At 49.5% G+C, this 82694-nt stretch carries 65 protein-coding genes and 2 pseudogenes; 50 read left to right on the top strand and 17 right to left on the bottom strand.

The annotated features are described in order from the left end of the window. The 6 genes and pseudogenes from HMPREF9441_RS00810 to HMPREF9441_RS00785 all read left to right on the top strand — a co-directional run. Positions 1-290, top strand: a pseudogene (locus HMPREF9441_RS00810) (hypothetical protein); the annotation flags it as partial. Continuing rightward, entirely contained in the window at positions 287-2503 is a 2217-nt protein-coding gene (locus HMPREF9441_RS00805; RefSeq protein ID WP_087943178.1) for a peptidase domain-containing ABC transporter, read from the top strand. The pseudogene HMPREF9441_RS00810 and the gene HMPREF9441_RS00805, both read left to right, overlap by 4 nt. Next, on the top strand, positions 2500-2703 hold the full coding sequence (locus tag HMPREF9441_RS00800; RefSeq protein WP_008616845.1) for a hypothetical protein: 204 nt from the start codon (positions 2500-2502) through the stop codon (positions 2701-2703). Before HMPREF9441_RS00805 ends, HMPREF9441_RS00800 begins: the two co-directional genes overlap by 4 nt. Further along, on the top strand, positions 2703-4133 hold the full coding sequence (locus HMPREF9441_RS00795; protein ID WP_244949542.1) for a DUF707 domain-containing protein: 1431 nt from the start codon (positions 2703-2705) through the stop codon (positions 4131-4133). Before HMPREF9441_RS00800 ends, HMPREF9441_RS00795 begins: the two co-directional genes overlap by 1 nt. Before the next feature lie 10 nt (positions 4134-4143). After that, complete coding sequence (locus HMPREF9441_RS00790) at positions 4144-4905, top strand: hypothetical protein (RefSeq protein ID WP_008616843.1); 762 nt, start codon at positions 4144-4146, stop codon at positions 4903-4905. A 28-nt stretch (positions 4906-4933) separates the two neighbouring features. Beyond that, positions 4934-5680: a hypothetical protein gene (locus HMPREF9441_RS00785; RefSeq protein WP_008616842.1), complete on the top strand. Its 747-nt coding sequence runs from the start codon at positions 4934-4936 to the stop codon at positions 5678-5680. A 35-nt stretch (positions 5681-5715) separates the two neighbouring features. Here HMPREF9441_RS00785 and HMPREF9441_RS00780 read toward each other — a convergent pair whose 3' ends face one another. From HMPREF9441_RS00780 to ispE, 3 genes are all read right to left on the bottom strand, one after another. Beyond that, positions 5716-6129, bottom strand: coding sequence for a type II toxin-antitoxin system VapC family toxin (locus tag HMPREF9441_RS00780; RefSeq protein ID WP_008616841.1), 414 nt, complete (start codon positions 6127-6129; stop codon positions 5716-5718). After that, the gene (locus HMPREF9441_RS00775; protein ID WP_008616840.1) at positions 6126-6380 is read right to left on the bottom strand and encodes a hypothetical protein; all 255 of its coding nucleotides are present in this window, start codon (positions 6378-6380) and stop codon (positions 6126-6128) included. The genes HMPREF9441_RS00780 and HMPREF9441_RS00775 overlap by 4 nt, the downstream gene beginning before the upstream one ends. A 527-nt stretch (positions 6381-6907) precedes the next feature. After that, positions 6908-7792 (bottom strand): 4-(cytidine 5'-diphospho)-2-C-methyl-D-erythritol kinase, encoded by an 885-nt coding sequence (gene ispE / locus HMPREF9441_RS00770; protein ID WP_039864701.1) that lies wholly within the window; start codon positions 7790-7792, stop codon positions 6908-6910. Between the two features lie 131 nt (positions 7793-7923). Between ispE and dnaB the strand changes: the two genes are divergently transcribed. From dnaB to HMPREF9441_RS00745, 5 genes are all read left to right on the top strand, one after another. Then, the gene (gene dnaB, locus HMPREF9441_RS00765; protein ID WP_039864699.1) at positions 7924-9483 is read left to right on the top strand and encodes a replicative DNA helicase; all 1560 of its coding nucleotides are present in this window, start codon (positions 7924-7926) and stop codon (positions 9481-9483) included. A gap of 127 nt (positions 9484-9610) precedes the next feature. Further along, positions 9611-12118: a phenylalanine--tRNA ligase subunit beta gene (gene pheT, locus HMPREF9441_RS00760; RefSeq protein WP_008616834.1), complete on the top strand. Its 2508-nt coding sequence runs from the start codon at positions 9611-9613 to the stop codon at positions 12116-12118. A gap of 8 nt (positions 12119-12126) precedes the next feature. Further along, the gene (locus HMPREF9441_RS18530; protein ID WP_008616832.1) at positions 12127-12285 is read left to right on the top strand and encodes a hypothetical protein; all 159 of its coding nucleotides are present in this window, start codon (positions 12127-12129) and stop codon (positions 12283-12285) included. Positions 12286-12317: 32 nt separating this feature from the next. Next, the gene (locus HMPREF9441_RS00750) at positions 12318-13049 is read left to right on the top strand and encodes a YebC/PmpR family DNA-binding transcriptional regulator (protein ID WP_008616830.1); all 732 of its coding nucleotides are present in this window, start codon (positions 12318-12320) and stop codon (positions 13047-13049) included. A 1-nt stretch (position 13050) separates the two neighbouring features. Further along, positions 13051-13302: a TIGR03905 family TSCPD domain-containing protein gene (locus HMPREF9441_RS00745; protein ID WP_008616828.1), complete on the top strand. Its 252-nt coding sequence runs from the start codon at positions 13051-13053 to the stop codon at positions 13300-13302. A 123-nt stretch (positions 13303-13425) separates the two neighbouring features. Here the strand turns inward: HMPREF9441_RS00745 and HMPREF9441_RS00740 are convergent, their stop codons facing one another. After that, positions 13426-13851, bottom strand: coding sequence for a hypothetical protein (locus HMPREF9441_RS00740; protein WP_008616822.1), 426 nt, complete (start codon positions 13849-13851; stop codon positions 13426-13428). A 68-nt stretch (positions 13852-13919) separates the two neighbouring features. Here HMPREF9441_RS00740 and HMPREF9441_RS00735 point away from each other — a divergent pair, with 68 nt between their 5' ends. From HMPREF9441_RS00735 to HMPREF9441_RS00710, 6 genes are all read left to right on the top strand, one after another. Further along, positions 13920-14387, top strand: a complete 468-nt coding sequence (locus HMPREF9441_RS00735; protein WP_008616820.1) for a C-GCAxxG-C-C family protein — start codon at positions 13920-13922, stop codon at positions 14385-14387. Positions 14388-14567: 180 nt separating this feature from the next. Beyond that, positions 14568-14768 (top strand): winged helix-turn-helix domain-containing protein, encoded by a 201-nt coding sequence (locus tag HMPREF9441_RS00730; protein ID WP_008616818.1) that lies wholly within the window; start codon positions 14568-14570, stop codon positions 14766-14768. Between the two features lie 236 nt (positions 14769-15004). Next, positions 15005-16342 carry an NADP-specific glutamate dehydrogenase gene (gene gdhA, locus HMPREF9441_RS00725; protein ID WP_008616816.1) on the top strand — a complete coding sequence of 446 codons (1338 nt, stop codon included), beginning with the start codon at positions 15005-15007 and terminating at the stop codon, positions 16340-16342. Between the two features lie 140 nt (positions 16343-16482). Further along, positions 16483-19440 (top strand): PEP/pyruvate-binding domain-containing protein, encoded by a 2958-nt coding sequence (locus tag HMPREF9441_RS00720; RefSeq protein ID WP_008616814.1) that lies wholly within the window; start codon positions 16483-16485, stop codon positions 19438-19440. 216 nt (positions 19441-19656) lie between these two features. After that, a complete protein-coding gene (locus tag HMPREF9441_RS00715; RefSeq protein ID WP_244949541.1) occupies positions 19657-20886 on the top strand; it encodes an MFS transporter in 1230 nt (409 codons plus the stop codon). Between the two features lie 13 nt (positions 20887-20899). Then, positions 20900-21433: a methylated-DNA--[protein]-cysteine S-methyltransferase gene (locus HMPREF9441_RS00710; protein ID WP_172634892.1), complete on the top strand. Its 534-nt coding sequence runs from the start codon at positions 20900-20902 to the stop codon at positions 21431-21433. Positions 21434-21552: 119 nt separating this feature from the next. Here the strand turns inward: HMPREF9441_RS00710 and HMPREF9441_RS00705 are convergent, their stop codons facing one another. Then, entirely contained in the window at positions 21553-22887 is a 1335-nt protein-coding gene (locus tag HMPREF9441_RS00705) for an NADP-specific glutamate dehydrogenase (RefSeq protein ID WP_008616809.1), read from the bottom strand. A 285-nt stretch (positions 22888-23172) separates the two neighbouring features. On the opposite strand from HMPREF9441_RS00705, the gene lepA reads away from it, so the two are divergent. From lepA to HMPREF9441_RS00690, 3 genes are all read left to right on the top strand, one after another. Further along, positions 23173-24954, top strand: a complete 1782-nt coding sequence (gene lepA / locus HMPREF9441_RS00700; protein WP_008616806.1) for a translation elongation factor 4 — start codon at positions 23173-23175, stop codon at positions 24952-24954. A 22-nt stretch (positions 24955-24976) separates the two neighbouring features. Continuing rightward, positions 24977-25600, top strand: coding sequence for a Crp/Fnr family transcriptional regulator (locus tag HMPREF9441_RS00695; RefSeq protein ID WP_008616804.1), 624 nt, complete (start codon positions 24977-24979; stop codon positions 25598-25600). 202 nt (positions 25601-25802) lie between these two features. Beyond that, positions 25803-27047 carry an energy transducer TonB gene (locus tag HMPREF9441_RS00690; protein ID WP_008616800.1) on the top strand — a complete coding sequence of 415 codons (1245 nt, stop codon included), beginning with the start codon at positions 25803-25805 and terminating at the stop codon, positions 27045-27047. A gap of 143 nt (positions 27048-27190) precedes the next feature. On the opposite strand, the gene HMPREF9441_RS00685 is transcribed toward HMPREF9441_RS00690, so the two are convergent. The 7 genes from HMPREF9441_RS00685 to HMPREF9441_RS00655 form a co-directional block, all read right to left on the bottom strand. Then, a complete protein-coding gene (locus tag HMPREF9441_RS00685; protein WP_008616796.1) occupies positions 27191-28372 on the bottom strand; it encodes an iron-containing alcohol dehydrogenase in 1182 nt (393 codons plus the stop codon). A 67-nt stretch (positions 28373-28439) separates the two neighbouring features. Then, the gene (locus HMPREF9441_RS00680) at positions 28440-30104 is read right to left on the bottom strand and encodes an AMP-binding protein (RefSeq protein WP_008616794.1); all 1665 of its coding nucleotides are present in this window, start codon (positions 30102-30104) and stop codon (positions 28440-28442) included. 67 nt (positions 30105-30171) lie between these two features. After that, positions 30172-30843, bottom strand: a complete 672-nt coding sequence (locus HMPREF9441_RS00675; protein ID WP_008616792.1) for a YggS family pyridoxal phosphate-dependent enzyme — start codon at positions 30841-30843, stop codon at positions 30172-30174. 26 nt (positions 30844-30869) lie between these two features. Beyond that, the gene (locus tag HMPREF9441_RS00670; RefSeq protein ID WP_008616790.1) at positions 30870-31340 is read right to left on the bottom strand and encodes a DUF4494 domain-containing protein; all 471 of its coding nucleotides are present in this window, start codon (positions 31338-31340) and stop codon (positions 30870-30872) included. Positions 31341-31825: 485 nt separating this feature from the next. Then, the gene (locus tag HMPREF9441_RS00665) at positions 31826-32095 is read right to left on the bottom strand and encodes a hypothetical protein (protein WP_008616786.1); all 270 of its coding nucleotides are present in this window, start codon (positions 32093-32095) and stop codon (positions 31826-31828) included. After that, entirely contained in the window at positions 32082-32450 is a 369-nt protein-coding gene (locus HMPREF9441_RS00660) for a hypothetical protein (RefSeq protein ID WP_008616784.1), read from the bottom strand. The genes HMPREF9441_RS00665 and HMPREF9441_RS00660 overlap by 14 nt, the downstream gene beginning before the upstream one ends. Before the next feature lie 10 nt (positions 32451-32460). Beyond that, entirely contained in the window at positions 32461-32670 is a 210-nt protein-coding gene (locus tag HMPREF9441_RS00655) for a YtxH domain-containing protein (RefSeq protein ID WP_008616782.1), read from the bottom strand. Positions 32671-32928: 258 nt separating this feature from the next. Here HMPREF9441_RS00655 and HMPREF9441_RS00645 point away from each other — a divergent pair, with 258 nt between their 5' ends. The 12 genes from HMPREF9441_RS00645 (at position 32929) to HMPREF9441_RS00590 (ending at position 44201) form a co-directional block, all read left to right on the top strand. Then, positions 32929-33429, top strand: a complete 501-nt coding sequence (locus HMPREF9441_RS00645) for an SPOR domain-containing protein (protein ID WP_008616777.1) — start codon at positions 32929-32931, stop codon at positions 33427-33429. A gap of 154 nt (positions 33430-33583) precedes the next feature. Next, positions 33584-34018: a Holliday junction resolvase RuvX gene (ruvX, locus tag HMPREF9441_RS00640; protein WP_008616776.1), complete on the top strand. Its 435-nt coding sequence runs from the start codon at positions 33584-33586 to the stop codon at positions 34016-34018. A 6-nt stretch (positions 34019-34024) separates the two neighbouring features. Beyond that, on the top strand, positions 34025-34582 hold the full coding sequence (gene def, locus HMPREF9441_RS00635) for a peptide deformylase (RefSeq protein WP_008616775.1): 558 nt from the start codon (positions 34025-34027) through the stop codon (positions 34580-34582). A 56-nt stretch (positions 34583-34638) separates the two neighbouring features. Further along, positions 34639-36594, top strand: coding sequence for a tetratricopeptide repeat protein (locus HMPREF9441_RS00630; protein ID WP_244949540.1), 1956 nt, complete (start codon positions 34639-34641; stop codon positions 36592-36594). Between the two features lie 93 nt (positions 36595-36687). Next, on the top strand, positions 36688-38631 hold the full coding sequence (gene thrS / locus HMPREF9441_RS00625; RefSeq protein WP_008616766.1) for a threonine--tRNA ligase: 1944 nt from the start codon (positions 36688-36690) through the stop codon (positions 38629-38631). 71 nt (positions 38632-38702) lie between these two features. After that, positions 38703-39347, top strand: coding sequence for a translation initiation factor IF-3 (infC, locus tag HMPREF9441_RS00620; RefSeq protein ID WP_008616765.1), 645 nt, complete (start codon positions 38703-38705; stop codon positions 39345-39347). A gap of 79 nt (positions 39348-39426) precedes the next feature. Continuing rightward, entirely contained in the window at positions 39427-39624 is a 198-nt protein-coding gene (rpmI, locus tag HMPREF9441_RS00615; protein WP_008616762.1) for a 50S ribosomal protein L35, read from the top strand. A gap of 118 nt (positions 39625-39742) precedes the next feature. Then, on the top strand, positions 39743-40087 hold the full coding sequence (rplT, locus tag HMPREF9441_RS00610) for a 50S ribosomal protein L20 (protein ID WP_008616761.1): 345 nt from the start codon (positions 39743-39745) through the stop codon (positions 40085-40087). Between the two features lie 124 nt (positions 40088-40211). Then, positions 40212-41108, top strand: a complete 897-nt coding sequence (locus HMPREF9441_RS00605; RefSeq protein ID WP_008616759.1) for a DUF368 domain-containing protein — start codon at positions 40212-40214, stop codon at positions 41106-41108. 8 nt (positions 41109-41116) lie between these two features. Continuing rightward, on the top strand, positions 41117-42850 hold the full coding sequence (locus tag HMPREF9441_RS00600; protein WP_008616756.1) for an ArnT family glycosyltransferase: 1734 nt from the start codon (positions 41117-41119) through the stop codon (positions 42848-42850). Positions 42851-42859: 9 nt separating this feature from the next. Beyond that, a complete protein-coding gene (locus tag HMPREF9441_RS00595) occupies positions 42860-43243 on the top strand; it encodes a GtrA family protein (protein WP_008616750.1) in 384 nt (127 codons plus the stop codon). Further along, positions 43236-44201, top strand: a complete 966-nt coding sequence (locus tag HMPREF9441_RS00590) for a glycosyltransferase family 2 protein (protein ID WP_008616748.1) — start codon at positions 43236-43238, stop codon at positions 44199-44201. Before HMPREF9441_RS00595 ends, HMPREF9441_RS00590 begins: the two co-directional genes overlap by 8 nt. 990 nt (positions 44202-45191) lie before the next feature. Here HMPREF9441_RS00590 and HMPREF9441_RS00585 read toward each other — a convergent pair. Continuing rightward, on the bottom strand, positions 45192-48455 hold the full coding sequence (locus tag HMPREF9441_RS00585) for a glycoside hydrolase family 2 (RefSeq protein ID WP_008616743.1): 3264 nt from the start codon (positions 48453-48455) through the stop codon (positions 45192-45194). Between the two features lie 206 nt (positions 48456-48661). Here HMPREF9441_RS00585 and HMPREF9441_RS00580 point away from each other — a divergent pair, with 206 nt between their 5' ends. The 3 genes from HMPREF9441_RS00580 (at position 48662) to carB (ending at position 56387) form a co-directional block, all read left to right on the top strand. Then, on the top strand, positions 48662-51349 hold the full coding sequence (locus tag HMPREF9441_RS00580; RefSeq protein ID WP_008616737.1) for a 4-alpha-glucanotransferase: 2688 nt from the start codon (positions 48662-48664) through the stop codon (positions 51347-51349). A gap of 29 nt (positions 51350-51378) precedes the next feature. After that, positions 51379-53016, top strand: a complete 1638-nt coding sequence (locus tag HMPREF9441_RS00575; RefSeq protein WP_008616736.1) for an ABC-F family ATP-binding cassette domain-containing protein — start codon at positions 51379-51381, stop codon at positions 53014-53016. A gap of 146 nt (positions 53017-53162) precedes the next feature. Beyond that, positions 53163-56387 carry a carbamoyl-phosphate synthase (glutamine-hydrolyzing) large subunit gene (gene carB / locus HMPREF9441_RS00570; protein WP_008616734.1) on the top strand — a complete coding sequence of 1075 codons (3225 nt, stop codon included), beginning with the start codon at positions 53163-53165 and terminating at the stop codon, positions 56385-56387. Between the two features lie 61 nt (positions 56388-56448). Here carB and HMPREF9441_RS00565 read toward each other — a convergent pair whose 3' ends face one another. After that, positions 56449-57330 carry a hypothetical protein gene (locus HMPREF9441_RS00565; protein ID WP_008616733.1) on the bottom strand — a complete coding sequence of 294 codons (882 nt, stop codon included), beginning with the start codon at positions 57328-57330 and terminating at the stop codon, positions 56449-56451. A gap of 189 nt (positions 57331-57519) precedes the next feature. Here HMPREF9441_RS00565 and HMPREF9441_RS00560 point away from each other — a divergent pair, with 189 nt between their 5' ends. From HMPREF9441_RS00560 to HMPREF9441_RS00550, 3 genes are read left to right on the top strand one after another with little or no spacing between them, the layout of a single operon-like run. Further along, positions 57520-58896, top strand: coding sequence for a DUF5690 family protein (locus tag HMPREF9441_RS00560; RefSeq protein WP_008616730.1), 1377 nt, complete (start codon positions 57520-57522; stop codon positions 58894-58896). A 23-nt stretch (positions 58897-58919) separates the two neighbouring features. Then, positions 58920-59711: a phosphonoacetaldehyde hydrolase gene (gene phnX, locus HMPREF9441_RS00555; protein WP_008616728.1), complete on the top strand. Its 792-nt coding sequence runs from the start codon at positions 58920-58922 to the stop codon at positions 59709-59711. A gap of 17 nt (positions 59712-59728) precedes the next feature. Then, positions 59729-60820 (top strand): 2-aminoethylphosphonate--pyruvate transaminase, encoded by a 1092-nt coding sequence (locus tag HMPREF9441_RS00550; protein WP_008616726.1) that lies wholly within the window; start codon positions 59729-59731, stop codon positions 60818-60820. Between the two features lie 113 nt (positions 60821-60933). Here the strand turns inward: HMPREF9441_RS00550 and HMPREF9441_RS00545 are convergent, their stop codons facing one another. Beyond that, positions 60934-61701, bottom strand: a complete 768-nt coding sequence (locus HMPREF9441_RS00545; RefSeq protein ID WP_008616724.1) for a YaaA family protein — start codon at positions 61699-61701, stop codon at positions 60934-60936. A gap of 1105 nt (positions 61702-62806) precedes the next feature. On the opposite strand from HMPREF9441_RS00545, the gene HMPREF9441_RS00535 reads away from it, so the two are divergent. The 5 genes from HMPREF9441_RS00535 to HMPREF9441_RS00515 all read left to right on the top strand — a co-directional run bounded on the left by HMPREF9441_RS00535 (position 62807) and on the right by HMPREF9441_RS00515 (position 71788). After that, positions 62807-63862, top strand: coding sequence for a hypothetical protein (locus HMPREF9441_RS00535; RefSeq protein WP_244949539.1), 1056 nt, complete (start codon positions 62807-62809; stop codon positions 63860-63862). Positions 63863-63880: 18 nt separating this feature from the next. Continuing rightward, positions 63881-65368, top strand: a complete 1488-nt coding sequence (locus HMPREF9441_RS00530) for a hypothetical protein (RefSeq protein WP_244949538.1) — start codon at positions 63881-63883, stop codon at positions 65366-65368. A 132-nt stretch (positions 65369-65500) separates the two neighbouring features. Continuing rightward, positions 65501-66052 carry an HD domain-containing protein gene (locus HMPREF9441_RS00525; RefSeq protein ID WP_008616712.1) on the top strand — a complete coding sequence of 184 codons (552 nt, stop codon included), beginning with the start codon at positions 65501-65503 and terminating at the stop codon, positions 66050-66052. Between the two features lie 104 nt (positions 66053-66156). Next, positions 66157-68976 carry a putative LPS assembly protein LptD gene (locus tag HMPREF9441_RS00520; protein ID WP_008616709.1) on the top strand — a complete coding sequence of 940 codons (2820 nt, stop codon included), beginning with the start codon at positions 66157-66159 and terminating at the stop codon, positions 68974-68976. A gap of 55 nt (positions 68977-69031) precedes the next feature. Then, positions 69032-71788 carry a heparinase II/III domain-containing protein gene (locus tag HMPREF9441_RS00515; protein ID WP_008616702.1) on the top strand — a complete coding sequence of 919 codons (2757 nt, stop codon included), beginning with the start codon at positions 69032-69034 and terminating at the stop codon, positions 71786-71788. A 206-nt stretch (positions 71789-71994) separates the two neighbouring features. Here the strand turns inward: HMPREF9441_RS00515 and HMPREF9441_RS00510 are convergent, their stop codons facing one another. Next, positions 71995-72339 carry a hypothetical protein gene (locus tag HMPREF9441_RS00510; protein ID WP_008616700.1) on the bottom strand — a complete coding sequence of 115 codons (345 nt, stop codon included), beginning with the start codon at positions 72337-72339 and terminating at the stop codon, positions 71995-71997. A gap of 78 nt (positions 72340-72417) precedes the next feature. Between HMPREF9441_RS00510 and HMPREF9441_RS00505 the strand changes: the two genes are divergently transcribed. The 7 genes from HMPREF9441_RS00505 to HMPREF9441_RS00475 all read left to right on the top strand — a co-directional run bounded on the left by HMPREF9441_RS00505 (position 72418) and on the right by HMPREF9441_RS00475 (position 82431). After that, entirely contained in the window at positions 72418-73101 is a 684-nt protein-coding gene (locus tag HMPREF9441_RS00505; protein ID WP_244949536.1) for a BACON domain-containing protein, read from the top strand. A gap of 46 nt (positions 73102-73147) precedes the next feature. After that, positions 73148-75748 carry an alpha-L-arabinofuranosidase C-terminal domain-containing protein gene (locus HMPREF9441_RS00500; protein ID WP_008616697.1) on the top strand — a complete coding sequence of 867 codons (2601 nt, stop codon included), beginning with the start codon at positions 73148-73150 and terminating at the stop codon, positions 75746-75748. A 178-nt stretch (positions 75749-75926) separates the two neighbouring features. Further along, entirely contained in the window at positions 75927-77588 is a 1662-nt protein-coding gene (locus tag HMPREF9441_RS00495) for a glycoside hydrolase family 43 protein (RefSeq protein ID WP_172634891.1), read from the top strand. A gap of 36 nt (positions 77589-77624) precedes the next feature. Then, positions 77625-78791, top strand: a complete 1167-nt coding sequence (locus tag HMPREF9441_RS00490) for an MFS transporter (RefSeq protein ID WP_008616695.1) — start codon at positions 77625-77627, stop codon at positions 78789-78791. Positions 78792-78811: 20 nt separating this feature from the next. Further along, on the top strand, positions 78812-80062 hold the full coding sequence (locus tag HMPREF9441_RS00485; protein WP_172634890.1) for a glycoside hydrolase family 88 protein: 1251 nt from the start codon (positions 78812-78814) through the stop codon (positions 80060-80062). 132 nt (positions 80063-80194) lie between these two features. After that, positions 80195-81241: a 6-bladed beta-propeller gene (locus HMPREF9441_RS00480; protein ID WP_008616693.1), complete on the top strand. Its 1047-nt coding sequence runs from the start codon at positions 80195-80197 to the stop codon at positions 81239-81241. A gap of 206 nt (positions 81242-81447) precedes the next feature. Further along, positions 81448-82431, top strand: a complete 984-nt coding sequence (locus tag HMPREF9441_RS00475; RefSeq protein ID WP_008616690.1) for a TolB-like 6-bladed beta-propeller domain-containing protein — start codon at positions 81448-81450, stop codon at positions 82429-82431. A 120-nt stretch (positions 82432-82551) separates the two neighbouring features. On the opposite strand, the pseudogene HMPREF9441_RS19300 reads toward HMPREF9441_RS00475, so the two are convergent. After that, positions 82552-82694: pseudogene (locus HMPREF9441_RS19300) on the bottom strand (Rpn family recombination-promoting nuclease/putative transposase); the annotation flags it as partial.

Genomic DNA, 82694 nt, shown 5'->3' with positions numbered 1-82694 from the left:
CGCGTATCAAGACCACCTTGTCGGCCGATGCCACAATGTACAGCCGCCGGGGCTATGGCAGTTCGGAACTGAACACGGATGACTTTGTGCTGAATGCCTCGCTCAGCCAACCGTTCTGGAAAGGCAAGCTCATTGCAAGGATTGAAGCTTTCGACCTGTTGCATCAGGTCTCTTCCACACAATATAGTGTCAATGCGCAAGGGCGTACCGAAACATGGTTTCGTTCTCTGCCCCATTACGTAATGTTGCATTTGGTGTTTCACTGGAACAAGAATCCTAAAAAGCCATGAATAAGTTTAAACGTTTTCCACATTTCAGGCAAAACAATACTTCCGATTGTGGTCCTACCTGTTTACGCATGATTGCGCGGTACTACGGTGTAGACTATACAGCGGAGATGTTGCGTCGTCATTGCCATGTTTCACGTCGTGGAGTCAATATGTTAGGCATAAGCGAAGGAGCGGAACATATCGGTTTGGATACGGTGGGGATGAAAATGACATTTAGCCAATTAGCGGAGGAGGGTGTATTTCCCTGTATCCTGTATTGGAACCAAAACCATTTTGTAGTTTGTTACGGTATAGAAAGAGATAAGGCGGGAAGTTATAAAATCCATATTTCAGATCCTGCCTCGCAACGCCTTACCTATACCCGAGAAGAATTTGAGCGATGTTGGATTGGAAGACGTGCCGAAGATAAAGGGTGCGGTGTGGTTTTGATGTTGGAGCCGGGGGATAATTGGGGAAAGGTGGAAGATGAATATCGGGAGAACAGCAGAAGCATTCTTTCGTTTACCCGTTATTTCGTGCCTTACCGCTGCATGATAGGCCAGTTGCTGTTGGCCATGCTTGTCGGGAGTTTGATACAGATGGTGTTGCCTTTCCTTTCGCAAGCGATGGTAGACCAAGGTATCAACGGGCGAAATTTGGATATCATCACCCTGATACTTTTGGCACAGTTGGGCTTTTTTGTGGCCACACTGAGTATCGACTACATCCGTTCGTGGATTATGCTGCACATGAATTCGCGTATCGATATTGCGCTGATTTCCGATTTCCTGATCAAACTTACGGCCATGCCCTTGCAGTTTTTTGATGCGCGCATGACGGGCGACATCTTGCAACGTATTGGAGACCATGGGCGGATAAAGAATTTTCTGTTGGGTAACAGTATGCGTATCGTGTTTTCGATAGTGAATTTCATTGTATATTTGGGTATATTGGCTTATTACAACACGGTGGTGTTGGTCATATTTCTCGTGGGCAATACTTTGTATGTGGCATGGATTTCGTTCTTTATGCGCTATCGGAGGGAACTTGATATCAAGCGGTTCAACCAGTCCGCTTTGGAACAGAGCAAGATGATACAGTTAGTACAGGGCATGCAGGACATCAAGCTCAATAATAGCGAACGCCAGAAGCGTTGGGAGTGGGAGCGGATACAGGTCAAGCTCTTTCAGATTGGCCTGAAAGGGCTTCGCATCGGGCAGGTACAGCAGTCCGGTTCGGTGTTTTTCACGCAAACCACGCATATACTTATTTATTATATCGCAGCGAAAGCCGTGGTGGACGGTTCGATGACTCTGGGTATGATGATGTCCCTGACCTACATTATCGGGCAGGTGTCGGCTCCGATTGGGGAGTTCATCGGTTTTGCACAGTCGTTCCAAGATGCGAAAATCAGTTTGGAACGGTTGAATGAGATACATTCGCAGGATGACGAAGAGACGGATATCGATAAAAAACTGGCCACGCTTCCTCAAAAAAGGGACATTTGCATTGAACGCCTTTCGTTCAGCTATACCGGTTCGGAGCGGGATTGGGCTTTGAAAGACGTTTCGCTCCATATTCCGGAGCGTCAGGTGACGGCTATCGTGGGCGAAAGCGGATGCGGAAAGACCACACTGATCAAACTGCTTCAGGGGTTCTATGAACCAACCCGTGGCAGTATCAAGGTGGGAGGAGTCAATCTCTCGGACATCAACCCTCATACTTGGCGTGCGGCCACTGGTTCGGTGATGCAGGACAGTTTTATCTTTTCCGATACCATAGAGGGGAATATTGCTTTCAATACAGACGAGGCGGATAAAGAACGTATGAAAAGTGCCGCCCGTATGGCGCGGATTGATGATTTTGTGGAGTCTCTTCCTTTGGGCTATGACACCGTCATCGGCATGGAGGGCAAGGGGGTGAGCCAAGGACAGCGGCAACGCATCCTGATAGCCCGTGCCATCTACAAGAATCCGGAGTATATTTTCCTCGACGAGGCGACCAATTCGCTCGATGCCACCAATGAAGCCCATATCATGGACAATCTGCATTGTTTCTACAAAGGACGTACGGTGGTGGTCAGTGCGCATCGCCTGAGTACCGTAAAGGATGCCGACCAAATCATCGTGATGGACAAGGGAAAGATTGTGGAGCGCGGCAACCATCAAAGCTTGTTGGAAAAACGGGGCAGGTATTATGAATTAGTGAAAAATCAAATGAGTGTCATGGCATGAAACAGCAGAAACAACATTGTCCGGAAGTAGAGCGGCTCATGGGGGGACGCTTGCCGTTTGTTACACGGCACGGCATAACCATCGTGGTCATTGTAATGGCATTGGTGTGTGCCGGATTGCTGTGGTCGGGAGGGCCGTCGCAGCAACTGATGAGGGATATTATGAAACATACAGTCCAACAAATTAAAAACAAAATATAATGAACCATTCCAATTGTGTGATTTCGGCAGTAGGGCGGAACAGCCTGCACCGTATGTGGCTGAAGGGGGAGTGCAATTTCGACTTGCACTTGGTGGTCTACGATGATTCCATGGAAGAGTTTCATGGAGACACGGAGTATATTTGCCACATCAAAGGATATAAGTTGAGAGTTATCTACCGGTATCTTGAAATGTATCCGGAGTTGAAAGAACGGTATGATTATTTCTTCTTTCCGGATGATGACATCCAAATGGATGCCGCGGCCATCAATACCCTGTTCGAGGCTATGCGGCGTTACCGCTTGCAGATTGCACAGCCGGCATTGCGTATGTCTTATTACACGTGGAGCCATACGTTGCAAGACAGATATTGCAAGTTGCGGTATATCAATTTCGTGGAAATGATGGTGCCGTGTTTCTCACGTGAGGCATTAAACAAAGTGTTGTTCACTTTTAATGAGAACGAGACGGGATGGGGGACGGAAACCCATTGGCCGGTGTTGATTGATGCTTCGCAAAGGGACATGGCCGTCATTGACGAAGTAAGCGTGGTGCATACGCGTCCCATCCAATCGGGACAGGCCATCCATAATAGGGAACTGGCTGCTTACTTACGAAAATATAACCTGTCTACCAAGGTGCTTCACTATGATTGCCTGCCTTCTGAAAGACGGTATTGCTGCGACAGGAATACCTTCAGGGAACTCTGTAACACGTTGGGGCATTGGATAGGGACGGAACGAATATCGGCTTTCTCGGCGGGTGAGGACGGATACTTCGGCTATGTACACTTCCTGTTCCTGTTTGCCCGTATGACACAGATGCGAAACTATGCGGACGCGGGTTATGATTTGTTGTGCAAGGCACAAGACAGTCTGGGGACGGTGATGCACGACATGACTTTCCGGAGCGGTATATGCGGATGTTGCTGGCTGATAGAATATCTGTCAAAAGAAGGGCTTATAGAGGAGAATCCCGAAGATTTGCTTGAAACGGTGGATGCGTATATCAGGCAAAATATCGGGGAAACGATGTCGGTGGAGGATTTAGCCGGAATAGGGCGTTATTACTTGGCCAAGATGCAGAACCGTCCTACGAAAGAACATCGTGATGACTGCGAGAGGATTGCCGTTTTGTTGCAAGGCCGAATGGGTGAGGAGGCTCCTGCGGTTACGGTAGATGCCCTTACGTTGATGCAGGCTTGCGGAATGGAAACGAGGGAACAACTTCGAGTATTGGAACGCAAAATAGAACGTATGGAGTGTACTCAGGTGGAACGTGTATATATGCTGTTCCGTCTTTATCTGTTGACGCACGACGGTTATTTCTTGGCAAGAGTGCAAGAGGGAATGAAAAACCTTCGGCAGCAGTTGATGACATTGGAAGATGCGGTAATGTTAGTTGAAATCATGTATCACACTGTAAAATAAGGAGAAGGCTATGAAGACGGCAATATTGTTTGTGACGCATATTTATAATGAGGATATAGAACGGCAAATCATCAAGTTACATGAAGAGACCAAGGACTTTGCCACATTGTATGTTGGCTTTCAGGCAGACAAGGTGCGAATCACGCTGCCGGATGGCATCCGTTCTTTCCCCTTCACCGTCAAGGAACTCAATGGGTTGGGGTATCGTTCGTGGGGATGTACTTTGATGGACGGGAATTTCCACTTCGTGATGTTGGACTTTTATCTCAAACATACCGGTTGTGACTATTATTGGCTTATAGAATATGATGTCCGTTTCAATGGGGATTGGAAAAACTATTTCGAGTTCTTTGCGGATAAGGATGACGATTTTATTTCTGCCCATATTGGAGACTTTTCCGGGGATACCCGATGGACAAGATGGAAAGAGATAGAATTGGTCAATATCAAACTGAATCATAAGATGTTGTTACGTTCTTTCAATCCGATATGCCGAATTTCAAATAGGGCACTTGCTTTGGGGCATGAACGTTGCAAATTGGGGGACAGAGGACATTACGAAGTGTTGTTGCCTACGTTGTTCAAATACTTCAATTTGAAAATATCCGATTTTGGGGGGAATGGCAGATTTATATACACCGGTTGTTCGGGATTGTTTTATACGGATGACCCGAATGATGTTTGCGGGGACAAATGTACTCATCGTTTCCGTCCTGCTCATACGGAGGGTGAAATGGCATTGTCTGGTATGATTTATCATCCGGTGAAGTAATAAACTAAAACAAGTAAGATAGAAGATAATGGAAAATTACAATCATAATTGTTTGGTCTTTGCCACACATAAATTGGACGAAGGCATATTGGATTACCTGGCTTACCTCAAAAAGGAAGTGGAAGGGGTGATGGACCTTTTGGTTTTATACGACCAATCTGCCCATCCGATAAAAGAAGATGATTACCCCGGATTTCGCTTCTGTTTTTTTGAGTCTGTCGGATTGAAAGGTTTTTTCCATCAGAATGAGAGGTTGCTACCCAACACTTTTGTAGCTTTGGCGGAATGTGCGGAACAATATCGTTACGACCATTACCTGCTGATGGAAAATGATATTGTGCTACATGGGGATTTTCGCCGTTTCGTCCAACGGGTCAATGTCGAGGACGCGGTGGATTATATCCATATTGCCACCGATGTGGAGGGCGGTCCGCAAAAACATTGGCCTGTCCGGTATATACAGGCCTGTCCTTTTGAGCATCTTTATTTCTCTTGGTGTCACATCTTGTATGTCAGTCATGGTTTCTTAACGGACGTGGCAGAGTTCATGACACGCAATGATTCCATCCATTACGAGTTCCTGCTGCCTACTATGGCGTATAATGGCAGGTATGTGGTTCGGCAGTTTGAAAACTTCGGCTACAATTTCCAAGTTTCCTGGGGACCGGCAGAACTTTACGAAAGCAAGTATATGAACGAGCGTATGCCCGATACGTTCTATCATCCGGTGAAAGATTTGAGTATCGTGGATTGGGGAGTTGGAGATATGCCCTAAAGGCGTATGGTCAAAAGTGGATAGGTCTTTTGGTGCTATTCCGCGCAGCGTGCCAGGAATTCGGCAGGGGTCATCACCGGGAGGACAAGACCGTTGAAGCCGGACTTGTCACGGGTGAGGATGAGGTCTGATCTGGATTGTACGGCAGAGAAGCATTGCACGGCATCCTCGAAGTCGGCGGCACGGGAGGTGAGGGCATCGTGGATGGTCTGCCGGTTGATGGGGGAGATTTCAAAGGCTGTTGCCAACCATTCCATTTTGGCCATCAGGGAATCTTTGGTATATGCCTTTCGCATGATGTAGGCGGCATTGACTACAGAAAGGGCAGACAATACGCCTTTAACCTGTCCCGAGAGGCAGATGCCGATGATGCTCGCGGCATCCTCGAAGAAAGGTTCACGTTTGTTCAGATAGTCTACGAGGACATTCGTGTCTAAGAATACTTTCATTTGGTGCGTTCCTCCCACATTTTTATTTGTTCGGCTTCCACGTCAATTTCCACAGGCAGGCGGTCGGCCACCATGTCGAGCACCTCGCGATTAGGCTTATATCCTTTGGAGATATGCGGGAACACCAACTTCTCCTTTTTCTTCTCCTCCCGAATCTGCTCGTACAGTTTGTCTGCTAGCCATTGCTTTTCGTCTGTGCTGAAGGACTGCAACTGGTTCAGGGTATCTTCCAGAAAGACCATTGTGTTCATATCGTTTTCTCCTTTATTGATTGTTCATGTGGTACAAAGTTACAATTATTCTTTTGCTGTGCAATGCTTTAGGAAGAAAAGATAGTTCGCCGTTTCACCGAACGGATGCCCGATACGTTCTATCATCCGGTGAAGGATTTGAGTATCGTGGATTGGGGAGCTGGAAGTATGCCTTAAGGAACGTGAAACGGCTGAAAAAATGACCGCTAAACGATTTTCCGTTCTCAGCCAAACGATTTTTCAATCTCAGCCAAGCGATTCTTGAATCGGCTGACATCGTTTGAGGCATGTATTGAAGGCTTTTTCCCGTCTTCCACCCCTTTCTATACGAGAATACAAAAAAAGGTTCGCATCCTTCATACTTCCTCAATGACAGCGACTTATGGTGAAGGCTCTGTGCTCTTGGCCTTCACCGTGCCTTCACGCGGATGCGTTTTCGCGGTGTGAAAACATCCTTCACCCTTTTTGCTTTGATACTGTCATTCAATGGCTTATGGTGAAGGATGTGGTGAGAAAGGGGCATTCACCTAAAGCAAGGCCTGAAAATAAAAGCTTCCCGGGAAAAGCCTGCGCATATCCGTTTCTTCCGGTGCCGTCCGGAAAAGGCCGAAAACGCTCGAACCCGAACCGCTCATGGAAGCGTATGCCGCTCCCCGGTCGTACAGCCGTGCCTTAATGTCTGTGATTTCGGGATGGAGGGCAAAGACTCCTTCTTCGAAATCGTTCGTCAGGAGGTTTTTCCATTTCTCTACGGGGCGGCGGATGATGTCTGTGATAGGCGTTTCGGGTCTTCGGGGGATGATTCGGGCGTAGGCTTCTTTCGTGGACACGAAGATGTCGGGCTTCACTAAAACGAGATGCCAGCCGGAGAGTGAAAGGCCGATAGGAGTGAAGATATTGCCGATGCCCGTGGCAAATACCGGACGGTTGCGCACGAAGAAAGGACAGTCGGCTCCCAAACCGGTCACGCGTTCTTCAAGTTCGTTGTCGAACAGGCCGAGGTTAAACATTTGGTTGAGGCTTTTCATCGTATGAGCTGCGTCCGACGAGCCGCCCCCTAAGCCTGCGCCCGACGGGATTTGCTTATGCAACGATATATAAAGGTGGGGGAGTGCATAATGTTCCCGTATCAGGCGCAGGCCCTTGATGAGCAGGTTCTGCTCCGGCGGACAGTCGATGTCGATGCCGCCCGACCGGAATGTATAATCTTCCGTGGAGTGTTCTTGCAGGGGAATGTCGTTGGGGAAAATACCCTCCGGACGGTGGCTGTCCGTTCCGGCGTCCGTACTGAATTGCAACGTGTCGCACAGCGGGATGGGGTAGAATACGGTTTCCAGGTTATGGTAACCGTCGGGACGGCGTTCCGTGACGTTCAGTCCCAAATTGATTTTAGCGTTGGGATGGCAAATCATAATATGATGTTTTATGTATGCAAAGGTAAGCAATGTTTGGAAACGGTAGATAAAATGTTCATAAAAGAATGTGGTCCGGAGGCTTTTTTAGGAGGGAAAGGATTATCTTTGCACGTAAAATCAGACTTGATATGGCAGAACCGAGAAAGACAGGGCGGCGCACTTCCGCGCGCGCTAAAGTGAACGTGCCGGAGGAGGATGCCTACGGACATGTACAGCCGCAGGCTCTTGAATTTGAAGAGGCTGTGTTGGGCGCATTGATGATAGAGCAGGATGCCTATTCGCAGGTGAGCGAGATATTGCGTCCCGAGAGTTTTTACGATCATCGCCACCAGCTTATCTATGAGGCCATCCGCACGCTGAACCTCCAGCAGAAGCCGGTGGATATCCTGACGGTGACGGAACACCTGAATACCATGGGCAAACTGGAGGAAGTGGGCGGCCCGTTCTATATCACGCAACTGAGCGGCAAAGTGGCTTCTTCCGCCCATATCGAATACCATGCCCGTATCATCGCGCAGAAATTCCTGGCACGCGAGCTGATTACTTTCACCAGTCTGGTACAGACGAAGGCTTTTGACACGACGGTGGATGTGGACGACCTGATGCAGGAGGCCGAGGGAAAGCTCTTTGAGATTTCGCAACAGAACATGAAGAAAGACTATACGCAAATCAATCCCGTGATTCGCGAGGCTTACGACATGTTGCAGAAGGCGGCGGCGCGCAGCGACGGATTGAGCGGGTTGAGCAGCGGCTTCGAAAAGTTGGACAAGATGACTTCCGGTTGGCAAAACTCCGATTTGGTCATCATTGCAGCCCGTCCGGCCATGGGAAAGACGGCTTTCGTGCTCTCCATGGCCAAGAAGATGGCGGTGGACATGAAGATTCCGGTAGCCATGTTCTCGTTGGAAATGAGCAACGTGCAGTTGGTCAACCGTATGATTGTCAACGTGTGCGAGATTCCGGGCGAGAAATTGAAAAGCGGGCAGTTGGCGCCTTACGAATGGTCGCAGTTGGATAATAAAATCACCCAACTGTATGATGCCCCGTTTTATGTGGACGATACGCCGTCGCTGTCCGTTTTCGAGTTGCGTACGAAAGCCCGCCGTTTGGTGCGCGAGCATGGGGTCAAGATTATCCTGATAGACTATCTCCAGTTGATGAATGCCAGTGGAATGTCGTTCGGCAGCCGTCAGGAAGAGGTCAGCACCATTTCGCGTTCGCTCAAGGGGCTGGCCAAGGAATTGAACATACCGATTATTGCGCTGAGCCAGTTGAACCGTGGGGTGGAGAACCGTGAGGGTATAGACGGCAAGCGTCCGCAGTTGAGCGACTTGCGTGAATCCGGTGCCATCGAGCAGGATGCCGATATGGTTTGTTTTATCCATCGCCCCGAATATTACAAGATTTACCAGGACGAAAAGGGGCACGACCTGCACGGCATGGCGGAAATCATCATCGCCAAGCACCGTAACGGTGCCGTGGGCGACGTGTTGCTGAAGTTCCGTGGGGAATACGCCCGTTTCCAGGATCCGGAAGAAGACGCCTATGTGCCCATGCCGGGCGAGGCCGTGGCTTTCGGTGCCGGACAGGGAGAGGATGTACCTTTGCCTGCGGCCGACATGGTGCCTCCGTCGGATGCGGCGTCTCCTTTCGGTGCGCCTCTGCCCGAAGGTCCTCTTCCATTTTGACAACGTGGGAACGGGGTGTGGACGAAACTCACTGGTTGCTTGAGGCTTTGTCTGCATTCCCTTTGGTGGATTGCCTGAAAAAGTGTAATTTTGCGCGTTATTTCGAAATAAATTAAAATCTTAAGATATGAATATCTCTTATAATTGGCTGAAAGAGTATGTCGATTTTGAATTGACGGCTCAGGAAGTGGCCGATGCGTTGACGTCGGAAGGCCTGGAAGTGGGTTGCGTGGAGGAAGTGCAGCCGGTGAAGGGCGGTTTGCAGGGATTGGTCATCGGCGAGGTGCTGACTTGCGTGCCCCATCCCAATTCAGACCACATGCACGTATGTACGGTGAATCTCGGCGAGGGAGAACCGGTACAGATTGTATGCGGTGCGCCGAACGTGGCAGCCGGACAGAAAGTGGTGGTGGCCACGCTAGGTTGCAAATTGTATGACGGCGACGAATGTTTTACCATCAAGAAATCCAAGTTGCGCGGGGTGGAAAGCCACGGAATGATTTGTGCCGAAGATGAAATCGGTATCGGTACGGACCACAACGGCATCATCGTGTTGCCCGAGACGGCTGTACCCGGAACCCCGGCAGCGGAATACTATAACCTGAAGAGCGACTATCTTATCGAAGTGGACATTACGCCCAACCGTGCGGACGCCTGCTCGCATTACGGTGTGGCTCGCGACCTGTATGCCTGGTTGGTGCAGAACGGCCACAAGACGGCTTTGCACCGTCCGTCGTGCGACGGTTTTAAGGTGGACAGCCACGAGCTGGACATAGACATCGAAGTGCAGAACGCGGAGGCATGCCCCCGTTATGCCGCCGTGACGCTCCGGAATTGCGAGGTCAAGGAAAGTCCGGAATGGTTGCAAGACAAATTGCGCACGATCGGTCTGCGCCCCATCAACAATATCGTGGATGTGACGAATTACATCATGTTCGCCTACGGACAGCCTTTGCACTGTTTCGATGCCGATATGATCAAAGGGGGCAAAGTGGTGGTGAAGACCATGCCGGAAGGTACGCCTTTCGTGACGCTCGACGGCGAGGAACATAAGTTGAGCGACCGAGATTTGGCTATCTGCAACGTGGAAGAGCCGATGTGTATCGCCGGTGTGTTCGGCGGAAAAGGGAGTGGAACGTATGAAACGACCCGTAACGTATTGCTGGAAAGTGCTTATTTCAATCCGACGTGGATTCGCAAGAGTGCACGCCGTCATGGTTTGAGCACCGATGCTTCTTTCCGTTTCGAGCGGGGTATCGACCCGAATGGTGTGATTTACGCCTTGAAACAGGCTGCCATGTTGTGCAAGGAACTGGCAGGCGGGGAAATAGCCATGGAGATTAAGGATGTATATCCCAATCCGTTGCCCGATTTCGTGGTGGATTTGAATTATGAATATGCTTACGGCCTGATGGGGAAAAACATCGGGGCGGATACGGTGAAAAGCATTGTGACGAGTCTGGAGATGAAGATTCTGGAGGAAACGGCCGAAGGGCTGAAACTTCAGGTGCCGGCCTACCGTGTGGACGTGCAGCGTCCGTGCGATGTGGTGGAGGACATCTTGCGCGTGTACGGGTATAATAATGTGGAAATACCTTCGGCGGTGCGCTCTACGCTGAATGTCAAAGGCGATGATGACAAAAGCCACAAGTTGCAGAATCTAGTGGCAGAACAGTTGGTGGGATGCGGTTTCAATGAAATCCTGAACAATTCTTTGCAGCGTGCGGCCTATTATGACGGGATGGAGAGTTATCCGGCCTCGCATTTGGTGAAACTGATGAATCCGTTGAGTTCCGACCTGAACGCGATGCGCCAGACGCTGTTGTTCGGGGGCTTGGAATGTATTGCGCACAACGCCAACCGCAAGAACGCGGATTTGAAGTTCTTCGAGTTCGGAAATTGCTACTATTTCCGCGAAGAGAATAAATGTCCCGATATCGTTTCCGGCGTGAGCAGCAGTCGTGACCCGGAGGTCATCCAACACGTTTTGGACGCTTATTCGGAAGACTATCACCTCGGGCTGTGGGTGACGGGCAAGCGGGTGAGCGGTTCGTGGGCGCATCCTGACGAAGACAGTTCTTTCTATGAACTGAAAGCTTACGTGCTGAATATCCTGACCCGTCTGGGTGTGAATTTCGGTGCATTGGTTTTTGCGCCGAGCCGTAACGATATCTATTCAAAAGGTATCGAGATTCAAAACCGTGGCGGTAAGGTTTTGGCCATGTTGGGTATCGTGAGCCGTAAAATCCAGAAGATGATGGATGTGGATCATGAAGTGTATTATGCCGACCTGAACTGGAAACTTCTGATGAAGGCCATCCGCAACAACAAGATCAGTTATACCGAGATCGGCAAGTTCCCTGCCGTAAGCCGCGATTTGGCTCTCTTGTTGGACAAGGGCGTGGAATTTGCCGAAATAGAAAAGGTGGCTTATTCCACAGAGAAGAAGTTGCTGAAGGAAGTGACGCTCTTCGATGTCTACGAAGGGAAGAATCTGGAAGCTGGGAAGAAGAGTTACGCCGTGAACTTCGTGCTGCAAGATGAAACGAAGACCTTGAATGACAAGCAAATCGACGCGATTATGAATAAGCTGATTGCGAACTTGCAGGCTAAGTTGGGGGCGAAACTGAGATAACCCGCGATATGAAAGGATTAGTCGTAGCCAAGGTCATATATTATGTGTTGGTGTTTTGCTGGTTGTTGCAGATCACCCTTCAGGGGTACACGCGTGCATTGATTGTCCCTACGGTAGTGCTTATCGTATATGGCCTGGTGCTCAACTATAAAATGAGAAAGAAATAGATAGAAATCATCATATTTAAAATTTAATTCCAATGGGAAGAGCGTTTGAATATAGAAAGGCTGCAAAGCTGAAAAGATGGGGCCACATGGCCAAGACATTTACAAAATTGGGTAAACAAATCGCCATAGCCGTAAAGGCCGGCGGACCGGAACCCGAAAACAATCCTACGTTACGTTCGATTATTGCGACTTGCAAACGTGAGAACATGCCGAAGGATAACATCGAGCGTGCCATCAAAAATGCGATGGGCAAGGATCAGAGCGAATATAAGAACATGACTTACGAAGGATACGGCCCCCACGGTATCGCCGTATTCGTGGATACTTTGACCGATAACCCGACACGTACGGTGGCAGATGTCCGTTCGGTGTTCAACAAGTTCTCCGGGACGTTGGGTACGATGGGTTCTTTGGCCTACTTGTTCGACCATAAGTGTGTATTCACCTTCAAGAAGCCGGCTACGGTGGACATGGATGAGTTGATTCTCGACCTGATAGATTTCGGGGTGGAAGAGGATTACGACATGGACGAAGAGGAAGGCACGATTACGATTTACGGCGACCCGAAGAGCTACGGTGCCATCCAGAAGCATCTGGAAGAGCAGGGCTTCGAGGATGTCGGCGGTGAATTCACTTATATCCCGAACGATTTGAAGGACGTGTCGGCCGAAGAGCGTGAAACGTTGAACAAGATGGTAGAGAAACTGGAAGAGTTCGACGACGTGCAGACGGTTTACACGAATATGAAGCCTGAAGGAGAATAAAATGAAAACGGTTTATCAGACGGAGGGTACCTGTTGCAGGCAGATAGAACTGGAGGTCGACGGTGACGTGGTGAAGTCCGTGCGCTTTTTGGGCGGTTGCCACGGAAATCTTCAGGGCATTGCCCGGTTGGTCGAAGGGATGAATGTGGCAGATGTGGTAAGCCGTTTGAGCGGCATCCGTTGCGGCATGAAGCCAACTTCATGTCCGGACCAATTATCTTTGGCTCTGCGGCAGGCCGTTTCCCGGTCTTGATGGCATGGGATGATAAAGGAATCCTCCCCGTCCTTACCTTATATTATATAGAGGTAGGGACGGGGAGGATTCGTGTCGTGGCGTAAGTCGGGTGTTTAGCCTGACTCCCATTGTTTTTAAAGGTTAGCGGTCCGGGCTATAGTTGCTGTCATAATCTTCCGGGGTAAATCGTGCCTGAAAGCGCACTTTTCCCGATGCCTTGGAATAATAGTAATAGGAAAAGCTGATACCTTTTTCTTTGTAGGACTTCAAATCCACGGAGTTGACTACGTTTTTGCGCAAGAGATCCTTGAGGGATTCGCAGGCTTGAGCGTTCATCACCGTGTCGTTGTCCAAAACTCCTTCCAAAGTATAATAATAATTGAGTGTGCGCGAATGGTCATCATACGTGAGGCTGTCCATAAGGGTGTACTGGTCCATTCTCCGGGGGCATTGCTTTTCCGTGTATTCCCGTGCTTCGCGGGCACAACGTTCGTCGAAACTCTCAAAATGGCAGGCACAGAACCCCAACAGCGCACCCAGTAAAAGTGTGGTATTAATCTTTTTCATATCTGATGGTTTTACGCGCGAAATTAATTTATTCTTTGTAATTTTGCAAATCAATCCATTGAAATGATATGAAAGACAAAGAGGAAAGGATTGCCCGTGCAGTGGCATATTTCAAAGAAGGTTATAATTGTTCGCAGTCCGTAGTGGCGGCTTTTGCAGATTTGTACGGCTTTACGCACGAACAGGCTTTGCATATATCCGCTTCGTTCGGTGGAGGGATAGGCCGTATGCGGCTCACCTGCGGAGCGGTCTGCGGCATGTTCCAGTTGGCGGGATTGGAAGTGGCAGCCATGGAAGGCAAAGACCGTGAGACGAAATCGCGGAATTATGCCATTGTGCAAGAGCTTGCCGCCAGGTTCAAAGCCGAAAACGGTTCCATAACCTGCGGGGAATTGTTGGGGTTGAAACGGGATGCACCGGTCAGCAACCAGGCAGAAGCCCGTACGGCGGCTTATTATGCCAAGCGTCCTTGTCCGAAGATGGTAGAGTCGGCAGCCCGCATTTTTGCTGATTATTTGGACTCTATCGGTCGTTGATGTCAATGTTTTGCCACATAGTACACCTAAAAAACCTTTTTTACGTTAAAATAGTGTATAAACCTGCAACTATTTTAAGTTTTTTTATATAGCATACAAATAAAATATTACCTTTGTATGTATTTATGAAAGAATATCCTTTGAGAGGATGAGATTATTAACTAAAAGTATTTGAGTATTATGTTTGAAAATGCTGGTGAAGTGGCAGGCCTCGTATGGAATGCCTTGAATGAGAGTGCACCGTTGAGTGCAAAAGATCTGAAGAAAGCAGCAAAAGTGAAAACAGACAAAGAATTGTATCTTGCACTGGGCTGGTTGCTTCGTGAAGATAAATTGGTTGTTGCAGGCACGGAAAAAGAACCCGTATTCTCTTTGAAGTAATAAAGGGGACTTTAATCGACTGACAAGAAAGCATGTCGTAAGCGCAGAATCCTTCGTTTTAGGCGGAGGAAAGAACGCTTAAGACATGTTTCTTTTTTTGTGGTACTTCTGTTTTTGACATTTTGGTATCTGTATAGGATATTTAATCCTTTATTTCTTGCTTTTGTTGACTCGTTTTTGTAGATTTGCCCCAGTGTTAGTCAACATAATGTTAGATGTCCTTAAAATTGTAGGCTATGGATATTCAGAAAATAATGGCTCAGCTTGAGGCCAAGCATCCTGGTGAAAAGGAGTATTTGCAAGCAGTTCATGAAGTGCTTATCTCCATAGAAGACGTGTATAATCGCCATCCTGAATTTGAACGTGCCAAATTAATCGAGCGACTGGTGGAGCCGGAACGCATCATTGTGTTCAGAGTACCTTGGGTGGACGACAAGGGAGAGGTTCAGGTCAACTTGGGTTATCGGGTACAGTTCAACAGTGCCATCGGCCCGTATAAGGGCGGATTGCGTTTCCATGCTTCCGTAAATCTTTCCATATTGAAGTTCCTCGGTTTTGAGCAGACGTTCAAAAATGCGTTGACTACACTGCCCATGGGAGGAGGTAAGGGAGGTTCCGATTTTTCGCCACGAGGCAAGAGCGATGCCGAAATCATGCGTTTCTGTCAGGCTTTCATGAACGAGCTTTATCGCTATATCGGTCCGGAAATCGACATTCCGGCCGGTGATATCGGTGTGGGAGCGAGAGAAGTGGGCTACCTTTTCGGGCAGTATAAGAAACTTACGCGGGATTGGAGCGGTGTGCTCACCGGAAAAGGGCTTGAATTCGGCGGTTCGTTGGTGCGCCCCGAGGCCACCGGCTATGGAGGGCTCTATTTTGTGCGTGAAATGTTGGCCGACAAAGGTATCGACATCCGGGGCAAGCGCGTGGCCATCAGCGGATTCGGCAATGTAGCCTGGGGCGCTGCCCAAAAGGCCACACAGATGGGCGCCAAGGTGGTGACTATTTCCGGTCCCGACGGATACATTTATGACGAAGACGGGCTCGACGAAGAAAAGATTGCTTACATGTTGGAACTTCGCGCGAGCGGGAACGACATTTGCAGCCCGTATGCGGAACGCTTCGCGGGGGCTAAGTTCGTGGCAGGCCGCCGTCCGTGGGAAGTGAAGTGCGATATCGCTTTGCCGTGCGCTACGCAAAACGAGCTGAACGGAGAAGATGCCCGGCATCTTATCGAAAACGGAGTGATATGCGTGGGCGAAATCTCCAATATGGGATGTACGCCCGAGGCTATCGACGCGTTTATTGCCCATAAGATGCTCTACGCTCCGGGCAAGGCTGTCAACGCCGGCGGTGTAGCCACGTCCGGATTGGAGATGAGCCAAAATGCCATGCACCTCAGTTGGTCGGCAGAAGAGGTGGACCGTAAGCTTCATGCTATTATGCACGGTATTCATGAGCAGTGTGTGAAATACGGTACTGAGCCGGACGGTTATGTCAATTATGTGAAAGGAGCCAATGTGGCTGGATTCATGAAAGTGGCCAAGGCCATGATGGCTCAAGGAGTGGTATAGGTAGTTTTGTCATGAGGTAGAAAGGGGAGCGGTGCCGGAAAGAATCATTTCCGGTACCGCTTTTTTGTGCCGCATTTTTTGCATGCCTGCGGATTTTTGTGTTTATTTGTTTTCGCAATCAGAGATTAGACCAAGCTATTATGACAGACGATAATAATAAAGAATGCCCGCTCTTGCGGGATACCGCTTTTGTGGACCTGATGAAGCGGCGCATTTTCAATGTGCTACTCATTGCCAACCCGTATGACGCTTTCATGTTGGAGGATGACGGACGGGTGGAGGAAAAGATTTTCGATGAATACGTGAAGTTGGGTTTGCGTTATCCGCCCCGTTTTTTTCAAGTCGCTTCGCAGGAGGAAGCGGAAGAAGAGCTGGGAAAGACCAGTTTTGATTTGATTATCTGTATGCCCGGTACGGACAATAACGACGTGTTCGACATCGCGCGGGGCATCAAGACGGACAATCCCACGGTACCTATCGTCGTGCTGACTCCGTTCAGTCACGGTATAAGGAAAAGCATGCAGAACATGGATTTTTCCATCTTCGATTATGTGTTTTGCTGGTTGGGCAATACAGACTTGTTACTCTCTATCATCAAACTGATAGAAGACAAAATGAACCTGGAGAACGACGTGGCAGCCGGGGTGCAGATGATACTGCTGGTAGAAGACTCCATCCGTTTCTATTCCTCCATCCTGCCCAACCTCTATCGGTTCGTACTCCAGCAAAGTCTGGAGTTCTCTACCGAAGCATTGAATGCCCAACTCGAGACCTTGCGGATGAGGGGGCGTCCGAAAATCGTGCTGGCCCGTACGTATGAAGAGGCCTGGGACTTGTACACCCGTCATAAGGAGAACACGTTGGGGGTCATCAGCGACTGCCGTTTTCCCCGTGACGGGAAGACGGACGAGATGGCCGGGTACAAGCTGTTGTCGGCCATCCGTGCCGAAGACGAGTTCGTGCCGCTGATTATGGAGTCTACGGAGGCCGACAAAAGCGGCTGGGCCGAGAAATGCGGGGCGCATTTCATCGACAAGAGTTCCAAGAAGATAGGGGTGGACCTCCGTCGTTTGGTACGCCGTCATTTCGGGTTCGGTGATTTCGTCTTCCTCGACCCGAACACAATGGAAGAAGTGGCGCGCATCAAAAACCTGAAAGACCTTCAGAACAACATTTTCACCTTGCCCAAGGAATCACTCCTTTACCATATTACGCGCAATAACGTGTCGCGTTGGTTATGCTCGCGGGCATTGTTCCCTATATCCGAGTTCCTGAAGCACATCACGTGGGATTCGCTGCAAGACGTGGATGCCCACCGTCAAATCATATACGACGCGATTGTGAGCTACCGCCGGATGAAGAACCAAGGCGTAGTGGCCGTGTTCCACCGCGACCGTTTCGACCGTTTCAGCAATTTCGCACGTATCGGTGAAGGCTCGTTGGGCGGAAAAGGGCGTGGCCTGGCCTTCCTGGATCACATCATCAAGCAGCATCCCGAATTGAACGCGTTCGACAATGCAGATGTCATGATACCCAAAACGGTGGTGCTCTGTACGGACATCTTCGACGAGTTCATGGACACGAACGAACTTTACCAGATTGCGCTTTCGGACATTCCCGACGAAGAGATTCTCCGTGCATTCTTGCAAGCCCGGCTTCCCGAACGCCTGATCGGCGACTTGGAGGCCTATCTCGATGTCGTGCGCCAGCCCATTGCCATCCGCTCCTCTTCCTTGCTCGAAGATGCACATTACCAGCCTTTTGCCGGGATATACTCCACCTATATGATACCTTATGTGGAGAGTCGCGACGTGCGGCTGAAGATGTTGCGCGATGCCATCAAGGGGGTATATGCTTCGGTGTTCTACCGCGATAGCAAGGCGTATATGACGGCTACAAGCAACGTCATCGACCAGGAAAAAATGGCGGTGATTCTTCAGGAGGTGGCCGGAAATCGTTACGGCGACCGTTTCTATCCGAACATCTCCGGTGTGGCCCGTTCGGTGAACTACTACCCCATAGGGGACGAGCAAGCCGAAGACGGCACGGTAAATCTGGCGCTCGGGCTCGGGAAGTACATCGTGGATGGCGGTATGAACCTGCGGGTTTGTCCGGCTCATCCCGACAAGGTGCTGCAGACGAGCGAGATGGAAATAGCCTTGCGCGAGACGCAGACGCGGTTTTATGCCCTCGAAATGAAAGCCGTGGAGGAGGATTTCAGGGTGGACGACGGTTTCAACCTGTTGAAGCTTCCGGTCAAGGAAGCCGAACAGGACGGTTCGCTGCAATTCATTGCTTCCACGTACGACCCCTATGACATGGTGATTCGCGACGGTATTTACGACGGAGGACGTAAACTCGTCACCTTCTGCGGCGTGTTGCAACAGGGGGTGTTTCCCCTTCCGGAGCTTTTGCGGCTGATTCTGAAACTTGGGCGTGAGAGCATGCGCCGCGAGGTGGAGATAGAATTTGCCGTGAAGCTGAATCCCGACCGTACTGGGGTGTTCTATTTGTTGCAGATACGTCCGATGGTGGACAATAAGATGATGCTCGACGAAGACTTGACGGAGATTCCCGATGAGAAGACGCTGATACGTTCGCATAACGCCATCGGCCAAGGGGTGAGCAATGAAGTCTACGATGTGGTCTATGTGAAGACCGACGATTATTCCGCCTACAACAATCCGGCCATAGCCGACGAGATAGACCGTATCAACCGCCGCTTCCTGGAGGAGGGGCGCAACTATGTATTGGTCGGCCCGGGACGGTGGGGCAGTAGCGACCCTTGGTTAGGCGTTCCGGTGAAATGGCCCAATATTTCAGCCGCCCGCGTCATTGTGGAGTCTGGGTTGACGAATTACCGTGTAGACCCCAGCCAAGGCACACACTTCTTCCAAAACCTGACCAGTTTCGGCGTGGGATATTTTACGGTGAATGACTTTTTGGGCGACGGGGTATACAACCAGGCTTTCCTGAACAGCCAACCGGCCGTGGAAGAAACGGCTCACGTGCGTCACGTGCGCTTTTCCTCTCCCGTGGTCATCAAGGTGGACGGGATGAAAAAAGAAGGAGTGGTCATGCTTCCCGGAGTGGAATAGTAAGGATTTATGGCTTATTGGTAGAATAAGAATACGAATTTTGTAAATGATTGGTTGATAGATGTTTGAGACAATGCTGAGAGCCTCTTGTTTTTCTCCGCAGAATGAAAAATCGTTTGCAGGAGAATGAGAAATCGTTTGCCTGAGATTGATTTTCATTTCTCAGGCGAACGATTTTGCTTGTTCGGATTGTCTGTATATATGAAAAAGTACGATATGACGATAAGAACCTTATGCGCCCGTATCAAAGGGCAGCCCGACGTGACGGAGGGCACGGCTTATGCCATTTTGTTCACCATCAGTTTTGCCCATTTGTTGAACGACATGATACAGTCGGTCATTCCGGCCATTTATCCGATGATAAAGGATAAGTTCGGGTTTTCCTTTGCGCAGATTGGTGTCATTACGCTGGTGTTCCAGTTGACTTCCTCCATCCTGCAACCTTTTGTGGGGCGTTATGCCGACCGTCATCCCCGTCCTTATGCACTCTCGTTGGGCATGTGTTTCACGTTGGCCGGATTGTTGTTGCTTTCTTTTGCTTATAATTTTATGCTGATACTTCTGGCCGTGAGCATCATCGGATGGGGCTCGTCCGTTTTTCATCCGGAGGCGTCGCGCGTGGCGCAGTTGGCTTCGGGCGGTAAAAAGAGTTTGGCACAGTCTATTTTCCAAGTGGGAGGAAATGGCGGCAGTGCTATCGGGCCTTTGCTGGCAGCCTTGATTATCATACCTTTCGGACAGCCTGCTATCAGTTGTTTTGCCATGGCGGCAGTGCTGGCTTCTTTGATATTGGCAAGGGTGGGGCGATGGTATGGCATGAAGCTGGCCACCGTCACAAGGCAGCGTCATGCTGTTTCTGCGGTGGCAGGCGGGCTGTCGAAAAGCCGGGTCCGGACGTCGCTTTTGATTCTTGTCGTGCTGATATTCTCGAAATACTTTTATATCTCTTGCATGACGAGCTATTTCACGTTCTTCTTGATGGACAAGTTCGGTATGTCCGTACAGCATTCCCAAGTCTGTTTGTTCGCCTTTCTGGCGGCATTGGCTGTCGGGACTTTGTTCGGTGGAGTGTTGGGCGACCGATTCGGGCGTAAGTATGTGATATGGGGCTCCATTCTCGGTGCGGCTCCCTTTGCGCTCGTTTTGCCTTACGTCGGTTTGTTCTGGACCATTACGGTAGCGGTGATAACCGGGTTGGTTATCGCTTCGGCTTTCTCGGCCATTCTGGTTTATGCCACGGATTTGATGCCGGGGAAAGTGGGGATGATTTCGGGCATTTTCTTTGGCTTGATGTTCGGGTTGGGCGGAATCGGTTCGGCCTTTTTCGGTTGGTTGGCCGATAGGACCAGTATAGATTTCATTTTCCGGGTGAGTGCTTGGTTGCCTTTGCTGGGCATCATCGCGGGTTTTCTGCCTGATATGAAAGAGAAAAAACGAATTTTATAAGTTAATCATGACGATGCAATACACATGTAAATACTTGTCGCCTTTAGGGGAAATGCTGTTGGCTTCCGACGGGGAGGCATTGACGGGTGCCTGGTTCGAGGGACAGAAATACTATGCTGCCGCTTTGGCGGTTGCGCATGAGGAGAAATCATTGCCGGTGTTTGAAGAAACCCGGACGTGGCTTGACGGTTATTTCAGCGGCCGGAAGCCGGATTTCATGCTGCCGCTGCATTTGCAAGGCTCGCCGTTCCGGTTGGCTGTGTGGGAGATGTTGCAAAAGATTCCTTACGGAGAAACGGTCACTTATCGCGACTTGGCTTTAGAAATAGCCCGGAAGCGTGGAATACGGAGCATGTCTGCACAGGCTGTAGGAGGAGCCGTGGCGCATAATCCGGTGTCTGTCATTATACCTTGCCATCGCGTCGTGGGCAGTCACGGAAGTTTGACAGGGTATGCCGGAGGGCTTGAACGTAAAGTCCGGCTTCTGAATCTGGAGGGGGCAGACTTGAAGGGTTTCTTTGTGCCCGGACGAGGGACGGCACTGTGACATCCGAATGGGTAATCGTCCGGTTTCGGGGCATCGGCTGGTAAGAAAACGGACAAAGAAAAAGGGACGGGGAAAATACAGATACTTCCCCGTCCCTTTATGGATACTATGATTAAATCTTATACGATGCCTTGAGCCATCATAGCCTTGGCTACCTTCATGAAACCGGCGACGTTGGCACCCTTCACGTAGTTGACGTAACCGTCGGCTTCCGTTCCGTACTTCACGCAATTCTGATGAATGTTCTCCATGATGGCGTGCAAACGGGCATCTACCTCTTCCGATGTCCAAGACAGACGTTCTGAGTTCTGGCTCATTTCGAGACCTGAAACCGATACGCCGCCGGCATTGGCTGCCTTGCCCGGTGCGTACAGAATCTTGGCTTCCTGGAATACGCGGATGGCTTCCGGAGTAGAAGGCATGTTGGCGCCTTCGCTCACGGCCATTACGCCGTTGGCTACCAACTGGCGAGCCTGGTCGCCGTTGATTTCGTTCTGAGTGGCCGACGGCAGTGCGATGTCTGCCTTTTCGCCCCAAGGCCGTGCGCCTGCTACGTATTTGCAACCGTATTTCTCTGCATATTCACGGATACGTCCGCGATACAGGTTCTTAAGTTCCATGATGTAGTCGAGCTTTTCGCGGTCGATTCCGTCCGGATCGTAGATGTAGCCGTCTGAGTCGGACATCGTGAGTACCTTTCCGCCGAGTTGAAGTACCTTTTCGGCCGTGTACTGAGCCACGTTGCCGGAACCGGAGATGAGGACTGTCTTGCCTTTAAGGTCGGTGCCTTTGGTCTTCAGCATTTCCATGAGGAAGTACACGTTACCGTACCCTGTAGCTTCGGGACGGATGAGCGAACCGCCGAACTCAAGTCCCTTGCCGGTGAATACGCCGCTGAATTCATGGGTCAGTTTCTTATACATGCCGAACATGTAACCGACTTCGCGTCCGCCTACGCCGATATCACCGGCCGGCACATCAGTATCGGGACCGATATGGCGATTGAGTTCGAGCATGAAAGCCTGGCAGAAACGCATCACCTCGGCGTTGCTCTTGCCGCGCGGAGAGAAATCGGAACCGCCCTTGCCGCCACCCATAGGAAGAGTGGTCAGAGAGTTTTTGAAAGTCTGCTCGAAAGCCAGGAACTTCAAAATGCTGAGGTTTACGGAACTGTGGAAACGGATACCGCCTTTATAGGGACCGATTACGTTGTTATGCTGTACACGGTAACCCATGTTGGTTTGAATCTGGCCTTTATCGTCCATCCAAGTGACGCGGAATTGATAAACGCGATCAGGAATACAAAGACGTTCAATCAGATTGGCTTTTTCGAACTCAGGGTGTTTGTTGTACTCCTCTTCGATCGTACTGAGAACTTCTTCTACAGCCTGATGATACTCAGGTTCGTTAGGGAAACGACGTTTCAAGTCTTCCAGAACTTTTTTTGCATCCATGTGATAAATCCTTTTTTAATTAATATTATTCGTTAACTTTATCTTTTCTACCTTATTTCTCCTTATTATATATAAGAAAAATCTCTCTCTTGGTTTTCAGTTGCCAAAGTTAAGCATTTAATAGCAAACTGCCAATAAAAACGAGAAAAAAAATCTTTTTGCTATCATTTTTAGCAAAAGACAAACATTTCTTCGGATTCGCAGTGCTTTATATAAAAATAAGGTTTTGGATTTTGTATTTTTTCCGGTTTGCACTATCTTTGCATAGCATTTTTTTGATTGAAGATGAAGAACATCAGGAATTTCTGTATTATTGCACATATAGATCACGGTAAGTCTACTTTGGCCGACCGTTTGCTTGAATATACGAATACGATAAAGGTCACCGAAGGGCAAATGCTCGACGATATGGATCTGGAGCGGGAGCGTGGCATCACGATTAAAAGCCATGCCATCCAGATGGAATATATACATAAAGGAGAGAAGTACACGTTGAATTTGATTGATACGCCGGGGCATGTGGATTTCTCATACGAGGTTTCGCGTTCCATCGCGGCTTGCGAGGGGGCGTTGTTGATTGTGGATGCCACGCAAGGCGTGCAGGCTCAGACCATCTCCAATTTGTATATGGCCATAGAGCACGACTTGGAAATCATCCCGGTTATTAACAAATGCGACATGGTGAACGCCATGCCGGAGGAAGTGGAGGATGAAATCATAGACCTGTTGGGATGTAAACGTGAAGAGATTATCCGTGCGTCGGGACGTACGGGAATGGGAGTGGATGAAATATTACAGGCTGTGGTGGAACGTATCCCCCATCCGGAAGGGGATGAGGACGCTCCTTTGCAGGCATTGATATTCGATTCCGTGTTCAACTCGTTCCGTGGGATTATCGCTTATTTCAAAATCGTGAACGGCAGTATCAAGTCGGGCGACGAAGTGGCTTTTATCAATACAGGCAAGGAATACACGGCTGATGAGATTGGAGTCTTGAAGATGGAAATGTCCCCTCGTAAGGAATTGCATTGCGGGGATGTGGGGTATATCGTTTCCGGTATTAAGACGGCTACGGAGGTGAAAGTCGGCGATACGATTACTCACGTGGAGCGTCCGTGCGATAAAGCCATTTCCGGTTTCGAGGAAGTCAAGCCTATGGTTTTTGCCGGGCTTTATCCCATAGAGACCGAGGATTTTGAAAATCTCCGGGCCTCTTTGGAAAAATTGCAGTTGAACGATGCGTCGCTGACTTTCCAGCCGGAATCGTCCGTGGCGTTGGGCTTCGGTTTCCGTTGCGGTTTCCTCGGCTTGCTTCACATGGAAATCGTGCAGGAACGTTTGGATCGCGAGTTCAATATGGATGTAATTACGACCGTGCCCAACGTGTCTTATCTCGTATATGACAAGCAGGGCGGGGTGAAAGAAGTGCATAACCCGGCAGGCATGCCCGAAGTGACACTGATCGACCATATAGAGGAGCCGTACATCAAGGCTTCCATCATTACGACAACCAACTTCATCGGTCCCATCATGACCTTGTGCCTGGGGAAAAGGGGGGAGTTGTTGAAACAGGAGTATATCAGCGGAAACCGTGTGGAACTCCATTACAGCATGCCTTTGGGTGAGATTGTGATTGATTTTTATGATAAGCTCAAAAGCATATCAAAGGGGTATGCCTCTTTCGACTATCATCAGGACGGTTTCCGGCCGTCTAAACTGGTGAAGTTGGATATCTTGTTGAACGGGGAACCGGTGGATGCGTTATCCACTTTGACGCATATCGACAATGCGGTGGACTTCGGGCGGCGGATGTGTGAGAAGCTGAAGGAGTTGTTGCCCCGCCAGCAGTTCGATATTGCCATACAGGCGGCCATCGGTGCCAAGATCATCGCCCGCGAGACGGTGAAGCAGTTGCGTAAGGACGTGACGGCGAAATGTTACGGAGGAGATGTCAGCCGGAAAAGAAAATTGCTTGAGAAACAGAAGAAAGGAAAGAAACGGATGAAACAGATTGGTAATGTGGAAGTGCCGCAAAAAGCTTTCTTGGCTGTGCTGAAGTTGGATTAACCTAATAAAAACCTTATAGACTATGGATTTAAGACGCGACGTGGCCCGTGAAATAGCCCGTATTTATTGCCGTTTGTCTCCATCGGGCATCGAGGCATTGTCTGAGATACTCGTACCTTTCAAATATTCGAAAGGCGATGTGGTATTGCCTGAAGGAGAAACGTGTCGTCACATGTATTTCGTAGAGCGCGGAATGGTGAGACAGTATTATTATAAAGGTGGGCGTGATGTAACGGAACACTTTTCTTATGAAGGGCGAATCGTGATTTGCATTGAAAGTTTCTTGAAACAGGAACCTTCACGGCTGATTGTCGAGGCGTTGGAAAACAGCAGGCTTTACGGTATTCCGTATGATGCCTTACAGGAATTGGCAGACGAGAATAAAGAGATTGAGCTGCTGTTCCGTAAGATTATGGAACATGCCTTAATCAGTTCCCAAGTCTATGCTGACAGCCAGCGCTTTGAGAACGCTACGGAACGTTACCTTCGTCTCTTGAATACGAAACCCGAGATTTTGTTGCGTGCGCCGATGCTCCATGTGGCTTCTTACTTGCAAATGTCGCCTGAAACATTAAGCCGCGTGCGTGCGGCTCATTTGGAAGAGTCGAAAAAGGAGAGAAGTGAAAAGCCGTCCACAGAGTCTTAGGGACTTGTTAAGGTAATGAGATGGCCTTATATATGGAAACGCCGGATGTTCTTGATGAGAATATCCGGTGTTTTTGTGTACCTTGATATATTATAATAATGATTTCTTGCCTGTAAGTCTTGTTTGTAAATATAATATTTGCTAACTTTCGGTGTTTTTATAAACATTAAATCTTTTATTTATGGATTGTAGAGTTAACCTAATGAAAAAGAAAAGCGTTCGCTTGGTTCTGGTCGGTATGTGCGGCGCAGCCGGATTGTTGGTCACTCCAGCCATGAGGGCTGAAAGCGGCCTTGGGGAGTCCGTAGTAACGATGTCGGCTGACGAGGCGGAAACAGGACATCCTTTGGAAGGATTTTGGAAAAAGACTTGGATTCGGAAGAAAGGGGATTCACATAAGGGTTCCCAACCGTTCGTGCATTACAAGTATTATGGAGAAGACCATATGGTGTCGCTTTCCGTGTGGTATGTAGGCATCAACGATGTGGACGTGGATTTCGAAGGAGGATACACCACGTTTGAGTATATGTCGAAGAAAGCCATTCGCGAAGGCGGCGGGAAATTGAAAATCAAGACACGCTCAGAAGACATGTTCGAACTTTCATGGACAGGTCGTTCCTCTGTAGGGGAGACGGACTATGAAGAGGGGTGGGAGCGGTATCCCATGCCCTCGGGATTGGCCGCCATACACCAAGGGATGCGCGATGCCCACGAGGTAGACGGACGTTACACTGGCATGTGGGAAGTACAAGGCTTGCGGCAACCGTTGACGGGTGAACTGATACCACCCAAGTTGAAGAGCTATAAATGGTATGGTGACGGCTACTTCTTGGGCTTTACCCCGAATCGAACCGGGGAAGACCGTGTATATTTTAAGGGACATGCCGGAACTTTCACGTCGGAGGGTGACAGCATCATCAAGGAGCGCGGTGGGCGCAACAAGGTGAAATGGTTATCGGACGACACGTTTGAGATGTCGTGGTTCAACGGACGGGGTGTGGCTACCGAGGTGTGGAAGCGCGTGGAAAACGATGATTTGGAACAGCAGGTGCTTCGCGTGATGAAGCCGATGTTCCTGCGTGTGGAAGGTTTGTCTGTGGCGGATATGTATGCAGCCGACAAGGTGTATGAGAAAGCTGATGTTCCTCCGCAATATCCCGGAGGAATAAACGCCCTGATGGAATATATGTCGTCTAATATCCACTATCCTGAGGCCTGTGTCAAGGAAAAAGTCGAAGGCAGGGTGATGGTTTCTTTCGTGGTGGATAAGGCTGGGAACGTGACGCGCCCGCAAGTGGTGAAAAGTCCTGATGTGCGCCTGAGTGCGGAAGCCGTGCGGGTCATCATGGCCATGACGAAATGGAAACCTGCACGGTTGGACGGCAAGCCGGTATCAGTGAAGTTCACCGCTCCCATAATGTTTGCGTTAAAAGGAAAGAAGAAATGAGGGTTGGAAGAGTCGGTACAGGAATCTGAAAGTCCTGGTTTGCAGTGGGGCTGCAACCTAAGAAAAAGGGAAAGGCGTGTCGCTCTTTCCCTTTTTTGTGTGTCTCGTTTCCATGAGGGTTCCCCGTATGAATACCCGTAGGTTTAACGTGCCGCACGGTAGATGTGCTCCATGTCCTCGCGGTTCAAAACTTTGAAGCCTCCGATAGAATGGGTACCGTCATAACTACATTTACGGGACATTTCGCGAATTTCCTCGTCTGTGATTTCGCGTCCGATGAGTTCGTGTATGCTGGTAGGCATGCCGATGGCCCGGAAGAAGCGTTCCAATGCTTCGATACCGGCCAAGGCTGTTTCTTCTGCCGACTTGAAGTTGTTTCGTACTCCCATGGCATTGACAGCGAATTGTGCGAAACGGGTGGGATTTTCAAGGTAGACGTAACGCGCCCAACTGCCCCATACGGCGGCCAGGCCTGCACCGTGGGTTACGTCGAACATGCCGCTGAGTTCGTGTTCCAGAAAGTGCGTGGCCCAGTCAGAAGTGGTACCGCAACCGGTCAAACCGTTGTGAGAAAGGCTGCTCGCCCACATGATTTGGGCGCGATGCAGGTAGTTGTCCGGTTGTTGCAGTACTTTGAACGCGCTGTCTTGTACGGTGCGGATGAGGCTTTCGGCAATGGAGTCGGTTACGGTCATGTCATCATCGTGGGAGAAGTAGCGTTCCAACGTGTGCATGATGATATCTACTACGCCGGCTGCTGTTTGATAGGGAGGCAATGTAAAGGTACGCTCCGGGTTCATTACGGCAAACTTGCAGCGGAGCTTATCGCTGCCGTAGTCTTTTTTCAGGTCGCCGTCTTCGTTGGTAATGACCGTGGCGTCGCTCATTTCGCTGCCTGCTGCCGGGAGGGTGAGCATGGCTCCCAAGGGGAGGCAAGTGTCCACTTCGGCTTTATGGGTGAAGAAATCCCAAACGTCTCCTTCGTAGGTTACCCCCATGGAGATGGCTTTAGCGGAATCGATTACGCTGCCGCCGCCGATAGCCAAGATGAAATCTACACCTTCGGCACGGCATAAATCGATGCCCTCGTGTACTTTTGAGAGACGTGGGTTGGGGACGACCCCTCCCAACTTCACATAAGGGAGATGTTCGGCTTCGAGTGCATGGCATACTGCGTCTAACAGTCCGGAACGTTCTGCACTTTTGCCTCCGTAATGTACCAATACTTTTGTTCCGCCGTATTGTTTTACCAATCGGCCTGTCGCCTGTTCCGCTTTTCTTCCGAAAGCGACCTGCGTAGGGGCGTAGTAATTGAAATCTTTCATTGTCCTTTGCTTTTATGTTTTTTCTTGGGTAGATTTGTGATTTTCGTCTTTATAGGGGATGCCGGGACTATATCTGGCAATCCGTGTACAAATAACGTTTGATGCTTTTCTTAGGGGTTTTCTCGAATTCCTCTTGGAAGATTTTGATACCGGAAAGCTGGGCATATCCGGGCAACATACTGTTTAGTTCAGTCCGGTTTTGTTCCATGACGTTGGCCAAATCCGAGTCTTGTAAACCCAGATTGTGCGCTTCCTCAAAGTCCGGGTACACCAGTCCGTAAAGTTTTTCTCCTTTTTGGATGACGATGCTTTCGTTGACCAAAGTCAGGTTATTCAGCAAATCTTCAATTTCTTCCGGATAGATATTTTGTCCGCTGGCACCTAAAAGCATGTTTTTGCTTCTGCCTTTGATGAAAAGGTTGCCATTTTCGTCCATGATACCGAGGTCGCCTGTACGATACCAGCCGTCTCGAAATGCTTCTTGGGTTGCTTCTTCGTTTTTATAGTATCCCAACATGACATTGGCGCCTCGGGTGAGGATTTCTCCTACAGTGTGTTGCGGGTCATTGCTGTCAATCTTGATTTCCATACGTGGAGCCGCCTTGCCGCAAGAACCGGGTGCGAAAATATTCCAGTCTGCGTATGAGATAATCGGGGCGCACTCCGTGGTGCCGTAGCCCACGGTGTAATTGAAACCAATGTCGTGAAGCAGCATTTCTATTTCATGATTGAAAGCTGCCCCGCCTATGATGATTTCATAGAAATTTCCTCCGAACGCCGTTTTGAGCTGTTCGCAGATTTTGTCTTTGATTTTTTGACGGACTAATGGGACTTTCAATAGCATCTTTACGGTTGTACCCTGAATTTTAGGAAGAACCGCCTTGCGAATAATCTTTTCTATGATTAAGGGGACGGCGATGATGATACGCGGCTTCAACTCGGCAAATGCCGCAAAAAGAACATTGGGGGACGGGTTCTTGGTCAGGAAGTAGATGTGGCATCCCGTGCAAAACTCAAAGATAAATTCAAAAGCCATCCCGTACATGTGAGCCATGGGCAACATGGAAATCACGTTGTCTCCGATTTTCATGTGCGGACTTAATACTTCCTTGGCAAATTCCAGATTGGACCAAAGGGCGCGATAGGGAATCATTACGCCTTTCGAACGGCTTGTCGTGCCTGAAGTATAGTTGATGACAGCCAGTTCTTCCGGTGCTCCTTTATAATATGATATATGGTGTTTGCGGAAGTTCATGGGGTAACGTTCGCCGAACAATTGGTTCAGATGTTCCCGTGCATACGCGACTTTCTGCGTGCGACCTACAAGGAGTGAATAATCTGCGATGTTGATGATCCCTTCCAGATTAGGCATTTCATTGGCGTCGAGATTCTTCCAGACCAGATCACCTACGAAAAGTAGTTTGGCTTCACTGTGGTTCACAATGTTATGAACCTGATCGGCTTTGAACTCGTGTAAGATAGGCACGGCCACAGCCCCGTATGTCAGCGTCGCAAAAAATACGGCTCCCCAATGGGCACTGTTCCGTCCGCAAAGGGCTATCTTGTCTCCCGGTTTTACGTTGCTGTATTCAAAGATAATGTGAAGTTTCTCTATGATTCGGGCTATATCTTTATATTGAAAGGTTTCTCCTTTATAGTCAGACAAAGCATCAAGATCCCAGTTGTCCTTGATGCTTTGTTCTATTTGTTCGTTAAAACTAAGTTTTTCCATTGCACAATTCTTTTTATTTTGTGCAAAACTAAGGAGAAAAAACGATTAAAGCAAGAATAATATGCTTTTAATACACTCTTTCACCAAATATTTTACTTCCCACGCGGATAAGCGTACTACCTTCCTCTATTGCAATGGGATAATCATGGCTCATGCCCCATGAACATTCTTTGAAATAGGGAGCATTTGCAAAAGCTCCGGTTTTCAGTTCCTTGAACAGTGCATAAGCCAGATGGAATTCAGACCGCACTTGTGCCATATCGTCCGTATTGGAAGCCATGCACATCAAGCCGTAAATTCGGACGTGTGCCAGCTTTTTCCATTCTCCATCCGCTACTAACTTGCAGCATTCGTCCGGTGTGAAACCGAATTTGGTTTCTTCCTTGGCTACGTGAAGTTGAAGCAGACAGGGTATCACCCGTCCGGACTTTTCTCCTTGTTTATCTATCTCAAGAAGTAGTTTCATGGAATCTACTGCATGTATCATGGCTACGTATGGAGCGATATACTTCACTTTATTGGTTTGCAAGTGTCCGATAAAGTGCCACTCGATGTCTTTGGGGAGGTTATCGTATTTACGGCGAAGCTCTTGTACATGGCTTTCGCCGAAGACGCGTTGTCCGGCAGCGTATGCCTCCTCGATGTGGCTTTCGGGATGGTATTTGGACACGGCTACCAACCGGACACCGCAGGGAAGCGAGGCCGTGATACGTTTTATTTCGTCCTGAATCTGTGACATGGCGTTATGGTTTCAATGAAACGGGATTATGCTTCGGGGAATTCCGGTTTCTCGTCCGCTTCGGCTTTGTAATGGAACACGTCCATAATAGGCGTTTCTGCAATAGAGGCGATTTCGTAGTCGGCCATGGTGCCTTCCATTCCTTTGTCAAGGCGTTTTACGGCATCGCGCAGATCCGAAGCTTGTATCAGCATGTTTTGGTTGCTTTTCTTTTCCGCCCCGCTTTTTTCATCAAGGGTGATGAAAGCCACTTTGGCTTTGAACCAACGGTCGGCCGCATCTTCGTCCGTTTCGAACAATTCGGCGTATTTGGCCCGTTTGATGTCTGTCACTTGAAATTCGCCGGACATGAACGGTTCTATTTCTTCTATAAAACGTCTTTCGGCTTCAGTGAAGCTCAGGGCATCTACCAGATAGGGCTCCGTGACTTTCTTGACCAAGCCGTTTTCTAATGTTTTTTCGTATCTTACCTTGCATTCAAACCATTCGTTCATCATAATTGTAATCTTTGTTTGTAGAGTTTAAAAACAACGCAAAGTTACACGATAATTCTTAATTCCATGCAGTTCCTTCCGGAAAAATTTTATTCCTCTTATGCTTCCCCCAATGAGTTTTGCAAAATGCCCTTCATCTTTCAGGTGATACGGTAAGTAGTTGTCACATAACGTACTACGGAATGAAAGGCAGGAAGGTCACCTTTCAGCTTCCTTTCATGGCGGAAAACGATAAAAAGTTCTCAGCCAAACGATTTTTCAATCTCAGTCGAACGATTTTTCGTTCTCAGCAGATTGAAATGAAGCATGGCTGAAAGATGGCTGAAGTATCTTTCAGCCTGTAATCTTAACATAATGAATGCTTTAGTGCTCGAACTGAAAGATGAAGGGGCTTTTTACAAAATCCCAGTGTAGGAGGTGGGTCATACCTGTACTGGCAATAGTGTTTTTTACCGGCTATTTTATGAAACGGCTTTTGGGGCAAACGGTTATCTCCGTTTTCCAAAAATCCGGCGTATGTTACGTGCTACTCTCATTCCCATCATCACACCATCATATACGGCTAATCCTTGGTCTACCATATTCATGAATGAGCCTAATTTGGATGTAGCTTGTGGGGGAGGAGTGAATAGTTTATGGGTAGTTGTTTTAATGAAGTCCGCACTTTCTTTTATCTGGCTTTTTACTTCAGCCTTACGAGTACGGATTTCTTGTAAAACATCTTCGGTTTGATGAGAAGGAATCTTATTTGCTGCCATCTTCTTTGGTAAGGATTAGTTTGGTCATGAAACGTGCCATGGGCTGAATGACCATGCGGTTTCGGTTTAAATAGAATATGACGGTCAGTAACAGGATGAAAGCGGAAATGAGGCCGAATCCGAGTGAAAGGCTTCCTAATACATCTCCTAAATAATAGGCTAATGCGAAGGTGAGGAAGAGTAAAACGATAGAACCTAATAATAGCAAGACGGTTACAATCAAAATGGCCGAAAGGATGACCGTCATTTTTTCTGTGGCATCCAATTTGACAAACTCTTTCTGGAGCTCAAGATATTTCTTAAATTCCAGCAAGAGTTTGCCTATACTTTCTATGTTTTTACTATTAGAAAACATAAAATGTCATTTACACTTCTTCAGCGGATTTGATTTCATCTGCAATTTCGTCTACGAGAGAATCCATCTCTTTACGATTGAGCTTGATGCCGCGTTTACGCAATGCTTCTGCTATTTTATCACGAGTTTCAGTTCCTTTTTCCGGAGCAAACAAAATTCCTACTGCTGCACCTACGGCTGCGCCGCCAATGAATGCTGCTAAAAAACTTAATGCTTTCATATTATTTCTATTTTATTTGAGTTGATTACATTTACAAAGTTATAAATTCTCTTGATATAAACCTCATATTTATCACTTTTTTTTGATTATTTTTTTTGCATTGTTGATTTAACCTTTTTTTTGTGCCGGGCCTTTTACCATATATAAATAATGTGTACCTTTGTCTTTCGATGTGGATGTTATTTGCCATGAAAATACCGGTAACATCTACAGTGTGGTTTAAGAGAATCATTTAATTAAAAAATAAGTAGAAGAAGTATGAAAAAGTTTTTTGTGATGGGACTTGGGTTGAGTGCGGTTTTTGCAATGACCTCTTGTAAGTCTTCCGAGAGCGCGTACAAAAAGGCGTATGAAAAGGCAAAGCAGCAGCAGGTTGTGGCTACGGAACAGGAGCCGACTCAGACACAGACGACCACTCAGGTGGAAGTGACGCCTGTTACTCCCTCGACAACAACCTCCACGGCCACTAATGCAGACGTGAATACGGTTCGTGTGCAGAGTGAGAATGTGACAGTGGTTTCCGGAAACGGTCTGAAAGCTTATAGCGTGGTTTGCGGAAGTTTCAGTCTGAAAGCCAATGCTGAAGGTTTGCAGAAGACATTGTCGAATGCGGGTTATAATGCGCAGATTGCATACAACGAAGCAAAGAACATGTATCGTGTGGTGGCTTCTACTTACGATGACAAGGCTGCTGCCGTGCAGTCGCGTAATACGTTGCGCGGCACTTATCCCGACGCATGGCTGCTTTTGTCTAAATGATAGATTTAGAATAATATATAGTTTATACGATACACGGGAGCGAGTTTTCATTTGCTCCCGTGTGTCGTATAGAGAAGTCTGTTTTGATTATTAAGAATTATTTGTTTTTATACCGACGTTTGTTTCGTCTGTTTTCATTAATTTTGCAACCTATATGGGAAGGGTTTTAGCTATTGATTACGGGAAAAAACGCACGGGAGTCGCAGTGACGGATCCGTTGCAGTTGATTGCAAACGGGTTGACCACGGTTTCTACGTCGTCTGTCATGGATTTTATTGTGTCTTATGTCCGTCAGGAACATGTGGAGCGGATTGTGGTGGGGCTGCCGAAACAAGCCAATGGGGAAGATTCTGAAAATATGGGCCGGATAAATTCTTTTGTGCGGTGTTTGCATGAACGCCTGCCGGAGATTCCGGTTGAATTTTTCGATGAACGTTATACTTCCGTGTTGGCTCATCAGGCTATGTTGCAGGGAGGTTTAAGGAAGAAAGCCCGGCAAAATAAAGCTTTGGTGGATGAAATCAGTGCGACGATTATCCTGCAAGGTTGGATGGAATCCCGTATGATGCTGAAAAAAAATAATATATAAAATAATATGGTATTACCAATTTATACTTTTGGTCAGCCCGTGTTGAGAAAGGTGGCCGAAGATATTACACCGGACTATCCGGAGTTGAAAACTTTGATAGACAATATGTACGAAACTTTGGAGCGGTCTGAGGGTATTGGGCTGGCAGCTCCCCAAATCGGCTTGTCCATTCGTCTGGTGGTGATTAATTTGGATTTGATTTCCGATGACCTGCCCGAATATAAAGGATTTGTACATGCGTTTATCAATCCTCATATTTTGGAGTACGATGACACGGAAACGGATTCAATGGAAGAAGGGTGTTTGAGTTTGCCGGGCATCCACGAGCCTGTGCGTCGTCCCACACGCATTCGTGTGAGTTATTTGGACGAGGACTTCCAGCCCCATGACGAATGGGTGGAAGGATATTTGGCTCGTGTCATGCAACATGAGTTCGACCATCTTGACGGGAAAATGTTCGTGGACCATTTGTCCATGCTGCGCAAACAGATGGTGAAAGGTAAATTGGGAAATTTGCTGAAAGGAAATTTCCGTTGTGCTTATAAGGTCAAGACGAAAAAGTAATGAAGGGGAGCCGGAAAGTATATCTTCTTTTCTTTTGGCTTTTTTCCGTGTCGGCCATGGCACAGATTAATACCGACCGGATGATGCTGATGGGGCGTAATGCGCTCTACTATGAGGATTATGTACTTTCCATACGCCGCTTCAATATGGTGATTTCGGCCAAGCCTTATTTGTCAGAGCCGTATTTTTACCGTGGATTGGCCAAATTTTATTTAGAGGATTATACCGGGGCTGAGGAGGATTGCGGGGCTGCTATAGACCGCAATCCTTTTTTGCCCGATAATTATCGTTTGCGAGGGTTGTGCCGTATCAATCTGAAACGTTATGAAGAAGCCGTTTCGGATTACGTGAAGTTGCTTGAAATCGAACCCAAGGACGAGAGCGGATGGCATAATATGACCTTATGTTATTTGCAACTCAAGGAGTACGACAAGGCGGTGGAATGTATAGACCGCATGTTGGGCTACTGGCCGCAAAAAGCCCCCCTATATACTTTAAAGGCACAGGCTTATTTCGCCCAAAAAGATACAGCCGCAGCCATGGCGAGTATAGACCGGGCATTGGAAATCAATCCATACGAGGGACAGGCTTGGAGCATGCGTGCGGCGGTCTATGCCGGGCGGGAGGAATATAAGTTGGCCGAAGAGGCTTTGGATAAGACCATACAGCAGATGCCTCGTGAGGCCGGACATTATATCAACCGTGCATTGGCGCGTTATCATCAGCGTAATTTACGTGGGGCGATGACGGACTATGATACGGCACTGGAAATGGACTCCGCCAATTATATCGGTCATTTCAACCGTGGTCTGCTTCGGGCGCAGGTGGGCGACGACAACCGTGCCATCGAGGACTTCAATTTCGTGCTGAAATTGGAACCGGATAATATGATTGCGTTGTTCAACCGTGCGTTGATGTTGAACAATACTGGAGATTACCGGGGAGCTATCCGGGATATAAATGCCGTCATCAAGGAGTTTCCTAATTTCTGGACCGGTTATCAGTTCCGGGCTGAGGTGCGCCGGAAGATGGGCGATACCAAAGGAGCCGAGTTGGATGAATTCAAGGTATTGAAAGCCCAGATGGACCAACGTTACGGCGGAAAGAAACCGCAGAATACGAAGCGGACCCGAAAGGTGAGCGACCGTACGATGGAAGATTATAACAAACTGGTGGAGGCTGATACCTCGGAAGATGAATCGCCGACGTATGAAAGCGAATATCGCGGCAAAGTGCAGAACCGCAGGACGGAATTGACTCCGGAACCGGCTTTGGTTCTGACCTATTATACGGGGCAGAACGATTTTCAACGCAAGATGTACAATAAGGAACTCGAACGTCTGAATCGTTTGGGTGTCTTGCCGGCACGTCTGGTATTGACTCACGACGAAGTGTCACTGGATGAAGCCCGTATACAAAAACATTTTTCCTCCATTCAGGCCCTTTCCGACAAGATTGCCCGGCAGCCGGACAATACATTATTATATTTGGCCCGTTCCATAGATGAATATCTTGTGCAAGACTTCGAGAAAGCATTGGCCGATGCCGACCGTGCCATTGAGCTGGATAGTTCTTACTTGCTTGCTTATTATATGAGGGTACAGATTAGAATGAAAAATCAGGAAGTCCGGATGGCGGAAAAGTCAGAGGTTCCTTCTGCTGGAGAGGTGAAATGGACGTTCGACGCTTCCTGTTCCGAATATCAGGCTGCATTAGACGATTGCGACCGGATATTGGCCCGGGAGCCTGATTTTGCCGGTTGCTATTATAATAAAGGTAATATATACATGCAGTTGAAGTTATGGCCGGAAGCCATTAAGGCTTATACGCAGGCCATTAAGCTTCATGCGGATTATGCCGAAGCCTACTACAACCGAGGGGTGGCTTATATCCTTTCGGGCGACTACGCTTCCGGTATTCCCGATTTAAGTCGGGCAGGTGAGATGGGCTTATATAAGGCTTATAATTTGATTAAGAGGTATAGGGACAAGGCTGCTACCGAAGTGGAATAAGCTAAAAAACAGCTACTTTTTTGATGGATTGTGCCACTGTCTCATGAAAAATAACTATTTTTGCAACTTTGAAAACGGACAATACGTATAATTATGATAAAGATAACTTTTCCTGACGGCTCTGTGCGTGAATACGAGGCCGGTGTGACAGGTTTACAAATTGCTGAGAGTATTTCTTCCAGACTGGCACAGGATGTGCTGGCTTGCGGGGTGAATGGTGAGATTGTCGAGCTGAATCGTCCGATTAACGAGGATGCTTCCGTGGTGCTTTACAAGTGGGAGGATGCGGAAGGAAAGCATGCTTTCTGGCATACTTCCGCTCACTTGATGGCTGAGGCTATGCAGGAACTTTATCCGGGTATGCAGTTCGGTATCGGTCCGGCCATAGAAAACGGTTTTTATTACGATGTGATGCCTCCTGCGGGCACGGTTATCCGTGAAAGCGACTTTGCCGGTATTGAAAAGAAGATGTTGGAGTTGGCACAGCGTAAAGAACCGGTCGTGCGGGCTGAAATCTCCAAAGCCGACGCCTTGAAGTTTTTCGGTGAGCGCGGTCAGACGTACAAGAACGAATTGATAGAAGACTTGGAAGACGGGCATATCTCTACTTACACCCAAGGAGCTTTCACAGACTTGTGCCGCGGTCCGCACTTGATGAATACGGGTGTTATCAAAGCCGTGAAAGTGACGGCTGTATCGTCAGCGTATTGGCGCGGAGACGAGAAGCGTCCGCAGATGACTCGCGTATATGCCATTTCTTTCCCGAAAAAGAAGATGCTGGACGAGTATTTGACGTTGTTGGAAGAAGCCAAGAAGCGCGACCATCGTAAGATAGGAAAGGAAATGGAACTTTTCATGTTCTCCGAACGTGTCGGGAAAGGATTGCCGATGTGGTTGCCGAAAGGTACGGCTTTGCGCTTGCGTCTGGAAGATTTCCTGAAAAAAATTCAAAAGCGTTACGGTTACCAGCAGGTGATGACGCCTCATATCGGCGGTAAGAACCTTTATGTGACATCCGGACATTATGCCCACTACGGGAAAGATTCTTTCCAACCGATTCATACGCCGGAGGCCGACGAAGAGTATATGTTGAAGCCGATGAACTGTCCGCATCATTGTGAGATTTATGCCTGGAAGCCGCGTTCATATAAAGACCTGCCCTTGCGAATCGCCGAATTCGGAACGGTGTACCGTTATGAACAGAGCGGAGAGTTGCACGGACTGACACGTGTACGTTCGTTTACGCAAGACGATGCCCATATCTTCTGTCGTCCGGATCAGGTGAAAGATGAGTTCATTCGCGTGATGGAGATTATCCAGATTATTTTCGGTGCATTGAATTTCGATACATTCGAGGCGCAGATTTCTTTGCGCGACCCGAACAACCGTGAGAAGTATATCGGTTCGGACGAGGTTTGGGAAGAAGCTGAAAATGCCATCATCGAAGCTTGCAAGGAGAAAGGCCTGAATGCCAAAGTAGAATATGGCGAAGCTGCATTCTACGGTCCTAAGCTCGACTTCATGGTGAAAGATGCCCTCGGACGCCGTTGGCAGTTGGGTACGATACAGGTGGACTACAACTTGCCCGAACGTTTCAAACTGGAATACACGGGCGAGGACAACCAGAAACATCGTCCGGTGATGATACACCGCGCACCGTTCGGTTCCATGGAGCGTTTCTGTGCCGTACTTATCGAGCATACGGCCGGTCATTTCCCCTTGTGGCTGACACCCGACCAGGTGGCTATCCTTCCGATTTCCGAGAAGTTCAACGATTACGCTCAAAAACTTTGCGCGTATTTTGATGAACAAGACGTGCGTGCCATTGTGGACGACCGTAATGAGAAAATCGGACGCAAGATACGTGACAACGAAATGAAGCGCATACCTTACATGCTGATTGTGGGAGAAAAAGAAGCAGCCGACGGTACGGTTTCCGTACGTAAGCAGGGCGAAGGCGACCAGGGAAGCATGAAATTCGAAGATTTTGCAAAGAAAATCAACGAAGAGGTTCGTAATATGACAAATAAATATTAAATTTGCACCCGATTTTTAAAACTCAATAGTCGTAATCGGAAAATAAAAACAGAAGAGAACAACATTTTTGAATGAAGAAAGACAATTTAAAACAGCAATATCGTATCAACGAACAGATACGTGTGCGTGAAGTCCGGATAGTGGGCGATGATGTGGAATCTACGGTTATGCCGACGGCTAAGGCACTGCAAATGGCGGAAGCACAAGGCGTAGACCTCGTGGAAATCTCCCCGAATGCAGTTCCTCCTGTTTGTCGTTTGATAGACTACAGCAAGTTCCTCTACCAGCAAAAGAAGCGCCAGAAAGAAATGAAGGCCAAACAGGTGAAGGTAGACGTAAAGGAAATCCGCTTCGGTCCCCAGACGGACGATCATGACTATAACTTCAAACTGAAGCATGCGCAAGGGTTCCTTTCAGATGGAGACAAGGTGAAAGCATACGTGTTTTTCAAGGGGCGCAGCATTCTTTTCAAGGAACAAGGTGAAGTCTTGTTGCTTCGTTTCGCCAACGATTTGGAGGAATACGGCAAGGTGGAACAGATGCCGGTGCTTGAAGGGAAGCGCATGACAATCTTCATCGCTCCGAAAAAGCAGGCGCAAGCCAAGAAACAGGCTGAGCCTGTGGTTGAGGCATCAGTGCAGAAAGCGGAACGGAGCCAGCCGAAAGCCAATGCTCCCAAAGAATATAAGGGGCCGCGTGTGGAAGGCGAAGATTGATTGAAAGGGAAGAGTAAGTGCGTAACGCCTTGGTATATGCGTTGCCACACATTGAATAATAACTTAAATATTAAACAAAATGCCAAAAGTAAAGACTAATTCCGGTGCCAAAAAGAGATTTCGTCTTACCGGAACAGGTAAAGTTAAGAGACATCACGCTTTCCACAGTCATATCTTGACAAAGAAGACTAAGAAGCAGAAAAGAAACTTGGTTCACGATGATATCGTAGTAACTGAGAACATGAAGCAGGTTCGTGACCTCCTCTGTCTGCGTTAATTAAAAGTGTAGGTCGTATTAACAAAGTTATTAACCGAATGCTTTAGCCTGAAGTTCATCCGTAAACAGACTCACAGAAGAGGGGGGATGGCGCTAACATTCAAAAAGATTAAAAATTATGCCAAGATCAGTAAATCATGTTGCTTCAAGAGCAAGAAGAAAGAAAATTTTAGGTTTGACCAAAGGTTACTTTGGTGCGCGTAAGAACGTATGGACCGTAGCTAAGAACACTTGGGAGAAGGGTTTGACTTACGCTTATCGTGACCGTAAGAACAAGAAGCGTAACTTCCGTGCTTTGTGGATTCAGCGTATCAACGCAGCCGCACGTCTGGAGGGGATGTCATACTCTCAGTTGATGGGAGCTTTGCACAAGGCCGGTATCGAAATCAACCGCAAGGTGCTTGCCGACCTGGCCATGAATCATCCTGAAGCATTCAAGGCTGTGGTAGCAAAAATAAAGTAAGAAGGGAAATCTGAACGGATTTCAAGATAAAAAGGTGTATTGTTTGTCAATACACCTTTTTTTGTTTTACTTTGTATCAATAAATATTATACTTATTCATCAGTTGAATTAAATCGCGATTTCAATGGAAAGAAGAATTAAAGATTATGCTGTTTTGACCTTAAAAGGGATGGCTATGGGGGCGGCCGATGTAGTGCCCGGAGTTTCCGGAGGGACGATTGCTTTCATTGCCGGTATTTATGATGAGCTTATCAACTCCATCAAAAGTATTAACATGCACTCCCTGAAACTGTTGTTTACGGGAAAAATAGCGGCTTTCTGGAAGGCCGTAAATGGAAATTTCCTGTTTGCCTTGCTGTTGGGCATCGCTATCAGTGTGTTTTCTCTGGCCAAGCTGATTACTTATTTGTTACTTAACGAGCCGGTATTGGTGTGGTCTTTCTTTTTTGGTTTGGTGCTGGCTTCCACGTGGTTCGTCACCAAAGACATCAAGGGATGGAACTGGAAAACCGTGGCCGGTTTTGTGGGTGGTGCTGTGATAGCATACTACATCACGGTGGCCACTCCGGCAGAAACGTCCACTAATCTTATGTTTATATTCCTTTGTGGTGCCATTGCCATTTGTGCGATGATACTTCCCGGCATATCCGGCAGCTTTATATTGGTACTGTTGGGTAAATATTTTTATGTCATGGAGGCGGTGAAGACGTTAGACCTGGTCGTTTTGGGTGTCTTTGCCTTCGGTGCAGCCTTGGGGATCACCAGTTTTTCCCGTGTTTTGTCATACGCTTTGAAGAATTTCCGTAATATTACCTTGTCTGTCCTTTCCGGCTTCATGCTGGGTTCGTTGAATAAAGTGTGGCCTTGGAAAGAAGTAGAGAAATTAGTTTCAGATGGTCATGAGGTGATGATAGAGCATAATATCGCCCCGAATACGGAGGTGGCCGAGGCTGTCGTACTGATGCTTATCGGTTTTATTTTGGTGTATGTATTGGAAAAGATTTCAGCTAAAAAGGCATAACGGATTGGATGGAGATGTATAAGAAAAGTTACTTTTGGCCGTTGGTAGCATTGTGTGTCGTATCCCTCTTTTTGTTTTTGGGACAAACGTTTTTCAATACGCGTGGAGAGCCGCGCGAAGCTGTGGTGGCTCTTTCTATGTTGCAACAGGGAAACTGGGTGCTGCCGGTGAACAATGGGGTCGAGTTGGCATTCAAGCCTCCTTTTTTCCATTGGTGCATCGCAGCGATTTCTACGGTGGCCGGTGCGGTGAATGAATACACCTCCCGCATGCCTTCGGCTTTGGCCTTGTCGGCCATGGTACTGGTCGGGTATGTGTTCTATGCCAAAAGGCGCGGTGCCGAAGTGGCCTTTATTGCCGCCTTGCTCACGTTGACCAATTTCGAGGTACACCGTGCCGGAGTGGCCTGCCGTGTGGACATGGTGCTGACGGCGATGATGGTCATCGCGTTGTACCAGCTTTATAAATGGGGAGAGAAAGACCTGAAAGGCGTGCCTTGGGTGGCCGTGCTCTGCTTGAGTGCGGCGGCCCTGACGAAAGGGCCGGTAGGCATCGTCCTGCCTTGTCTGGTCCCTGCCGTATTCCTGTGGATCAGGGGGAGGAAGTTCCTGCGCATTTTCTTTTCTTTCCTGATGGTAGCCGTGTTAGCCTGCGTGTTGCCGGCCGTATGGTATTGGGCAGCTTATCAGCAGGGTGGTGACCATTTCCTTGACCTTGTGTTGGAAGAGAACGTCTATCGTTTTTTGGGAAAGATGACCTATGCCTCGCATGAGAATCCGGCCTGGTACAATGTAATGACGGTGGTGGCCGGTTACGCGCCCTACACTTTATTGGGGCTTGTCTCCTTGTTCTTTTTGAGGTACCGGAAACCGCAGGGACGGGTACGTACGTGGTGGTCGCGCTTCGTGGCCTATATCCGTAATATGGACGATGCCCGTCTGTATTCGTTGTTGTGCATCGTCATTATTTTCACGTTCTACTGCATTCCGAAGAGCAAACGTAGTGTCTACCTGTTGCCGATATACCCATTTATTGCTTATTTTCTGGCTGAATATATCATTTATCTGCGCCATCGTCATTTGAATGCCTTACGTGTTTTCGGCAGTATCATGGCCTCATTGGCCATGCTGTTGCTGTTGGTTTTCGGTGCGGTCCGTATGGGATGGGTGCCCGACTCCCTGTTTGCCGGGCGGCATGCGGCGGAGAACATAGCCTATATGCACGCATTGGAGGACTTTCCCTTGACGGTATTCGCGGTCCTCGGTGTGTTGGTTCCCGTGGCGGCTGCTTGTTGGTATTTCCGTGTCCAGCGGCGTAATGCGGCCGACAACGGCATCATTTACGCCTTTATTGCCGTGATATTTTCCATCTTCTTTGCGCTCGATGGGGTGTACCAGCCCGTCATCCTGAATGTGAAGTCAGACCGTGCCGTGGCGGAGGAAGTGCGCCGCATCGTGCCCGAAGGCAGGTTGTATTCCTTCCGTACCGATGTGGTGGAGGGGAACCGCATGCATCCGTTCACGGTCAACTTCTATTTGGGCGACCGGATGGTGCCGTTCGATTGTTTCACGCCCCCGGCGGAAGGATACGTGTTTATGGGAGGCGAGATGGCGGCACCGTTTTTGGAACGTTACGGTGCGGAGTTCTCGTTGGAAGAAGTGTATGCCTCCAATCACCGTAGTTGCGACGATAAGCGGTATAACGTCCTTTACCGTTTCAGCCGGAAGCAGGCAGAACCTTAAAATGTCTTTATGATACAGAGAAAGAAACTCTTTGCCACGTTTGTCCGTTTCGGCATGGTCGGGGTGTTGGCCACAGCGCTCCATTACGGCCTTTATTACCTCCTGCATTTTATAATGGGGGCCAATGCGGCCTTTACGGTCGGTTATCTGTTGGGCTTCGTGGCCAACTTCTACCTGACGTCTTATTTTACCTTCGGCACATCGCCTTCGTGGCGCAAGTTGTTCGGCATGGGAGGGGCGCACGCAGTGAACTACCTGCTGCAAATCGGGTTATTGAACTTTTTTCTCTGGACGGGGGTAGATGAGGTGTGGGCTCCTCTTCCGGTCTACGCCATAACCGTTCCCGTGAATTTCATATTGGTACGTTTCGTATTTACATCTAAAAATGAGTGAGACAATGAAACTGGTAATCGTGGTGCCTTGTTATAATGAAGAAGAAGTGTTGGCCGAGACGACCCGTCAGCTTTCTTCGGTGGTGGATGAATTGCTTTCGGACGGGAAGATAGACGAAGGTAAGATTCTCTATGTGGACGACGGTTCGCGCGACCGCACTTGGGAACTTATCCGGGGATTTTCCAAAACACATCCAAGTGTGACCGGGCTGAAGCTGGCGCACAATGTCGGTCATCAGCAGGCGTTGTGGGCCGGTTTGGAGTGGGCGGCTTCCCATGCGGATGCCGCCGTGTCCATCGATGCCGACTTGCAGGACGACGTGCGCTCCATCGTCGGGATGGTGGATGCCTGGCGCGGAGGAGCCGACATCGTGTACGGCGTGCGCCGGGAGCGTACGACGGATACTTTTTTCAAGAAAAATACGGCCTTGGCTTTCTATAAGCTGATGAATGCCCTTGGAGGAGACATCGTTTACAATCATGCCGATTTCCGCCTGATGAGCCGCCGCACGTTGCAGGCTTTGATGGCTTATCCTGAACGGAATTTGTTTTTGCGCGGGATGGTGTCGGCTTTGGGCTATCCTTCGGCACGGGTGTATTACGACCGTAAGGAGCGTATGGCCGGCGAGTCGAAATATCCTTTCAGCAAGATGCTCAGTTTTGCGTTGGACGGCATCACGTCTTTTTCCGTCCGTCCGTTGCGTTATATTTCCATGCTCGGCCTGTTGTTCATCCTCATTTCTTTGGTAGCGATAGCCTATGGTATCGTGGTGTATGTAGAAGGCAATACCATTCCGGGATGGACTTCCCTTCTGGTTTCCGTGTGGTTCATCGGAGGAACCATCCTGATGGCTTTGGGCATCATCGGGGAGTATGTGGGCAAGATATATAAAGAGGTAAAGCGGCGGCCGCGTTATTTCATAGAACAGACTGCGGGGATACAGGAGCCGCATGATTGAAGTTTCAACCGCCCGTCCGATGCCATGATTTTTCTTCCGGACGGGCGTTTTTTGTGGATAGGCTACTGTCAAAATATCTCTGTTTATATCCTGTTCTCTTTCAAAAAGACAGATTTTTCAAGTTTTAGAGTTGACGAAAAATAAGAAAACAGGGGCATTCCACGTGTTTCTTTTGCATAATTATTCGTTTTTCGCCTTGTTTATGCGTTTTCCTTTGCATATATTCAAATCGTTCGACTGAGATTGATTTTTCGTTTGCAGTCGTATGCAATACGTTTCTCCGCATGTGGGTGCGGAGCTGTCTGCAAATGGCCGGAAATCTTTGCGGAAATACGTTAAAAAAACGACTTGGGTTGCCGTTTTTTCTCTAAACGGTGGCCTTGCGGAAGCAAAGATGAAAAAACAAAATGTACATCAGGAAACGTCTTAGGCTTGCGCGAACGGGAAAACATGCGGAGTAGGGAAGGAAAACGCCTGTCATAACGTAAGGGAATGAGGCGTCGGGGGTGACATGCCGTCTTGGGCCTGCTGCGACGAGAATCGCGTATTTTCCTTCAGGCAGGGTTGTGGATTCAAATATGCGATTCTGGAGGGCATGGCTTTGTCTTTTTGTCAAAGTGTCAATACCGGATACGGGTAAGGGTAAAAAACAGGGGACACTTTCTAAAAAGTATCCCCTTTATGGTAAAAGCCGCACCGATGATGTGATGAAAACTCCGAGCTAACAAGATTTGAGCGCCCGTCACCTTTGTAATCCACCGGCAATTAAGCTACCCGAAGGCGTGGCCCGCCATTAGTGAGCGAAGCATTCTCGGTTTTCTGAAATAAATTGATGAGTATCCCAATCTAACCGATGCGGCTCCCTTTTCTGTATGACAAAGATAAGTCATTGTGCCCGAAAAAGCAAATAAAATGCGTGTTTTTTTAGATAGGAAATGAAATGCCCCGCTTCTTTGTCGGAAAAGAGGCGGGGCTGTTCGTGTCTCAGGCTTATTTGAAATGTTCCAGAAGCTTCTCCAGTTCGGCGGTAGAAATGATTTCCACACTGCCGTGTTTCACTTCCGTAGGATTCCGGATTTCGTCGTCAGGTATAGGATACCATTTGTGTTGCGACGGGTCGGTACAACCGGTATAGCTTACTCCCCGGTCGCCATTGAACTTGTCGAAATAGAGGAACCATCCTTTGCCGCCTATGGCCGGAAAGACTTCCGGGCCTTCGACTTCTATGTAGCGCGATGGCAGTAGCGGAGTGGAACCTTCGAAGCGCTGCACGCACGGGTCGAGGCTCTTCGACGTGGCACAACGGATGGTCTTCTCTCCGTTGCGTTCGTCCTTGTAGTAGGCATAGTATGTGTCCCCTTCTTTCAGGATGGTCATATCGATGGCTGTGAAGCCCGGGTCGAAGTAAACAGCCGGAGTGGAGAAAGTGAGCCAATCTTTCGTGGTACAGTAATGATGCACCTGCCTGTCGCCGATGCGGGAGGACCAGTAGAGATAGAACGTGCCGGTCTGTCCGTCGTAAGTGAATTCCGGTGCCCAGGCGTTAGGCGATACGGGGCCGCCGTCGTGTCCGTCCATCAGCATGATTTTCCCGTCGTCGGTACGTGTACCGCCGTTGGCGGCTGTCCAATGAATGAGGTCATCGGACTCCCAGTGGAACAGGGCAGGATGATCCCAGCCCCAAGTATGTATGAGATGGAATTTGGTTTTACCATTGTGCGTGACACGGTGCAAATAAGGGTCGCGCAGCCAGACTTCGTCGTCGTAAGCATTGAAAACGGGGCGGCTGCCATTGATGTCGGTCCATGTCTTTCCGTCACGGCTATAGGCATAGAACAAGTGCTGTGCGCTGGCTTTGAAATAAGACATGAGGTACACGCTGTCTGTGGCCCTGACCTCCGGCATGGCTTGCCGTCCGGGCATGGGGCCGACGGAATATTCCTCAACGGGGATATATTCTGTGTAGCGCAGGCCCGCGTCGATGTATTGGCCTCCGTAGCCTTGGTGGGCATGGATGGCCATGACATTGTCGCTGTTCGGTTTCAGCGTGGCAAGCGCTTCCGGGGCGATGGGTTGCGCCACATAGCGCGTGGCCCATCCTTTGACTTCGTATGCTTTGACACCGTTAAGGTAGACTTCGCAGTCGTCGTCTTGGTAGAGCCAGAGTTGCAAGGCGTTGATTTGTGCCTGCGAAAGGTTGCCGATGGAGAAGTGGCGGCGTATGTAAATATCGGATGTGTTCCACGCGCTCCGTACGAAAGTGTTGGGCGGACCGCCGGCACCGAAACCGGCTTGTCCTTTGTCCCATTGGCTGTCGTCGAACGACGGGGCATACCAATCACCGGATGGCGTAACGGTGGTATAGCTCCACACTTCGTCGGACGATGTGTCCGCAGCGTCGACCACTACAGTTTGGCGTGAGCGGTTGTGGATGGTGCGCAGGATTTCTTCGCGTACGGAAGCCTGTTCTTCCGGGGCTATCTTGAACACCTTGCGGTCGTAAGTAAGCAGTCCGTTCAGTTCTTGCTCCACGTCGCTCGTCTGCGTATATACGGATGCCCAGATGCCTTGTTCCTGCAATCCTTGCAAGGCGACGGTGTAGGCATTGAACCTTTCGGCCAAAGCCTTGCTGTCCGCTACGGAAGTGTATTCCATGTCGTTGCCTTTCCACAGATGCCCCTCCACTTTGAGGGTGATGCCCCCGTATTCCCCGCATACGGCCACCCGTTCGTTGAGCGGATTGCTTTGGAGCGAAGGCACGGGATAGCTATGCTGGTCGATGATGTCGCCAGCCTCGAAGTCCACCCATCCGCTTGCCGCATTGATAAGGCGGGTGTCGTCGGCTTTGCGGATGGCCTCCACGCCACGGCGCGTATGGCTGTCGTTGCCCGAAGCATACTGTCCCCAGCCTTCGTTGTAGGCTACCCATACGACGATGCAAGGATGATTTTTCAGCGTGTTGACGATGCGCGTGCACTCATCGTAGAAGTTCTGCCGGATAAACTCTTGGCTGCCGATACTGCCGTTCTCGTCGAAGCTCTTGCTCGGCATGTCTTGCCACACGAGCATTCCCATCTTGTCACAGTAATAGTACCAGCGTGCGGGTTCTACCTTGATGTGTTTGCGTATCATGTTCATACCTAAAGATTGTACGACTTCTATGTCGTAGCGCATCCCTTCGTCCGAAGGAGGAGTGAGCAGACCGTCCGGCCACCATCCTTGGTCGAGCACACCGAATTGGTACAGCGGTTTGTTGTTCAATAGCATGCAGGGATGACCGTCCACCATACCCCGGCTGATTTTACGCATGCCGAAGTATCCTTTCACTCGGTCGGTCTGCGTGCCGTTATGATACAGGCGGATGTCCATGTCATAAAGGTGGGGGGAACCGGGTGCCCATAATTTGGCATCCGGTATGCTGACCGTGCGGGCCGAGTTGACGGGGATTCCGGTCAGAGTGGCCACCGTTTTCCGTCCGTCCTTGACGATGATGTCGGCCGTGGCGGACGTGTTGGCGGACTCGACCGTAAGCGAAACGGTTCCCGCATCGATGTCCGACGTCACGCTGTAGCCGCTGACGTGTGCGGCGTCAACCGGTTCAATCCATACGGTTTGCCAGATTCCCGTTACCGGAGTGTAGAAACACCCGCCCGGTTTGAGGGTTTGCTTGCCCAACGGTTGCCCGCCATGGTTCGTGGGGTCTGTGACCGTCACTTGTATTTCCTGTTCTTCTCCGTCGCGAAGCAGCGGTGTGATGTTCATGGAGAACGGGTCGCTGCCGCCGCTGTGGCTTCCGGCTTTTTGTCCGTTGACGTACACGGCACATTTCCAGTCCACCGCCCCGAAATGGAGCAGGATGTGCCGGCCTTTATAGGCTTTGGGAAGTTTGAACGTGCGTTGATATACGAAAGTAGACTGTGTGTTTTCTTCGAAATTCGTATCCATAATGCCGGACAGGGCCGACTCTATGGGAAAGGGCACCAATATCTTTTGGTTGAACGCCGTAGGCGATAGGTTGTAACTAAGGTCTACCGACTTCTTCTTGCAGTAATCCCAAGGGCCGTTGAGCGACATCCATTCACTGCGTTCCATTTGCGGACGCGGATATTCGGTCCATACTTTGTCGGGGTTGATTTTTTCACCCCACTCGCTCATGATGGGAGCTTTTTTCCGAACCCAATCCGCAGCCATCAGGTTGGTGGCCGCCATCAAGGCAAGAGCGGTAAATAGGTTTTTCAATAGGTTGTGATTCATAACATAAAAATATATTTAAGTAATATACAAATTTAACGATTCGTTGTGCGGTTCATTGTATGTATTTGGGAAAAAGACGAAAACTAAATGTCTTTTTGGTGTAAAATAACTAATTCATGACGTAAAAAGAGAGGTTTTTATTTTGTTCTCCGCCCTTCATCTCTTATCTTTGTACGAATACTTTTAAAGAGCAAACCCACAAATTTATGAAACTGCATTTCTCGATAGAATATCTGACGCATTGGGGGGAAGACGTCAGGGTGTCCCTGACGTTGGTCGATGCAAAGAGACGTACCCAGACACAGACTTATCCGATGGAAACCCGTGACGGCCACCGATGGACGGGAGAAGTGCTCATTACTGACGGACGCATCCGGTCTTTTCATTATCATTATAGTGTATATAAGGAAGGCCGTAAGTTCCGGACGGAATGGGACTTCGTACCTCGCCGTTTCAGGGCCGACATCACCAAAACTTATTTGTTCCGGGACGCCTGGCAGGATGTCCCCCTCTTGTCTCATCTTTATACTTCCGCTTTTACGCAGTGTGTTCGTCCGCATACGGCCGAGACGGAAGGACTGCCATATTTCAACAGTACGTTGATGTTGAAGGTGAGTGCTCCTCAGCTTGAGGAAGGGCAGGCGTTGGCTCTCCTTGGGAACCAACCGGCGTTGGGAGAGTGGAATCCGGGCTTTGCGTTCCGCATGAAAGAGACGGGGCTGTACGAGTGGAGTGTGACCTTGAGCGCGGCCGGTGTCACTTTTCCCATGGAATATAAATATGTCGTCATTGATGCGAAGACGGGCGATTTCGTGGCGTGGGAAGGCGGAGAAAACCGTGTGCTGCCGATAAGCGGGGTGGCAAAAGACGAAGTGGTCGTTATCTCGGATCCTCCGTTACGGATTCGGGGAAACCGTTGGAAAGCGGCCGGTGTGGTCATACCCGTTTTTTCATTGCGTAGCGAAGGCAGTTGCGGGGTGGGGGATTTCGGCGACCTGAAAGCTATGGTCGATTGGACGGTGCTTACCCGGATGCGCGTCATTCAACTGTTGCCTGTGTACGACACGACTATTCATAAGAATTGGCTGGACTCTTATCCATATAATAGTATTTCCATTTATGCGCTCCATCCCCAGTATGTCGATTTGCGCCAGTTGCCGAAGCTTGCGGACGAAAAGGAAATGGCGGAATACGAAGAGCGGCGGGCGGCTTTGAATGCTTTGCCCCAAGTGGACTACGAGGCGGTAAGTGCCTTGAAGCAAGAGTATCTGCATGCCGTGTTCCGTCGTGAGGGTAAAGAAATGCTGTCCTCCGAACGCTTTACGGCTTTTTTCAAGCGGAACGAAGATTGGTTGGTGCCCTATGCGGCGTTTTGCGTGTTGCGCGACCGTTTCGGGACGGCCGATTTCCACGCATGGCCGGAGTATGCGGAATACAGGACGGAAGACATACGTGCTTTTTGTCGTCCGTCCGCTCCGGCCTACGAGGAAGTCTCTTACTATTATTATGTACAGTTCTGCTTGCATGAACAGTTGTTGGCGGCTTCCGATTATGCCCGTGCGAAGGGTATCATTCTGAAGGGAGACATCCCCATCGGCATCAGCCGCAACAGTGTGGAGGCTTGGGTGGAGCCGTACTACTTTAATCTGGATGGCCAGGCCGGTGCGCCGCCCGATGATTTTTCGGTCAACGGCCAGAACTGGGGCTTTCCTACTTATAACTGGGAGGTCATGCTCGAGGACGGTTGCAGTTGGTGGGTGCGTCGTTTCCGTAAGATGGCCGAGTATTTCAATGCCTATCGTATCGACCACGTGCTGGGATTCTTCCGGATATGGGAGATTCCGTCCGACTCGGTACATGGTCTGCTGGGACATTTTTCCCCTTCGCTTCCGATGAGTGTGGAAGAGATTGAGGGCTATGGGCTTCGGTTCCGGAAAAATTATTTTACCCATCCCAATATCAGTGATTGGGTATTGGATAAACTGTTCGGTGAACGTGCCGAGGAAGTGAAGGCCGTTTATCTGGATGCTTTGGGCATGGATTGGTATGCGTTGAAGCCCGAGTATGACACGCAACGTAAGGTGGAAGCGGCTTTTGCCGGAAAGTCTTCGGCCGAGGATGCGGCTTTGCGTGAGGGGTTGTATGCGCTTATCAGTAATGTGCTCTTCATTCCCGACCCGAAACAGCCGGACAAATATCATCCGCGTATTTCGGCCCGGTGCGATTATCTGTACCAGACATTGAGCGAGGAAGAGAAACGGGCTTTCGATGCCTTATACGAAGATTATTATTACCATCGGCACAACGAGTTCTGGTACGGGCAGGCCATGCGTAAACTGCCCGTCTTGGTGGAAGCGACTCAAATGCTGGTGTGTGCCGAAGATTTGGGCATGGTGCCGGAATGCGTCCCTTGGGTCATGGACGATCTGCGCATCCTGACGCTTGAGATTCAAACCATGCCCAAGAAGTTCGGGCTGAAATTCGGACGGTTGGAAGAAAATCCTTACCGGAGCGTGGCCACCATATTTACCCATGATATGCCCACCCTTCGCGGGTGGTGGGAAGAGGATGCCGTGCGCGCGCAACAATATTTCAACGAGGTGTTGCAAAAAGACGGGGAGGCTCCTGCTTCCATACCGGGGTGGTTGTGCGAAGAAGTAGTGGCACGTCATCTTTATTCTCCTTCGATGCTCTGTCTGATTTCGTGGCAGGACTGGATGTCGATAGATGAACGGTTGCGTTATCCCGATGCGGATTTTGAACGTATTAACGTACCTTCCAATCCGCGAAACTACTGGCATTACCGTATGCACCTGACGATAGAGGAATTGATGGGGTGCGACGACTTGAACCGGAAAATCCGCATGCTGATTACGCATAGCGGAAGAGATTGAAAGCTTTTATTCATATTCAAAAATAATTTATGGTATCTGTAGACGGACTGGCCGTGGAATTCGGCGGAACGACTTTGTTTAGCGATATTTCTTTTCAGATTAACGAGAAAGACCGTATTGCCTTGATGGGAAAAAACGGGGCAGGAAAGAGTACATTATTGAAAATATTGGCCGGGGTGAGGCTGCCGACGCGGGGGCGTGTCACGGCTCCTAAGGATTGTGTGATAGCTTATCTGCCACAGCATCTGATGACGGAAGACGGGCGTACGGTATTTGAAGAGGCTTCGATGGCCTTTTCCCACCTGAAGGAAATGGAAAGGGAAATAGAAGTCCTGAATAATGAACTGGCAACCCGTACGGACTATGAGAGCGAGGATTATATGGCTTTGATAGAGAAGGTGGCCACGATGAGCGAGAAGTTCTATGCCATCGACCTGACCCATTTTGAAGAAGATGTGGAAAAAGCCTTGTTGGGATTAGGATTCGAGCGTTCGGACTTTACGAGGCCTACGAGCGATTTCAGCGGAGGCTGGCGCATGCGCATCGAGTTGGCTAAATTGTTGTTGCAGGAGCCTGACGTGTTGCTGTTGGACGAGCCGACCAACCATTTGGACATCGAAAGCATACAGTGGTTGGAACATTTTCTGACGGAGAGTGCCCGTGCCGTAGTGGTCATCAGCCACGACCGCAAGTTTGTGGACAATATCACGACGCGTACGATAGAAGTCACGATGGGGCGTATCTACGATTACAAAGTCAATTACAGCAAGTATCTGGAACTCCGTAAGGAACGGCGCGAACAGCAAATGAGACAGTACGAGGAGCAACAGAAGATGATTCAGGAAACCAAAGACTATATCGAACGTTTCAAGGGTACATACAGTAAGACGTTGCAGGTGCAGAGCCGTGTGAAGATGCTGGAAAAGTTGCAGATTATCGAGGTGGACGAGGAAGATACGTCGGCTTTGAGGCTGAAGTTTCCGCCTTCGCCCCGTAGTGGGAACTATCCGGTGACGATGGAGGACGTGGGTAAGCGTTACGGCGACCATCGTGTGTTCGGCGGCGTCAACCTGACGGTAGAGCGGGGCAACAAGATTGCTTTTGTAGGACGTAACGGTGAGGGTAAGTCCACTTTGGTGAAATGTATTATGGGGGAGATAGAGCACGAAGGCACGTTGACGTTGGGACATAATGTCCAAATCGGTTATTTTGCCCAGAATCAGGCTTCGTTGTTGGATGGAGAACTGACCGTGTTCCAGACGATAGACGATGTGGCCCAAGGGGAAATCCGCACGAAGATACGCGATTTGTTGGGAGCTTTCATGTTCGGGGGCGAGGAAAGTACCAAGAAGGTGAAGGTGCTTTCGGGGGGAGAACGTACACGTCTGGCGTTGCTCAAACTCCTGCTCAACCCGGTCAACCTGTTGATATTGGACGAACCTACCAATCATTTGGACCTGAAGACAAAGGATATTTTGAAGCAAGCCTTGGTGGCGTTTGACGGCACGCTGATTGTGGTGAGCCACGACCGGGACTTCTTGGACGGATTGGTTAGTAAAGTGTACGAATTTGGTCATGGAAAGGTGCGTGAGCACCTGTGCGGCATTTATGAGTTTTTGGAACAGAAAAAATTGGAGAACTTACAAGAGTTGGAGCGGAAACGTTGATTTTTTCCCCCTTTGCCGATATTTTCCCGTGAATTTCTGGGAGAAAAAAAATAGAATGCTTAATTTTGTCCCAATTTTGGGGTTCTGTGTAAAGCGGGACTCTCGAAAGCGTGTGATTGTAAAACAACTATAATTCTGAAAAGAGGATGAAGAAACAATTCAAAAAGGTCTTGGTTTTGGGTTCCGGAGCGTTGAAAATCGGTCAGGCCGGTGAATTCGATTATTCCGGTTCACAGGCACTGAAAGCATTGCGTGAAGAAGGTGTCCGTTCTGTGTTGGTTAACCCTAACATTGCTACCATTCAAACTTCCGAAGGAATTGCCGATGAGGTCTATTTCTTGCCGGTCACTCCTTATTTTGTGACGGAAATCATTAAAAAAGAACGTCCCGACGGCATTTTGCTGGCATTCGGAGGCCAGACGGCGCTGAACTGCGGAACGGAACTGTATCGTAACGGAGTGTTGAAGGAATACGGCGTGGAAGTGTTGGGCACTTCGGTGGAAGCCATCATGTACACGGAAGACCGTGACCTTTTCGTGAAGAAACTCGACGAAATCCCGATGAAGACTCCTGTCAGCAAGGCGGTAGAGAATATGGAAGACGCCTTGGCTGCGGCGCGTGAAATCGGTTATCCGGTCATGATTCGTTCTGCATACGCATTAGGCGGTTTGGGCAGCGGCATCTGTCCGGACGAGGAACGTTTCATCGAATTGGCCGGCAGTGCTTTTACCTTCGCACCGCAGGTTTTGGTGGAAGAATCCTTGAAAGGCTGGAAAGAAATCGAGTTCGAGGTCATCCGCGATGCGAACGACCATTGTTTCACCGTAGCCAGCATGGAAAACTTCGACCCGTTGGGTATCCATACGGGCGAGTCCATCGTAGTGGCGCCGACTTGTTCGCTGACGGAAGAACAAGTGACGATGTTGCAGGATTTGTCTAAGAAATGTATCCGCCATCTGGGAATCGTAGGCGAGTGCAACATCCAATATGCTTTCAATGCCGAGACTAACGATTACCGTGTCATTGAAGTAAATGCCCGCCTGAGCCGTTCTTCGGCGTTGGCTTCCAAGGCCACCGGTTATCCGTTGGCCTTTGTGGCTGCCAAGATTGCCTTGGGGTACACGTTGGATCAGATAGGCGAGATGGGGACGCCCAACTCAGCATACGTGGCTCCTTCGCTGGACTATCTGATTTGCAAGATACCACGTTGGGACTTGACGAAATTCGAGGGCGTGTCGCGTCACATCGGTTCGAGCATGAAATCGGTAGGCGAAATCATGTCTATCGGCCGCTCGTTCGAAGAGATTATCCAGAAAGGTTTGCGTATGATAGGCCAGGGGATGCACGGTTTTGTGGGCAATGACCACGTGCATTTCGAACAACTGGACGAAGAGCTCTCCAACCCGACGGATTTGCGTATTTTCGCCATGGCACAAGCTTTGGAAGAAGGGTATACCATACAGCGTATTTATGAGTTGACGAAGATAGACCCGTGGTTCATCGGCAAGTTGAAGAACATTGTCGATATGAAGAAAGAACTGGAGGGACATGATACGTTGGAGTCCGTTACTCCTGAGTTATTGCGTGAGGCCAAGCGGTTGGGCTTCTCCGATTTCCAGATTGCACGCTTCGTGCTCAAGCCGGAAGGCACCAATATGGAGAAGGAAAACCTTCAGGTGCGCCAGTACCGTAAGCAACTGGGTATCTTACCGGCTGTGAAGCGCATCAACACGGTGGCATCCGAACATCCGGAACTGACGAACTACCTTTACATGACATACGGTACGGACGGCTACGATGTCAATTATTACAAGAATGACAAGTCTGTCATCGTGTTGGGTTCCGGTGCTTACCGTATCGGTTCTTCGGTGGAATTCGACTGGTGCTCCGTCAACGCGGTACAGACCGCACGCAAGTTGGGTTACAAGTCCATCATGATCAACTATAATCCAGAGACGGTTTCGACGGACTACGACATGTGCGACCGTCTCTATTTCGATGAGTTGTCTTTCGAGCGTGTGCTCGACGTGATCGACTTGGAGCAGCCGGGCGGTGTCATCGTGTCCGTGGGCGGACAGATACCGAACAACTTGGCCATGAAACTCCATCGTCAGTCGGTACACATCCTGGGCACGTCTCCTGTGTCTATCGACCGTGCGGAGAACCGCAACAAGTTCTCGGCCATGCTCGACCGTCTCGGCATCGACCAGCCGGCTTGGCAGGAGCTGACCAGCTTGGACGACATGAAGGCTTTCATCGACAAGGTGGGTTATCCTGTATTGGTTCGTCCGTCGTACGTGCTTTCCGGTGCGGCCATGAACGTATGTCACAATGAGGAACAGTTGACCCGTTTCTTGGAAATGGCTCGTGAGGTGTCGAAAGAGTACCCGGTAGTGGTGTCCCAATTCATGCAGGAAACGAAAGAAGTGGAGTTCGACGCCGTGGCACAGAACGGAGAAGTGGTGGAATACGCCATCTCGGAACATATCGAATACGCCGGTGTGCATTCAGGCGATGCCACATTGGTGTTCCCGGCTCAGCACTTGTATTTTTCAACCATGCGTGCCATCAAGAAAATCAGTAGCCGCATTGCCCGTGAGTTAAACATTTCCGGTCCCTTCAATATCCAGTATTTGGCTAAGGGAAATCAAATCAAGGTCATCGAGTGCAACCTCCGCGCTTCCCGCAGTTTCCCTTTCGTGTCGAAGGTGTTGAAGCGCAACTTCATCGAGACCGCCACACGTATCATGTTGGATGCACCGTACGATCGTCCCGATAAGTCGGTGTTCGACATCGACCGTATCGGCGTGAAAGCTTCGCAGTTCTCGTTCGCCCGTTTGCAGAATGCCGACCCCGTGTTGGGTGTGGACATGTCTTCCACCGGAGAAGTCGGTTGTTTGGGGGACGATTTCAATGAGGCTTTGCTGAATGCCTTGATTGCTACAGGTTACAGTGTGCCGAAGAAAGCGGTGATGCTTTCGTCCGGCGCGGTGCAGTCTAAAGTAGACCTTCTGGAACCCAGCCGCATGCTGGCCGCCAAGGGTTATGACATCTATGCCACGGAGGGTACGGCCCGCTTCTTGAATGACAACGGAGTGAAAGCGATAGCCGTGCATTGGCCCGACGAGCATACGGCAGCCGAGAACAACGTGTTGACGATGATAGCCCAGCATAAGTTCGATTTGATTGTCAATATCCCTAAAGACCAGACCAAGCGTGAACTGACGAACGGTTACCGTATCCGTCGCGACGCTATCGACCACAACATACCGTTGATGACGAATGCCCGTTTGGCCAAGGCATTCATCGAGGCGTTCTGTCAGATGGATATGGAACAGATCCAGATAAAGAGTTGGCAGGAGTATAAATAAGATATAAGATAGAAGAAGCCGCGCTTTTGTCCGTCGGGGGCAGAAGCGCGGTTTTTGTTTTTCAGAGTTCCAGCATCTTTTTTTCCCGTTCCAAGTCTTGGGTATCCAATGACGGAGACGGGACGGTACAAGTCTTGATGAAATCTCCCGGTTGGCACGTATAATTATAATAAGGTAAGAGGTCGTCCGGTATTTGTTCTTTGGGAATGATTTCGCCTTTCAGCGCCAGGAAATCGTCCATATCCGTGCTGTCGGAATGCTTGACGAAGAGAATCCGGCGTGCTATCGGGTTACGGTTGTAGTCGAGACAGAGGTAAAGCCCCTTCAGCATTTTAGGAAAGTCGTACATGGGGAGTTGCAGGTAGATGGTAAAAAGAGCCAGTTCCGGACTCTCACGCTCGTTGAACAGGATGTAGGAACTCGTGTGATTGTTGAAAAGCCCCACGCCGGAATGGGTGGTGTTGTAGGCACTCATGTGCACCACCCGTACGTATTCGTTGTTTTCGGAAGCCGTGATGAGGTAAGGTTCCACTTTCAGGGCGTCAGCAGCCGACGAGAGACTGTAGCTGATATAAATGCCGCTGTAATTATAGGCCTCCTGTGCGGAAACCTGCGATTCCCTGGCCATCATGTCCCAAAAAGGGCTTTTTCTCTTTTCTCCGCCTTGTGGCGGTTCCAGTTCAAAAAGCCTTTCTTTCATGTCTTCCAGATTCCCGAGCAGCCGTTTCTTGGATACGTTGTTCACTTGCGAGAGGGCATAGTCCAAAGCCTCTTCCTCGGCAATGCCTTTCTTTACTTCGCCGATAAAGGTCGGCAGGACGCTGGAGTAGAGCGAAGAAAGTACGCTGGCCGCCATTTGGGTATGGTCGGCTATTTCTTTCATCTTCACTCCGTTGTTTCTCAAGTATTCTATGCGTTTGTAAATCTCAAAAAGTTCGTTCATTGCACCTTTTATATTGTATTACCGACTGCAAAGTAAATACATTCATGTTATAGTTCTGTTGCATGAATGTTTCATTAATGTTACATAACAATTCGTTGATTACATGAAAGTTATTAATAATAGAATTTCATTTTTCCGTTTGGGAATACATGATAACTTTGCCGTCGAAAACCAAGAAACGATAGAAAAATGGAGATTATGGAATTGAAGGCAAATCAGAAAAAGGCACTCTCGGACGTATTGTTCATCTTGTGGGCCGGCGGTGCGGCTTTGTTGTCTTATTCATTGGTATATGCACTTCGCAAGCCTTTCACGGCAGCCACGTTCGACGGGCTTGATTTTTTCGGAATGGACTATAAGACGGCCACGAGCATCGTGCAGATTGCGGGTTATTTCCTCTCCAAACTCATCGGTATCAAGGTGATTTCGGAGATGAAAAAAGAGAACCGGCTGAAGTTCATTATCGCCTCTGTGGCTGTGGCCGAATTGTCTTTGGTGTTGTTCGGAGCGTTGCCCCGTCCTTATAATGTCTTTGCCTTGTTCTTCAACGGGCTGTCGTTGGGTTGCATGTGGGGTGTGATATTCAGTTTCTTAGAAGGCCGGCGGGTGACGGATTTATTGGCCAGTCTGATGGGTTTGAGTATCGCCATCAGTTCCGGTACGGCCAAGTCGTTGGGGCTTTTCGTGATGAACGGGCTTCATGTCAGCGAATTCTGGATGCCCGCGTTCATCGGTGCGTTTGCTTTCCCGTTGCTTTCTTTGTTGGGATGGGCGATGACCCGGCTTCCGCATCCTACGAAGGCCGACATGGAATTGCGTACGGAGCGTGTGGCTCTCGACCGCAAGGGACGTTCGGCCGTATTCAAGAGCTTCATGCCCGTGTTGCTGATACTCTTCTTTGCCAACCTGTTCATTACCGTGTTGCAAGACCTTAAAGAAGACTTCCTCGTGAAAATCATCGACGTAAAGGCGGCCGGTTTGTCTTCATGGGCTTTTGCCAAGATCGACGCTACGGTCACTTTGGTGATCCTCATACTGTTCGCAGCCATGTCGATGGTGAAGAGCAACGTCAAGGTGCTCTGTCTTTTGTTGGCCTTGGTTACTTGCGGCTGTGCCGTGTTGAGCAGTGTGGCCTTCAATTACGAGGCTTGGAATTTGCCCGTCACGCTTTGGCTTTTCTTGCAGAGCCTGTGCCTCTATACCGTCTATTTGAGTTTCCAGACTCTTTTCTTCGAGCGTTTCATCGCTTGTTTCAGGATAAAAGGCAACGTGGGCTTCTTCATTATCACGCTGGATTTCATCGGTTACATGGGTACGGTGTTGGTTCTGGTGTTCAAGGAATGTTTCAATCCCGATGTCAACTGGTTGCAATTTTATAACTTTGCGTGCAGTTATGTGGGCATCATTTGCAGTGTGTCTTTTGCCTGCTCTGCGGCTTACATCGTATGGCGTTACCGCCGGGAACGCCACCGTGGCCCGAAGAATTTCGTCTATACTCCCTCTGCGCCGTTCCCTTGCGAGGGCGAGGAGTATGCCCTTTCCCCGGAAGTGATTAAAAACAGATAAACCATTAGTTCAAACATAGAAACATGAAAAAAATTGAGTGCATCATTTTAGATTGGGCCGGTACGGCTGTGGATTACGGTTGCTTTGCCCCCGTGGCGGCTTTCATCGAGAGTTTCAACGAGATCGGCGTGCCGGTGACGGCTGCAGAGACCCGTGCTTACATGGGGCTGACTAAGATTGAGGAAATCCGTGCCCTGTTCAACATCGACCGGGTCAAGGCTGCTTTCCGCGAGAAGTTCGGTCGCGACTACACCGATGAGGACGTGCAGGCCCGTTACGTGGCTTTTCAGCGCGTGTTGTTTGACACCTTGGAGAATTATTCCGAACCGATACCCGGCGTGGTGGATACCGTAGAGGCATTGCGCAAGGCCGGTATCAAGATAGGCTCCACTACCGGATATACCGACAAGATGATGGACATCGTGATTCCGGCTGCGGAAAAAGCCGGTTACAAAGTGGACAACTGCGTGACTTCGGATCATCTGCCTGCCGGACGTCCTTATCCTTATATGGTCTACCGGAATATGATAGATTTGGCCGTACCGTCGGTGGATTGCGTGTTGAAGTACGGAGACACGATAGCCGACATCAAAGAAGGCGTGAACGCCAAAGTGTGGACCGTGGGTGTGGTTATGGGAAGCAACGAACTGGCTCTCACGCAGGAAGAGGTCGCAGCCATGCCGGCCGGTGAATTGGACGCACGCAAGGCCGAAGTGCGCCGCCGCATGTTGGAAGCCGGTGCCCACTATGTGGTGGACGACATTACGGAACTTCCGGCAATAATCGAGATGATAAATCAGAAAATGAATCAATAATTTATAAAAACAAGAATATGAGACCTTATCTTTTGTTGACGCCCGGTCCGTTGACCACTTCAGAAACCGTAAAAGAAGCCATGCTGAGTGACTGGTGCACTTGGGATGAAGATTATAATGTGGGAATCGTGGAAGAAATCCGCAAATCGCTGGTGGAGATGGCCACGAAACATCCGGAAGAGTACACTTCCGTGCTGATGCAGGGTAGCGGTACCTATTGTGTGGAAGCCGTGTTGGGCAGTGCCCTCAAGCAGGGTGACAAACTGCTTATCTTCAGCAACGGTGCTTACGGCAACCGCATGGGAGTCATTGCCGACCGCCACGGTATTGCCTACGACATGGTGGCTTTCGAGGAAACCATGCAGGTAGACCCCGAAATGGTGGAGAAGAACCTGTCGCGCCACGGCGATGTGACCCACGTGGCTTTCGTACACTGCGAGACGACTACGGGTATCCTGAACCCGCTGCCGGAATTGGCCCGTGTGGTCAAGGCGCATGGCAAGAAGCTGATTGTGGATGCGATGAGCAGTTTCGGCGGTGTGCCTTTGGATGTGCAGGAACTCGGCATCGATTTCCTCATCAGCAGTGCGAACAAATGTATCCAGGGCGTACCCGGTTTCGGCTTTATCATCGCCCGTCGCAGTGAACTGATGGCTTGCAAGGGCGTGTCGCGTTCTTTGTCGCTCGACATCTACGACCAGTGGGAGACGATGGAAAAAGGGCATGGCAAGTGGCGTTTCACCTCGCCTACCCACGTGGTACGCGCCTTCAAGGAAGCTATGGAAGAGCTGAAGGCCGAAGGGGGAGTGGTAGCCCGTTATGCCCGTTACTGCAAGAACCACGAAGTATTGGTAAAAGGCATGGAGTCGCTCGGCTTCAAGGCATTGTTGCCGGCAGCCGTACAGTCGCCGGTTATCACTTCGTTCCTTTATCCTGAGAAGGATTTCGACTTCAAGGCTTTCTATGCCGAGTTGAAAGCGAAGGGCTTCGTGATATATCCGGGCAAGATTTCCCAGGCCGACACTTTCCGTATCGGGAACATCGGCGACGTATATCCTGAAGATTTCGAGCGTCTGGTAGAGACTGTGAAGGCTTGCCGTGAGGCTTGATCTCGATAAAATGTGTTGATAGGTGCGCCCGTCGGATATGACTCCGGCGGGCGTGTTTTTTTATGGACTCGTGAGGGGCGGAGCGGGTTTTGCCGGGAGATGCGGGCACATGGTTATGTCCCAGGCGTGAAGACCCAATGGTCATCGTGGCTTTCACGGGGATTGAAACGATAGCCTTCCCATTCGAAGGTTTTCAAATCTTCGGGATTTTCAATACGGTTCTTTAGGATGAAACGTGTCATTTCGCCCCGGCACATCTTGGCATAGACCACTACGGTGGACAACCGTCCGCCTTTGTAAGTATAAAAATCCGGGGTAATCACCCGTACTTCCCGGGTGACGCGTGTCCAGTCGAACAAGTTTTTCATTTCCGCACTGGCCAGATTCACCAATATGCCCCCTTGTTGCCGTATGGCCGAAATGAAGGTGTCCGTCAGGCGTGCGCGCCAATAGGCGAACAGGGTACGGTCTTCTTCCTCCGGCAGTCGCACGTGCCCTTCCAGCCGGTAGTTCCGGATGCGGTCGGCCGGTCTCAACAGCCCGTAGAGAAATGAGGTGATGAACAGGTGGCTTTGGGCGTATGCCCAGTCTTCCGCCGTGAAATCTTGTGGCGCGATGTGCCTGAACACCATGCCCGTGTAGGCCGATAAGGCCGGAAGTCCGGTTGCCCCTTCGTCATGGAATGTGCGGAATTGCAGGCAGGTGCGTGCCGCGATTTGAGGATTGACATGTAGCATGTCGGCCAGTTCTCCGGCCGTATAGGCCGTCATGGACAAGGCGATATGACGTGCCTCTTCGATGAACAGAGGAGAGGAGGCTGGGGGAAGCACCGTCGGCGTTTTTTCCGTCATGGTTTTGGCACAAGAGATGAATGTGAGCATTTCCAGAGAGGATTTATGGGTTGAGTTATAATCATTTTGACGGCAAAATTAGGTAAAAATGAATCTTTTTGCTACTTAATTAGCGTTTTTTAGTCTTTTCACTCGCTATAAAAAGGAGCAGATAGGATGGATTTCCGCTAAAAAATGCCCTTTTTTTCACTTGGTGGCGGCAGGATGTCCGCAGAAAATATGATTTTTATGAGCCGAAATAAAAATCGTTTGGCTGAAAGCGGAAAACGAATCTCAGCCGATTGAATGTGAAAACTCGTAAAAACGATATTTTCGAGGGCTGTAGGAAGGGAAAAGCAGCCCTGAAACGGGTTTTTTATCTCTATTTGGGCATTTCGGATGTACAAGTACGGGGTGTCAAAATGTCGCACGGAATGCTTTACGGCTTACAGTCCGACGGTTTTTGGCCGGAGGAGGAGGGGGCATGTCTGTCGTTTTGTCGTTTTTTCTACAAAAAGCTGTCTTTTGGGGTATGGCATGAGGTGCGAGATTCGCGTGTTTGTGCCTGCTGTGCGGTGGACGCCGGAATATGAAAACCACGAGTGGACGCGATGGACAAAATGACAAAAAGTAAGTTCCCCGTTTTCCTTTTTGGCGGCTTGCAGAAAAAGTCCCGGTTTTTCTTTTGTGGTGTCCAAATAAATTTCATATCTTTGTCTTCACGAAGATAGGATGCGGTTCGGCATAGGCAAGCCGGAAAACTTTGTTTTCGTTTGTCTCTGCGCTCACCTTTCGCTATCTTTGTCCCGAGTCCCGTAGTGTCGGGATGGTAGAATAGAAGAGAGCGTCTTTTTGGAAATTACTTTGTCGCAATAGAAAATCCCCAAATTCTAAATGAGAACGCAAAGTGATACAACAGATGCTCACGCTTCATGTATATACCCGTGCTTGCATTCCCTGTTTCGTCAGGGGATGTGGGCATGTATATCCATAAGCGTGAGGCTGTTGTTTGGCTGTTTGCGTTTTCACCGGAATGGGGATTCCGCTATTGTGGCAAGCAGTCCGGCAAGCAGCCTCACGCTCCTCTTTAAATCTTGAAAATGATTGTAAACAGTCCGGTGGATGGCTGACGGACGCAATAAAAAAGATGAAGAATATGAAGAAATTTTTTCTCTTGATGATGGCTTGCGGCGTGGCTCTTTGGGGACGTGCGCAGCAAGGGACGGATGTCCTCATGGCAACCCTTCAACACGGGGATGAGGTGAGTGTGTATTACGGTAAAACGGCCTTGGAGGAAGCTTACACGGCTGCTGCGGACAGCGGGGACGTGGTTACGTTGAGTGCGGGGGTGTTTTCTTTTTCTAATCATGAATTTCAAAAATCATTGTCTGTTGTAGGGAATGGTTTTGTGTCAGACATGGAGAACGGGATATATCCTACAATTATTGAAGATGGTCTTTATTTTAAACCTCGGGATGTAGTGGACGATGACGGTGAAATGGTGAAGGAAGGTGTAAAAGTTGATGGAATCCGATTAGAAGGTCTTAAACTTTCTTATGTATTATTTCAAAGCTCAGGTGTGATTCGGGATTTTCAGATTGTGAAATGTCAGTTAAGTGGCTCTGAACGTCCTCTTCTTTTTGAATCCAGTACGGAGAACTTTGTTTTACGGCAAAGTGTTTGTGATGGTGTGCAATTCGGTGCAGGTAATTGGTGCAACCATCAAAATTTTTATATTTGTGGCAGTTATGTCGCGGTTATAGATTTTCCTAAAGAGTATTGTACCGTAAATGTTGATCACTCATTGATAAATTCTTTGTATCAAAATAATTTGGTTGGGCTTTCATTAGGTAATAGTATCGTGAAGGCATCTAATATTTCGAGTGGTGTAGTGGCTAATAATTGTGTTTTTATAGATAATACTCCATATAATCTAATAGGAGCTGGCAACTGGGTAGACTGCAAATATGCCGGAATCTTCGAGGAAAGCATGAACGATCTGGCATGGGACGGCGTGAAAACATTCAAACTGAAATATCCCGAAGAGTACGTAGGGACGGACGGCACGCAGGTCGGACTTTACGGTGGTCCTTATCCTTACAACCCTACGCCTTCCATACCCCAAATCAAAGAAAGCCATATCGACACGACGGTGGCCGCCGACGGCAAGCTGAAAGTGAGCATGACGGTAGAGGCGCAAACCGAAGACTAACGGGAAATGGAGGTGCGTATGAAAATCTATCATTGGTTACTTCCCGCCCTTTCGCTTTTCCCTGCTTCTGCTGCCGCACAGATGGCCGGTTATGAATACTGGACAGACGGGAACGACACACAGCGTACGTACGTGGAGCAGACACAAGGAAGCGTGGGGATAGAGATAGATGTGGCGGATTTACGTCCGGGCATACACCGTTTTCACTTCCGTGCATGCGATGCGCAGGGGCGTTGGAGCAGTCCGTTTTGCCGTTATTTCCTCCGTTTGGGAAAAGCGTATGACGGCACCGGCATGGCCACATGCGAATATGCCATAGACGGTGGCGAATGGGCGGAGGCCGCTTTGGTCGACGGCCGTCTCGATTTGGAGCTTCCCGTATCAGGCTTGGTGCCGGGCGTGCACCGTCTTATGCTCCGCTTTGCCGACGAAGCCGGACGTTGGACAGGGATAATGACCCGTAATTTTGTATGTCTCGGGCCGGATTATTCTTCCAATACCCTGCGGAGCTATGAGTGCTGGATAGACGGCGATTATGCCGCACGGGTGGAAGGCGCGGCCGAAGGAGGCATGGTGGAACTGGAGCTTTCCACGTCGGATTTGTCCTACGGGCTTCATCGCGTGTCATTTCGTAGCCGGGATGAGGCGGGGCGTTGGAGTGCGCCGTTCTCCCGTTATTTTGTGAAGGCAGAACCTTCTTTGGCCAACAACCGTATAGAAGCCTATGAATATTGGTTCAACAACGGAAAAACCACACGGGTGGAAGTCACCCCGGCCAATCCTTTTGCGGCGGATGATATTGGGGTGGACGTAGAGGGTGTCGTGCCGCATGAGATCCCGGAGGATTACACGGTGGATTGGGAAACTTGTACTGCCTATTGCCCGGACGACGTGGTATTCGGCATGCGTTTCGGCGATACCTCCGGACGTTGGACTGAGGCGCGTACCGACACGTTTGCCTATGACGTTCCGGTGGCATTGGATTTCCGTTCCTTGGTTTACGGTGATTCGGCCATGGTCGTGCAACCCGAAGAAGGCCGGATTTACGCTTACGAAGTCACGGCGCAGGCTGGTGATTCATTGGTCTGGGGAGCGAATGCTCCTTGCCGGATGGACATCTATGACGAAAGCGGGACACGGCTTTACCGTTTAGGCCAGTCCATAGGCGCGATGGAACAGAAGATGGAGGCGGAAACCAACGGGAAACTGTATGCGTTGGCTTACGGTGCACGTGTGGACACCTTGTATTTGTGGTGTCATAAATTGGTGCCGACCCGTGTCTCATGGGTAGAGTCCGGCATCAAAGTCTCGGTGTCGGAAGGGCATATCCGTGTGGTGCAGGCCGAAGGATGGGATTGTTCGGTTTACCATACGCAAGGATATGTGTTAGAACGGCGTAAGGGGCTGAAAGTTTCTGAAGATTTCGTCCTTCCGCGAGGAATCTATGTGGTTTCTCTGACGGCGAAAGACGGTAATACATATAAGAAAAAAGTAATCGTCCCGTAAACGATTGGCGTTAAGGTGGGTGGACCCGGATGAGAGAGTTCCGGGTCTGCCTTTATGTATTTTAAGGATGGTTCTTAGGAAAACACTGTTTTTTATCGTACTTTTGTGGCGATTAATCCGAGCTGAAATAAAATGGATGCAATAGCCCTGATAGATAAATATTACGCTGACAGCCCCCGTTTGAGGGAACTTCTATGGATTCATAGCCGCCAGGTGGCCGACCGTTGCCTGAAAATTGCAGCACTCCATCCGGAACTGGATTTGGACAAGGCATTTTTGGAAGAAGCAGCTTTGTTGCATGATATCGGCATTTTGCATACCCACGCTCCCGGTATTTTGTGTACGGGAGACGCACCTTATATTTGCCACGGTTATCTCGGGGCGGAGATGTTGCGTGCGGAAGGATTTCCGCTCCATGCCAGGGTGTGCGAGCGTCATACCGGCGCGGGGCTTTCACGGGAAGAAGTCGTAGCGCAGGGCTTGCCAATACCCGTACAGGATTATTATCCGGAGACTTTGGAAGAACAGCTCATCTGTTATGCGGATAAATTTTATTCCAAATCCCATCCCGACCGGGAAAAAACACCGGAACAGGCGTTGAAGAGCGTAAGCAAGTATGGCGAGGACGGGGCACGGCGTTTTCGGTGTTGGATGGAACTTTTTACGGAAAATCTCGGGCATTAAGCGGATTTTGTGTAATTTTGCATTCGCTTACTGATTTAGAACAAGACTGAATTCGGTTGAAAACAAAAATAGCTATATTCCTTTTGGTGGGTAGTTCATTCTGTATGCTGGCGCAAGGCGGATTGAACGGAGGGCTTTCGTCTTCTTACGTTGAGATAGGAAGAGGAATGTCCGATAGTCTGGCAAAAGATAGTAGAGCGGCGGATTCTTTACTGAAAGATACGATACTTTCCGGTTTGCGTGAAATGGCAGCGGACAGTGTCGGACATGTTCCTGACAGTGTTCGGGAAAAGGTTGCCGCACCGGATAGCATCGGAGCGGTGGTCACAGACAGCGTACAGACAGATTCGGTGGCGGAAGACACCGCTAAGGTGAGCAAGTCGGTGCTCGACCAGCCTGTAGAATATACGGCTTCCGACTCGGTGACTTTCGAGGCCGGACTGGGAAATGCCAATTTGTATGGTAACAGTAAAGTAAATTATACCAATCTGGAATTGCAGGCCGATTGGATCACGATGAACATGGACAGCAGCATCGTGCATGCCGTAGGGCGTCCCGACTCGACCGGGAAAGTGCAGAACCAACCGGTATTCAAGCAAGGAAGCGACCAGTATGAGCCGGAACGTATCAGTTACAATTTCAAGACCCGCAAGGCTTTTATCGATAATGTGTATACCCAACAGGGCGACGGGTTCCTGATTAGCGAGGAGTCCAAACGTGATGCGGAAGGCGTGATGTACGTGCGTCACGGGAAATATACGACCTGTAACGCCAAGCATCCTCATTTTTACATGGCATTGACCCGTGCGAAAGTACGTCCGGGAAAGGATGTCGTCTTCGGCCCGGCCTATCTGGTGGTGGAGGATGTACCTTTGCCGTTGGCCATTCCTTACGGTTTCTTCCCCTTCAGTAAGAAATATTCTTCAGGATTCATCATGCCCACGTTCGGCGATGAGAGTATCCGTGGGTTTTATTTGCGCGATGGCGGATATTATTTCGCCATCAACGATATGATAGACTTGAAACTTATCGGAGAGATTTATACCAAAGGCTCGTGGGGACTGAGTACGCAATCCAATTACCGTAAGCGTTACCGCTTCAATGGTAACTTCTTCCTGAGTTATCAGAATACGGTGGAAGGAGAGAAGAACATGCCGGATTATTCAAAGTCCACCAGTTTCAAAATCCAGTGGACGCATCGTCAGGATGCCAAAGCTAATCCTTCGCAAAGTTTTTCTGCCAGTGTGAATTTCGCTACCTCCAACTACGAGCGCAACAACCTGACGAGTATGTACAATCCGGAGAACTACACGCAGAGTACGCGTACGTCGAGTGTGGCTTATTCCAAAACTTTCGAGCGGATAGGGTTGACGCTTTCCAGCTCCTTTAACTTGTCGCAAAGCATTCAGGATTCTTCCCTGTCGATGACTTTGCCAAGCCTTGATATTACATTGGCGCGTTTCTATCCTTTCAAGCGCAAGAAGGCTGCGGGGAAAGAAAAGTGGTACGAAAAGATTGCTTTAAGCTACACCGGAAGCTTGAGCAACAGCATAGATACGAAAGAAGACTTGTTGTTCAAGTCCAACCTGATTAAGGACTGGCGTAACGGTATGCGCCATAACGTACCCATCAGTGCGACGTTCAGTTTGTTCAACTATATCAATGTCACGCCGGAATTCAGGTTTACCGACCGCATGTATACGCATAAGGTCATGAAAGGATGGGATGAAGAAAACCAACGTGAGGTGAACGACACGATCTGGGGATTCCAGAACGTGTATAATTATGATATGAGCGTATCGGCCACGACCAAACTTTACGGTTTTTACACGCCGCTGTTCGGTAAGAAGATACAGACCATCCGCCATGTCTTCACGCCGACCGTAAGCTTTAATTATGCACCGGATTTCGGTACGTCCCGTTATGGCTATTATGCGTCGTACGTGAAGACGGATAAAGACGGCAATGTGTCTACGGTGAGCTATTCTCCTTATAGCGGCAGCCTCTATGGTGTGCCGGGGCGGGGTAAGACCGGAAGCGTGTCGATGGACATCTCCAATAATATCGAGATGAAGGTCCGTACGAAGAACGATTCGGTACGGAAAGTCAGCCTTATCGACGAACTGGGAGCGAACCTGAGTTATAACATGGCGGCCGAGCGTCAGCCGTGGAGCGATTTGTCCATGAGGGTGCGTATCAAGACGCCTTGGAACTACACGTTCAGCATGAACGCCCAGTTTGCCACTTATGCGTACGAGTTCGACGAAAACGGAAGAGTACAGGTTGGCGACCGTACGGAATGGTCGTACGGACGTTTCGGACGTTTTCAAGGTATGTCGCAGAACTTGTCTTATACGTTCAACAACGAGACCTTCAGGAAGCTTTTCGGATGGGGGAAAGGCCGCAGTGAAGAAGTGAAGGAAACAGACGGCGAGACGGATGAGGAGGATGTGGGCGACACGAATATAGACCCCGACCGTAAGAAGTCGGAACGGGCCGGAGCCAAAAAGGAGCCGCAAAAGGCCGAAGTGGATGAAGACGGTTATCTGAAATTCCAGTTGCCGTGGTCGTTTACCGTATCTTACGGTGTGACTATGTCGGAAAACACCGGTGCACAGATTCGTGTGAAGAAGATGCGCTACCCATATAAGCTGACCCATACGCTGAACTTTTCGGGGAATATCCGTATTTCGGACGGATGGAACCTGACCTATTCTTCGGGATATGACTTCAACTATCATCGTCTGTCTATGACAACAGCCTCTGTTTCACGCGACTTACATTGTTTTTCCATGTCGGCAAGCGTGGTGTTGAGTCCTTATACTTCCTATAATTTCACCTTTTCAGCCAACGCTTCGGAGCTGGCCGACGTGCTGAAATGGAAAAAACAAAGTAGCTATAGTTCAAATATTGAGTGGTATTGATTGCGTATAATGTGACGTTCGTTCGTATATATTATATGAGAATCAAATATTATAAATGAAACTTATGGGAAAAAATTGGTTTATGTTCGTGGCCATGAGCCTCGGGACGGAATTTGCCGTAATGTCGGCCACCCCTGTCCCGGATGGGAGAGAGGCAGGGCATCCGTGTGTCGTAACGACTCCTTCGGAGAAGTCCGCTACTTTGAAACTGATAGAGGAACAGGATTGGGCGCGCAAGGTCGTGGAAGCCTTGAGGCAAAATGTGGACAAGTATGCGGAGCGTGGGGAAGACTATTTGAGTTCGCGGCTTTATATGAATTGGAAAACACAGGCCAAGGACGTGTATATCCGTGGTGAATGGTTCAGCCATGTGGGAGAAGAAAAGGCACCGGTGCCTACGGTCATGTTCAGCGGTGCACGGGCTGCCGCCACGGCGTACGCCCGTCCGGGAATAGAAGAACGTTTGCCGTATGCCGACGAGACACAAGGCGTTTACATGAAAAACCGTAATTTGCCGGGTCAGCCTTTGGAATGGGTAAGGCCCGAGAAAGTAGGCACGCAGATAGAGAGCGGCAACATAGACATCATGCGTCATACACGCGATGCGGCCTACCTGTGGTGGCTGACGGGAGAAGAGAAGTATGGCCGGATGGCGGCAAAAGTGCTCGATACTTATTTGCAGGGGATTTATTACCGCGACCTGCCCCGGGACTTGAACCATGGCCACCAACAGACGTTGGTCGGCATGACATCTTTTGAAGTCATCCATGAAGGCATCGTGCCCCTCCTTACCGAATGCTACGACTTCCTTTATACCTATATGGAACGGCATTATGCGGACTGCATGCCCGTTTATGCCGGTGCGCTGAAGAAAATGGCCGACGTGATCGTCCGTAACGGTGTGCCCCATAATAATTGGAATATCATCCAGGCACGTTTTATCTTTGCCATCGCGTTGGTGTTGGACGAAAATGAAGCTTACGAAGACGGAAAGGGACGGGAATATTATTTCGATGTCGTGGCGCAGGACAGCACCTTGCGGCAGTGGGGACTGAAGACCTTGGCCGACTACGGTTTCGATGCAGGAACGGGAATCTGGAACGAATGCCCGGGATACAGTTGCAACGTGGTCAATGATTATACGGATTTTGTCTTGCTGTTCGACAAGTACCTTGGGCGCGACCTGACCCGCGAAATCCCGGTGATAGAAAAAGCCGTGGCCGCCACCCCGCAATACTGCTTCCCCAACCGTAAGATTGTAGGATTCGGGGACACGCATCCCGGACCGTTGCGCACGAGCTACTTCGGCAGCATGGTGAAGAATGCCCGGCGGTATGGCAAGCGGAGGCAGGAGGAACGCTTCACGGCCATGTTGCGTTGTTTTGAACCGGACTTCGCTGCGTCGCAAGACCGTCCCAGGAGCGGCGGGAACCTGATGAACCTCTATCCGCAGGAGGATTTGACGATAGACACGACGATTGCGGCCGGTGACATAGAAACGTATGTCAGTCCGACTTTTTATGTGCCGAAGGTCAGTTGGCTGGTGCAGCGCAACGGCATGGATGCCGGGCGGAGCCTGATGTATTCGTTGAACGGCAGCGAGGGCAACCATCAGCATGCCAACGGCTTGTCGGTGGAGTTCTATGGGAAGGGCCTGACGTTGGGGCCTGACGCGGGCATCGGGCAATCCTTGTATTCCGGTCTGGACTATCTGGAGTATTACAGCCAGTTCCCCAGTCACAATACGGTTTGTGTGGACGGCATTTCTTCTTATCCCGTGATGAAGAGCAACCATGCGTTCAAATTGTTGCACAGTTACCCCCAGCCGTCTACGGCCGAAGAACGGAATTTGGCATCGGAGAATTACTTCAGGGGAGTCTGTTATACCGAGACATACTTCCGTGAACCGGAGTCGCAGGCCGACCAGACACGCCTGTTGAGCATCGTGGATACGGACGGCGGCGGTTATTATGTGGACATATTCCGAAGCCGGAAGCATGAAGGCGGTGACAAGATGCACGATTATTTCTACCATAATTTGGGGCAGACGATGAGCGTGACGGCGGCCGACGGCAGTCCGTTGGACTTCGCGCCGTCGGAGGAACTGAGTTTCGCCGGAGCACACCTGTATGCTTATTCTTATATATACGACCAGCAAATGGTGCAGACGGACAAAGACATCCGTGCGGATTTCACGGTACGCCCCGATGCCGGGGGCGACGACATCCGCATGACGATGTGGCAACAGGGCATGCCCGGGCGGAAGATTTTCCGTGCGTTGAGCCCCGAGACGGAAGGATTGAGCCGCGACAGGAGCATGCCTTACAAGATAAAAGGGCAACCGACCCTGACGTATGTAGCCCGCCAGACGGGCGAGGCTTGGACGCGCCCGTTCGTGTCGGTGTTCGAACCGTCCGTGTCGTCGGAAGGCAACTCTGTCAGCCGTGTGGACTTTGTCCGGCCGGAGGGGGCGGACGATGCGGCAGGTATCGAAGTGACACTGAAGGACGGCCGGAAGGATTTTATTCTCTCTGCTACGTCTTTCGACAAAGAAACCGGATGGGGGAAGATGAAAGCCCGCGCTTCGTATGCCTGCCTGCGCGAGAAAGACGGCAGGCCTGTGCGCTTGCTGTTGGGGCATGGCTTGCAGTTCCTTTCGGAAGGCATAGAGGTACGTTCGTCCGAACCGGTAGACGTGTCCATGGAACGGAAAGGCGGGGTATGGTATTATACAGCCAGTCGCCCTTGCGAAATCAAGTGCGGCGGAAAGACCAAAAAGGTAAAGGCAACGGGCTGTCCTGCGAAGTGGTAAATAGGCGTAAAAAATTACAAAATTAGAGGGACGCGACATCGTCGGGAGAACGGCTTTTCGTTCTGCGCCAAACGAAAAATCAATCTCAGGAGATTGAAAAATCGTTTGGCGCAGAACTTTTTTCCAATCTCAGCCGCACCGTCCGAGTTGTGGCGCGGAGGTGTTTTTCCCGTTTCGGAGATTTTGGGGTGAAACGCTTGTTCCGGTTAGAACAGAGTGGGGTAATCAATCGTTTTTTCTTCTTTTTCAGGGACTTCTGTGGCTTCTTCCGATGGAATTTCGGTGAAGTCGATTCGCATCTGTCGGCAGACGTTGGGCTTCAGGGCATACCAACCACGGTTGGCCGTCCCCATGAAAGGCGACGATGGTTTGCAAGATTGTGCCCATAAAAAGAAACGTACATTCTGGTAAACCCTTTCGTAGGTCAGTTCCGTATTAAACAGTCCGGCGTGCCGATTGTAGACCTGTTTGGCGATGATGCCTACGGGAAGTCCTTCGCAGCCCTTCGTCTGCAAGATTTCATAAATATCGTTATAAAAAGGGTTTTCCATCTTGCAAAGATAATGATAAATGGGGATACTTTCAATTATTTATTTATCTTTGCTCATCATTTTAATGAAATAAATATCATGAAGAAAGTACTTGGGTTTTCAGTAGCTTTGGCCGCTGTTTTGTTTGCGGCTTGTGATAATAAGGAGAATTCTTACAATTTTGCACAAATCATTTATCCGAGCGGATACGGTTCTGTGCTTTATGCCGACCAGACCGTTGATTCTTTGAGGTTTGCCACTACTTATGATTGGTCTCTTTCGGTGTCGGAAGGTTGGATTCATGTGGACGCGGATTCCATGTCCGGTACCGTTCCCCAAGGATATTTTATGGTGAAAAGGCTCGATGTGGACTTGGATGTGAACAACACGGACACGGTTCGTACGGGTTACATTTATTTCCATGCCGACGGTAAGACGCTGGTGACTTCTTACACACAGTATCACTATTTGAATATCGAGCGCCCGGTGCGCAGAAACTACCAGTTCACGTTGCAGGATACGGCCCGTCAGGTGCGTGACAGTCTGATATTCCAGACTTACGGTGACGACTGGACGTTGGCTTTCAAGGGAGAAGCGCCTGCGTGGGTGCGTCTGGCCGACGGGGCTGCCACTTCCGGGCGTGCCGGAAAATATACTGTGCATTACCAATTGGACCAGAACACGACGACAGCCGAACGTACGGCCGTGTTGGAACTGAAGAGCCGGGGCGTTTCGACGGACATCCGGATTAAACAGTTGGGATTGAAAGCCGAAGAAGATTAAACGGTTAGGCAATATATTTTTATCTAATTTTCAATATTAATTTGACATGAAAAAACATTTCGTGAACAAGGCTCTTTCTGCGGCCTTGTTGGGGTGCGGATTGTGGACGGCCGGTTCTGCTGGGGCGGCTGTTCCCGATTCGGTGTATCTCATGGCCTATAATGTGCATGCGGGCGGTGGGTTGAATTTTGCTTGGAGTGCGAACCGGCAGGTGTGGAAGGGGATTGGGCCCGGCCATGCTTTCATTAAGAGCGACTTCGGGACATGGGGACCGGAAAAGAAAATGTACCATCCGAATCTGATACAGATGCCGGACGGGACGTGGCGTTGCGTGTTCCAGGTGAACGATTATGCCAATCAGTTTGCCGTGGCTTACAGTGCCGATTTGGTAAAATGGCGGCCGCAGGACTATCCTTATATGGAAGGGGTGAACAGTTGTATCGCTCCCGTGTTGTCGTACGACGCGGCAACGGCTACTTATAAGGTAGTGTTCAAGACCAAGGATGGCGGGGTGTACGAAACCGTTTCCAAAGATTTTTATCATTTCAGCAAGCCGCGCAAAGTCGATGCTTCCGTTTATCCTTCGGTGACGGAGCAGGCATTTGTGGGCGGGCAGCCGGTGAACGGACAGGTATTCAAGGTGCCGTATGCCGGAGTGGAGCGCATGGTACAGGCTGTAGAAAGCGCAGCATACTGGGCCGCACTCAACGGAGAATTGGCGCGGGACAATGAAGTGCGTTTCCGAGGCTTGAAGCCTCTTGAAGCCACAATCAAGATAGATGCGGGCCGGACGAAGAAGATCAGCGATAAATTGATCGGTATCTTTTTTGAGGACATCAATTACGCTGCCGACGGCGGTTTGTATGCCGAGTTGGTGCAGAATCGTGATTTTGAATATTCCCAAGCCGATGTCAAGGGTGGAAACAAGGCATGGAAAGCTGATTTTGCCTGGACGTTGGAAGGCGACGGCGGGACGTGGGAGATACGGACATCCGAGCCTATCCACGAGAACAACCCTAATTATGCCGTCGTGGACGTGAAACAGCCTAGTCAGGTGGCCTTGTTGAATGGAGGTTTCGACGGTATTCCCGTCCGTGAAGGTGAGAAATACGATTTGTCGGTGTTTGCCAAGCAGTTGGAGGGCAAAGGCGGAAAGATACGGGTGAGCCTTGTGCAGGATGGTCGGGTGGTGGCACAGACTACCCTTAAAGCTCCCAAGTCGGACTGGAAAAAAATGACTGCGGTGCTGAAAGCCGATGCCGATGCCGACCATGCTTCCATCAAAGTGGAACCGTTGGGGACGGGCAAGGTGGCTTTGGACATGATTTCGCTTTTCCCGCAACAGACGTTTAAGGGGCGCAAGAACGGCCTGCGGGCTGACTTGGCCCAGGCTTTGGCCGATTTGAAACCGAAGTTCATGCGCTTCCCCGGCGGTTGTGTGGCTCATGGTGACGGTTTGCACAACATTTATAATTGGAAGGAGACGATCGGTCCGTTGGAAGCCCGCAAACCCCAACGCAACTTGTGGGGCTACCATCAGACGAAAGGCTTGGGGTACTATGAGTACTTCCAGTTCTGCGAGGACATGGGGTGCGAACCGCTTCCGGTGCTGGCGGCCGGTGTGAGTTGCCAGAATTCGAGCGACCGCGGACACGGACAACAGGGAGGTATCCCGATGGACAAAATGCCGAAATACGTACAGGATGTGTTGGATCTGATTGAGTGGGCTAACGGAGACGCCAAGACTACGAAATGGGGTAAACTCCGTGCCGAGCAAGGACACCCGGCACCGTTTAATCTGAAGTATATCGGTATCGGCAACGAAGACTTGATTTCCAAAACGTTTGAAGAACGTTATCTGATGATTGTCAAGGCTGTGAAAGAGAAGTATCCTGACATCGTCGTTTGCGGTACGTCGGGACCGTGGTCGGAAGGTAGTGATTACGAGACCGGTTGGCGTTTGGCTAAAGACCATAAGATAGACATGATCGACGAGCATTATTATCAGACGCCCGGTTGGTTCATTTATCATCAGGACTATTATGACCAATACGACCGTAACGGTTCCAAAGTGTATTTGGGCGAATACGCGGCTCATACTCCCGGCCGTCCCAACAACATAGAGACGGCCTTGTGCGAAGCCCTGCACATTTGCGGCATGGAGCGCAACGGTGATGTGGTGGCCATGAGCTCGTATGCTCCTTTGTTGGCCAAAGAACACCATACGCAATGGAATCCCGACATGATTTATTTCAATAACAAGGAAGTGAAGCCCACGGTAGGTTACTACGTGCAGAAGCTTTGCGGCAACTATTGCGGCGACGAGTATATCGAAAGCACGCTTTCGGTGAACGAAGGCCGTAAGGGGGTACGCGAGCGTCTGGCGGTCAGTACGGTACGTGATTCCAAAACCGGAAAAGTGTACATCAAAATGGTGAACCTCCTGAACCATCCCGTGAAAGGGAAGCTGGACTTGTCGAGCCTGAAAGACCGTTTCGGCGAGGCGCAGAGTCTGGATGCCCGCCTGCACGTGTTGACCGGTAACTGGGACGACCGCAATGCCCGTCCGAAGGAGAGCGACATCAAGGTGAAACCTGAATTCGACTATGAGCTTCCGGCTTATTCGTTCAGCCTGATTGAGATTTAAAGGCTTGTCCGTTAGCATAAAAGAACCTTGCCAAGAGCTGATTTTGCTTTTTGCAAGGTTTTTTTGTATTCTTAAATAGGGAGAATCCGCTCTTCGTTCGTATATATATAATAAGGAAAGATTATAAATCGAATCAAACAGAAAGTGTACAATGATGAAAGAAAGTTTATCAAGAGGTATGTTGCGGGTGGCGATGTGCGGTTGCCTCCTTTGCGGAGGAATCCCGCTTGCGGCGCAAACGCAGGAATACCTGTCAGCAGTATGGTCGCCCGATTTGGGCAATGGCATGTACAAGAATCCGGTGATTCATGCGGATTATTCCGACCCCGATGTCTGTGCCGTGGGGAATGATTTTTATCTGACGGCTTCCAGTTTCTCCTGTGTGCCCGGCCTGCCCATCCTTCACTCCAAGGACTTGGTGAATTGGAAAGTCGTGAACTATGCTTTGAAGGAACTGGTTCCGACGGACTTTTACGCTACCGTGCAGCATGGCAGGGGTGTATGGGCACCGAGTATCCGTTACCATAACGGGGAGTACTATATCTATTGGGGCGACCCGGACTTCGGCGTGTATATGGTCAAGGCGGAAGACCCCGCCGGCGAATGGTCGGATCCGGTGTTGGTCAAGGCTGCCAAAGGCATTATCGACCCCTGTCCGTTGTGGGACGATGACGGAAAGTGTTATCTGGCTTACGCGTGGGCCGGAAGCCGTGCACAAATCAATTCCGTGTTGTGTGTGGCCGAAATGAACGCGGAGGGCACGAAAGTAGTCGGCCCTTCCCGCATCGTGTATGACGGAAATGATGATGTGAACCACACGGCTGAGGGACCTAAGTTTTATAAACGCAACGGTTACTATTACCTGATGTTTCCGGCCGGTGGCGTGCAAATGGGATGGCAGATGGCCGCCCGCAGCCGCAACGTGTACGGGCCGTACGAAGCGCGTCGCGTCATGGAGCAGGGGGATACTCCGGTCAACGGACCCCATCAGGGCGGTTGGGTGCAGACCGCATCCGGAGAAGACTGGTTCGTGCACTTTCAGGATAAAGGATGCTACGGCCGTGTGACTTGGCTCGAACCCATGACGTGGAAAGACGACTGGCCGGTGGTGGGCGAGGATAAGGACGGTGACGGTTGCGGCAATCCCGTACTGACCTACCGCAAGCCGTCCGTGCCGTCTTCCGTCCGGGTAAATCCGGCCGAAAACGACGAATTCGACACTACGGAGCTTGGATTGCAATGGCAATGGCATTCCAATTATCAGGATTTATACGGATTTACCACTCCGTACGGTTTTATCCGTTTATATTCTTGGCCGTTATCCGAAAAGTATATAAATTTGTGGGAAGCATCCAATATGTTGCTCCAAAAGTTCCCCGCCGAGACTTTTACGGCTACGACAAAAGTCACGATGGTGAGCAAGGAAGACGGTCAGGAAGGCGGCCTGATAGTCATGGGATGGGATTATGCGGCACTGACCGTGCGTCGGGAGGGCGACCGTTTCATCCTCATTCAGCGGGTTTGTAAGGATGCAGAGCAAGGCGGGAAGGAATCTGTGGAAAAATTGGCGGGTTTCGAGCCGTCCGAACGTCAAACTATCATTTATTCACCCACGGTCAGCCGTTCGGTCTATTTGCGGGTACAAGTGGCCGAAGAAGGGATGTGCCGTTTTGCATACAGTCTCGACGGTCAGACGTTTACTCCCTGTGGCAAGCCGTTCAAAGCCCGTCAGGGCAAGTGGATAGGCGCAAAGGTGGGCTTCGTATGCGTGGAGCCGCATGCCGAACCTGCGGTGAACCGGGGATGGATGGATGTAGACTGGTTCCGAGTTACTCCGTAAACGGGAAAAACACTCATTTTAAAATATAAAAACAACATGAAAAAACAAACATCTATGCTTGCGGTCCTTCCCGTTCTGTTCGGGTTCTTTGTGATGGGCTTTTGTGACATTGTCGGTATTTCGTCGGATTATGCGCGCGAAGCGTTCGGTTGGAGCCATACCATGGCCGGTTTCGTGCCTTCGATGGTCTTCATTTGGTTTCTGTTTTTCAGCATACCGGTGGGCATCAAGATGAACGCCTGGGGGCGCAAGAACACCGTCATGCTCAGTATGGCGGTCACGCTTGTGGGTATGCTCATTCCGTTGTTGAAGACCGATTGGGCCTGTCTTGTGGGGTATGCCCTGTTGGGAATCGGCAACACCATCCTGCAAGTGTCGCTCAATCCTTTGTTGAATAATGTGGTGACCGACCAGAAACTGTTGACCAGCAGTCTGACCGCCGGGCAGGTTGTCAAGGCTGTTTCTTCGTTCTGCGGCCCGTTCATCATGCTTTTTGCCGTGAACGTGCTGGGCGGCGGCGACAAGGACAACTGGTATCTGGCTTTCCCCGTGCTCGGTGCCATTACGTTAGTGTCCGCCCTTTGGCTGTACTTCACGCCCATACCTCATGAGAAAAGGGAAGACAGCGGCGTGACGATGGGGAAGGTGTGGGGCTTGCTGTCCGACCGTACCATCCTGTTGCTCTTCCTGGGTATCTTCTTCGTGGTGGGTATCGACGTGGCCACGAACTTCATCAGTTCGAAAGTCATGATAGCCCGTTTCGGTTGGGATACATCGGATGCCGGTGTGGCTCCTCAGGTGTACTTCATTTGCCGTACGGTGGGAGCGTTCCTCGGTGTGTTCTTCATGACCAAGATATCCGAGATGAAGTATTTCCGTATCAATATTCTGGCCGCTATTGCCGCCATTCTGGTGTTGGCTTTCTATGAAGATGCCACGGTGGATCTGATTTGTGTGGGCGGCATCGGATTCTTCTGCTCCTGCATTTTCTCCATCATCTACTCCATGGCCGTACAGCGCATGCCGGAGAAAGCCAATCTGATTTCCGGTCTGATGATTACGGCGGTGGCCGGTGGCGGTGCGGTGACCCCGTTGATTGGTGCGGCTACGGACGCGGCCGGTATCACAGCCGGTGTGTGCGTGCTGCTGATTTGTGCTTTCTATCTCACTTTCTGCGCATACGGCGTGAAGAGTACACGATAGGGATTTTTAGAATGATAACAATGAAACGGATAAACTATAAAATAGGATTTGTATTGCTGTTGGGATTGTGCTGCCGTCCGGTGGCAGCCCAGCAGCGGGTCGATGTAGAGAAAGACTTGCAATACTGTCATCGTCAGGTGGCACGTGCACTGGCAGGTTTGAAGAAAGACGGCGGATGGGATTATACCCGAATGCCGCGTAACATTCTTGCGGAAGATTTGAAGGAGGGCCGGACGGAGTGGAATTGCCGTCCGGCTACACCCGAAGAGTGGTGCGGCGGTTTTTGGCCGGGCGTGTTGTGGTATGACTATGAATATGGGGGCGAGGCTTACATCGGACGTCAGGCCCGGAACTACACGGCCTCACTGGCTTACTTGGCCGACCGTGACCCGTACGACCATGATTTGGGCTTTCTGGTGCATTGCAGTTTCGGCAACGGGATGCGCATCGCGCCTTGTGCGTCCTACCGAGATGTCATTGTCGGCACGGCCAACCAGTTGGCCAAACTTTTCAATCCCCGGATAGGTACCATTCTGAGTTGGCCGCGTGAAGTCGAAAAACAAGGATGGCCGCACAATACCATCATGGACAATATGATAAACTTGGAGATGCTTTTCTGGGCTTCCCGTAATGGTGGTGGACAGAACTTGTACGACATCGCTGTGCGTCATGCCGAGACGACGATGAACAACCATTTCCGCAAGGATGGCTCTTGCTATCATGTGGCGGTCTACGACACGGTGAGCGGTAAGTTGATAAAAGGTGTCACACACCAAGGGTATTCGGACCGGTCGATGTGGGCGAGGGGGCAGTCTTGGGCCATTTACGGTTACACGATGGTGTATCGTGAGACCCGTGACCCCCGCTTTCTGGCTTTTGCGCAAAAGGTGACGGATGTGTACCTCAAACGTTTGCCCGAACGGTCGGACGACTGGGTACCGTTGTGGGACTTCGACGACCCGTCGCCGTCGGCACCCAAGGATGCTTCGGCTGCCTGTGTGGTGGCTTCCGCTTTGTTGGAGTTGAGCGGTTATGTGGATGTAGAGAAGGGACGGCAATATCGTGAGGCGGCAGAAAACATGTTGTCCTCCCTGAGCCGGAACTACCAGAGCGGAGAACGTTGCGTGTCTTTCCTGCTTCACAGTACGGGACACCATCCGGCCGGGAGCGAGATAGACGCTTCCATCATCTATGCCGATTACTATTATTATGAGGCCTTGTTGCGCTTGCGCCGGTTGCAGCAAGGACGTCCGGTGTTAGGCATCGGATGATGACTTGAAACTTTCGGGTTTCTCTTTCACTGCCATATTGCAGTCGGGGGAGAGACCCGAAATATTTGTGTACATAAAGTTGAGATAAACATGCTGTATGGTTTTGAAATAAAAGAATAATGGTGCTGCGAAATGAAGACAATGGTTTGGATGGCCGTGGCAGGTGTGGTATGGACTTGTTGGGGCTGCAAAGACGAAAATGGTGTAAAGAAAGGAAAAGACGAACCGTGGGTTGTGGAAATTAAATCTTTCGAGAGAGATGAGTTGAAAGTGTCGGATATTTTGGCACGTATAGACACAGTAGAGTTGTATACGGATGGGAAGGCCATGGCTTCGATAGGAGATTTGTGTTTTCTGGATTCCATGGTCTATATATTGGACGTTTCGAAAGCCGTGTCGGCCTTCAACCTGCGTACAGGGAGATTATGCAAGCAGATACGGACGGTGGGACGGGGGCATAATGAGTATATTATGCCAAACGCTATTGCTTCAGGAGGCGGCCGGGTGCACTTGATGGATTTTTCCGGAAGATGTATCCTCTCTTATGATGCAGACCTGAATTTGTTGCACCGTACGCCTGTAGATTTTATGATGCATGACATTATTCCTGTAGATGACGGATTCTTGCTTAGTAACAGCTCTCCCGGAGACCGTGAAGAATTGATTATCCATACGGATACATCGGGCAAGGTATTGGGTAGGTTCCTTTCTGCTGATTTAAGTCAGGCAATTTGGCCGGTGGGCAAACCTTTTATCCGTAATCCGAAGGGGGACGTTTTCCTGAAAGCACCCTTTTCCAACGATATTTATGTTTGGCGTGATACGGTTCCGGTATTGGCTTATCGTGCGGACTATGGTAGCCTGACTCCCGAACAAGGTCGGGAGGCGGAAGACTTCCTGAGCGCGGGAAAGGTCGGGACGTTTCATGATTTTTTGACCTCCGACCGTTGGTTGGGTATTTTTGAATATGCGGATGAGGTCTATTGTCACATGGAAAACCTGTCCGACGGACAATCCCACCTTCAAGGAAAGCTTGTGCGAGATGTCCCCGGTTTTTATCCCCAGTGGCAGTATGGTGAAGCGTTGGTTGGGGCTGTTCACGGTGATGATTACGGCAGCGAGGCCAAACTTCAAGAAACAAGATTGGGGGCGGTTCTCTTTTTTTATTATTTGAAATAAAAATAGGGATACAAACTTTTTTTCTTACTTTTTTTTGCATTTTTATTTGAACTTCGAATCGAATCTCGTATATTTGCGGATGTAAGTAAGGAAACTCTTACATTTATACTTTCCCGATGGGGGCGATGTGAAAGATGGAGTAGCACCGTCCCCACATTTTGATATAGTGGAAAACAACTTGTTATTCGTCTAATTATGATAATATCATGAAAAAAGTTCTTTTGTATGTATCGTTTGTTACAGCATTAGTGTCGTGTAATAATGATAAGACTGCGCCACGATGGGAAGAGAAACATAATACTCGTGAGTTTGGTGCTGTCATTTCAATGGAAACCTATCCGGTTGTGGTAGATGAATTTATGAATATAAAAGAGTGGTGTATCGTGGATACAATGCTCATTTGTAAGAATGGTGGTGGCGAACCATTTTATTATGTGTTCAACACAAATGATTTCCGGATTACCGGAAAATTCGGCCGTAAAGGAAACGGAGAGAATGAATGGATTTCTCCTCACTTGATACCAATAACGGATACTGCTTATACCGTCATTGATAATTTTCGGTGGGGAATCTATGACGTGACGAAGGTCGACAGTTCGTATGTGATTCAAAAGAAAAAGAATATGGGCGTGCAGATGCCTTTAAATTCCCCTAAGTTTGTCTCATATTCAACTTTTGGAAATATTTCATATAGTCCGCGAGAAGTTGTATGGGAGATTACGGATATAGAGAATCTGTCATGTTCGGATTCGATTGTTTTTTTTGACGAAAGTAAAGGTGGTAATTCCACGCTTTATAATTTTTCGTATGATGTGGCGTTTGGGTATGCCGTATTTGCTTACCTTTATCAGGATGGTTTTATGATAGCCTCATTGTCCGACGGGCGGCATGTGATACCAGAGTTGGCCGTAAAGGGTGACGGAGAAGAAAGGATGAAAGACGGAGGGTATTATACGGATGTGGTATGCGGAAAGAAATGCTTTTACCTTTTGTCGCAGGGAGACGTGGAGACATCTGGATTGTCAGGAACATCTTCCATAGAGGTTTATGACTATGAGGGGAATCCTATGAAGAAAATAAACTTAGATATCATAGCGTCTCATATGGTTTACGATAAAATAAACAAAAGGGTTATTTTCAGTCCTTCAATGGATAATGATTTACATGTATTGGATTATGAGTTTGAATAGATAAATTATTCTTACCACAAACCGGAAAACCATTGTGTTATGATTGGTTTTCCGGTTTGTGATGATTCGTTTCGGGTATATATGCGACGGTGTGAACCGGAATGACACCCTACAAGAAACCTACAATTTCACGATGTCTTCTTTGGAGAGTCCGGTGGCGCGAGAAATATCTTCTATGGACAGCCCCATGGCTTTCAGGTTCTGTGCCGTGGATAATATGCCTTCTGCGCGTCCTTCCGCTAATCCCTCTGCGCGTCCTTCCG

It is taken from the genome of Paraprevotella clara YIT 11840 (genome assembly GCF_000233955.1).
Taxonomy (GTDB): domain Bacteria; phylum Bacteroidota; class Bacteroidia; order Bacteroidales; family Bacteroidaceae; genus Paraprevotella; species Paraprevotella clara.
Note: the sequence above shows the minus strand (reverse complement) of the source record. Positions and strands in the feature narration are given on the sequence as shown.

Bases quoted from the DNA above. Each gene is read 5' to 3' on its own strand.
- HMPREF9441_RS00805 (WP_087943178.1), top strand. From the start codon at position 287: ATGAATAAGTTTAAACGTTTTCCACATTTCAGGCAAAACAATACTTCC.
- HMPREF9441_RS00800 (WP_008616845.1), top strand. From the start codon at position 2,500: ATGAAACAGCAGAAACAACATTGTCCGGAAGTAGAGCGGCTCATGGGG.
- HMPREF9441_RS00795 (WP_244949542.1), top strand. From the start codon at position 2,703: ATGAACCATTCCAATTGTGTGATTTCGGCAGTAGGGCGGAACAGCCTG.
- HMPREF9441_RS00790 (WP_008616843.1), top strand. From the start codon at position 4,144: ATGAAGACGGCAATATTGTTTGTGACGCATATTTATAATGAGGATATA.
- HMPREF9441_RS00785 (WP_008616842.1), top strand. From the start codon at position 4,934: ATGGAAAATTACAATCATAATTGTTTGGTCTTTGCCACACATAAATTG.
- HMPREF9441_RS00780 (WP_008616841.1), bottom strand. From the start codon at position 6,129: ATGAAAGTATTCTTAGACACGAATGTCCTCGTAGACTATCTGAACAAA.
- HMPREF9441_RS00775 (WP_008616840.1), bottom strand. From the start codon at position 6,380: ATGAACACAATGGTCTTTCTGGAAGATACCCTGAACCAGTTGCAGTCC.
- ispE (WP_039864701.1), bottom strand. From the start codon at position 7,792: ATGATTTGCCATCCCAACGCTAAAATCAATTTGGGACTGAACGTCACG.
- dnaB (WP_039864699.1), top strand. From the start codon at position 7,924: ATGGCAGAACCGAGAAAGACAGGGCGGCGCACTTCCGCGCGCGCTAAA.
- pheT (WP_008616834.1), top strand. From the start codon at position 9,611: ATGAATATCTCTTATAATTGGCTGAAAGAGTATGTCGATTTTGAATTG.
- HMPREF9441_RS18530 (WP_008616832.1), top strand. From the start codon at position 12,127: ATGAAAGGATTAGTCGTAGCCAAGGTCATATATTATGTGTTGGTGTTT.
- HMPREF9441_RS00750 (WP_008616830.1), top strand. From the start codon at position 12,318: ATGGGAAGAGCGTTTGAATATAGAAAGGCTGCAAAGCTGAAAAGATGG.
- HMPREF9441_RS00745 (WP_008616828.1), top strand. From the start codon at position 13,051: ATGAAAACGGTTTATCAGACGGAGGGTACCTGTTGCAGGCAGATAGAA.
- HMPREF9441_RS00740 (WP_008616822.1), bottom strand. From the start codon at position 13,851: ATGAAAAAGATTAATACCACACTTTTACTGGGTGCGCTGTTGGGGTTC.
- HMPREF9441_RS00735 (WP_008616820.1), top strand. From the start codon at position 13,920: ATGAAAGACAAAGAGGAAAGGATTGCCCGTGCAGTGGCATATTTCAAA.
- HMPREF9441_RS00730 (WP_008616818.1), top strand. From the start codon at position 14,568: ATGTTTGAAAATGCTGGTGAAGTGGCAGGCCTCGTATGGAATGCCTTG.
- gdhA (WP_008616816.1), top strand. From the start codon at position 15,005: ATGGATATTCAGAAAATAATGGCTCAGCTTGAGGCCAAGCATCCTGGT.
- HMPREF9441_RS00720 (WP_008616814.1), top strand. From the start codon at position 16,483: ATGACAGACGATAATAATAAAGAATGCCCGCTCTTGCGGGATACCGCT.
- HMPREF9441_RS00715 (WP_244949541.1), top strand. From the start codon at position 19,657: ATGACGATAAGAACCTTATGCGCCCGTATCAAAGGGCAGCCCGACGTG.
- HMPREF9441_RS00710 (WP_172634892.1), top strand. From the start codon at position 20,900: ATGCAATACACATGTAAATACTTGTCGCCTTTAGGGGAAATGCTGTTG.
- HMPREF9441_RS00705 (WP_008616809.1), bottom strand. From the start codon at position 22,887: ATGGATGCAAAAAAAGTTCTGGAAGACTTGAAACGTCGTTTCCCTAAC.
- lepA (WP_008616806.1), top strand. From the start codon at position 23,173: ATGAAGAACATCAGGAATTTCTGTATTATTGCACATATAGATCACGGT.
- HMPREF9441_RS00695 (WP_008616804.1), top strand. From the start codon at position 24,977: ATGGATTTAAGACGCGACGTGGCCCGTGAAATAGCCCGTATTTATTGC.
- HMPREF9441_RS00690 (WP_008616800.1), top strand. From the start codon at position 25,803: ATGAAAAAGAAAAGCGTTCGCTTGGTTCTGGTCGGTATGTGCGGCGCA.
- HMPREF9441_RS00685 (WP_008616796.1), bottom strand. From the start codon at position 28,372: ATGAAAGATTTCAATTACTACGCCCCTACGCAGGTCGCTTTCGGAAGA.
- HMPREF9441_RS00680 (WP_008616794.1), bottom strand. From the start codon at position 30,104: ATGGAAAAACTTAGTTTTAACGAACAAATAGAACAAAGCATCAAGGAC.
- HMPREF9441_RS00675 (WP_008616792.1), bottom strand. From the start codon at position 30,843: ATGTCACAGATTCAGGACGAAATAAAACGTATCACGGCCTCGCTTCCC.
- HMPREF9441_RS00670 (WP_008616790.1), bottom strand. From the start codon at position 31,340: ATGATGAACGAATGGTTTGAATGCAAGGTAAGATACGAAAAAACATTA.
- HMPREF9441_RS00665 (WP_008616786.1), bottom strand. From the start codon at position 32,095: ATGGCAGCAAATAAGATTCCTTCTCATCAAACCGAAGATGTTTTACAA.
- HMPREF9441_RS00660 (WP_008616784.1), bottom strand. From the start codon at position 32,450: ATGTTTTCTAATAGTAAAAACATAGAAAGTATAGGCAAACTCTTGCTG.
- HMPREF9441_RS00655 (WP_008616782.1), bottom strand. From the start codon at position 32,670: ATGAAAGCATTAAGTTTTTTAGCAGCATTCATTGGCGGCGCAGCCGTA.
- HMPREF9441_RS00645 (WP_008616777.1), top strand. From the start codon at position 32,929: ATGAAAAAGTTTTTTGTGATGGGACTTGGGTTGAGTGCGGTTTTTGCA.
- ruvX (WP_008616776.1), top strand. From the start codon at position 33,584: ATGGGAAGGGTTTTAGCTATTGATTACGGGAAAAAACGCACGGGAGTC.
- def (WP_008616775.1), top strand. From the start codon at position 34,025: ATGGTATTACCAATTTATACTTTTGGTCAGCCCGTGTTGAGAAAGGTG.
- HMPREF9441_RS00630 (WP_244949540.1), top strand. From the start codon at position 34,639: ATGGCACAGATTAATACCGACCGGATGATGCTGATGGGGCGTAATGCG.
- thrS (WP_008616766.1), top strand. From the start codon at position 36,688: ATGATAAAGATAACTTTTCCTGACGGCTCTGTGCGTGAATACGAGGCC.
- infC (WP_008616765.1), top strand. From the start codon at position 38,703: ATGAAGAAAGACAATTTAAAACAGCAATATCGTATCAACGAACAGATA.
- rpmI (WP_008616762.1), top strand. From the start codon at position 39,427: ATGCCAAAAGTAAAGACTAATTCCGGTGCCAAAAAGAGATTTCGTCTT.
- rplT (WP_008616761.1), top strand. From the start codon at position 39,743: ATGCCAAGATCAGTAAATCATGTTGCTTCAAGAGCAAGAAGAAAGAAA.
- HMPREF9441_RS00605 (WP_008616759.1), top strand. From the start codon at position 40,212: ATGGAAAGAAGAATTAAAGATTATGCTGTTTTGACCTTAAAAGGGATG.
- HMPREF9441_RS00600 (WP_008616756.1), top strand. From the start codon at position 41,117: ATGGAGATGTATAAGAAAAGTTACTTTTGGCCGTTGGTAGCATTGTGT.
- HMPREF9441_RS00595 (WP_008616750.1), top strand. From the start codon at position 42,860: ATGATACAGAGAAAGAAACTCTTTGCCACGTTTGTCCGTTTCGGCATG.
- HMPREF9441_RS00590 (WP_008616748.1), top strand. From the start codon at position 43,236: ATGAGTGAGACAATGAAACTGGTAATCGTGGTGCCTTGTTATAATGAA.
- HMPREF9441_RS00585 (WP_008616743.1), bottom strand. From the start codon at position 48,455: ATGAATCACAACCTATTGAAAAACCTATTTACCGCTCTTGCCTTGATG.
- HMPREF9441_RS00580 (WP_008616737.1), top strand. From the start codon at position 48,662: ATGAAACTGCATTTCTCGATAGAATATCTGACGCATTGGGGGGAAGAC.
- HMPREF9441_RS00575 (WP_008616736.1), top strand. From the start codon at position 51,379: ATGGTATCTGTAGACGGACTGGCCGTGGAATTCGGCGGAACGACTTTG.
- carB (WP_008616734.1), top strand. From the start codon at position 53,163: ATGAAGAAACAATTCAAAAAGGTCTTGGTTTTGGGTTCCGGAGCGTTG.
- HMPREF9441_RS00565 (WP_008616733.1), bottom strand. From the start codon at position 57,330: ATGAACGAACTTTTTGAGATTTACAAACGCATAGAATACTTGAGAAAC.
- HMPREF9441_RS00560 (WP_008616730.1), top strand. From the start codon at position 57,520: ATGGAGATTATGGAATTGAAGGCAAATCAGAAAAAGGCACTCTCGGAC.
- phnX (WP_008616728.1), top strand. From the start codon at position 58,920: ATGAAAAAAATTGAGTGCATCATTTTAGATTGGGCCGGTACGGCTGTG.
- HMPREF9441_RS00550 (WP_008616726.1), top strand. From the start codon at position 59,729: ATGAGACCTTATCTTTTGTTGACGCCCGGTCCGTTGACCACTTCAGAA.
- HMPREF9441_RS00545 (WP_008616724.1), bottom strand. From the start codon at position 61,701: ATGCTCACATTCATCTCTTGTGCCAAAACCATGACGGAAAAAACGCCG.
- HMPREF9441_RS00535 (WP_244949539.1), top strand. From the start codon at position 62,807: ATGAAGAAATTTTTTCTCTTGATGATGGCTTGCGGCGTGGCTCTTTGG.
- HMPREF9441_RS00530 (WP_244949538.1), top strand. From the start codon at position 63,881: ATGAAAATCTATCATTGGTTACTTCCCGCCCTTTCGCTTTTCCCTGCT.
- HMPREF9441_RS00525 (WP_008616712.1), top strand. From the start codon at position 65,501: ATGGATGCAATAGCCCTGATAGATAAATATTACGCTGACAGCCCCCGT.
- HMPREF9441_RS00520 (WP_008616709.1), top strand. From the start codon at position 66,157: ATGCTGGCGCAAGGCGGATTGAACGGAGGGCTTTCGTCTTCTTACGTT.
- HMPREF9441_RS00515 (WP_008616702.1), top strand. From the start codon at position 69,032: ATGAAACTTATGGGAAAAAATTGGTTTATGTTCGTGGCCATGAGCCTC.
- HMPREF9441_RS00510 (WP_008616700.1), bottom strand. From the start codon at position 72,339: ATGGAAAACCCTTTTTATAACGATATTTATGAAATCTTGCAGACGAAG.
- HMPREF9441_RS00505 (WP_244949536.1), top strand. From the start codon at position 72,418: ATGAAGAAAGTACTTGGGTTTTCAGTAGCTTTGGCCGCTGTTTTGTTT.
- HMPREF9441_RS00500 (WP_008616697.1), top strand. From the start codon at position 73,148: ATGAAAAAACATTTCGTGAACAAGGCTCTTTCTGCGGCCTTGTTGGGG.
- HMPREF9441_RS00495 (WP_172634891.1), top strand. From the start codon at position 75,927: ATGTTGCGGGTGGCGATGTGCGGTTGCCTCCTTTGCGGAGGAATCCCG.
- HMPREF9441_RS00490 (WP_008616695.1), top strand. From the start codon at position 77,625: ATGAAAAAACAAACATCTATGCTTGCGGTCCTTCCCGTTCTGTTCGGG.
- HMPREF9441_RS00485 (WP_172634890.1), top strand. From the start codon at position 78,812: ATGAAACGGATAAACTATAAAATAGGATTTGTATTGCTGTTGGGATTG.
- HMPREF9441_RS00480 (WP_008616693.1), top strand. From the start codon at position 80,195: ATGAAGACAATGGTTTGGATGGCCGTGGCAGGTGTGGTATGGACTTGT.
- HMPREF9441_RS00475 (WP_008616690.1), top strand. From the start codon at position 81,448: ATGAAAAAAGTTCTTTTGTATGTATCGTTTGTTACAGCATTAGTGTCG.